115 protein-coding genes, 2 tRNA genes and 1 pseudogene (2 of these 118 only partly in view) are annotated in these 110,890 nt (G+C 65.1%); 63 read left to right on the top strand and 55 right to left on the bottom strand.

Features of this window, described 5'->3' with window-relative positions; all coding sequences use genetic code 11:
• Together AB7008_RS32735 and AB7008_RS32730 are read right to left on the bottom strand one after the other, a co-directional pair.
• Positions 1-179 carry the start of an alpha/beta fold hydrolase gene (locus AB7008_RS32735; protein ID WP_304490469.1) on the bottom strand. It extends 922 nt beyond the left edge of the window, so only the first 179 of its 1,101 coding nucleotides appear in the window; it begins with the start codon at positions 177-179; the stop codon falls past the left edge of the window.
• A 57-nt stretch (positions 180-236) separates the two neighbouring features.
• On the bottom strand, positions 237-596 hold the full coding sequence (locus AB7008_RS32730; RefSeq protein WP_028158429.1) for a DUF427 domain-containing protein: 360 nt from the start codon (positions 594-596) through the stop codon (positions 237-239).
• Positions 597-775: 179 nt separating this feature from the next.
• On the opposite strand from AB7008_RS32730, the gene AB7008_RS32725 reads away from it, so the two are divergent.
• Positions 776-1,012 carry a BolA/IbaG family iron-sulfur metabolism protein gene (locus tag AB7008_RS32725; RefSeq protein ID WP_014494139.1) on the top strand — a complete coding sequence of 79 codons (237 nt, stop codon included), beginning with the start codon at positions 776-778 and terminating at the stop codon, positions 1,010-1,012.
• Between the two features lie 25 nt (positions 1,013-1,037).
• Entirely contained in the window at positions 1,038-2,231 is a 1,194-nt protein-coding gene (locus AB7008_RS32720) for a low temperature requirement protein A (protein ID WP_441260123.1), read from the top strand.
• A 27-nt stretch (positions 2,232-2,258) separates the two neighbouring features.
• On the opposite strand, the gene egtD is transcribed toward AB7008_RS32720, so the two are convergent.
• Complete coding sequence (gene egtD, locus AB7008_RS32715) at positions 2,259-3,230, bottom strand: L-histidine N(alpha)-methyltransferase (protein WP_304490467.1); 972 nt, start codon at positions 3,228-3,230, stop codon at positions 2,259-2,261.
• Positions 3,231-3,281: 51 nt separating this feature from the next.
• On the bottom strand, positions 3,282-4,580 hold the full coding sequence (gene egtB / locus AB7008_RS32710; protein ID WP_304490466.1) for an ergothioneine biosynthesis protein EgtB: 1,299 nt from the start codon (positions 4,578-4,580) through the stop codon (positions 3,282-3,284).
• Positions 4,581-4,819: 239 nt separating this feature from the next.
• On the opposite strand from egtB, the gene grxD reads away from it, so the two are divergent.
• From grxD to AB7008_RS32690, 4 genes are read left to right on the top strand one after another with little or no spacing between them, the layout of a single operon-like run.
• Positions 4,820-5,146, top strand: coding sequence for a Grx4 family monothiol glutaredoxin (gene grxD / locus AB7008_RS32705; protein ID WP_014494143.1), 327 nt, complete (start codon positions 4,820-4,822; stop codon positions 5,144-5,146).
• Positions 5,147-5,150: 4 nt separating this feature from the next.
• Positions 5,151-5,705 carry an O-acetyl-ADP-ribose deacetylase gene (locus tag AB7008_RS32700; RefSeq protein ID WP_304490465.1) on the top strand — a complete coding sequence of 185 codons (555 nt, stop codon included), beginning with the start codon at positions 5,151-5,153 and terminating at the stop codon, positions 5,703-5,705.
• Between the two features lie 43 nt (positions 5,706-5,748).
• On the top strand, positions 5,749-7,035 hold the full coding sequence (locus tag AB7008_RS32695) for a serine hydrolase domain-containing protein (RefSeq protein ID WP_441260122.1): 1,287 nt from the start codon (positions 5,749-5,751) through the stop codon (positions 7,033-7,035).
• Position 7,036: 1 nt separating this feature from the next.
• Complete coding sequence (locus tag AB7008_RS32690) at positions 7,037-8,299, top strand: serine hydrolase domain-containing protein (RefSeq protein ID WP_304490464.1); 1,263 nt, start codon at positions 7,037-7,039, stop codon at positions 8,297-8,299.
• Positions 8,300-8,401: 102 nt separating this feature from the next.
• Here the strand turns inward: AB7008_RS32690 and AB7008_RS32685 are convergent, their stop codons facing one another.
• From AB7008_RS32685 to murI, 6 genes are all read right to left on the bottom strand, one after another.
• Positions 8,402-9,469: a threonine aldolase family protein gene (locus AB7008_RS32685; RefSeq protein ID WP_028158436.1), complete on the bottom strand. Its 1,068-nt coding sequence runs from the start codon at positions 9,467-9,469 to the stop codon at positions 8,402-8,404.
• A gap of 88 nt (positions 9,470-9,557) precedes the next feature.
• A complete protein-coding gene (rpsD, locus tag AB7008_RS32680; protein ID WP_014494148.1) occupies positions 9,558-10,175 on the bottom strand; it encodes a 30S ribosomal protein S4 in 618 nt (205 codons plus the stop codon).
• A 199-nt stretch (positions 10,176-10,374) separates the two neighbouring features.
• Positions 10,375-11,142: an acyltransferase gene (locus AB7008_RS32675; RefSeq protein ID WP_304490463.1), complete on the bottom strand. Its 768-nt coding sequence runs from the start codon at positions 11,140-11,142 to the stop codon at positions 10,375-10,377.
• Positions 11,143-11,248: 106 nt separating this feature from the next.
• On the bottom strand, positions 11,249-11,632 hold the full coding sequence (locus AB7008_RS32670) for a cupin domain-containing protein (RefSeq protein ID WP_028158438.1): 384 nt from the start codon (positions 11,630-11,632) through the stop codon (positions 11,249-11,251).
• Positions 11,633-11,701: 69 nt separating this feature from the next.
• The gene (locus AB7008_RS32665) at positions 11,702-12,475 is read right to left on the bottom strand and encodes an HpcH/HpaI aldolase family protein (RefSeq protein ID WP_304490462.1); all 774 of its coding nucleotides are present in this window, start codon (positions 12,473-12,475) and stop codon (positions 11,702-11,704) included.
• A 61-nt stretch (positions 12,476-12,536) separates the two neighbouring features.
• Positions 12,537-13,334: a glutamate racemase gene (gene murI, locus AB7008_RS32660; protein ID WP_028158440.1), complete on the bottom strand. Its 798-nt coding sequence runs from the start codon at positions 13,332-13,334 to the stop codon at positions 12,537-12,539.
• A 170-nt stretch (positions 13,335-13,504) separates the two neighbouring features.
• On the opposite strand from murI, the gene AB7008_RS32655 reads away from it, so the two are divergent.
• Positions 13,505-14,056 carry a cytochrome b gene (locus tag AB7008_RS32655; protein ID WP_304490461.1) on the top strand — a complete coding sequence of 184 codons (552 nt, stop codon included), beginning with the start codon at positions 13,505-13,507 and terminating at the stop codon, positions 14,054-14,056.
• A gap of 209 nt (positions 14,057-14,265) precedes the next feature.
• On the top strand, positions 14,266-14,907 hold the full coding sequence (locus tag AB7008_RS32650) for a glutathione S-transferase family protein (protein ID WP_304490460.1): 642 nt from the start codon (positions 14,266-14,268) through the stop codon (positions 14,905-14,907).
• Positions 14,908-14,926: 19 nt separating this feature from the next.
• On the opposite strand, the gene AB7008_RS32645 is transcribed toward AB7008_RS32650, so the two are convergent.
• Together AB7008_RS32645 and AB7008_RS32640 are read right to left on the bottom strand one after the other, a co-directional pair.
• Positions 14,927-15,733, bottom strand: a complete 807-nt coding sequence (locus AB7008_RS32645) for a Crp/Fnr family transcriptional regulator (protein ID WP_014494157.1) — start codon at positions 15,731-15,733, stop codon at positions 14,927-14,929.
• Positions 15,734-15,993: 260 nt separating this feature from the next.
• Entirely contained in the window at positions 15,994-17,106 is a 1,113-nt protein-coding gene (locus tag AB7008_RS32640) for a SecDF P1 head subdomain-containing protein (protein ID WP_304490459.1), read from the bottom strand.
• A gap of 247 nt (positions 17,107-17,353) precedes the next feature.
• Between AB7008_RS32640 and AB7008_RS32635 the strand changes: the two genes are divergently transcribed.
• Together AB7008_RS32635 and AB7008_RS32630 are read left to right on the top strand one after the other, a co-directional pair.
• On the top strand, positions 17,354-19,261 hold the full coding sequence (locus AB7008_RS32635; RefSeq protein ID WP_304490458.1) for an acyl-CoA synthetase: 1,908 nt from the start codon (positions 17,354-17,356) through the stop codon (positions 19,259-19,261).
• 71 nt (positions 19,262-19,332) lie between these two features.
• Positions 19,333-20,658 (top strand): LVIVD repeat-containing protein, encoded by a 1,326-nt coding sequence (locus tag AB7008_RS32630; RefSeq protein WP_304490457.1) that lies wholly within the window; start codon positions 19,333-19,335, stop codon positions 20,656-20,658.
• Between the two features lie 69 nt (positions 20,659-20,727).
• Here AB7008_RS32630 and AB7008_RS32625 read toward each other — a convergent pair whose 3' ends face one another.
• On the bottom strand, positions 20,728-22,086 hold the full coding sequence (locus AB7008_RS32625) for an extracellular solute-binding protein (RefSeq protein ID WP_028158446.1): 1,359 nt from the start codon (positions 22,084-22,086) through the stop codon (positions 20,728-20,730).
• Between the two features lie 201 nt (positions 22,087-22,287).
• Here AB7008_RS32625 and AB7008_RS32620 point away from each other — a divergent pair, with 201 nt between their 5' ends.
• Complete coding sequence (locus AB7008_RS32620; RefSeq protein ID WP_369525493.1) at positions 22,288-24,141, top strand: ATP-binding protein; 1,854 nt, start codon at positions 22,288-22,290, stop codon at positions 24,139-24,141.
• A gap of 66 nt (positions 24,142-24,207) precedes the next feature.
• On the opposite strand, the gene AB7008_RS32615 is transcribed toward AB7008_RS32620, so the two are convergent.
• Entirely contained in the window at positions 24,208-25,380 is a 1,173-nt protein-coding gene (locus AB7008_RS32615; RefSeq protein ID WP_041954871.1) for a M20 aminoacylase family protein, read from the bottom strand.
• Between the two features lie 118 nt (positions 25,381-25,498).
• Positions 25,499-26,806: an adenylosuccinate lyase gene (gene purB / locus AB7008_RS32610; protein WP_028158449.1), complete on the bottom strand. Its 1,308-nt coding sequence runs from the start codon at positions 26,804-26,806 to the stop codon at positions 25,499-25,501.
• A gap of 568 nt (positions 26,807-27,374) precedes the next feature.
• Here purB and AB7008_RS32605 point away from each other — a divergent pair.
• Complete coding sequence (locus AB7008_RS32605) at positions 27,375-27,962, top strand: TetR family transcriptional regulator (RefSeq protein ID WP_441260121.1); 588 nt, start codon at positions 27,375-27,377, stop codon at positions 27,960-27,962.
• A 36-nt stretch (positions 27,963-27,998) separates the two neighbouring features.
• Here AB7008_RS32605 and AB7008_RS32600 read toward each other — a convergent pair whose 3' ends face one another.
• The 4 genes from AB7008_RS32600 to AB7008_RS32585 all read right to left on the bottom strand — a co-directional run bounded on the left by AB7008_RS32600 (position 27,999) and on the right by AB7008_RS32585 (position 31,590).
• Complete coding sequence (locus tag AB7008_RS32600) at positions 27,999-28,289, bottom strand: hypothetical protein (protein ID WP_014494166.1); 291 nt, start codon at positions 28,287-28,289, stop codon at positions 27,999-28,001.
• 96 nt (positions 28,290-28,385) lie between these two features.
• Positions 28,386-29,417 carry an MBL fold metallo-hydrolase gene (locus AB7008_RS32595; RefSeq protein WP_304490456.1) on the bottom strand — a complete coding sequence of 344 codons (1,032 nt, stop codon included), beginning with the start codon at positions 29,415-29,417 and terminating at the stop codon, positions 28,386-28,388.
• A gap of 144 nt (positions 29,418-29,561) precedes the next feature.
• Positions 29,562-30,212: a response regulator gene (locus tag AB7008_RS32590; protein ID WP_441260120.1), complete on the bottom strand. Its 651-nt coding sequence runs from the start codon at positions 30,210-30,212 to the stop codon at positions 29,562-29,564.
• A 7-nt stretch (positions 30,213-30,219) separates the two neighbouring features.
• Positions 30,220-31,590 (bottom strand): sensor histidine kinase, encoded by a 1,371-nt coding sequence (locus AB7008_RS32585; RefSeq protein ID WP_304490455.1) that lies wholly within the window; start codon positions 31,588-31,590, stop codon positions 30,220-30,222.
• A gap of 214 nt (positions 31,591-31,804) precedes the next feature.
• On the opposite strand from AB7008_RS32585, the gene AB7008_RS32580 reads away from it, so the two are divergent.
• The 5 genes from AB7008_RS32580 (at position 31,805) to AB7008_RS32560 (ending at position 36,154) form a co-directional block, all read left to right on the top strand.
• Positions 31,805-32,575 (top strand): MotA/TolQ/ExbB proton channel family protein, encoded by a 771-nt coding sequence (locus AB7008_RS32580; protein WP_304490454.1) that lies wholly within the window; start codon positions 31,805-31,807, stop codon positions 32,573-32,575.
• Positions 32,572-33,258: a hypothetical protein gene (locus AB7008_RS32575; protein WP_028147462.1), complete on the top strand. Its 687-nt coding sequence runs from the start codon at positions 32,572-32,574 to the stop codon at positions 33,256-33,258. The genes AB7008_RS32580 and AB7008_RS32575 overlap by 4 nt, the downstream gene beginning before the upstream one ends.
• Positions 33,251-33,856, top strand: coding sequence for a hypothetical protein (locus tag AB7008_RS32570; protein WP_304490453.1), 606 nt, complete (start codon positions 33,251-33,253; stop codon positions 33,854-33,856). Before AB7008_RS32575 ends, AB7008_RS32570 begins: the two co-directional genes overlap by 8 nt.
• Positions 33,857-33,973: 117 nt before the next feature.
• Positions 33,974-34,714 (top strand): metallophosphoesterase family protein, encoded by a 741-nt coding sequence (locus tag AB7008_RS32565; protein ID WP_304490452.1) that lies wholly within the window; start codon positions 33,974-33,976, stop codon positions 34,712-34,714.
• A 6-nt stretch (positions 34,715-34,720) separates the two neighbouring features.
• A complete protein-coding gene (locus AB7008_RS32560) occupies positions 34,721-36,154 on the top strand; it encodes a serine/threonine protein kinase (RefSeq protein WP_304490451.1) in 1,434 nt (477 codons plus the stop codon).
• Between the two features lie 6 nt (positions 36,155-36,160).
• On the opposite strand, the gene AB7008_RS32555 is transcribed toward AB7008_RS32560, so the two are convergent.
• The 4 genes from AB7008_RS32555 to rpe form a co-directional block, all read right to left on the bottom strand.
• Positions 36,161-36,352, bottom strand: a complete 192-nt coding sequence (locus tag AB7008_RS32555) for a hypothetical protein (protein WP_014494175.1) — start codon at positions 36,350-36,352, stop codon at positions 36,161-36,163.
• A gap of 22 nt (positions 36,353-36,374) precedes the next feature.
• On the bottom strand, positions 36,375-36,554 hold the full coding sequence (locus tag AB7008_RS32550) for a hypothetical protein (RefSeq protein WP_028147458.1): 180 nt from the start codon (positions 36,552-36,554) through the stop codon (positions 36,375-36,377).
• 4 nt (positions 36,555-36,558) lie between these two features.
• Positions 36,559-36,699 carry a hypothetical protein gene (locus AB7008_RS32545; RefSeq protein ID WP_167541699.1) on the bottom strand — a complete coding sequence of 47 codons (141 nt, stop codon included), beginning with the start codon at positions 36,697-36,699 and terminating at the stop codon, positions 36,559-36,561.
• Positions 36,700-36,853: 154 nt separating this feature from the next.
• The gene (rpe, locus tag AB7008_RS32540; protein ID WP_028158459.1) at positions 36,854-37,555 is read right to left on the bottom strand and encodes a ribulose-phosphate 3-epimerase; all 702 of its coding nucleotides are present in this window, start codon (positions 37,553-37,555) and stop codon (positions 36,854-36,856) included.
• A 262-nt stretch (positions 37,556-37,817) separates the two neighbouring features.
• Here rpe and AB7008_RS32535 point away from each other — a divergent pair, with 262 nt between their 5' ends.
• Entirely contained in the window at positions 37,818-38,606 is a 789-nt protein-coding gene (locus AB7008_RS32535) for an EF-hand domain-containing protein (protein WP_304490450.1), read from the top strand.
• Between the two features lie 158 nt (positions 38,607-38,764).
• Here AB7008_RS32535 and AB7008_RS32530 read toward each other — a convergent pair whose 3' ends face one another.
• The gene (locus tag AB7008_RS32530) at positions 38,765-39,763 is read right to left on the bottom strand and encodes a P1 family peptidase (protein ID WP_441260119.1); all 999 of its coding nucleotides are present in this window, start codon (positions 39,761-39,763) and stop codon (positions 38,765-38,767) included.
• 54 nt (positions 39,764-39,817) lie between these two features.
• Positions 39,818-42,670 carry a PAS domain S-box protein gene (locus AB7008_RS32525; protein WP_248878609.1) on the bottom strand — a complete coding sequence of 951 codons (2,853 nt, stop codon included), beginning with the start codon at positions 42,668-42,670 and terminating at the stop codon, positions 39,818-39,820.
• A gap of 195 nt (positions 42,671-42,865) precedes the next feature.
• Here AB7008_RS32525 and AB7008_RS32520 point away from each other — a divergent pair, with 195 nt between their 5' ends.
• A complete protein-coding gene (locus AB7008_RS32520) occupies positions 42,866-43,252 on the top strand; it encodes a response regulator (protein WP_028158463.1) in 387 nt (128 codons plus the stop codon).
• A gap of 74 nt (positions 43,253-43,326) precedes the next feature.
• Here the strand turns inward: AB7008_RS32520 and AB7008_RS32515 are convergent, their stop codons facing one another.
• From AB7008_RS32515 to AB7008_RS32495, 5 genes are all read right to left on the bottom strand, one after another.
• A complete protein-coding gene (locus AB7008_RS32515) occupies positions 43,327-44,445 on the bottom strand; it encodes a branched-chain amino acid ABC transporter substrate-binding protein (protein ID WP_028158464.1) in 1,119 nt (372 codons plus the stop codon).
• Positions 44,446-44,606: 161 nt separating this feature from the next.
• Positions 44,607-45,347 carry an ABC transporter ATP-binding protein gene (locus AB7008_RS32510; protein WP_014494184.1) on the bottom strand — a complete coding sequence of 247 codons (741 nt, stop codon included), beginning with the start codon at positions 45,345-45,347 and terminating at the stop codon, positions 44,607-44,609.
• On the bottom strand, positions 45,344-46,177 hold the full coding sequence (locus AB7008_RS32505; RefSeq protein ID WP_028147451.1) for an ABC transporter ATP-binding protein: 834 nt from the start codon (positions 46,175-46,177) through the stop codon (positions 45,344-45,346). Before AB7008_RS32505 ends, AB7008_RS32510 begins: the two co-directional genes overlap by 4 nt.
• Positions 46,174-47,493: a high-affinity branched-chain amino acid ABC transporter permease LivM gene (gene livM / locus AB7008_RS32500; RefSeq protein ID WP_441260118.1), complete on the bottom strand. Its 1,320-nt coding sequence runs from the start codon at positions 47,491-47,493 to the stop codon at positions 46,174-46,176. Before livM ends, AB7008_RS32505 begins: the two co-directional genes overlap by 4 nt.
• A 10-nt stretch (positions 47,494-47,503) precedes the next feature.
• Positions 47,504-48,421, bottom strand: a complete 918-nt coding sequence (locus tag AB7008_RS32495; RefSeq protein WP_014494187.1) for an ABC transporter permease subunit — start codon at positions 48,419-48,421, stop codon at positions 47,504-47,506.
• Positions 48,422-48,714: 293 nt separating this feature from the next.
• Between AB7008_RS32495 and AB7008_RS32490 the strand changes: the two genes are divergently transcribed.
• Together AB7008_RS32490 and AB7008_RS32485 are read left to right on the top strand one after the other, a co-directional pair.
• The gene (locus AB7008_RS32490) at positions 48,715-48,900 is read left to right on the top strand and encodes a hypothetical protein (protein ID WP_014494188.1); all 186 of its coding nucleotides are present in this window, start codon (positions 48,715-48,717) and stop codon (positions 48,898-48,900) included.
• Positions 48,901-49,082: 182 nt separating this feature from the next.
• Positions 49,083-49,619 (top strand): hypothetical protein, encoded by a 537-nt coding sequence (locus AB7008_RS32485; protein WP_441260117.1) that lies wholly within the window; start codon positions 49,083-49,085, stop codon positions 49,617-49,619.
• Here the strand turns inward: AB7008_RS32485 and AB7008_RS32480 are convergent.
• From AB7008_RS32480 to AB7008_RS32470, 3 genes are all read right to left on the bottom strand, one after another.
• Positions 49,581-49,973, bottom strand: coding sequence for a carboxymuconolactone decarboxylase family protein (locus AB7008_RS32480; RefSeq protein WP_014494190.1), 393 nt, complete (start codon positions 49,971-49,973; stop codon positions 49,581-49,583). The two genes, AB7008_RS32485 and AB7008_RS32480, sit on opposite strands and share 39 nt — an antisense overlap.
• 108 nt (positions 49,974-50,081) lie before the next feature.
• Entirely contained in the window at positions 50,082-50,864 is a 783-nt protein-coding gene (pcaD, locus tag AB7008_RS32475) for a 3-oxoadipate enol-lactonase (RefSeq protein WP_441260116.1), read from the bottom strand.
• Positions 50,865-50,939: 75 nt separating this feature from the next.
• Complete coding sequence (locus tag AB7008_RS32470; protein WP_441260115.1) at positions 50,940-52,295, bottom strand: 3-carboxy-cis,cis-muconate cycloisomerase; 1,356 nt, start codon at positions 52,293-52,295, stop codon at positions 50,940-50,942.
• Positions 52,296-52,465: 170 nt separating this feature from the next.
• Here AB7008_RS32470 and AB7008_RS32465 point away from each other — a divergent pair, with 170 nt between their 5' ends.
• The 9 genes from AB7008_RS32465 to AB7008_RS32425 all read left to right on the top strand — a co-directional run bounded on the left by AB7008_RS32465 (position 52,466) and on the right by AB7008_RS32425 (position 60,006).
• Entirely contained in the window at positions 52,466-52,912 is a 447-nt protein-coding gene (locus tag AB7008_RS32465; protein WP_014494193.1) for an SRPBCC family protein, read from the top strand.
• 135 nt (positions 52,913-53,047) lie between these two features.
• On the top strand, positions 53,048-53,533 hold the full coding sequence (locus AB7008_RS32460) for a (2Fe-2S)-binding protein (RefSeq protein WP_014494194.1): 486 nt from the start codon (positions 53,048-53,050) through the stop codon (positions 53,531-53,533).
• A 32-nt stretch (positions 53,534-53,565) separates the two neighbouring features.
• Entirely contained in the window at positions 53,566-54,372 is an 807-nt protein-coding gene (locus AB7008_RS32455) for an FAD binding domain-containing protein (RefSeq protein WP_441260114.1), read from the top strand.
• A 62-nt stretch (positions 54,373-54,434) separates the two neighbouring features.
• The gene (locus AB7008_RS32450) at positions 54,435-55,343 is read left to right on the top strand and encodes an AAA family ATPase (RefSeq protein ID WP_028158471.1); all 909 of its coding nucleotides are present in this window, start codon (positions 54,435-54,437) and stop codon (positions 55,341-55,343) included.
• 230 nt (positions 55,344-55,573) lie between these two features.
• Complete coding sequence (locus AB7008_RS32445) at positions 55,574-56,776, top strand: vWA domain-containing protein (RefSeq protein WP_014494197.1); 1,203 nt, start codon at positions 55,574-55,576, stop codon at positions 56,774-56,776.
• Between the two features lie 11 nt (positions 56,777-56,787).
• Complete coding sequence (locus tag AB7008_RS32440) at positions 56,788-57,111, top strand: XdhC family protein (protein ID WP_007602422.1); 324 nt, start codon at positions 56,788-56,790, stop codon at positions 57,109-57,111.
• A 2-nt stretch (positions 57,112-57,113) separates the two neighbouring features.
• Complete coding sequence (locus tag AB7008_RS32435) at positions 57,114-57,815, top strand: XdhC family protein (RefSeq protein WP_014494198.1); 702 nt, start codon at positions 57,114-57,116, stop codon at positions 57,813-57,815.
• Positions 57,812-59,416, top strand: a complete 1,605-nt coding sequence (locus tag AB7008_RS32430) for an NTP transferase domain-containing protein (protein ID WP_039152030.1) — start codon at positions 57,812-57,814, stop codon at positions 59,414-59,416. The genes AB7008_RS32435 and AB7008_RS32430 overlap by 4 nt, the downstream gene beginning before the upstream one ends.
• Positions 59,417-59,616: 200 nt before the next feature.
• Positions 59,617-60,006, top strand: a complete 390-nt coding sequence (locus tag AB7008_RS32425) for a DUF4189 domain-containing protein (RefSeq protein WP_441260113.1) — start codon at positions 59,617-59,619, stop codon at positions 60,004-60,006.
• Between the two features lie 130 nt (positions 60,007-60,136).
• On the opposite strand, the gene AB7008_RS32420 is transcribed toward AB7008_RS32425, so the two are convergent.
• Genes AB7008_RS32420 through AB7008_RS32410 form a run of 3 tightly spaced genes read right to left on the bottom strand, consistent with a single transcriptional unit; the run spans position 60,137 to position 61,371 of the window.
• Positions 60,137-60,550: a GFA family protein gene (locus tag AB7008_RS32420; protein ID WP_441260112.1), complete on the bottom strand. Its 414-nt coding sequence runs from the start codon at positions 60,548-60,550 to the stop codon at positions 60,137-60,139.
• Positions 60,551-60,565: 15 nt separating this feature from the next.
• Entirely contained in the window at positions 60,566-61,039 is a 474-nt protein-coding gene (locus AB7008_RS32415; protein ID WP_441260111.1) for an SRPBCC family protein, read from the bottom strand.
• Positions 61,036-61,371 carry an ArsR/SmtB family transcription factor gene (locus AB7008_RS32410; RefSeq protein WP_011088398.1) on the bottom strand — a complete coding sequence of 112 codons (336 nt, stop codon included), beginning with the start codon at positions 61,369-61,371 and terminating at the stop codon, positions 61,036-61,038. The genes AB7008_RS32415 and AB7008_RS32410 overlap by 4 nt, the downstream gene beginning before the upstream one ends.
• A 109-nt stretch (positions 61,372-61,480) precedes the next feature.
• Here AB7008_RS32410 and AB7008_RS32405 point away from each other — a divergent pair, with 109 nt between their 5' ends.
• The 10 genes from AB7008_RS32405 to AB7008_RS32360 all read left to right on the top strand — a co-directional run bounded on the left by AB7008_RS32405 (position 61,481) and on the right by AB7008_RS32360 (position 70,795).
• Complete coding sequence (locus AB7008_RS32405; protein ID WP_152620919.1) at positions 61,481-62,170, top strand: TetR/AcrR family transcriptional regulator; 690 nt, start codon at positions 61,481-61,483, stop codon at positions 62,168-62,170.
• On the top strand, positions 62,167-62,955 hold the full coding sequence (locus AB7008_RS32400) for an HlyD family secretion protein (protein ID WP_304490443.1): 789 nt from the start codon (positions 62,167-62,169) through the stop codon (positions 62,953-62,955). The genes AB7008_RS32405 and AB7008_RS32400 overlap by 4 nt, the downstream gene beginning before the upstream one ends.
• Positions 62,952-63,884, top strand: coding sequence for an ABC transporter ATP-binding protein (locus AB7008_RS32395; protein WP_304490442.1), 933 nt, complete (start codon positions 62,952-62,954; stop codon positions 63,882-63,884). The genes AB7008_RS32400 and AB7008_RS32395 overlap by 4 nt, the downstream gene beginning before the upstream one ends.
• Entirely contained in the window at positions 63,881-65,044 is a 1,164-nt protein-coding gene (locus AB7008_RS32390) for an ABC transporter permease (protein ID WP_304490441.1), read from the top strand. Before AB7008_RS32395 ends, AB7008_RS32390 begins: the two co-directional genes overlap by 4 nt.
• A gap of 29 nt (positions 65,045-65,073) precedes the next feature.
• The gene (locus AB7008_RS32385; protein WP_028158479.1) at positions 65,074-66,381 is read left to right on the top strand and encodes an adenylate/guanylate cyclase domain-containing protein; all 1,308 of its coding nucleotides are present in this window, start codon (positions 65,074-65,076) and stop codon (positions 66,379-66,381) included.
• Positions 66,382-66,493: 112 nt separating this feature from the next.
• On the top strand, positions 66,494-66,691 hold the full coding sequence (locus AB7008_RS32380) for a hypothetical protein (protein ID WP_028158480.1): 198 nt from the start codon (positions 66,494-66,496) through the stop codon (positions 66,689-66,691).
• A gap of 119 nt (positions 66,692-66,810) precedes the next feature.
• Positions 66,811-67,542, top strand: coding sequence for a GntR family transcriptional regulator (locus AB7008_RS32375; RefSeq protein ID WP_441260110.1), 732 nt, complete (start codon positions 66,811-66,813; stop codon positions 67,540-67,542).
• Positions 67,543-67,592: 50 nt separating this feature from the next.
• Positions 67,593-68,834 carry an MFS transporter gene (locus AB7008_RS32370; RefSeq protein ID WP_248878596.1) on the top strand — a complete coding sequence of 414 codons (1,242 nt, stop codon included), beginning with the start codon at positions 67,593-67,595 and terminating at the stop codon, positions 68,832-68,834.
• 22 nt (positions 68,835-68,856) lie between these two features.
• Positions 68,857-69,756, top strand: coding sequence for an amidohydrolase family protein (locus AB7008_RS32365; protein ID WP_304490439.1), 900 nt, complete (start codon positions 68,857-68,859; stop codon positions 69,754-69,756).
• A 124-nt stretch (positions 69,757-69,880) separates the two neighbouring features.
• Complete coding sequence (locus AB7008_RS32360; protein ID WP_441260109.1) at positions 69,881-70,795, top strand: PhzF family phenazine biosynthesis protein; 915 nt, start codon at positions 69,881-69,883, stop codon at positions 70,793-70,795.
• A gap of 190 nt (positions 70,796-70,985) precedes the next feature.
• Here the strand turns inward: AB7008_RS32360 and AB7008_RS32355 are convergent, their stop codons facing one another.
• Together AB7008_RS32355 and AB7008_RS32350 are read right to left on the bottom strand one after the other, a co-directional pair.
• Entirely contained in the window at positions 70,986-71,447 is a 462-nt protein-coding gene (locus AB7008_RS32355; protein ID WP_028158485.1) for a DUF488 domain-containing protein, read from the bottom strand.
• Positions 71,448-71,456: 9 nt separating this feature from the next.
• The gene (locus tag AB7008_RS32350) at positions 71,457-72,293 is read right to left on the bottom strand and encodes a DUF72 domain-containing protein (protein WP_014494217.1); all 837 of its coding nucleotides are present in this window, start codon (positions 72,291-72,293) and stop codon (positions 71,457-71,459) included.
• 101 nt (positions 72,294-72,394) lie between these two features.
• Between AB7008_RS32350 and AB7008_RS32345 the strand changes: the two genes are divergently transcribed.
• The 4 genes from AB7008_RS32345 to AB7008_RS32330 all read left to right on the top strand — a co-directional run bounded on the left by AB7008_RS32345 (position 72,395) and on the right by AB7008_RS32330 (position 76,048).
• Positions 72,395-72,778: a hypothetical protein gene (locus AB7008_RS32345; protein ID WP_028158487.1), complete on the top strand. Its 384-nt coding sequence runs from the start codon at positions 72,395-72,397 to the stop codon at positions 72,776-72,778.
• 155 nt (positions 72,779-72,933) lie between these two features.
• On the top strand, positions 72,934-73,134 hold the full coding sequence (locus AB7008_RS32340; RefSeq protein WP_014494219.1) for a hypothetical protein: 201 nt from the start codon (positions 72,934-72,936) through the stop codon (positions 73,132-73,134).
• Positions 73,135-73,405: 271 nt separating this feature from the next.
• Entirely contained in the window at positions 73,406-74,539 is a 1,134-nt protein-coding gene (locus AB7008_RS32335; protein ID WP_014494220.1) for a glycosyltransferase family 2 protein, read from the top strand.
• 6 nt (positions 74,540-74,545) lie between these two features.
• On the top strand, positions 74,546-76,048 hold the full coding sequence (locus tag AB7008_RS32330) for a glycosyltransferase family 39 protein (protein ID WP_441260108.1): 1,503 nt from the start codon (positions 74,546-74,548) through the stop codon (positions 76,046-76,048).
• A 13-nt stretch (positions 76,049-76,061) separates the two neighbouring features.
• Here the strand turns inward: AB7008_RS32330 and AB7008_RS32325 are convergent, their stop codons facing one another.
• Positions 76,062-77,948, bottom strand: a complete 1,887-nt coding sequence (locus tag AB7008_RS32325) for a CHASE2 domain-containing protein (RefSeq protein ID WP_041954917.1) — start codon at positions 77,946-77,948, stop codon at positions 76,062-76,064.
• Positions 77,949-78,009: 61 nt separating this feature from the next.
• Positions 78,010-78,534, bottom strand: coding sequence for a FecR domain-containing protein (locus tag AB7008_RS32320; RefSeq protein WP_304490434.1), 525 nt, complete (start codon positions 78,532-78,534; stop codon positions 78,010-78,012).
• 660 nt (positions 78,535-79,194) lie between these two features.
• Between AB7008_RS32320 and AB7008_RS32315 the strand changes: the two genes are divergently transcribed.
• Positions 79,195-80,277, top strand: a complete 1,083-nt coding sequence (locus AB7008_RS32315) for a DUF2778 domain-containing protein (protein WP_304490433.1) — start codon at positions 79,195-79,197, stop codon at positions 80,275-80,277.
• A 62-nt stretch (positions 80,278-80,339) separates the two neighbouring features.
• Here the strand turns inward: AB7008_RS32315 and AB7008_RS32310 are convergent, their stop codons facing one another.
• Positions 80,340-81,161: an SDR family NAD(P)-dependent oxidoreductase gene (locus tag AB7008_RS32310; RefSeq protein ID WP_441260107.1), complete on the bottom strand. Its 822-nt coding sequence runs from the start codon at positions 81,159-81,161 to the stop codon at positions 80,340-80,342.
• Between the two features lie 21 nt (positions 81,162-81,182).
• Entirely contained in the window at positions 81,183-82,016 is an 834-nt protein-coding gene (locus AB7008_RS32305) for a MurR/RpiR family transcriptional regulator (RefSeq protein ID WP_028147416.1), read from the bottom strand.
• A 136-nt stretch (positions 82,017-82,152) separates the two neighbouring features.
• Here AB7008_RS32305 and AB7008_RS32300 point away from each other — a divergent pair, with 136 nt between their 5' ends.
• The 7 genes from AB7008_RS32300 to AB7008_RS32270 all read left to right on the top strand — a co-directional run bounded on the left by AB7008_RS32300 (position 82,153) and on the right by AB7008_RS32270 (position 89,050).
• Positions 82,153-83,445 carry an ABC transporter substrate-binding protein gene (locus tag AB7008_RS32300; protein ID WP_304490432.1) on the top strand — a complete coding sequence of 431 codons (1,293 nt, stop codon included), beginning with the start codon at positions 82,153-82,155 and terminating at the stop codon, positions 83,443-83,445.
• Positions 83,446-83,547: 102 nt separating this feature from the next.
• Positions 83,548-84,468, top strand: coding sequence for a branched-chain amino acid ABC transporter permease (locus AB7008_RS32295; protein WP_014494228.1), 921 nt, complete (start codon positions 83,548-83,550; stop codon positions 84,466-84,468).
• A gap of 3 nt (positions 84,469-84,471) precedes the next feature.
• A complete protein-coding gene (locus AB7008_RS32290) occupies positions 84,472-85,515 on the top strand; it encodes a branched-chain amino acid ABC transporter permease (protein ID WP_304490431.1) in 1,044 nt (347 codons plus the stop codon).
• Positions 85,512-86,255 carry an ABC transporter ATP-binding protein gene (locus AB7008_RS32285; protein WP_304490430.1) on the top strand — a complete coding sequence of 248 codons (744 nt, stop codon included), beginning with the start codon at positions 85,512-85,514 and terminating at the stop codon, positions 86,253-86,255. The genes AB7008_RS32290 and AB7008_RS32285 overlap by 4 nt, the downstream gene beginning before the upstream one ends.
• Complete coding sequence (locus AB7008_RS32280; RefSeq protein ID WP_304490429.1) at positions 86,252-86,953, top strand: ABC transporter ATP-binding protein; 702 nt, start codon at positions 86,252-86,254, stop codon at positions 86,951-86,953. The genes AB7008_RS32285 and AB7008_RS32280 overlap by 4 nt, the downstream gene beginning before the upstream one ends.
• The gene (locus tag AB7008_RS32275; RefSeq protein ID WP_028147410.1) at positions 86,954-87,601 is read left to right on the top strand and encodes an ATP-binding cassette domain-containing protein; all 648 of its coding nucleotides are present in this window, start codon (positions 86,954-86,956) and stop codon (positions 87,599-87,601) included.
• Between the two features lie 12 nt (positions 87,602-87,613).
• A complete protein-coding gene (locus tag AB7008_RS32270; RefSeq protein WP_441260106.1) occupies positions 87,614-89,050 on the top strand; it encodes an NAD-dependent succinate-semialdehyde dehydrogenase in 1,437 nt (478 codons plus the stop codon).
• A 38-nt stretch (positions 89,051-89,088) separates the two neighbouring features.
• On the opposite strand, the pseudogene AB7008_RS32265 reads toward AB7008_RS32270, so the two are convergent.
• The 3 genes and pseudogenes from AB7008_RS32265 to AB7008_RS32255 form a co-directional block, all read right to left on the bottom strand.
• Positions 89,089-90,465, bottom strand: a pseudogene (locus AB7008_RS32265) (caspase family protein).
• A gap of 110 nt (positions 90,466-90,575) precedes the next feature.
• Entirely contained in the window at positions 90,576-91,214 is a 639-nt protein-coding gene (locus tag AB7008_RS32260) for a glutathione binding-like protein (protein WP_441260105.1), read from the bottom strand.
• A gap of 12 nt (positions 91,215-91,226) precedes the next feature.
• Entirely contained in the window at positions 91,227-91,820 is a 594-nt protein-coding gene (locus AB7008_RS32255) for a cysteine hydrolase family protein (protein ID WP_283016961.1), read from the bottom strand.
• A 127-nt stretch (positions 91,821-91,947) separates the two neighbouring features.
• On the opposite strand from AB7008_RS32255, the gene AB7008_RS32250 reads away from it, so the two are divergent.
• From AB7008_RS32250 to lepB, 5 genes are all read left to right on the top strand, one after another.
• Complete coding sequence (locus tag AB7008_RS32250) at positions 91,948-92,781, top strand: LysR family transcriptional regulator (protein WP_028158501.1); 834 nt, start codon at positions 91,948-91,950, stop codon at positions 92,779-92,781.
• Positions 92,782-92,973: 192 nt separating this feature from the next.
• Positions 92,974-93,043, top strand: a tRNA-Phe gene (locus AB7008_RS32245).
• A 5-nt stretch (positions 93,044-93,048) separates the two neighbouring features.
• A tRNA-Asn gene (locus AB7008_RS32240) sits at positions 93,049-93,116 on the top strand.
• A gap of 366 nt (positions 93,117-93,482) precedes the next feature.
• The gene (locus AB7008_RS32235) at positions 93,483-94,616 is read left to right on the top strand and encodes a slipin family protein (protein WP_347343446.1); all 1,134 of its coding nucleotides are present in this window, start codon (positions 93,483-93,485) and stop codon (positions 94,614-94,616) included.
• Positions 94,617-94,778: 162 nt separating this feature from the next.
• The gene (gene lepB / locus AB7008_RS32230) at positions 94,779-95,525 is read left to right on the top strand and encodes a signal peptidase I (protein ID WP_441260104.1); all 747 of its coding nucleotides are present in this window, start codon (positions 94,779-94,781) and stop codon (positions 95,523-95,525) included.
• 200 nt (positions 95,526-95,725) lie between these two features.
• On the opposite strand, the gene groL is transcribed toward lepB, so the two are convergent.
• Both groL and AB7008_RS32220 read right to left on the bottom strand, forming a co-directional pair.
• Positions 95,726-97,366 (bottom strand): chaperonin GroEL, encoded by a 1,641-nt coding sequence (gene groL, locus AB7008_RS32225; RefSeq protein ID WP_248878578.1) that lies wholly within the window; start codon positions 97,364-97,366, stop codon positions 95,726-95,728.
• A 45-nt stretch (positions 97,367-97,411) separates the two neighbouring features.
• Complete coding sequence (locus AB7008_RS32220; protein WP_014494241.1) at positions 97,412-97,726, bottom strand: co-chaperone GroES; 315 nt, start codon at positions 97,724-97,726, stop codon at positions 97,412-97,414.
• 402 nt (positions 97,727-98,128) lie between these two features.
• Between AB7008_RS32220 and AB7008_RS32215 the strand changes: the two genes are divergently transcribed.
• On the top strand, positions 98,129-98,416 hold the full coding sequence (locus AB7008_RS32215) for an usg protein (protein ID WP_028154686.1): 288 nt from the start codon (positions 98,129-98,131) through the stop codon (positions 98,414-98,416).
• A 162-nt stretch (positions 98,417-98,578) separates the two neighbouring features.
• Positions 98,579-99,118, top strand: coding sequence for a cupin domain-containing protein (locus AB7008_RS32210; protein ID WP_441260103.1), 540 nt, complete (start codon positions 98,579-98,581; stop codon positions 99,116-99,118).
• A 137-nt stretch (positions 99,119-99,255) separates the two neighbouring features.
• Here the strand turns inward: AB7008_RS32210 and AB7008_RS32205 are convergent, their stop codons facing one another.
• The gene (locus tag AB7008_RS32205) at positions 99,256-100,506 is read right to left on the bottom strand and encodes a NupC/NupG family nucleoside CNT transporter (protein ID WP_441260102.1); all 1,251 of its coding nucleotides are present in this window, start codon (positions 100,504-100,506) and stop codon (positions 99,256-99,258) included.
• 159 nt (positions 100,507-100,665) lie between these two features.
• Here AB7008_RS32205 and AB7008_RS32200 point away from each other — a divergent pair, with 159 nt between their 5' ends.
• Positions 100,666-101,904: an MFS transporter gene (locus AB7008_RS32200; protein WP_248878575.1), complete on the top strand. Its 1,239-nt coding sequence runs from the start codon at positions 100,666-100,668 to the stop codon at positions 101,902-101,904.
• A 193-nt stretch (positions 101,905-102,097) separates the two neighbouring features.
• Here AB7008_RS32200 and AB7008_RS32195 read toward each other — a convergent pair whose 3' ends face one another.
• The 7 genes from AB7008_RS32195 to AB7008_RS32165 form a co-directional block, all read right to left on the bottom strand.
• The gene (locus AB7008_RS32195; protein WP_014494246.1) at positions 102,098-102,856 is read right to left on the bottom strand and encodes an SDR family oxidoreductase; all 759 of its coding nucleotides are present in this window, start codon (positions 102,854-102,856) and stop codon (positions 102,098-102,100) included.
• A 26-nt stretch (positions 102,857-102,882) separates the two neighbouring features.
• Positions 102,883-103,641, bottom strand: a complete 759-nt coding sequence (locus tag AB7008_RS32190; protein WP_028154691.1) for a proteasome-type protease — start codon at positions 103,639-103,641, stop codon at positions 102,883-102,885.
• Positions 103,642-103,756: 115 nt separating this feature from the next.
• Positions 103,757-104,164, bottom strand: coding sequence for a carboxymuconolactone decarboxylase family protein (locus tag AB7008_RS32185; protein WP_028154692.1), 408 nt, complete (start codon positions 104,162-104,164; stop codon positions 103,757-103,759).
• Positions 104,165-104,218: 54 nt separating this feature from the next.
• Positions 104,219-105,418: a flavin-dependent monooxygenase gene (locus tag AB7008_RS32180; protein WP_441260101.1), complete on the bottom strand. Its 1,200-nt coding sequence runs from the start codon at positions 105,416-105,418 to the stop codon at positions 104,219-104,221.
• A gap of 149 nt (positions 105,419-105,567) precedes the next feature.
• Positions 105,568-106,416, bottom strand: coding sequence for a transglutaminase family protein (locus AB7008_RS32175; protein ID WP_014494250.1), 849 nt, complete (start codon positions 106,414-106,416; stop codon positions 105,568-105,570).
• A 119-nt stretch (positions 106,417-106,535) separates the two neighbouring features.
• Positions 106,536-107,480, bottom strand: a complete 945-nt coding sequence (locus AB7008_RS32170) for an alpha-E domain-containing protein (RefSeq protein WP_028154695.1) — start codon at positions 107,478-107,480, stop codon at positions 106,536-106,538.
• A gap of 4 nt (positions 107,481-107,484) precedes the next feature.
• Positions 107,485-108,903, bottom strand: coding sequence for a circularly permuted type 2 ATP-grasp protein (locus tag AB7008_RS32165; protein WP_014494252.1), 1,419 nt, complete (start codon positions 108,901-108,903; stop codon positions 107,485-107,487).
• A 222-nt stretch (positions 108,904-109,125) separates the two neighbouring features.
• Here AB7008_RS32165 and AB7008_RS32160 point away from each other — a divergent pair, with 222 nt between their 5' ends.
• From AB7008_RS32160 to AB7008_RS32150, 3 genes are all read left to right on the top strand, one after another.
• Complete coding sequence (locus tag AB7008_RS32160) at positions 109,126-109,863, top strand: competence/damage-inducible protein A (protein ID WP_441260100.1); 738 nt, start codon at positions 109,126-109,128, stop codon at positions 109,861-109,863.
• Between the two features lie 38 nt (positions 109,864-109,901).
• On the top strand, positions 109,902-110,429 hold the full coding sequence (gene gpt / locus AB7008_RS32155) for a xanthine phosphoribosyltransferase (protein WP_028150009.1): 528 nt from the start codon (positions 109,902-109,904) through the stop codon (positions 110,427-110,429).
• A 154-nt stretch (positions 110,430-110,583) separates the two neighbouring features.
• Positions 110,584-110,890, top strand: the 5' portion of a protein-coding gene (locus AB7008_RS32150) for a hypothetical protein (protein WP_441260099.1). Its footprint extends 314 nt past the window's final position; only the first 307 of its 621 coding nucleotides appear in the window; the start codon lies at positions 110,584-110,586; the stop codon falls past the right edge of the window.

Genomic DNA, 110,890 nt, shown 5'->3' with positions numbered 1-110,890 from the left:
ATGCCGCCGATATCGACGAAGCCTCCCTCCTGCACGCCCTTCGGTGAGCGGATCGCGAGGGTTTCGGCAGCAAGATGCTGGCGATAGGCGCGAAAACCCAGTCCGGCGACGGCCACCACAATAAGGATGCCGGCCGCACCCAGCAACGAGACCCCAATCAGTCTTGCTTTGCGCGGCATCTTGGGCCTTGTGTCGACCGGGAGGAAGCGACCTGCGATCGCCCCGGTGCGATGAGCCTACCCCACTTCTTCGATCTTCACCTTGTCCGGATAGAAAGCCAGATGGCCGGAAATCTCCGTCATCGCGGGGAAGGGCGTCTCGTAGGTCCAGATCGCGTTGTCGAGCGTCTTGCCGTCGGCCTTGACGCTGTAGTAGCTCGCGTCCCCTTTGTAGGGGCAATGGGTGGTGCGGTCGGTGCGCTCGAGCAGCGCCATGTTGGCGTCCTCCCGCGGTACATATTGCACCGCCGGATATTTGGCCTCCTTCAGGATCAGTGCCTTGCTGGTCTCGGCGATCACGATGTCGCCGGCCGTGACGCGGACGCGCCGGGGATTTTGGGTGATGGTGATGGGGTGGTCGGGCCCTGGGAGCTTCATGATTTCACGCCTTTTCGATCAATCTGCCGCGCGCGGCACTTTGTCGTGCCTTTATCCGGATGGGATCAGGGATATAGTGCCGGAATGCGTGACGTAGAAGGCCGTTCACGCTAAGTTTGGCCCTGCCGGTCCGGGGACCCCGGCAAGCGATTCGAAGCCGAGACAGGAGCAAGACCCGAATGCCCATGGACGCCCACGATATCGAGGCGATGATCAAGGCAGCGATCCCCGATGCCGAGGTGACGATCCGTGACCTCGCCGGCGATGGCGACCACTATGCCGCGACGGTGATCTCGGAATCCTTCCGCGGCAAGTCCCGCGTCCAGCAGCACCAGATCGTCTATCGGTCTCTGCAAGGCCAGATGGGCGGCGTGCTGCATGCGCTGGCGCTGCAAACCGGGGTACCCGGGGCCTGATCTGATCGCGTGACGGGGGATGACGATGGCTGCGGACAATCCTCGCGGCGCGATGTTTCGCGTCATCGCTCCGAACCAGCACAGCCGCGTCACCAATGCCGAGCTGTTCTTCGACCTCGTCTTCGTCTTCGCCGTCACGCAGGTCTCGCACACGCTGCTGCACCATTTCACCCCGCTTGGTGCGGTGCACGTCACGGTGCTGTTCCTCGCGGTGTGGTGGGTATGGGTCTACACCGCCTGGGTCACCAACTGGCTCAATCCCGAGCTGACCCCGGTCCGCATCCTGCTCTTCCTGATGATGCTGGGCGGCCTCGTGCTGTCGACCACGATCCCGACCGCGTTCGAGGGGCGGGGCCTGTGGTTCGCGATCGCCTACGCGACCATGCAGGTCGGACGCACCGCCTTCTGGCTGTTCGCGACCCCGCGCCATCGAACGGCCGTCCGGCACAACGCGATCCGCATTCTCGTCTGGCTCTGCGGCTCCGCGATCTTCTGGATCCTCGGCGGTCTCGCCCATGACGAGGCGCGGCTGTGGTTCTGGATCGCGGCGCTCGCGATCGAATACGTCTCGCCCGCGGTGCGCTTCTGGGTCCCGAAGCTCGGCTTCTCGTCGGTCGAGGCCTGGGCCGTCGAGGGCGGCCACATGGCCGAGCGCTGCGCCGGCTTCATCATCATCGCGCTCGGTGAAGCCGTCGTCGTCAACGGCGCCACCTTCGCCGAACTGGAGTGGACCGCAGACAACATCCTGGCGTTCGTCTCCGCGCTCACCGGCGCCATCGCGATGTGGTGGATCTATTTCCACAAGGGCGCGGAAGCCGGTTCCGAGCGTATCTCGAAGTCCGCGGAATCCGGCCGGCTGGCGCGGCTCGCCTATACCTATCTGCACACGCCGATCGTCGCCGGCATCATCCTGACCGCGGTGTCGGACGAGCTGGTGCTGAAGCATCCGACCGGCCATTCCGACATCAGGACCATCGTGAGCACGGTCGGTGGTCCCCTGGTGTTCCTGGTCGGCACCATCCTGTTCAAGCACGCGATCCGCGGCTTCCTCCAGCTCTCCCACGGCATCGGCATCATCCTGCTACTGGTGCTGTGGTGGTTCGCCGCCTATCTCTCGCCGCTCTGGCTGTCGGTCGCGTCGACCATGATCATGATCGTGGTCGCGGTCTGGGAGTCGGTGTCGCTGGGATCTTCTCCGGAAGAGGCCGAGGCGCATTGAGCCCCGGCGCCACTGGCGCCGGAGCGTTTACTCCGCCGCCTCCAGCGCGTGCACCGAAAACATCTTCGCCGCGTCCGTCCAGCTCTCGCGCACCTGCCAGCCCGCGCTCTGCGCCAGCGCAGCAAAACGCTCGAGGCTGTACTTGTAGCTGTTCTCGGTGTGGATGCTTTCGCCGGGGCGGAACGAGAAGCTGGTGCCGAGCAGGCGCACGGTCTGGCTCTTCTTGCTGATGAGATGCATCTCGATCCGGTGCCGCTCGCGGTTGTAGATCGCGCGATGGGTGAAGGAGGACAGGTCGAAATTGCCGCCGAGCTCACGGTTGATGCGCACGAGCACATTCAGGTTGAAGCGGGCGGTGACGCCGGCGGCATCGTTGTAGGCGTCGTGGAGGACGCGCTCTTCCTTCTCGAGGTCGGCGCCGATCATCATCTGCGCGCCCTTGCCCAGGATCTTGCGGGCGCTCTTCAGGAAGGCCTGCGCCTCATGCGGCTCGAAATTTCCGATGGTCGAGCCGGGGAAGAAGCCGACCTTGGACATCGATGCGACTGCCTTGGGCAACTCGAACGGCGTGGTGAAGTCGGCCGCCACCGGATAGATGCCGAGCGTCGGGAAGTCCCGCTTCAGGCCGTTGGCCTGCGCCTTCAGGAAGTCGCCGGAGATGTCGACGGGCACATAGGCCGCGAACTTGCAGTGATCGAGCAGCAGGCGGACTTTCGTGGTTGCTCCGGCGCCGAACTCGACCAGCGCCGCATGCTGCGGAATGATCTTCGCGATCTCGCTGCCACGCTCCTTCAGGATCGCAAGCTCGGTGCGGGTCGGATAATATTCCGGCAGGCGCGTGATCGCCTCGAACAGTTCCGATCCGGTCGCATCGTAGAAATATTTCGGCGACAGCTTTTTCGGCTGCTGCGACAGGTCCTCGATGGCCTCGCGGGCGAAGGCGGTGGTCTGCTCGTCGGGGAGATGGGCTTCGGCCAAAGCGCTGGCGTGCACATTCATGATACTCTCCTGAACGCGCTGTCCGGCGCGTGTTTGTCGTCGGATGATTTTTTATTCGTAGTCGGCGAGCCGCAGTCCCGTGAACTGCCAGCGATGGTGCGGATAAAAGAAGTTGCGATAGGTAATACGGCTGTGGCCCTCGGGAGTTGCAAGCGAGGAGCCGCGCAGCACCAGTTGGTTGATCATGAACTTGCCGTTGTACTCCCCGAGCGCGCCTTCGATGGCGCGGTAGCCGGGGTAGGGCGAATATGAAGAACGCGTCCACTGCCAGACGATGCCGAAGGCGTCGTTGAGCTGGCCGGCACGCGCAGCAACCTCCCATTCCATCTCCGTCGGCAGATGCTTTCCGGCCCAGCGCGCAAACGCATCGGCCTCGTAATAGCTGACGTGGCAGACCGGCGCGTCCGGATCGACCGGCTTGAGGCCGGCGAGCGTCATCATCTGCCACTGGCCGTCGATGTCGCGCCAATGGCCGGGGGCGTCCCAGCCTTCGTTGTTGACGGTGGCAAAGCCGTCCATCAGCCACAGCGTTGCGGTCCGGTAGCCACCGTCGCGCATGAAGGCGAGCCACTCGGCATTGGTGACGAGATTGCGTGCGACCCTGACCGGACCGACGAGGGCCCGATGCGCCGGCTTCTCGTTATCGAAATGAAAACTGTCGTCGACATGCCCGACGGTGTGGATACCCTCGTTCAACGTCAGCCAATCCTCCCCCGCGCGTGTCGAAGCCGGGAAGCGCCAGTCCGGATCATAGGCCGGCGGGATCGGATTCTGCGCGAAGGCATGCAGGATGTCGGTGAACATCAATTCCTGATGCTGCTGCTCATGATTGAGCCCGACCTCGACCAGTGGCGCGACCTCGCGAAGCTTGTCCGCGCCGACCTCGCGGAAGAATTTGACGACGGCCGCATCGACATATGCTCGATAGGCGCCGACCTGATCGGCGCTCGGACGGGTGATGTCGCCGCGGTGATTGCGGGAATGACGCGGGCCGGCGCTGACGTAATAGGAATTGAACAGGAAAGCGAAATCAGGGTGGAAGGGCCGGTAGCCGGGACAGTGCTCGCCGAGCAGGAATTGCTCCCAGAACCAGGTGGTATGGGCCCGATGCCATTTCGTGGGGCTCGCATCCGGCATGGATTGAATCTGCTGGTCCTCCGGCGACAGCGGCGCGGCCCGGCGCTCGGTCTCGTTGCGGACGGCAAGAAACGCCTCTTCCAGCCCCTGGGCGAGGCCGCGCGGGTCGGCCGACGGTGACGAAAGCGGCGGGGTGGCCGTAGCGGAGGCTTGTTTCGTCACGTTTTTCTCCAGACAGGACAAGAGAACGTTGTTGGCGTTGCCCGGTTCCAAAACCGAGGTTCGTCCTAGATAAGGGCTCCGTTACGGTATGAAAGTCCTCCCCGGCGATGATATTCGTGGCATCATGCAATGGGCCGGCGTGGCCTGGACCGGCCGCCCAGGGGGTGTTCGCCGCCATTTTACTTTGGATGCACAACGGTTTGGGCTACATATATAGGCAGGTATCGGGTTAAATCGGCTGGGCCGGCCCGAGGGAATCGTTGAGGGCTCCGCCCCGGAAGGACATGGATATGAGCATCGAGGAATTCATCGCCAACGAAGTGAAGTCGAACGACGTGGTTCTGTTCATGAAGGGTACGCCGCAATTTCCGCAGTGCGGTTTCTCCGGCCAGGTCGTCCAGATCCTCGACCACATCGGCGTTGGTTATAAGGGCCTCAACGTCCTCGAATCCGCCGAACTGCGTAACGGCATCAAGGAATACTCGAACTGGCCGACCATTCCGCAGCTCTATGTGAAGGGCGAGTTCGTCGGCGGATGCGACATCGTCCGCGAGATGTTCCAGGCCGGCGAACTGCAGCAGCTCTTCTCCGAGAAGGGCGTCGCCGTCGCGGCTTGATCGGGTGACCCAGCTGACGCGCCGCATCGGCGGCGCCGAGCTTGAGGTTATCGTAGCTGACATCACGACACTCGGCGTTGACGCCATCGTCAACGCCGCAAATTCGTCTCTCCTGGGCGGAGGCGGCGTTGATGGCGCAATCCACGACGCTGCCGGTCCCGAGCTTCTGGCCGAGTGCCGGACGCTCGGGGGATGTCCGACCGGCGATGCCAAGATCACGAAGGGCTACCGTCTGCCAGCGCGACATGTGATCCACGCAGTCGGCCCCGTCTGGCACGGCGGCAGCCGCGGCGAGGCGGATTCGCTGCGCTCCTGTTATCGCCGTGCGCTTGAGCTCTCCCAGGCCAATAGACTGAACTCTCTAGCCTTCTCCGCGATCTCGACCGGGGTATATCGTTTTCCGGCCGATCAGGCCGCGAAGATTGCGGTCCACACGACCATTGAAGCCCTGCCGGCTGCGCCGCTGGTCGCGCACGTCATATTCTGTTGTTTCTCGGAGACAAGCGCCGCGCTCCACACGGACGTTCTGGCGCGGTACGGCAGCCCTTGTGCCCGATGACGCGGTCAGTACACTCCGCTCGGCCACGTTCCGGGGAGGGAATATGAATTCACATTTCGGACTGCGTGCGTTCGTTTGCGGCGCGCTGGTGTCGCTGGGTGCGATGTCGCTCGCGCGCGCCGAGGGCACCTACGAGATCCCGGCCGGCGCGCATTTCAATCAGGAGAAGCTCGCCAAGGTCGGCGAGTTCTTCAGGAACGAGGTCGCGACCGGCAAGATCGCCGGTGCCACCGTGTTGATCAAGCAGCACGGCAAGCCGGTCTACCACGAAGCCTTCGGCGTGCAGGACGTGGTGAGCAAGGCGCCGATCACGGACAAGACCATCTTCCGCCTGTTCTCGATGAGCAAGGCGATCACCTCCGTCGTCGCGGTGCAGTTGATCGAAGACGGCAAGATCAAGCTGGATGATCCCGTCTCGAAATACATTCCGTCCTTCGCCAATGTGAAGGTCGGCGTCGAGAAGAAGGCCGACGACGGCACCAAGTCGCTCGAGCTGGTGCCGCCGAACCGGCCGATGACGGTGCACGATCTGATGACGCACACCTCGGGCGTCACCTATGGCTTCTATGGCGACAGCCCGGTCCGCAAGGCCTATCGCGAGGCCAATATCTATGCCGGCGATTTCGACCTCGCCGAGTTCGCCGAGCGCATCGCAAAACTGCCGCTGCACAACCAGCCGGGCGCGCTGTGGCAATACGGCCATTCCACCGACATTCTGGCGCGAGTCATGGAGGTCGCAACCGGCAAGCCGTTGCTCGAGATCGAGCGGGAGAAGCTGCTCGATCCGCTCGGCATGGTCGACACCGGCTTCTTCGTCACCGCCCCCGAGAAGCAAAAGCTCCTGGCCCAGCCGGTGCCGAATGACGCCGATTTTCGCGTCGGCCGAATCAACGATCCGACGGTTGTCAAAAAAATCCAATTCGCCAGCGGCGGCATGGTGACGACCATGGCGGACTATGAACGCTTCGCGCAGATGCTGCTCAATGGCGGCAGCCTCGACGGCAAGACCATCCTCAAGCCCGAGACATTCAAGCTGATGGTGACCGATCAGATCGGCCCGACCTCGGGGGTCAGTCGCGACTATTTCTATTTCCCCGGCGACGGCTTCGGCTTCGGCCTTGGACTTGCGGTCCGCACCGATCCCGGCAACGCCAAGCCACCGCCGCCCGGCGATCTCGGTGAATTGAAGTGGGACGGCGCCTCCGGTTGCTATTTCGTCATCGACCCCAAGCAGGACATGTTCTTCGTGCTGCTGGAGCAAACCCCGACCGAGCGCCAGCGCGTGCAGCGGACATTGAAGCAGTTGGTCTATGAAGCCATGGAGAAGTGAGATGTTCGGGCGCCGCGCGCTGATTGCGGCGCTCGTTCTTTTGGTCGGTGCAGGTGGTGCGCAAGCGGGCTCCGAGGGGCGCGCCCACACTTTCTCGCCAGAAGGCCTGGCAAAGGTTTCCGACTACATCAGGAGCGAGGTCGCGGCCGGTACCTTTCCGGGCGCGATCCTGCTGCTCCAGCAGCACGGCAAGCCGGTCTATTACGAGAATTTCGGCGTCCGCGATGTCGCCACCGAGATCTCGATGAGCGCGGACACGATCTTCCGGCTCTATTCGATGTCGAAGCCGGTTACGACAGTCATGGCGATGATGCTGGTCGAGGAGGGCAAGCTCTCGCTCGACGATCCCGTCGCAAAGTACATTCCGGCCTTTGGCGAGATGAAGGTCGGTGTCGAGACGAAGGCCGAGGACGGCAAGGTTGCGCTGGTGCTGGAGCCGCTCAGTCGCGCCGTGACGATCAAGGATTTGATGCGCCACACTGCCGGGCTGCCCTACGGTTATTATGGCGGGGGCTTGGTGAACAAGGTCTATGCCGACGCCGGTCTCTTCGACAACAAGGCTTTGACCAACGCCGAACTCGTCGCGAAGATCACCACGCTTCCGCTCGCCGAACAGCCCGGCACGAACTGGGACTATGGCCACTCCACGGACGTGCTCGGCCGCATCGTGGAGGTCATATCGGGGAAATCGCTGTTCGCGTTCGAGAAGGAGCGGCTGCTCGATCCGCTCGGGATGACGGACACCGCATACTATGTCGCCGATCCTGCCAAGTGGCCGCGCATCGCCGAGCCGATGCCGCAGGATCGCGCGATTAGCCCGATGACGCAGGTCCGCGATCCCAGGAAACCGCTGAGGTGGGAGTCGGGCGGCGGCGGCCTTGTCGGTACGGTCGGTGACTACGCGCGCTTCTCGCAGATGCTGCTCAACGGCGGCAGCTATGAAGGCCGGCGCTATCTCAAGCCGGAGACCATCGCGCTGATGGCGTCGGATCATATCGGCCCCGAGACGAAGATCGCGCGCGATCAGAATTACTATCCGGGCGGAAGCTCCGGCTTCGGCCTCGGTTTCGCCGTGCGCACATCGGTGCCATCAGGGACATCGTGGCCGCTTGGCGAATATCGCTGGGACGGCGTCGGCGGCACCTTCTTCTTCATCGATCCCGAAGACGATCTGTTCGGGATCTTCATGGTGCAGACCCCGTCGCAGCGCGGCCGGATTCAGCTCGCGCTGAAGACGCTGATCTATCAGGCGATGGGGCGGTAGCCAGCCGCCTTCGTAGCCCGGATGGAGCGAAGCGCAATCCGGGAAAATCTTTCCGCGAGGCGAGGAGCCCGGATTTCGCTGCGCTCCATCCGGGCTACGGACTTACGCCCCGCGCACGATCTCTCTGACGTACCCGATCGTTTCCTCGACCTGGGCCGCATTGACGTCGAGATGGGTGCAGGCGCGGATGCGGCCGTCCATCATCGCGAGCGTCACGCCGCGCTGGCGAAGTGCGGCGACCATCTTGTCACCGGCAATTCCGGCGCCATCAGGCTTGAAGAACACGAGATTGGTCTCGGGCTCCTGCACCTCGACGCCTGCGATCTGCGACAGCCCGCGGGCGAGCGCGCGCGCATTGGCGTGGTCGTCGGCCAGGCGATCGACGTGATGGTCGAGTGCGTAGATGCAGGCGGCCGCGCAGACGCCGGCCTGCCGCATCGAGCCGCCGAGGCGCTGCTTCCACTGCCACACCGCATCGATGAAGGCGCGGGTGCCCGCGAGCACGCCGCCGATCGGCGCGCCCAGGCCCTTCGAGAAATCGATCCAGGCCGAATCCCACCCCGCGGTCATGTCGCGCGGGGAGATGCCGCTTGCGACCGTGGCGTTGAGCAGGCGCGCACCGTCCATGTGGGTGACGAGGCCGTGCTGCTTGGCGATCGCAACGATCTCGTCGAGCGCTGCCTTTTTCCAGATCGTGCCGCCGCCGATATTGGCGGTCTGCTCGACGCTGACGACGGTCTGCGGCGGCTGGTAGCGCGTGCGCGGATGCAGTGCCTTGCGAAAGGTCTCCGGCGTGAACTGGCCGTCGGGTCCCTTGAGCTGGGTGACCTGGAAGCCGCCGATCGCGGCATGCGCGCCGCCTTCGCGGGCGATGATATGTGCGCTCTCGTGGGCGAGGATCTCGTCGCCAGGACGGCAATGCACCAGCGTCGCGGTGACGTTGCACATCGTGCCTGAGGGCATGTAGACCGCGGCTTCCTTGCCGAGCAGCGCGGCAACGCGCTCGCACAGCGCGTTCACGGTCGGATCGTCGCCGACCTGTTCGTCGCCAACCTCGGCGCGCGCCATCGCCTCGCGCATCGCAGCCGTCGGCTTGGTCTGCGTGTCCGAAAGCAGATTGATGCGCACCGGCGGCGCCTTGGGATCGATCGGGGGAGGGGTGTAGAGCATACGAAGGCTCCTCAAGCAGTGCGGCCACTCAAGTGTGGCTCTTAAGCAAAAAGGCCCCGGCGAACCGGGGCCTTTCGATATTCAGATCTTAGCGCGAATAGAATTCGACGACCAGATGCGGCTCCATCTGCACCGGGAACGGCACGTCCGAGAGGCCGGGGATGCGCACGTACTTGGCGGTCATCTTGCCGTGGTCGACTTCGAGATAATCGGGGGTGTCGCGCTCGGGGAGCTGGCTCGCTTCGAGCACGTGGGCGAGCTGCTTGGAGGCTTCCTTGACCTCGATCACGTCGCCGACCTTGAGCTGGTAGCTCGAGATGTTCACCTTGCGGCCGTTCACCTTGATGTGGCCGTGGTTGATGAACTGGCGCGCGGCGAAGATCGTGGAGACGAACTTGGCGCGGTACACGACCGCGTCGAGACGACGCTCCAGGAGGCCGATCAGGTTCTCGCCGGTGTCACCCTTGAGGCGGCTCGCCTCGACATAGATGCCGTGGAACTGGCGCTCGGAAATGTTGGCGTAGTAGCCCTTCAGCTTCTGCTTGGCGCGCAGCTGCACGCCGAAGTCGGAGAGCTTGCCCTTGCGGCGCTGGCCGTGCTGGCCGGGGCCGTACTCGCGGCGGTTGACGGGGCTCTTCGGGCGGCCCCAGATGTTCTGGCCCATACGGCGATCGATCTTGTACTTCGCCTCACTGCGCTTAGTCATCGCGTCCTCTTCAGGTACATGGTTTGAGGAAACGCGCCCTCCTGTGTGACGGGCTGGGCCCGGCACCGACAGGTCCGATCCCCAAAGCTGAAGGGAGAGGACCACGGGTCGCGAAACGCTTCGCGGGCCGAAATCGGCCCGCGAGCAGGCGGCTTTTAGGTGAGTTTGGGCCGTTCTGTCAATGCGAATAGCCCCGAAATCATGTCCGGACCGCCCGGATCGGCTTGGGCCCGGCCGCGCGCAATTCGGCAGCGATTTCAGTGTTCAGGGCCTGTTCCAGCCGGGTCAGGACCCGGGCAATGGGGGCGGCGTCGGTCACCCGGTGGTCCCAGCGGATCACGACATGGATGGTCTGGTCGGGCTCGACCACCCCATAGCTGACGATGAACGGGCCCGGCGTGATGGGATGGAGCTCGCCACCGCCATAGGCGGCTACCGAGCTCACCGCGAAGCTGCCGAACCAGTTGCCGCGCTGTCGGCCGAAATTCAGCCCGACCGCCCAGCACAGCCGCCGCAGCGGCAGCGGCAGGCGGGTGGCTCGCATGACCTTGCGGAACATGGGAACGTCTTCGACCGGGGCCGTCTTGGCACGCCGGATTTCGGCGTCCACCGCGGCCAGCGCCATGGCTTCGGGAGCCGCGATTCGCTGCGGCATCACGCATTCCTCGCCGTCTTGGACCCGGGCGATCGCCACCGACGCCACGCTATTGGGCAGCTCGTAGAGCGACGGCCAGGGCCATTTGGCGTAGACGGTGCGCAGGACCGGCTCGTCCCTGGCGACCAGGGCAAAGGCCTTGACGAACATCGCGGCCCAGCCGGCGGCCGCCATCGCTCCGGCACGCGCCTCCAGCAGGGGGCGGATATTGAGGGGGCGGGAGAGCGAGACGAACGGCACGTCCATCGACGCCCGCATGAGGTCGCAAATCATGCGGCGCGGCAGCGAAATGGTCTTGGGCGTCCCGCGCATCGGTCTTTCGGTTCCTGCGGATTAAAATATGTGCGGCGAGCAGGTGGCCAGCTCGCCGCGTGCTCTAGCACGAACCAACCCGCCTGGGGCTGGTCGGTTCGCCGCATCAGGGCGCCGGCGAAGCCAGCGGCTTGGTCTTGTCGACGATGTAAACTCCAAGCACTTTCATGGCCTTGTCGCCATGAGCCTTGGCGTCGTGCACGACGCCTGCCGGGATCTGGTAGGAATCCCCGGCTTTCAGGGTTTTCTCCGGCTGGCCGTCGATGAGGAGATTCAGCTCGCCTTCGAGCACGTAGCCGGTTTCGACCCCAGGATGGGTATGGCGTCCGGCCGCGCCTCCCGCCGGGACCTCCGCGATGGCGGTGATGGTGTTGTAACCGTCTGGATATTCGACCTTCTGGAGTGGGGTCCGCTTGATGCCGGTCTGCTGGGCGAAGGCTGCAAGGGCAAGGCTGGTAAAGGCGAGAGCGAGCAAAGTCTTTTTGAGCATGGTTCTTCCTCCCTGGAACCGCCGACCCTAGCAGCGCCGCAGTTCCCGGCAAGGCCGCGATCGGCTCGTTCAGCGCTTGATCCCCTCGAACGCCGCCATGATGCCGCGCTGGAACAGCGACCAGTCGAAGCCCAGCGCGATCGCGCGATAGCCGCGGTCGATGAGCGCGTTGGCCTGGTCTGCGGTGCGGGCCACGCCGCCGATCGGCACGCCGCTTTTGAGGATGCCGGCCTCGGCGCGGGCGACCAGCTCCAGCAATTCCGGATCGTCCATCTGCCCGCGCTTGTTGATGGACGTCGCGAGATCGCCGGGGCCGATCACCGCGACGTCGATGCCCGGCGTCGCCATGATCTCGTCGATGCGATTGACGGCCTCGACATGTTCGATGGTGATCATGCAGATCATCTCGTCGTCGGCGCCGGCCATGTAGTCCGGCATCGACTGGCCCCAGCGGAACGGCGCGTGGAACGGACCCCAGAGACGATCGCCGCGGGGCGGATAGCGCACGCTGCGCACCGCCTTCTCGGCTTCGGCGCGATTGGTGATCATCGGGAAATTGATGCCGAAGGCGCCGATGTCCATCGGCGCTTTCGCAAGCCACGGCTCGTTCGCCGCGATCCGCACCAGGGGCGTGCATGGCGTGCCTGTGGTGGCCGCGATCATCGCATGCGCTTCGGTCAAGCCAATCGGGCCATGCTCGAGATCGACGATGATCCAGTCGAGCGAGCGCGCCATGATCTGCACGGTCTGCACACTCGGGATCGTCGCGATGGCGCCAAAGGCGGCGCGCCCCTCGCTCCACAATTGGCGGAGACGGTTGAGCGGCGTTACGGGGACCGACATGGGGATGAACCTGCGAGGATGGCGACGGCGAAGCCTAGCAGCGCGCCGTCGAGGCGCAAGGTCAGGCCAGTGCGCGGCCGCCGAAGAACGGCGTCAGCGTGGCCGAAAGGCCATGCACGCGGTTCGAGGTGAAGATCATCTCGGCGCCGGACTGCGCGATACCGCCGATTTGCGCGCCGAGCAGGTCGGAGACGCGGCGGGCGATGGCGGGCGCGGGGTCGATCCATTCGACCGGCCAGGGTGCGAGCGTCTTCATCCGGTCGAGCAGCAGCGGATAATGCGTGCAGGCGAGCACCACGGTGTCGGTGCGCGATGTCGCGTCCGCGGGATCACCGACGAAGCAGGGGGTGAGTTCGGCGAGGATGTCGCCGTCGCTGATCGGATGGCCGCTGAGCGCGGCTTCTGCCAGCGAGGCGAGCTCGGGCGAGCCGACCAATGTCACCTCGCAACCTAGCGCGAAATCGCGGATCAGTGCCTTGGTGTATTCGCGCTTCACCGTGCCCTTGGTGCCGAGCACCGAGACGCGGCGGGTCTTCGACTGCGCGCAGGCGGGCTTGATCGCCGGCACGGTGCCGACGAAGGGCAGGGAATAAGCGGCGCGCAAGTGAGATAGGACCAGGGTGGACGCCGTGTTGCAGGCGATGACGACGAGGTCAGGATCGTGCGTGCCAATCAGTTCGCCCATCAGCGGCACGACGCGGGCGATGATCTCGTCCTCGCTGTGGTGGCCATAGGGGAAGAAGGCATCGTCGGCGACATAGACGTAATGCGCGTCCGGGCGCGCGGCAACGACCTCGCGGAGCACCGTGAGCCCGCCAAGGCCGGAATCGAACACCAGGATCGTCGCAGAATAGGTCACGTCGCTACCTTAAGGGCACCATGGTTACCATTCGGTTTTTGGGGCGGTTTTGCGGCGGGGCCCGATTGGTACCAATTTGGAACGATTCAATTTCACGGTTACCGCAAGTTCCCGCTATCAGCAGCTGCGCTGCGGATGGGGACATATCCGCAAACCTCCGGAGAGCCGACATGATCAGAAATACCAGTAACGGCTGGGGCAGCGTTTCCCGGTGGCTGCACTGGATTTTGGCGCTGGCCATCCTCGGCATGATCGGCTTCGGCTGGTGGATGAACCACATCCCGGCGCGTCCCGACCGCTTCTTTTACCGCTCGATCCACGCCGATATCGGCTATGTGATCCTGCTGCTGACCGTGCTGCGCCTGGTCTGGCGCGCCGTCAACCCGACGCCCGCGATGCCGCCTGAAACCTCGCGCTGGCAGAAGATCGCGGCCCATGTCAGCCACGGCGCGCTCTATCTCGTGGTCATCCTGGTCGCGATGCTGGGGTGGGCGCATTCCGGCGCGCGTACGCCTGATTATTCCGACTTCTTCGGCCTGTTTCACGTGCCGCAATTCACCTCTCCCGACCGTGCGGCGGCGGGCGCCTACGAGGACCGCCACATCCTCTTTGCCTATGTGCTGCTCGCGCTGATCGCGATTCACGTGGTCGCTGCCCTCTGGCACCACTTCATCCGCCGCGACCGCGTCGTGGCGCGGATGGTGGCGGACGAGGCGGGGTAGGGCTCGTGTCCCGGACGCGCTGCAGCGTGCAACGCTGCTGCGCCGGGACCCAGGAGGCCACGGTACCGACCGCAACATGGGCCCCGGCTCTGCAGCGCATCACCATAGCGCGTCGAAGACGCGCGTGAACGCGCTTATGGTGCTGCGCTCGCAATGACGGTTAGGATGCGGCGTCACGGCAGGTCCAACTCACGGTCGCAGGAGACGCCATGCTCACCGTCCATCATCTCGGCAAGTCGCAATCCGAGCGCATCGTCTGGCTCTGCGAGGAACTGGGACTTCCCTACGAACTGAAGCGCTACGCGCGCGATTCCGTCACCATGCTGGCGCCGCCGGACTACAAGGCGCTGCATCCGATCGGGAGCGCGCCCGTGATCACCGACGGTGACCTCGTGCTCGCCGAGTCCGGCGCCATCGTCGATTACATCATGGCCAAATACGGCGATGGGCGCCTTGCGCTCCGCCCTGATCATCCTGATTTCGCCCAGTTCCTGTACTGGTTTCACTTCGCCAACGGGACGCTGCAGGCCGGCATGGGCCGGCTGATGATCCTGAACCGGCTCAAGCTCGCCGAGGACAATCCGATGCTGACCGCGAGCAGAGGGCGCACCGACCGCGCCTTCGACCTGGTCGATGCACGTGTTCGCGACGCCGAATATCTGGCGGGCGACACCTTCACCACCGCCGACATCATGATGGGCTTCTCGCTCACCACGATGCGCTATTTCCAGCCCTATGATCTGTCGCGCTGCCCGAATGTGATCAAATATCTCGGCCGCGTCGGTGCCCGCCCGGCCTACCGGCGCGCGATGGAGAAGGGCGATCCGGGAATGGCGCTGCTGCTGAGCTGAGCCGCAGCCGCCCGGTTCTTCACGCGATCCGGTTCGTGGTGGCCGCCCGCTCGCTCGCCAGCTGCTTCTGCAAGCGGTCGATGTTTTGCAGCAGGCGCTGGCTGGTCAGCACGAGGAAGTAATAGCCGAACTGCGGGTCCTGAAAATAGATCTCGAGCAAACGGTCATAGGTGATCGTCAGCACCTGTCCGTCCTCGATGCATTCGATCGTTCCGGTGCGCCGGTTGTCCGGCGTGAGGAAGCCGAGCTCTCCCATGAGAGCTCCGGGCCCGATCTCGACATTGATCTCCTTGACCAGGAACTTGCCGGTGACCGTGAGGAGCATCTCCTTGGCGGGATCGCCCAGTTTGAAGAGCGTATCGCCACTGCGATATTTGCGCTCGGTCATGAACGGCTTGAGCCACTCGATCGACATGTCGCCTTCGGCCGCATGGCGCGCCTTCTTGACCAGCTTGAGCATCTGCCGCAGGCGCAGGGCGTTGATCGGAAGCAGCAGCAGATAGAGGAGGAAGGTCGAGACGTTGGCCGAGAGCGCGCCGAAAACGGCGAAGAACGCACAGCCGACCATGTTGGCGACGCGCAGCGGCACCATCGTCCGCATCAGGAGGGTGGCGACGAAGAAGCCGGCGCCGACCGCGGCGAACAGATTGGCCAGCGTGATGTTTTGGACAAAGATCTCCAGCAGGCGGTTGAAGATCGCGTCGTAGGTGACGTTGTTGGGATCGAGGCCCATCTGGACCAGGATCTTTGCGATCCTGAGGTTGTCCGTCGCCGCATCCAGAATGCGGTCGAGGATCGAGGAAATGTCTGCGCTGCCGGACGGCATGTACTAACCCCGCGTAAGGCCTTCAGTCCTGGTCGGTATGCTCGACACGTATAGCCGAAATCGAATGACGACCGCTTGAAATGAAGCCTTCGGCCGCCATGCCGCAAGAGGCAAATTTTAGCCCGATCGGGCGTTTCGGCAATTGCCCGTTGGTTGTGCGCATGGCCGTCGCGCGCCCGTGATTCGGGGACCCCGGGGCGCGGGCTTCGGCGTCGTGGACCGTGACGCCCCGACGGGGTGGGGGCGGAGCGCGACCAGCCTTACGGCTTGGCGGCGGGCTGCACGACCTGCTGCTCGACGAGGTCGAGGTGCCCCGGCAGCGAGCCGGCGCGCAGCAGCATTGCGACGCTATTGGCTTCCTCCAGGGTGAAATTGCCGGAGATCTGGCCCGAGCCGCCGGTGATGGGCTCGCGGATCACGGGCGCGGAGATTACCTTGCCGTCGAGCACGATGGCGAAGGGCCTTCCGATGTTCTCCTCGGTGACGTGGGCAAAGCGCCGCGTCCCGCGGCCGTTGAAGCGGAACGAGGCGATCGGGTCTTTCGTGCCGCTGGCAAATCCCGGGCCGGCATAGCTGATGTCGTCGCCGTCGAGCGCGCTGTCCTTGGCGACGAGGTAATGGCGCTCGTCCTTGAAGCCGGGCAGGACTTCGGTGCCCGTGGGCGGCGTGCCGGATTGCGCCTGCTCCGCCGGCATCGAGAGGTCGATCAGGCGGAAGCTGACCTTGACCTTCCTGGCGAAGACCGCGGTTACGCGGGCGGGCTCCATCATTCCCGGGATGAAAATGCGGATGCGATCGGTGCCATCCGGCAGGACGCCGGCGAGGTTGATGCCGGCATCCTTGAGGCGCTGCTCGATCATGGCGATGGAATCTTCGACGAGATCGCGCAGCCGGGCCGCGGATGCGGCACCGGTCGGCGCGAGCCTGACCAGTCCGTCGCCGCCATCGGTCACCGTGAGCGCATGCGATGGCAATCCCTCCGCGGCCGACGCGAGCTTGCGTGTGAGCTGGTCGCGGCCCCTGGCATCCGCGATCTTTACCTCGACGCCGGCGTTGCGGATCGCAAGACCGGAGAAGGCGATCTTGCCCTCGCGCAGGGTCTTGTAGACATCGTCGCGCAAATCCGTGACGACGCTCTCGCGCAAGCCGTCGGTATCGACCTTGTAGACAATGCGCGAGCCGCCCAGCTTCTCCATCTTGTCGGCGACGAAGGCAGCGATCCTGGCACGCATCTTGTCGAATTGGCTGTCCTCGGCGCGCGCCGCGCGGGGCAGGACGATCGCCGAAGTCATGATCGCTGAAGTCATGATCGCCGAGGTGATGGCGAGCGCGACAATCAGCCGTGTGACGCGGTCCCGCGGGGGCGTGGTCATGATTTCCTCGAGTCTTGCGGCAGGACGCTGGCAGGCGAGTCCGATGCATGTTCTTGGTCCCCGGATCGGGCGGGGAGGTTCAATGGCCACGAAGACGAGTGCTACGACCGTAGCCGTTCGGCCATGGACGAACGCTCAATCATCCATCATTCTGTCGGCGCTCGACCGGCCATCGGCCGAGGCCTCGCCGACCAAAATGTCAAAAGACAGGAGGCGGGGAAATGCATCTGAGGGAGGACGGAATTCCATGGCGGGCATCCACGCGCTCGATCGGTTCATCGGCGACGACTATCCGGACTTCGCGACGGACGCAGAGGTCCGGGCCTTCGAGCAGGTCCCTTACGCCGATCGCGTTGCGGCCGAGAGCACCTATGACGCCATCAGGCTCGGTGCGGCGCGTAATCCCGACGGCGCAGCGATCCAGTTCCTGCAAAATGCCGATCCGGCCGATACGCCTGTGATGGTCACCTATCGCGATTTCGTCGCGCGCGTCACGCAGGCCGCCAACATGTTTCACGCGCTCGGCGTCGAGGAGGGCGACGTCGTCAGCTTCATGCTGCCGCTGGTGCCCGATGCCTTCGTGACGCTGTTCGGCGCCGAGGCCGCGGGCATCGCCAATCCCGTCAATCCGCTGCTCGAGCCGCACCAGATCGCGGAGATCCTAGAGGCCGCGAACACCAAGGTTCTGGTTGCGCTCGGGCCGATGCCGGGCACCGACATCTGGCAGAAGGTCGAGCAGATCCGCCCGCAGCTGAAACACCTCAAGGCGGTCGTGCAGGTGTTCGGCGGAGGCGATCCGGACAAGGGCATCTTCGCCTTCAACGACTTGATCAAGCAGCAGCCGTCCGACCGGCTTATCAGCGGGCGCAAGATCCTGGGGAGCGACATCGCTGCCTATTTCCACACCGGCGGCACCACCGGCACGCCGAAGCTTGTTCGGCACACCCACGCCAATCAGGTCTATCAGGCCTGGGCGCTCAATCTGCTGCTGAAGTCGAAGCCCGGCGCCAACATGCTGTTCGGCATGCCGCTATTCCATGTCGGGGGATCGCTGACGCAGGTGCTGCTGACGCTGTCCGCCGGCGGCTCATTGGTCGTGCTGTCGCCGAGCGGCTGGCGCAACCCGAATTCGGTGAAGAACATCTGGGGGCTGGTGGAGCGCTTCAAGCCCGAGGCGCTGTCGAGCGTGCCGACGGTGCTGGCGGCCACGCTTGCGGTGCCGCCAGGCAATGCGGACATCTCCTGCCTGAAATATGCCGCCGGCGGCGGCTCGGCGATTCCCGTCGCCGTGGGCTCGGCGATCCAGGAGAAGCTGAAGCTGCCGGTGGTCGAGGTCTACGGCATGACCGAGACCTCGAGCGTGCATACGCTAGCCTATCCGTCGCGACCGATCCGGCTCGGCTCGGTCGGCCTTCCCATGCCTTACGCGCGCGTGCGCATCGTGCAGCTCGATGCCGACGGCCGGCTGATCCGCGACTGCGCAGCCGATGAGATCGGCGTCGTCGTTATGGCCGGGCCCGGCGTGTTCGGCGGCTATCTCAACGACGAGCACAACAAGGGCGCGTTCGTCGACGAGGTCTGGGTCAACTCCGGCGACCTCGGCCGTCTCGATGCCGACGGCTACCTCTGGATCACCGGCCGCGCCAAGGATCTCGTGATTCGCGGCGGGCACAATATCGATCCGGCGCCGATCGAAGAGATCATGTTTCGCCATCCCGCCGTCGGCTTCGCCGCCGTGGTTGGCCAGCCCGACGCCTATGCCGGTGAATTGCCGGTCGGTTATGTGCAGCTGAAGCCGGGCGCCAAGGTCGAGCCGGGCGAGCTGGAAGCCTGGGTGCGCGAGCGCACGCCGGAGCGCGCGGCCGTTCCGGTGCAGGTCATTCCGATCGATCCGATGCCGGTGACCGGCGTCGGCAAGGTGTTCAAGCCACAGTTGCGCTGGGATGCCGCGCAGCGCGTGTTCGCCAAGGTGCTGTCGCCGCTCACTGGGCGCGGCATCGACTGCAAGGTGAAGGTCGGCGCGCATGGCAGCCACGGCTCGATTGCCACTGTGACGCTCGCGGGCCTGCCGGCAGACCAGCGCGAACTCGTCGCTGGCGAGGTGCACACGCTGCTCGATCCATTCGTGATGCGGCACGAGGTGGTGCAGGCGTAGGCAAGGGCACGCGAGGCTTGCGCGCCTCGCCGCGAGCGCGCATCATCCTCTCAAAAAATTGGGGGAAATCGATGCCTCACGTCTCGCGCCGCCGTCACCTTCAGCAATTGTCGGGTGTGCTCGGAGCCGCCGCGCTATCGGGATGGTCGAGGTCCGCGTCAGCTTCAGAGCCGGACATTCCGCCGGAGGGCATCGGCAAGGGCATCAAGCATATCTCGTACAGCGATGTCGGCGGCCGGCCCGACACCGTGCAGGTGATGTTCAACCGGCAGCACGTCTATGTCGGGCACATGTTCAGCGACGGCGTGACGATCCTAGACGCGTCCGATCCGCGCGCACTGAAACCGGTCAATTTCTTCACTGCCGGGCAATACACCCGCACCCACCATCTGCAGGTGGCGGAAGACCTGCTGCTGCTTGCGAACGGCGCCAACATCGTCGCGATGCAGTCCTACGACAGCATGCGCGGCTATTTCGAGAATTCGCTCGCCGACAGCATCACCAAGGCCAAGAAATTCCGCTCCGGCCTGTCGATCCACGACATCTCGAAGCCGGGCGAGATGCGCGAGGTCGCGTTCCTCGAAATGCCGGGCTTCGGCATCAACCGGCTGTGGTGGCCCGGCGGCCGCTATGCCTATGTGTCGGCGCATTTCGACGGCTTCACCGACCACATCCTTTGCGTGGTCGATCTCAAGACCATCACCAAGCCGGAGATCGTTGCGAAATGGTGGCTGCCGGGCATGAACCGCGCGGCCGGCGAGCCGGCGACGCCCAAGGGCAAGCGATTTGCACTGCATCACATGATCACGGCGGGCGATCGCGGCTATGCCGCCTGGCGCGACGGCGGCTTCACCATCCACGACATCGGCGATCCCGCCAATCCGAAGCTGCTCTCGCACATCAACTGGTCGCCGCCGTTCGCCGGCGGCACGCATACGCCGCTGCCGCTGCCGAAGCGTCAGCTCGCCATCGTCGCGGATGAAGCCAATGCGGATCAATGCGCCAAGGGCCTGTTTCACACATTCGTGCTCGACGTGCGCGCGCCGCAAAATCCGGTGCCGATCGCGACGCTGCCGACGCCACGCGATCGCGACTTCTGTGCGAAGGGCACCTTCGGTCCGCATAATCTGCATGAGAACCGCCCCGACTCCTTCCAGAGCGAGGAGACGATTTTCGCGACCTACAACAATGCCGGCGTCAGGGTGTTTGACGTCAGGGATCAGTTTGCGCCGAAGGAGATCGCGTATTGGGTGCCGCCGGTACCGAAGAAGCTGATCGATCCCCGGCCGAACGTCGCGCTCGCGGCCAAGACCTGCGACGCCTATGTCCGGCCCGACGGGCTGATGTTCGTGTCGGACTGGAATGCCGGGATGCACGTGCTGCAGTATGAGGGGTAATCGCCGCGCAACGGCAGTCGGCGACTTGTCCGCCGTGGCCACCTCTTCCGATCGGGCGACGCCTCGCCGCTACCCGCGGATCGCCGCATTGGCCCTTTCGGCCGCGCCCGTCATCGCATCCTTCGCCGATTTCGCCCCGTTGACCACTTCATTCACGCCGATCATGAAGGCGTCCAGGATCGGTCTCGATTGCGGATGGAAAAGAATCGCCTTGGCGCGGTCGACGTCGGCATTCTGCAAATTGATCAGCGCCGCCTCGGCGGCCTGCGGACCGAACGCCTTCCTGAAGCCCTCGCTTGACCAGGCCGACACGCGTGTCGTCGCCAGCCCCGCTGCAGCCGTCTGCAGCGAGGTCGCCTTGCTCGTCGCCCAGAGCAGGAACAGGAAAGCCGCCCGCTTGTTTCGCGATTTGGAATTGATGCACGCTTGCCAGTGCGACATGAAGGGGACGGGTCCGCGACCGGCGAGATGCGGAAAGGTTGCAAACCCGGCCTGCTTGGCGACACGGCTTTTCGCCGGATTGGAGATGTCGGTCGCGAAGTTGCTGCTGTCGATCGCCATGGCCGTCCGCCCCTGCAGGAAGTCGTCCAGGACGTGGTACCATTCATAGCTGCCGACGCCGGCAGGCCCGGCCTGACTGAGCAGCTGTCCGTACATCTCGACGGCCGCGATTGCCTCCGGGCTCGCGAACGCGACCCTGTTGTGCTCGACCATTGCTCCTCCGTAGGAGAACACGAAGCCCATGGCCGGTGGAGAGGAATTGCCGCCGGCCTGGGCCCGCATCGCGATCCCCGACATCGCGTTGGTCTTGACCGCCTTGGCGGTGACGAGCAGCTCGTCGAAGGTCTGGGGGACCGGCTGGTCCCTGGCTGCCAGCGCATCCCTGTTGATGAACAGGGTCATCGCCTCTGAGGTAATCGGGACGGCGTACCGTTCGCCGTCCGACCACAGCGGGAAGGCTCGGGCCGTCTTGAGCAGGTCGCTCTCGTCATACCAGGCGAGGTCGGTCAGCGACTTCATGGAATAATAGCCGTTCAGTGGCTCCAGCCATCCGTTCGAGATGCCCTGGCCATAGGTCGTGAACATGAAGACGTCGGGCGTGCTACTGCCGCGAGCGAGCCTGATCGGCAGCGCGCCGAGGTAGGTGGTTTCCAGCTGGAAATCGACGGTGACGTTGATGCCGGTGAGGATGGTGAACTCCGGCAACAGCGGCGCGATCGCATTCGACCACGGATGGATCGCGCCCGAAAGCGCGATCGTCTGTCCTGCAAATTGCTTCCAGTCGATCGCGGCGTTGGCGTTAGTCGCAGCGGAATCCTCGGCAAAGCTCCAGCGCGGCAGCGCGGTCAGCCCGGCACCAGCCCCCAGTCCCTTGATGAAACTGCGGCGGCTCGCCGGATGGCTCAATGAGTTTTCACCCTGTGCCATGATGATGCTCCTTGAATCAACCAAGGGCATTCATTCATAGCACACGCACGGAGCCGCAGCCCTGCGACATCACGGCCCGACCTCCGGCGTATCCGATGAATGTCGGGTTTCCGCCCTCCTTATCCGTGCTATTGTCCCATCATGCTCTGGCGTCGGCACCAGAACACGCGCGGTCACACGAGCATCGAAGACCCACGGTCAATGTCCGTTCCTGTTCGGGCCCTGCCTCTGCGATGGTTTGCTCGTCCGCTGATCCTTGCGGTCGCAGTGCTTGTGGCCCTGTTTGCCGCGACCAGCTTCCTCGGCCTGCAATATTGGCAGGAGCGGCAGGCAGCTCATCACTTCATCGAGCATAGCCGCCAGGTCCTCGAAACGCTCGATCGGCTGCGGGCGATCGTCGCGGAACTGGAGACTGAAAGGCGCGGGTATCTCATGACCCTCGACCCCGCCTATCTCAAGGCCTACGGCGTCTCTGACGAAAGTGTACGGCGGGAGGCTCAGGCGCTGCAGATGTTGGTGGCGGACGATCCGTTGCAGGGCCTTCGGGCCGGACATCTGGCGCTGACCGTTACAGCCACGCTGCGCGAGATCGACCAGCTGCTGAAGACGGCCGGCACGTCCGGGCTGGCCGCGCTGGCAATGATCCGCAGCATGGACGAGGTCCGCTCGCAGATCGACCAGATGGTGGATCACGAGCGCTTTCGGCTCGCCGACCGGGAGGCGCGCGCCGAAGCATTCGAGCAACGCTGGACCTGGCTGATCGCCGGCGCCGTTGTACTCGTCGTCGCGCTGGCCGCAGCGGCGCTGGCGCTCGCGCGGCTCGAAGCGAAACGGCGGAGAGAGGCGACCGAGGAGAACATCCAGCTCCAGAGTGATGTTGCGGCACGGGATATCAAGATCAGGCGCCTGTTCGATGCCAACATCATCGGCATCATCATATGGGAGGTCGAGGGGCGCATTCTCGAGGCCAACGATGCCTTCCTGCGCATCGTGGGGTACGACCGGGAAGATCTCGCCGCGGGGCGCCTGCATCGGACCGACCTCACGCCGCCGGAATGGCGCGACCGCGACGTGCAGACCGTGACGGAACTGAAGCGGGTCGGGACGGCCCAGCCATTCGAGAAGGAGTATGTGCGAAAGGACGGAAGCCGTGTGCCGGTGCTGATCGGCGGGACCATGTTCGGAGAAGGTACGGATCATGGCGTCGGCTTTGTCCTTGATCTGACGGCTCTCAAGCGGGCGGAAGCCGAAGGCCGCGAACACGAGCGGCGCTACCGTGAAGCGCTGATGGAGCTCGCGCACGCCAATCGCGTCACCACGATGGGGCAGCTGACCGCTTCGATCGCCCATGAAGTCAACCAGCCGATCGCCGCGATCGTGGCGAACGCCGAGGCCGGGCTGAATTGGCTGGCAGCGCAACCGCCGGATCTGGAGCGGGTTCGACAGACCTTCGACTGGATCACCGGTGACGGCATGCGAGCCGGCGACATCATCGGCCGGATCCGGGCGCTGATCAGGAACGCGCCACCGCAAAAGGAGACTCTGGAGATCAACCCGGCGGTGCTCGAGGTCATCGCGCTGACGCGCAGCGAAGCGTTCAAGAACGGCGTCTCGGTGCGAACGCAATTTGTCGAGGGCTTGCCGCCGATTCAGGCCGACCGGGTTCAGCTTCAGCAAGTGGTGCTGAACCTGATCGTCAACGCGATCGAGGCGATGGCCGCGGTCGGTGAGGGAGGACGGGAGTTGCTGATCAGCACCGGTCGGGATGCATCCGACGGCGTCCACGTCACTTTGCGGGATTCCGGTCCGGGGCTGGATCCGAAGAACGTGGAGCGGCTGTTCGAAGCCTTCTACACTACCAAGCCCACCGGCATGGGGATGGGGCTCGCCATCTGCCGCTCGATCATCGAGGCACATGGCGGGCGGATGTGGGCCGGCGCAAACGAGCCGCGGGGCGCCTTCTTCCAGTTCACCCTGCCTCTCGCCTCAGACGAGACCGCATCTCGTCCGCTGGAGGCGGATGAGCCAACGGGTCAACGCTCTGCGGCGCGATGACGGGCTCCGCGTGGCGTGGCCCTTTGGCGCGAATGTCGCCGGGGCCACGGCTTCCGCGAAGCGGCGCTAGCCCGCCGGCATCCGCGTCTCCACCAGGCGCGCCCAGTAGGAGGCGCCGTGGCCGAGGATGTTGTCGTTGAAGACATAGGCCGGGTGGTGGCACTCGTTGCCGTCGCCCATGCCGACCAGGATCATCGCGCCGGGACGAGCTTCCAGCATGAACGAGAAGTCCTCGGCGCCCATCATCGGGATGAACTTGTCGTTGACGCGCTCGGCACCGACGATGTCGCGGGCGACGTCGGCGGCAAGGCCGGCCTCGCGCGCATGGTTCATCGTCACCGGATACATCCGCGTGTACTTGGTCTCGGCCGAGCCGCCATAGGCGCGGGCGACGCTCTCGGCGACCTCGCCGATGCGGCGCTCGACGAGATCGCGCACTTCAGGATCGAGCGTGCGGACGGTGCCGCTGAGCTCGGCGACTTCAGGGATGATGTTGAAGGCCGTGCCGGAGTGGAATTGCGTGATCGAGATGACGGCGGACTTCAGCGGATCGACGTTGCGCGCGACGATCGACTGCAGCGCGTTGACGATCTGCGAGCCGATCAGCACGCTGTCGACGGATTTGTGCGGACCGGCGCCGGCGTGGCCGCCCTTGCCGTGGACGATGATCTGGATGTTGTCGGAGGAGGCCAGCATCGCGCCGGGCGTGGTCGCGAAATGGCCCTCGGGCAGGCCCGGCATGTTGTGCATGCCGTAGACCTCCTGGATGTTCCAGCGCGTCATCAAGCCGTCCTCGACCATCGCCTTGCCGCCGCCGCCGCCTTCTTCCGCAGGCTGGAAGATCATGATGGCGGTGCCGTCGAAATTGCGCGTCTCGGCGAGATATTTGGCGGCGCCGAGCAGCATGGCGGTGTGGCCGTCATGGCCGCAGGCGTGCATCTTGCCGGGAACCTTGGAGGCGTAGGCGACGCCCGACGTCTCCATGATCGGCAGCGCGTCCATGTCGGCGCGGAGGCCAATGGTCTTGCCGGAGGCCGACTTGCGGCCGCGGATCACGCCGACGACACCGGTCCGGCCGATACCCGTCACCACCTCGTCGCAGCCGAATTCGCGCAAGCGATCGGCGACGATGCCGGCGGTGCGATGAACCTCGTAGAGCAGCTCCGGGTTCTCATGGAAGTCATGGCGCCAGGCGGCCATTTCGTCGGAGAGGGCGGCAACGCGGTTGACGATGGGCATGAGGAGATCCGTTTCTTGTTCGTGGGGTGGGTCAGCGTAGCGTAACCCACCGCCGTGTCACGAGGAATGGTGGGTTATGCCTTCGGCTAACCACCTTACAGTTTCTGCGGACGCGCGCTCAGCTCTCGCCGAACACGCGCTTGAAGATCGTGTCGACATGCTTGAGGTGATAGCCAAGGTCGAACTGCTCCTCGATCTCGGCGTCGGTGAGATATTTCTTCACTTCAGTGTCCTTCTTCAGGAGCTGGAGGAAGTCGCCTTCGCCGCGCCAGACCGGCATCGCGTTGCGCTGCACCAGCTTGTAGGCGTCCTCGCGGCTTGCACCCTTCTGGGTCAGCGCCAGCAGCACGCGCTGCGAATGCACGAGGCCGCCGAGGCGGTCGAGGTTCTTCTGCATGTTGGCGGGGTACACCAGCAGCTTGTCGATCAGGCCGGCGAGGCGCACCAGCGCGAAGTCCAACGTCACGGTCGCATCCGGGCCCATCATGCGCTCCGCGGAGGAGTGCGAGATGTCGCGCTCGTGCCAGAGCACGACGTTTTCCAGCGCCGGCGTCACGTAGGCGCGGACCATGCGGGAAAGGCCGGTGAGGTTTTCCGACAGCACCGGGTTGCGCTTGTGCGGCATCGCCGACGAGCCCTTCTGGCCTTCCGAGAAGAACTCCTCGGCCTCAAGCACCTCGGTGCGCTGCATGTGGCGGATCTCCACGGCAATGCGCTCGACTGAGGAGGCGATCACGCCAAGCGTCGAGAAATACATCGCGTGGCGGTCGCGCGGGATGACCTGGGTGGAGATCGGCTCGGGGACGAGGCCCATCGCCTTGGCGACGTGCTCTTCGACGCGCGGGTCGATCTGGGCGAAGGTGCCGACGGCGCCGGAGATGGCGCAGGTCGCGACTTCCTTGCGTGCCGCGATCAGGCGCTCCTTGGCGCGGGTGAATTCGGCATAGGCATAAGCGAGCTTGAGGCCGAAGGTCACAGGCTCGGCGTGGATGCCGTGGCTGCGGCCGATGGTCGGCGTCATCTTGTGCTCGAAGGCGCGCTTCTTGAGCGCCGCCAGCACCTTGTCGAGATCGGCGAGCAGGAGGTCGGCGGCGCGGGTGAGCTGGACGTTGAGGCAGGTGTCGAGCACGTCGGACGAGGTCATGCCCTGGTGCACGAAGCGCGCCTCGGGGCCGACGATTTCGGCAAGGTGGGTCAGGAAGGCGATGACGTCGTGCTTGGTCTCGCGCTCGATCTCATCGATGCGGGCGACGTCGAAAGTGGCGTCCTTGGCCTTGGCCCAGACCGTCTTGGCGGCCTCCTTGGGGATAGTCCCGAGCTCGGCGAGGGCGTCCGCCGCGTGCGCCTCGATCTCGAACCAGATCTTGAACCGGGTCTGCGGCTCCCAGATCGAGGCCATTTCCGGGCGGGTATAGCGGGGGATCATCAGACTGCTCCAGGAAGGTGGGCGGGCGGCCCAGGGGGGGCGGCGACCGGCCAAAATGCTTTTTACGCCGTGATCTAGCAGAGCGGGCAGGGCGAAACAAACGATCTGGACCCCGGGCGAGGGGGATCGGCGAGCTATCCACCGCCCCCGACCGGCCCAAGCGGAGGAGACGCCGCCCACAAAAATTAAGTGTCAATCACGGATCATTGACTGACAGATATTGAAATCTGTCAGCGAGACGTGTATATCCCTTCTCGGAAGTTCCAATTGGGCGTCCCGTGGTGACCCGCCCGGGGAGCCCGAGGTCCGAAACACTTGCGGATCGCGGGACGTAATTCAGCGGTGGGGACCGTGGACGAATGGAGACTTAAGAAAATGACGACCGAAATCATCAACTTCACCGGGACGATTGGGCATTGGCTCAATTTACTGGTCGCGCGCCAGATCGCGGCGCAGGCTGCAAAACTGCCTCATTAAGGCGAGAGCTTTCCGAAACGACCGGCACGGGCGCTTCGGAAGCAGCTCCATCGCCGGGTAACTGAGCCCTCAACGGGAACATGGTGCTGGCATGAATGAAGTCGTGATCTTGACGCCGGAGCGGATCCTCGAAGTCACCGAGGACGTTCTGCGGCGCTACGGACTCGCCAAGGCCACCGTGGTTGACGTTGCTCGTGCGCTCGATGTGAGCCACGGCAGCGTCTATCGCCATTTCCCGAGCAAGGCCTCGCTGCGCGAGGCCGTCGCCAAGCGTTGGCTGGATCGCATCGACGCGCCGTTGCTGGCGATCGCAGAGGAGCAGGGGCCGGCGCCGGCGCGCCTCGACCGCTGGCTGCGCACGCTGTTCGCCGCCAAGCGTTCGCGCGTGCTCGACGATCCCGAGATGTTCGACACCTATCTGACACTGGCGCGCGAGGCTTGCGCCGCCGTCAAGTGCCACAAGGACACCATGATCGATCAGATCGCGTCGATCCTGACCGACGGCGTGAAGCAGGGCGTGTTCGAGGTGGGCGACGTCAAGGTCACCGCCCGCGCTATCTTCGATGCCACCGTCCGCTTTCACCATCCAGCCCATGCCGACGAGTGGAAGGACGCCGATCTGCCCGCCCGTGTCGATGCGACCCTGGCGCTGGTGCTGCGCGGGTTGAAGGCGGCCTAGGCCGACACGCTCCAGCCAAAGCGTCTAACCACTGATTCAGCCTTTCGCCTTGTGCAGCAGGGCTTCCTCGCGAAGGGGAGGCGAGCGGGTCGATTGCCTTCCGTTGGAGGATGGGACTACCGGCGGGCTCTCCGGATATGTGTTCACCGCGATTTCGACAGCGTCCTTTGACCGCTTCCGAATGCGATAGAATGTAAGCTCCTGATCGAGTGCGGGGCAGCGGAAGTGGACGACTGCCGTATCCGGCAAGCGGCAGAGTTCGTCGATGAGCTCGCCCACGGTGAGTAGCGGAGGATCGACGACCGTTCGGTGCGTGGCCTTACTCATGGCGCAACTCCTTCACTCTGCTGCTAACCAAAGCGCGACGGTGTCGGTTCCATTCCGCTCGCCTCAAGCGCTGGATAAAGGCGCGAACTGCGCGCGCTAGAGCGCGGATCCCGACCGCTGGCTGCGCGACCGCAAGATGCCGAACGGGTCTTCGCGCCCGGCCAGTTTCCGATATGTCTTGAGGTCGTCCAGCGTCGGACCTTCCCCGCGTCTGGCATTCCCATTCGTTCCAACCGGAATCGACGTGCCGAGGCCGGCATAGAGATAGCTGTCGCCGAACGCCTTCTTGAGCGCGGCAAAAGTCGGCTCACCGGTGCAATGTCCCGGTGCTACGGCGTCGACCTTGAACCTGTCCTTCAGAGCGGTAACGACTTTCGCGATCGCATCGTCAGGCGCCACGACCAGATGAAATCCGCCCGCGATGAGATGAATCCTGGGATTGATACCGGTCGCCGCTTCGACAATGCGCTCGATCCCGGGGTGCGAACAACCGACCAGAAGGACTACGCCTTCTGCGGTGTTGACGGCCAAAGACAGCTCCTTGAGCTCTCTTGTCCCGGGCGCGTCGGAGATCAGCGAAATCAGCGTGATGCCTGGAGCAATCTCTGTCGTTTGATCAATCAGTTCGAAGTTTGCGTTGGCCCATGCCGAGCCGAACTTGATCATCGCTGGGGGCTTACCTCCGTAGTACCGCATCTCCGGCGGCAGGGCCTCGTCTTTCCGGTAGAATCCGGAAGGCAGCGAAGAGCCGTAGATGCCAAATCCTTCCCTGGGCGCGTAGATCTTGACGGTCGGATTGACGCTCAGGACGTAGGACAGACCCGCCATATGATCGGAGTGGCGGTGCGAAAGAACGACAAAGTCGAGGTCCGAGAGGTTGACACCCCTGGCCTTCACGTTTGCCGCGAAGATTTCGGGGTCGTTACCCGTGTCGAACAGGATGCGTTTTCCCGCGACTTCGACAAGGGCGGAAAAACCCCAGTCCTTTGTCATCGCGTCATTTGTGCCGAAGGCGTCGTAAAGAATGGTGATCTGGTCTTTCGCCTCGGCTGCTGCGCTTTCGGTGGTTCCGCTCGCGACAACGTTGAAGGCGATCAATGCGGCAAGAAGACTGTCCCTGATGTTCATGGAAGCGTCTCCTGTTGTTGTGCGAAACATACAACGGGAACGAGGGCGGCTTCGAAGACGATCGAGCCTAGCACAATCTGAGAGCGACTGGAGACCTTCGTTGGGGCGGCCGGCCGGAACCAGATGGCGTCCAGCCACCAAGCTCTAGATCCGAGTCAGCCCGCAGCTCGCGGCCAGCCGCACGAGCTGCGCGTCGGTGCGCGCGCCGGTCTTGGTCTTGATCAGATAGTGATAGTTCTGCACCGTCTTGACGCTGAGATTGAGATGCGCGGCAATCTGCTCGGTCGTCGCGCCGCCGGCGAATTGGTGCAGGATCTCGATTTCGCGCTCACCCAGTTGGTCCAGCGCCGAGCCGGCCGACAGGCTGTCCTCGGCCAGGATATGCGCGATGTCGTCGCTCATGGCACGCTCGCCGCGCGCAACGCTGCGGATCGCGGTGACGACCGCGGAGGGTTCGCTGCTCTTGGTGACGAAGCCGCTCGCGCCGGCACTGAAGGCGGCTTTCACCAGCACGGCTTCGTTGTGCATGGTGAAGACGAGGATGCGCGCCCGCGGGCTGCGCGCGCGGATGTTGCGGATCGCCTCCAGCCCGCTCGCGCCGGGCATCGAGATGTCCAGCAAGACGACATCAGGGTCGTGCGCCTTGAAGGCGCCGTAGGCGTCGGCCGCGTTGTCGGCCTCCGCCACGACATGGAGATCGCCCTGACTCTCCAGCACGCGGCGGTAGCCTTGCCGCACGATCGGATGATCGTCGACCAGCAGCACGGAGATGCCTGTTGCCGCGACCTCGCTCATGTCGGCCTCACGCGGCGAGCGGGATGGTGGCGGCGACGCTGAGGCCTCCTCGCGCAGGCAGGATCGAGAGCGATCCGCCGGCCGCCGCGACCCGCTCGCGGATGCCGGTGAGGCCGAAGCCGGCCGACTGCGCCACGCGTGTCGCGTCGCCGCCTCCGTCGTCCTCGACACGGATCAGCAACGCGTCGTCGTCACCGGCGCGCCGCTCGATGCGCAGGGAGATTTCGCGCGCCGAGCTGTGGCGCAGTGCGTTGGTCAGGCATTCCTGCGCCACGCGATAGGCGGTGGTGGCGGCCGGGCCGCTGATGTCGGTGAGGTCGCCCTTGAGATCGAGCCGGATGGTCGGCCGCGCTGCGCTTTGCGAGCGCCAGCTGTCCACCAAATTGACCAGGCTGGCCTCGAGCCCAAGCTCCTCGGGCAGGGGATTGCGCAGGCGTTTGAGCGCATCGCGCAGCGAGGCCATCAGATGATGGGTGGCCTGCGAGATCATGCGCGCGTCCTGCGCGATTCCGCTATCCTTGCTCTGCTTCGCGCTTGCCGTCTCGATCGTGTTGGCAAAGGCGAGGATGGCGGAGAGATTTTGGCCGAACTCGTCGTGCAGCTCGCGGGCGAGCGCGCGGCGTTCGTCGTCACGGATCTCGATCAGGCGCCTTGTCAGCGCCGCGCGCTGTTCGGTGGCTTCCTCCAGCCGGCCGCCGAGCTCGCCGACGGCGCTGCCGATCATCGCCAGCTCCATGGAGCGGAAGCGCGGCAGTTTCGTGCGATACTGGCCCCGCGCCATGCGCTGGAGCGCGGTGACGATGGTGCGCGCCGGCGCCAGCGCGTGCGCGATGGCGAGCGACGCCAGCAGCGCGATCGCCGCCGCCATCAGAAGCGCGACATCGACCACGTTGAGGAGATACTCCCAGGCAAGCGAGATGGCCGCCGCGGCATCCGGCGTCGCGACGACCGTTCCGGCGGCTGCTGCGCGGGGACTGACGGGCCTTATCACTTCGGCGTGGCTGCCGAGGAAGATCGGTACGATCGCGATGAACCAGTCCGGCGGCGTCTTGCCTAGCCCCACGCTCTGGCCGCAGAGCGGCCTTTCGAATGCGATCGCCGGCTGGAACTCGACGCAGACACCGGGCGAGATCAGCTTCATAGTCTCCAGGGTGCGCCACTCCGGAACCGGCAAGAGCTGCTCGCGCGTTCTGCTGCTGCGCAACAAGAACTCGTGCCAGTACAGCGCCTGAAGCGCCTGCGCGACCCGCTGCGCCGAGGCCGCGGTCGCCCGGTCGACGCTGCGATAGGCGTCGAACGTGGCCCAGACGGTCGCAGCGCCAAGGCAGAGCGCGACGATGAGAAGCAGACGGGCGACAAGCTGAAGCACGAGGCGCATGCGATCACCCTCAACGTTTGGTAAGGTCAGCCTAACAACGCCGCCGCGCCTTGCCAATTGCAGGGTTTGGGCCGGATTGCAGCTCGGGCAAATTTCCCAAGCCGGATTGGGCATGGCTCTTTGGACCGCGCGCGGCGGCTTTGATCTAATCGGGGTGGAATCGTTGCAGGCCAATCCCTGCAAGCCAATCCCTGCAAGCCAGGAGCGGTGCAGCATGAGTTCGATGACGATTGGACCGATCTCGGGGTCTGCTGCCGACCCATCCGAGCGCAGCGCGCTGCTGTTCTGGATGATCTTCACCGGGCTGTCGATCTTCGCCGTCGTGCTGCTGTGGCGCTTCGGCCTGATCCGTCTGATGCTGACCTCGGACCGCACCTACATTTCCAGCGTGATCGCGCTGCTCTATGTCGTCACCTGCGGCCACTGCTTCCTGCGGACACGGGCGATCGCCCGTGAAGGCGCGGCAGCACGGCGGTGCCGGGCGGTGCTCGCGGCGCCCGGGGGCAGCAAGGCGCTCGACGGCAGCGCGGCCGCGCTGCCACGCGGGCTGGTGCGGGACCACATCGAGAGCCTCGTGGCGAAAGCGTCTGCGCAGGACTACCGGGCGGTCGACCAGACGCTGCTGCTGCGAACGCTGGCCGACCGGCTGCGCGGCTCCAACGGGTTCGGTGCCTTCGTCTCGGACACGCTGATGAAGCTCGGCCTGCTCGGAACCATCATCGGCTTCATCATCATGCTGGCGCCGATCGCGGGGCTGGATGCCGCCGACAAGGTCGCGATGCGCTCCTCGATGGGGCTGATGAGCGATGGCATGGCAGTCGCGATGTACACGACGCTGGCGGGCCTCGTCGGCTCGATCCTGGTCCGCATCCAGTATTACATGCTGGATGCCGCGACCCAGCGGGTGTTCTCGGATGCGGTGGTGCTGACCGAGACCTATGTGACGCCGGTGCTGGAACGCAAAGGCGCTGGAACCGCGTCATGATGGATGACTTTGGTCTCTATCCGCGCGAGGAGCCGTTCGATCCGCTGGGCGTGATGCTGTTCAAGGCGCTCCAGGTGATCGCCTTCCTGTTCTTCCTCGCACTCCTCGCGGTGTCGCCCGATGCCAAGGACGGCAAGATCGACTCCAAGGCCGAGTTCATGATCACGCTGGACTGGCCGGACAGCCATCCAGACGATCTCGACCTGTTCGTGCAGGATCCCGCAGGCAACATCGCCTGGTATCGCCACCGCGAAGCCGGCTTCCTCACGCTCGATCGCGACGACCGGGGCGGAGCCAACGACTTCATCATGGTCAACGGCAAGAAGATCGCCTCGCCGATCCGCGAGGAGATCGTCACGGTGCGCGGCATCCTCGCCGGCGAATACACTGTCAACGTTTCACATTTCGTGGCGACGACCGGCGAACCGGTCCAGGCCAATGTGAAGGTGCAGAAGCTCAATCCGACCGCGCAGGTGGTCTTCGACAACAAGTTCACGCTCGATCACACCGGCGACGAGAAGACCGCGGTGCGGTTCCGGCTCGACGCGGAGGGAAAGGTCGTCAATGTGGACCAGCGGCCGAAATCGCTGCTGGAGACGTTCCGCAGCAGTTGGCGCAACGGCGCCGATCTCGACCCGCGGACGGGGGTGAGCAAGAACGCTGTGAGGGTGCGCCGTGACTAGCCCGCAGACGGTCATCCTCACGCTATCGGTCGCCTACGCCGTTATCGGCGCGCTGCTGCTGGTCGTGCTGGTCTATGCGCGGCTGCACTGGTCGTTGAAGGCCGTCGCGGTGGTCGTGACCAGCGCCTTCTATGTCGTCAGCTTTACCGAGATGCGCGGGCTGCTGGGCTGGGCCAGTTCCGACCGGCTGCCGGCGACCTTCAAGCTGCTGAAGGCCCGCATCGTCGAGCCGCATTCGCTGGAAGGCGATCCCGGCTCGATCTATCTCTGGGTCGAGCAGCTCGATGAGGACAATCGGCCGAGCGGCATCCCGCGCGCCTTTCGTGTGCCCTACAATGACAGGCTCGCCGACAAGACCCATGCGGCGGAGAACGAGATCGCGCTGGGACATCCGCAAGGCGGCCGCGCCGCCGATTTCGGCGGCGGCGATGGCAGTCTGATCGACATGGTCCGGGAATATGTGACGCCCAGGACCATTCTGGAGACTAGTGGCGGCGATTCCTCGACCGGCGAATTCCTGGCACCACCCGCCGGCGCGCAAGGCGCGGTGTTCACCCCGATTCCGCCGCCCCGGATGCCGCCGAAGGACGAGCAATAGGCTCTTCACCATCGCGACAGGGGCCCGCTGGAAAACGCACCCGCACTGGCGCATCTTCTTGACGTCCCTCAATTTGGCCTTATCGGCTTCCGATAAGGCCTTTGGGGTGGAGGGTGCGTGCTTCTCGCTGTCTTCTCGGATATCCACGGCAACCGGCAGGCGTTCGAGGCCTGCCTGAAGGTTGCCCGCGCGAAGGGCGCGGAGCGGTTCGTCCTGCTCGGCGATTTCGTCGGCTATGGCGCCGATCCGGAGTGGGTCGTGGATACCGTGATGGGTCTGGTCCGGGACGGCGCCATCGCCGTCCGCGGCAATCATGACGAGGCGGTCAACACCACGACCGAAACCATGAATGCGGAGGCGCAGATCGCGATCGAATGGACGCGCGGGCGGCTCGACGTCGCGCAGCGGCGGTTCCTCGCCGAACTGCCGATGCTGGTGGATGAGAAGGAGCGCCTTTACGTCCACTCGGAGGCCTCGAGCCCGCAGCGCTGGCACTATGTCCGTTCGACGGCGGATGCCGCCAAGAGCCTGATATCGACGCCCGCCCATGTCACCTTCTGCGGCCACATCCATCGCCCGGCGCTCTATTCGATGTCGGTGACGGCGAAGATGACGAGCCTCGTGCCCAAGACCGACGTTTCCGTGCCGCTGCTGCGCGGGCGGCAATGGCTGGCCGTGCTGGGCTCGGTGGGCCAGCCTCGCGACGGCGATCCATCCGCAGCCTTCGTGCTGTTCGACACCGTGTCGTGCCAGATCACCTATTGCCGCGCGCCCTATGACATCGCGAGCGCGGCGAACAAGATTCGCGAGAACGGCCTGCCGCCCTGGCTCGCCGACCGGCTGTCGCAGGGACGCTAGAGGCCGATGCGGCAACCCCTGGTCAAATCAGGCGCCGAGATCGACGGCTACACCATCGGCGACTGCGTCCATGCCGGCGGCATGGCGACGCTGTGGACCGTCACCCATCCCGGCATCGACGTGCCGCTGCTGATGAAGATTCCGCGGGTGTCGGAGGGCGAGGACCCCGCCGCGATCGTCTCGTTCGAGATGGAGATGATGATACTGCCGCGGCTCGCCGGGCCGCACGTGCCCTCGTGTTTCGGCACAGGCGACTTCGCGCACCAGGCCTACGCCGTGATCGAACGCATTCCCGGGACCACGCTCTACAAGCGGCTGCCCGACCTGCCGCTCCCATATGAGGAGGCGCGGCAGCTCGTCGCGAAGATCGCCGCCGCGCTGGCCGATCTGCACCGGCAGAACGTGATCCATCACGACATCAAGCCGAGCAGCATCATGTTCCGCGATAGCGGCGAGGCGGTCCTGATCGACTACGGCCTGTCGCACCACAACCATCTGCCGGACCTGTTGCAGGAAGAATTCCGCCTGCCTTACGGCACCGCGCCCTACATGGCACCCGAGCGGTTGCTGGGTGTGCGCGACGATCCGCGCAGCGATCTGTTTTCGCTGGGCGTGCTGCTCTATTTCTTCACCACCGGCGAGCGTCCCTTCGGCGAGGGCGAGACGTTGCGCGCGATGCGCCGCCGGCTGTGGCGCGATCCGCACCCGCCGCGCGAATTGCGCGCGGACTATCCGCCCTGGCTCCAGGAGGTGGTGCTGCGCTGTCTCGAGATCGAGCCGGTGTGGCGCTATCCGACCGCGTCCCAGCTCGCCTTCGATCTCGCTCATCCGGAGCAGGTCAAGCTCACCGCGCGTTCGGAACGGCTGAAGCGCGACCCGTTAAGCGTGGCCTTGCGGCGGCGCTTCAACCTGGGCGTCATGGCGCCGCGCGCGAAATCGGACGTCGCCGCGCAAATCGCCTCCAGCCCGATCCTCGCGGTCGCGCTCGACACGGTGGAAGGCGCGGGCGAGCTGAACGAGGCACTGCGCGTGACGACCGAGCGCATTCTCGCGACGCTGCCGTCGGCGCGGCTTGCCTGCGTCAACGTGCTCAAGCTCAACCGCATCGCGATCGACCGGACGCTCGACGAGCAGGGCTCCAACAAGCATATCGACCGCCTGGTCGCGCTCCGGCATTGGGCGACGCCGCTCAAGCTGGATGAGAGCCGGCTGTCGGTTCACGTGCTGGAGGCCGTTGACCCTGCCGCGGCGCTGCTGGAATTCGCCGAGGTCAATCAGGTCGACCACGTCATCATCGGCGCGCGGCAGAGCTCGTTCCGCCGCACGCTGCTCGGCAGCGTCTCGGCCAAGGTGGCCTCGGAGGCGGCCTGCACCGTCACTGTGGTGCGGCCGCCGCGGATGGCTACGGCGAAACCAGACGCCGGCGTCGTGTGGGGCTAGGAAAGATCACGCCGCGTGGGCGGCGTGGACGGAGCGCTTGCGGCGGATCGGCCAGCAGAATTGCGGGCCGGGCTCGCCGTGATCCGCGCCGCCGCCGAAATACTGGATGATCTCGCGGCAGGGCTCGCAATTGAAGAGGTTACGCGACGCGGATGCCTTGGTCATTTCCTTCAGGCAGTTCGGGCAGTGCGGTTTCATCGGGCGTGGTCCAGAAAAGAATTCAATGCCGGCGCGGTGACCGGAGCGGGTGATCCGGGTCCGCCATCTCGGGCCCGGTGTCGTCGCGCCTCTCGCCTTCGGTGCGTTCGAGCCGACCGAAGAAATAGTCGAGGTCAGGATGCGGGCGCCGCGGGATGCGGCACCTGCGCTTCGCTTGACGCTTCACGAGCGCGATCTGCATGGGCTCAGGCCCGGTACCAGTCGCGACGGACGATGCGGGCCGAACGTGCCGGGACCTTCACCGGTCCGGCCGATGGGCCGAACACAACAAACGCACTGAAACCAAGCCACAACGCCACGCCAGTCCAAACCAGGGTCGTCGTCATGATGTGCTCCCGCGAAAACAGGCAAGAATCACTAGCGGTGATTTGCACGAATCAGGGAAGTCCGGAGGAGTACGGATCAAGATTGCAATTTTAGGCATTGCGCGTCGCAACACCCGCAAGAGCCGCAGCTTTTCAGCGAATGCTTGCTTGCGCCTCAGATCGCTTCGCCGCGTGCGCCTGCGGCGGCGTTGCGGATCGCGGCGATGTTGGTCTTGTACGCTTCCTGCGTGCCGCCCTTGAACACGGAGGTGCCGGCGACGAAGGCGTTGGCGCCCGCCGCGGCCAGGGGACCCGCGACATCGGGACCGACGCCGCCATCGACCTCGATGTCGATCGGACGTCCCGCCGTCATCGCGCGGATGTCGCGGATCTTGCCGATCGCGGAGGGGATGAAGGCCTGGCCGCCGAAGCCCGGATTGACCGACATCACCAGCACGAGGTCGACGAGGTCGATGACGTATTCGAGCACGCTGATCGGCGTGCCCGGGTTGAGCGAGACGCCGGCTTTCTTGCCGAGCGCGCGGATCGCCTGGAGCGAGCGGTGCAGATGGGGACCGGCTTCCGCATGCACGGTGATGTGGTCACAGCCGGCTTTGGCGAAGGCCTCGAGATAGGGGTCGCAGGGCGAGATCATCAGATGCGCGTCGAAGATCTTCTTGGTGTGTGGGCGCATCGCCTTGATGACGTCGGGGCCGTAGGAGATGTTGGGAACGAAATGACCGTCCATCACGTCGAGATGGATCCAGTCGGCGCCGGCCGCATCCACCGCGCGCACCTCTTCGCCGAGCCTGGAGAAGTCCGAGGCCAGGATCGAGGGCGCGATGGCCAGGGGGCGGGGAGTGAAGGCTTGGGTCATGGCGCGGTGTCCCGTAGCGGCCGTGAAAGATGATGCTCGCCTAACATGGGCCTCTCAGCCGGGCAATGCAGGGGTGACGTGCTTCCTGTGGGCGGAAATTTCTGCCGCGATCGGCATGAATTGCCGGTGTTCCCGAGCCGCGCCAGGCGTCGCGAAGGCGGATTTCATTGAGCTTTTTGGAGCTTTTTGCACTGGCACGACGCTTGCTGACATCACCGGCAGAACATTGGCTGCGGCGCGCCGCATCGGTTGGAGTTGTGCAATGTTGTTTGCCCTTGGTGCCGTATCGAGCGCGCTCGACGCGATCCAGTCGCTGACGAACTCGAAATCGTCCTCGTCGACCCAGAAGACGGGGTCTTCGCAGAACGCGCCGATCAATCCGTTCGCAATCGATAGCGGCAGCAGCACGACCAGCGGCGCGACCTCGTCGGTCAATGCGGGCAAAACTCCGCAGATCTCGCCGGAGACGATGAATGCGCTGTTCGCCGCGCAGAGCCAGTCGTCCAGCAGCACCGGCAGCACGGCCAGCTCGACCTCGTCGAGCTCGGCGTCTTCAACCCCGACGAGCCGCGACGCCGCGCTGAAGGACCTGTTCTCGCAGATCGATGGGGACGGCGACGGCAAGATCACCAAGTCCGAATTCGAGAACGCGCTGGGGGCCGGCGGGACCAACCTCGCGCAGGCCGACGACGTGTTCTCGAAGATGGATACGAATTCCGACGGCAGCGTCAGCCTGGATGAGATGTCGAAGGCGCTGAAGAGCGGCCATCACGGCCATGCCCACGGTGCCGGCGGCTCCGGCGACGGTTCGGATTCCTCCGCGAAGCCGAGCGGCGGATCGACCTCGACCACGACGACCGCCGCCGATGGCTCGACCACCACCACCGTCACCTATGCCGACGGCTTCAAGATGTCGACGACGGTCCCGGGCGCCTCCAGCTCCTCTCGCAATTCGGCCTACGATCTGTTCGCGCAGTTGATGCAGCGGCAAGGCGGGCAGGGGCAGGGTGCCTCAGCGACCGCCGGCTCGTCGATGTCGATGAGCGTCTGAGCTAAGAGCGATCTCTCGGCAAATGACGCTGTTCATGCCCCGCGAAAGCGGGGCGTCCAGTACGCCGCGGCCTTCCGATCCAATCACGACCGTCTCTGGAATACTGGATCGCCCGGTCTTCGCCGGGCGATGACACCTAATGTGTGACGGGCGTTTAACTACCCGCCGAACCGATCCTTCCACGCCGGCTGCGCGCCGGGGAACGGCAGCGCCGTGGCGCTGTACACGCCGCGCGCGATCGCGCGCGCGACCACGTTGGCGGCGACCGTGCCAAGCTCGGTGAGGCCGACCAGCGGCTCGATCGGCTTCTCACAGGTCGCAGCCGCAAACAGCACGTCGCCGTCGGTCGGTGCATGGACCGGATAGATGGCGCGGGCAAATCCGGTGTGCGCGATCATCGCAAGCCGCTTGGCCTGGGCCTTGGTCAGCGTGGCGTCGGTGACGACGAGGCCGATCGTGGTGTTCTCACGCGCGCTCGCGGCGGGGCCGCCCTTGATGCGCATCGCCAGCATGTCCGGCGTGAATTTGGGCGGCAGGCCGCGCCCGCCGAACTCGCCATTCTCCTCGAACGGCGCCGCCCAGAACCACGGTCCGTCGCCGACGGTTGCGCTGCCGACTGCGTTGACGACCATGATGGCGGCGACCTTGATGCCGTTGGCGAGGACCGCCGAGGCCGAGCCGAGCCCGCCCTTGAAGGTCGCGGTGGTGGCGCCGAGGCCAGCGCCGACGCTGCCCAGCGCGAAGTCGTGGCCTGCGGCCACGGCTGCGGCGTAACCGAGATCGCGATAGGGTGCGAAGCGCCCCCAAGCCTTGTCGCCGCCGTTGAGCAGGTCGAACATGATCGCACCCGGCACCAGCGGGATCACCGCGCCGCGGATATTGAGACCGCGGCCGTGTTCCGCGAGCCAGGCTTGCACGCCGCCGCCGGCCTCGATCCCGAAGGCGGAGCCGCCGGACAGCGCGATCGCATCGACCCGTTCTTGTGTGCTGGCAAGATCGAGCAACGCATCCTCGCGCGTGCCGGGGCCGCCGCCGCGGACGTCGATCGCTGCGACCGCCGGGGCATCGAAGATGATCGCTGTCGTGCCCGAGGCGACTTTCGGATCCTCGGCGTGGCCGACGCGGACGCCGGCGATATCGGTAAGCAGATTTTTCAAGGCCGGCACTCCATGCGCTTCGGGCATCAGCGATAGCGCACCGATGTGGCGCGCTCAACTCGCCAGCGCGGTCCTGAGCATCTTGGCGAGCTCGGATTTGCGGTAGGGCTTGGCCAGCAGCAGCACGCCGGAATCGAGCCGGCCGTGATGGACGATGGCGTTCTCGGTGTAGCCCGAGGTGAACAGCGTCTTCAGGTCGGGACGCCGCCGCGCCGCCTCGTCCGCGAGCTGGCGGCCGTTCATGTGGCCGGGCATGATGATGTCGGTGAAGAGCAGGTCGATGCCCTTGTCGGCATCGATGATGGTGAGGGCTTCGGCCGCGTTGGCGGCTTCGAGCGCGGCATAGCCGAGGCTCTTGATCTGGGTCACGACATATTGGCGCACCAGCGCGTCGTCCTCGACGATCAGGATCTTCTCGTCGCCGCCGGCGATGGGCACGTTCTGGAGCGACTCGTACTCGGTCTCCTGCACGCCGCTCGAGCGCGGCAGGTAGATCTTCACGCTCGTGCCGTGGCCTTCCTCGCTGTAGATCTTGATGTGGCCGCCGGACTGCTTGACGAAGCCGAACACCATGCTGAGCCCGAGCCCGGTTCCCTTGCCGACCTCTTTGGTGGTGAAGAACGGGTCGAATACCCGCTCCACCAGGTCCGGTGGAATGCCGGTGCCGGTGTCGCTGACCGCGATCATTACATAGCTGCCGGCGACGACGTCGGGATTCATGCTGGCATAGCCGTCGTCGAGGAAGATATTGCGGGTCTCCAGCACCAGCGTGCCGCCGTCCGGCATGGCGTCGCGCGCGTTCAGCGCGAGATTGAGGATCGCGGTGGAAAGCTGGCCCGGGTCGACCAGCGTCGGCCAGGCATCCTCGGTGAGCTGCGGCATGATGGTGATCTGCTCGCCGAGGGTCGGGTGCAGTAGCTTGGCGGCCTCGAGCGCGAGCGCATTGACGTCGATCTCGCGCGGCTGGAGCGGCTGCTTGCGGGCAAAGGCGAGCAGGTGCTTGGTCAGTTGCGCGCCACGCTCGGCGGCGTCGTCGATCAGCTTGGTGATGGCGGCGAGCTCGGGACGGTCGGCCACCGCGTCCGCGAGGATGCCGATCGTGCCGGTGATGACGGTCAGCACGTTGTTGAAATCGTGGGCGACGCCGCCGGTCAGCTGGCCGATGGAGTCCATTTTCTGGACCTGCCTGAGCTGGGCCTCCGCGGCCTGCTTCTCGGTGAGGTCGCGGCCGATGAAGAAATGGCGCTTCACCGGTTCCGACCAGGTGCCCATCCAGTTCAGCGTCACCTCGTGACCGTCGTAGTGATAGTAGCGCGCCTCGAAGCTGCGCTTGACCGCGCCACGCCGCGCCGCGCGCATCTCGTTGCGGGTGTTGTCGAGGTCATCGGGGTGAATGAACTCGATGGCGCTGTGCCCGATCATGTCCTCCGGCTTGTACCCGAGGATGTCCTTCACGCTCGGGCTGATCTGGATGAAGTTGCCGTAACCATCGGTCACGAGGATCAGGTCCTGCGAGGTCTCGAAGATGCGCTGGCGCTCCTCGATCTCGCGGTTGAGGGCGGATTCCGCCCGCTTCCGCTCGGTGATGTCGCGGGCGACCTTGGAGGCGCCGATGATCTTGCCGTCGGTCGATCGCAGCGGGACCTGGCTCAGCAGGACGTCGATCGGCTGGCCGCTCTTGTGCAGCCGCACGGTCTCGTGCTGGTCGATGACCTCGCCGTTGCGGGTGCGGGCCAGCATTTCGGCGACTTCCTCGCGCTGCCCCTCGGGCATGATGATATCGACCTGGCGGCCGATCGCTTCGCTCGCGGAGTAGCCGAAGACGCGCTCGGCCGCCTTGTTCCAGGACGTGATGATGCCGTCGAGCGACTTCGTGATGATGGCGTCGTTGGAGGACTCGACGACGGCGCTGAACAGCCGCTCGCGCTCGGCATAATAGTTCCGCTCCGAGCTCGACTGCCGCTGCAGCGCGCCGACCATGCCGGCCGTGTTCGCCTGGAGACGGACGTTCTCGATGAGCAGCACCGCGAGCACGAAACTCGACGCACCGAGGCCGTAGAGCCGGCCGGCATAGAAGCCGAGGTCGAAACGCGCGACGTTGACGATCGCCGACAGCGCGATGTCGAACAGCCACGCGCACATCGTGACCATGAGCCAGATGTCGATCACCGTGTGCGGTTTGCGAAACCACAGCGTGACCAGCGCTGCGAAGCTGAGGGACCACACGAACGACACCACGCCGATCATGGTGGGGGTGTAGTGGCCGTCCTTGAGCAGGACCGGCAGCAGGCCGTGCTGCGCAGTCACCAGCCAGGCGAAGACGGTCAACGCGACGAACACGCCGGCGACGGAGAGTGCGATCGCGGGAGCCGTCGCGCCCGCAATCCTGTTGCCGCCGTTGCCGTCCTTGAGCCAGGCGTAGGCCAGTACGAACAGCGGGAAACCGGCGTGCCAGATCATGTAGAGCCAGACGGTGGTCTGCGAGCCTGCACCGAACAATCCGGCCGGGGCGAACAGCCCGGGGAAGGTGAGGGCGTGGGTCATCGCGGCGCCCGCCGTGAACAGATAGCCGGTCGACAGCAGCAGCAGCGCGCGGCTGCGCAGGACGGCGAACTGCGACAGCAGCAAAACGGCGGTGATGATGTCGCTGACCGCGAGCGCGGACTGGTAGCTCGCCACGAAGGCCGGCACCTGTACGAGCGGCAAGCCCGCAAACGGAACCGCCAGCGCGAACAGGATCGCGGAGATACCGACGATCGCCAACGCAGCCCTGCGATCGCTTCGCGTAGCCGGCAAGGTCGACAGGAATGTGCTTCGGTCGTTCGGCGCTAGCACGTCGATCTCTCGTAAGCCGGCATGATGACCTCCTACGTCAATCTCTTCCGGCCGGGAAGCCGCTACCCGCATGGTAGCCCGCTCCGGGCGCGCATCCTGACAGAAAGCGCATGCGACTCAACCGAAGGTTACAGCTTAATTAACCTGGAGTGGGACTTGGAATGGGTAACTGGTAAGAGGTGATTTACCGGGACAGACCCATACTGCCTTGCCGGGCACTTGCGGTGAATTGAACCAAATAATGATACGTATCCGGGAGTTGTTCCCATGCGCCGTGTCCTCGTTGTCGACGACCAGAAGGAGGTCCGCGCCATGGTCGCGATCGTTCTTCGGGTCAACCGTTTCGACGTCGTCGAGGCCGAGAGCGGCGCAGCGGGCCTGAAAGCCTTCAGCGAGGGCGCTTTCGATGCCGCGATCGTCGATATTTTCCTGGCCGACACCAGCGGCGTCGACGTCATGGTGGCCATTCGCGAGCGAGTTCCCGGGTTTCCGATCGTCGCGGTCTCCGGCATGACCGCACTGGACTTCATGGGCGAGGCGCCTGGTCTGGCCGACGTGATATGCCTGCAAAAGCCATTTCGGCCGAACGATCTCCTGCAAGCGCTGCACAAGGCCCAGGCTGCGGCGGGCGGCGAGCTCTCCGCAGCCGTGTGACCGCACGGCGAAAGAAAACGCCCCGGCGAACCGGGGCGTTGGATTGATCTGATTAAAAGGTCAGGTATCCTGTCTTAGGTGCCGCTGCCCTTGATCTCGGCGTAGCCGCCCTTGGCATCCCATTTGTAGACGACGTAGTCGAGCTGCTTGATGTCGCCCTTGGCGTCATACTCGATCGGCCCGATCACGGTGTCCCACTTGCCGGCCTTCATCGCCTCCATGACCTTCTTGGCGTCGGTGGTGCCGGCCTTCTTGGCCGCCTGCGACCAGACCTGCATCGCCGCGTAGGTGTAGAGCGTATAGCCTTCGGGGTCGATGTTCTTGGCCTTGAAGGCGTCGACGATCTTCTTGGCGGTCGGCTTGTTGCGCGGATCGGGGCCGAAGGTGAACAGGGTGCCTTCGCCGGCGGGGCCGGTGATGGAGGCGTACTCCTTGTCGGCGAGAGCGTCGCCGGCCATCAGGATCGTCTTGAGGCCCTGGTCGCGCATCTGGCGCAGGATGAGGCCGCTCTCCTGGTGATAGCCGCCGACATAGACGAGGTCGATGTTGTCGCGCTTCAGGCGCGAGACGATCGCGTTGAAGTCCTTGTCGCCCTTGTTATAGGACTCGTACATCTTCTCGGTGACGCCGGCTTTGTTGAGCGCCTTCTTGGTCTCGTCGGCAAGACCCTTGCCGTAGGTGGTCTTGTCGTTGAGGATCGCGATGTTCTTGCCCTTGAAGTTCTTGGCGATGTACTGCGCCGCGATCAGGCCCTGCTGATCATCACGGCCGCAGACACGCGCCACGTTCCAGAGCTTGCGCTCGGTGAAGAGCGGGTTGGTCGAGGCCGGGGTGATCTGAAGGACGTTGCCGTCCGCATAGGCCTCGGAGGCGGGGATCGACGACGACGAGCAATAGTGCCCGGCCACGAACGGGATTTTCGAGCCGGCGATCTTCTCGGCGATCGAGCGCGCCTGCTTCGGGTCGCAAGCGTCGTCCTCGACGGATAGCGCGAGCTTCTTGCCGTTGACGCCGCCGGCGGCGTTGATGTCAGCCACGGCCATTTCGGCGCCGTTCTTCATCTGGCGGCCGAAGGCGGACTCTCCGCCAGTCATCGGGCCTGCGACTGCGACGGTGACATCCTGCGCGAACGCCGCGCTCGATAGCGCGATCGACGCGCCGAATGCCAGACCGATGAGCTTCAGTGATTTCATGAGATACCTCGCGGGTGGTCGCCTGTGGAAGTTGCCGGGTACGCCCGGTCCAAACCGGCGCCATTCTTGAATGAATCTCGGGAGAAGTCACCGGCAAAATACGGGCATTGGCGTAGATATCTCGCCACATTCGGCCGCACGGGCTCCGCCGTCGGGCAGCCTCAGCCGTGCCGGCCGCCTTCCAGGTAGGCGGCGCGAATCTCGGGGCGCTGCAACAACTCGGCGCCAGTGCCGGCCAGCGTGATCAGGCCGTTGACCATGACGTAACCGCGATGGGCGAGCTTCAGCGCATGGTTGGCGTTCTGCTCGACGATCAGGACCGTCAGGCCGTCCTGGCGGTTCAGGGTGCGGATCGCATCGAAAATCTGGCGCGCGATCAGCGGCGCCAGCCCGAGCGAGGGCTCGTCGAGCAGAAGCAGGCGCGGGCGGCTCATCAGGGCGCGGCCGATTGCCAGCATCTGCTGCTCGCCGCCGGACAGCGTTCCGCCGCGCTGGGCGTAGCGCTCCTTCAGCCGCGGGAACAGCGTGAACACGCGTTGCAGCGTGGCCTCGCGTTCGGCGTCGGTGCATCCGGTGGCATCCGCCCCCATCTGGAGGTTTTCCGCCACGCTCATCCGCGGGAAGATGCGGCGGCCTTCCGGCGATTGCGCGATGCGCAAATGGGCGATCTCATGGGTGGGAACGTCGGTGATGTCGCGGCCTTCGTACAGGATCTGGCCGGCGCGGGCGCGCGGCTTGCCGAAGATCGTCATCATCAGCGTCGACTTGCCGGCGCCGTTGGCGCCGATCAGCGCGACGATCTCGCCGGCGCTGATCTCGACATCGACGCCCTTCAGCGCCTCGATCTTGCCGTAGGCGGCGCGCAGGCCCCGGATCGACAGCAGGGGAGCGGACGACGTCACGACCCGCTCTCCATCACCGCCACGGCCTCTTCCTCGTCGGTGCCGAGATAGGCGGCGATCACCTTGGGATCGTCGCGGATCTCGCGCGGCGAGCCTTCCGCGATCTTGACGCCATGGTCCATCACCACGATGTGGTCGGAGATCTCCATCACCACCGACATGTCGTGCTCGATCAGCAGGATCGAGGTGCCGAGCTCGTCGCGGATCGAGAGCAGGAGCTCGCTCAAGGCCGCGCTCTCGCGCGCGTTGAGACCCGCGGCGGGCTCGTCCAGGCACAAAAGCGCGGGCTCGGTGCACATCGCGCGCGCAATCTCGAGCCGGCGCTGGTCGCCATAGGCGAAATTGCCGGCGGCATCGTCGGCGCGGTCGAGCAGATTGACCCGCTTCAGCCAGTCGGTGGCGAGGTCGATCGCGCGCTTTTCGGCGTCGCGGTAGCCGGGCGCGCCGATGAGGCCGAGCAAAGTGAAGCCGGAGGCGCGCATCAACGCGTTGTGCTGCGCCACCATCAGGTTTTCCAGCGCGGTCATGCCTGGAAACAGGCGGATGTTCTGGAAGGTGCGCGCCACCTTGGCCTGCTTGGCGATGCGAAAATCGTTCAGCCGCTCCAGCGCAATCACCTTGCCGTCGTCATGGGTGAGGCGAATGGCGCCGCCGCTCGGCTTGTAGAAGCCGGTGATGCAGTTGAACACGGTGGTCTTGCCGGCGCCGTTCGGTCCGATCAGCGCGGTGATCTTCTTCCGTTCGGCCGCAAACGACAGGTCCTGCACGGCGACGATGCCACCGAAGCGCATGGTCAGCCGGTCCACACCGAGAATCTTGTCGCCGCTCATCCGTGCCCTTCCTTGACGAGGTCGGAGGAGATCGCCTGCGCCTTGGTCAGATACACGGTCGGCGCGCGATGGCCGATCAGGCCGCGCGGCCGCCAGATCATGATCAGCACCATGGCCATGCCGAACACCAGCATGCGGTAGGTCTCGAGGCCGCGGAACAGCTCGAAGCCGCCGATCATGGCGAGCGCGGCGAGCGCGACGCCGAGCTGCGAGCCCATGCCGCCGAGCACGACGATGGCGAGCACCAGCGCCGATTCCTGGAAGGTGAAGGATTCCGGACTGATGAAGCCCTGGCGCGTCGCGAAGAACGCACCGGCAAAGCCGCCGAACATGGCGCCGGTTGCGAACGCTGTGAGCTTGGTGGTCGTGGTGTTGATGCCGAGCGCGCGGCAGGCGACCTCGTCCTCGCGCAAGGCCTCCCAGGCGCGGCCGATGGGCAGGCGGCGCAGCCGGATCGTCACCCAGTTGGTGAGCAGCGCAAGCGCCAGGATCAGATAGAACAGGAAGACGATGCGGTGGGTCGGCGAATATTCGATGCCGAGCCTTGCGGCGAGCCCGTTGTCACTGTTGTCCAGCGGGATGCCGAAGAAGGAGGGGCGGGGAATGCTGGAGACGCCGTTGGGGCCGCCGGTGAGGCTCTGCCAGTTGATGATGACGAGGCGGATGATTTCGCCGAAGGCGAGCGTCACGATGGCGAGATAGTCGCCGCGCAGGCGTAGCACGGGGAAGCCGAGCAGCACGCCCCAGAACGCGGCGAGGATGCCGGCGAGCGGCAGGCAGACCCAGAACGACCAGCCGAAATTGGTGGCAAGCAGCGCGTAGGAATAGGCGCCCACTGCGTAGAAGGCGACGTAGCCGAGATCGAGCAGGCCGGCGAGCCCGACCACGACGTTCAGCCCCCAGCCCAGCATCACATAGGTGAGCACGAGGATCGCGAGATCGAGGATATAGCGCTGGTCGTAGAAGATCACCGGCACAAGCACCGTGAAGATCAGAAGAACGGGCGCCAGGTAGCGGCCCAGAAACGACATGCCGCTGCGTACAGCCGGTGGCACCAGCTTGTCGGTGCCGCTGGGACCGATCCACTGTCGCAAAAGCCCGAGCACGATCGAGCCGCCGAACACGGCGGCAACGAGGGAGGCGAGCTCGCCGAAGCGGGTCCAATAGGTGAGCTGGCCGTCGGAACCCGCTTCGGTGCGGACGCCAACCATCAGCGAGAACAGCACCAGCGCGATCAGGGCGTTGACGAAGGCCGTCTTCAGCAGAGCGGGGATGTCCGTTGCAGGCTTGGGCGTATTGCTCGAGAGAACTGTCACGCGGCGACCGTTAGACTTTTTCGACTTCGGGACGGCCGAGCAGGCCGGTCGGCATGAAGATCAGCACGACGATCAGGATCGAGAACGCCGCGACGTCCTTGTACTCGACCGAGAAATAGGCCGACCAGAACGTCTCGATCAGGCCGATCGCGAGACCGCCCAGCATGGCGCCAGGCAGCGAGCCGATGCCGCCGAGCACGGCTGCGGTGAACGCCTTGATGCCGGCGACGAAGCCCATGAAGAAATCCACCAGGCCGTAATAGAGCAGGTACATCAGGCCCGCGACCGCGGCGAGTGCCGCGCCGATCACGAAGGTCATGGAGATGGTGCGGTCGACGTTGACGCCGAGCAGCGCCGCCATGGTCTGGTCCTGCTCGCAGGCGCGCATGTCGCGGCCCAGCCGGGTGCGCGACACCAGCCAGGTGAAGATCCCAAGCAGCACGATGGTGGTGAGAACCACCATGATCTGGATGTTGGAGAGCTGGATCACAAAACCGTCCGCGCTTTCGTGCAGCGTATAGCCGCCGGTGATGAAGGGCGGGATCGGCTTGACGCGGGCGCCCTGCGCCACCTGCGAATAATTGGTCAGCACGAAGGACATACCGATCGCCGACAGCATCGGGGCGAGGCGGAAGGAGTGACGCAGGGGCCGGTAGGCGATGCGCTCGATGGTCCAGCCGTAGAGCGCGGTGATCGCCATCGACACCAGCAGCACCACCAGCAGGATCACCGGGATCGCGGTCAGGCCGAGCGAGACCAGGATCAGGAAGGTGATCAGGGCGATGAAGCCGCCGATCATGAAGACATCGCCATGGGCGAAATTGATCATGCCGACGATGCCGTAGACCATCGTATAGCCGATGGCGATCAGGCCGTAGATCGAGCCCAGAACGAGACCGTTGATGAGCTGCTGGGCGAAATAATCCATGGGCTGCCGTTACCAAACCTGACGCGGCTCGAAGGGAGCTCTTTGAGAGAGTGTGTGATTGAGTTTCTTCTCGGGCCCCGGCAGCCCCTAAGCATTCTTCTCGTTTTGTAACAGGAGGGAACTGGCGGCTGCAACTGGCCATGCCTCGACACAAAGGCTTGTACAGAGGTCATTTCGCTACGGATGTCATCTTCTTCGGTTCCGCAGGTGCGAGGAACCGGGTTCCGCAGAGCAACCAAATCGGACGCCGGCCGTTGCCTCCGTTCTGACGTCCAACAAGGGAGTTTTCCCCAATGACGAAGCAGCAGAACCAGAATCCGGGCCAGCAGACTCAGAACCCCGGCCAGCAGCGCCCAGGTCAACAGCCAGGTCAGCAGCAGGGCGGCGGCCAGAAACCCGGACAGCAGCAGCAGGATCCGCAGCGCCAGGGCGAGAAGCCCGGCCAGCAACAGGGCGGCCAGCACGGTCAGGACAAGTAGTTTCGGAGCCTAGACGTGAAGAGGGCCCCGCCGGGAGGCGGGGCCTTTTTCCTTGGGCGCGCCGCCCGGCGGGCCAGTTAAGGTAAACAAAGGGTTTAAATTGCCGCCATGGTCTGATGCGAGTTAGCTCCCCGGCAAAGCCTTCCCATGGAAGGCGCGCGGCGAGCGAAGCGGGAAGCGGCATGTTCAGGAATTGGCGGATCGGTTCGGTCAACGGCGCCCTGCTGGCGGCCTATTTCATCCCGGCCTGGGCGCTGGTGGCCTTCAACATCATGGTGGCACCGGTGCACGGCCTCTACGAGCGGCCGAGTGTCGCGGTGGCGCTGTTCCTCAGCGACCATCTTCAGATGGCGGGGATGAGCACGGTGCGTGCCGCCTGGCTGCTGGCGCTGGGCCGGCTGACGGTGGTGGCGTTCTTTGCCATCTATCTTGCGCTTCTTTGCATTCCCCGCGTCCGCAAGAACGGCGGCAGCGACGAGGCGCTCGGCATTGCGCTTGCGATCGGCAGCCTCATCTCGTTTACGAGCATGTTGATGGCCTCGAAGGTCGGCGAGCTGGCCGCGCTCCGGCTGCATGCCACCGAGCTCCTGCTGCTGCTCGGCGCTGCCATCGTGGTGGTGATCGAACGGCCCGCGCCGGCGCCCAAGATCGTTCAGAAAACCGTCGAGACCGCCGCGCCGCTAGCTCTTGAGCAGGCCGAGCTCCTGCACAATCGCTGAGGCTTCCTTGACGGCGTGGTTCGCCGCCGGCACGCCGCAATAGATTGCCTGCTGAAGCAGGATTTCCTTGATGTCGTCGGGGGTGAAGCCGCCCTCGGCGAGCGCCGCGCGCACATGCAGGCGGAATTCGTCCCATTGCCCCAGCGCGACCATGGTGCCGATCACGAGCACGCGCCGCGTGCGCTCGTCGAAATGCGGTCGCGTCCAGATCTCGCCCCAGGCATAGCGCGTGATCATGTCCTGGAAGTCGGTGTTGAAGGCATTGCGGTTCGCGATCGACTTGTCGACCCAGGCATTGCCCAAAACCTTCCGGCGCACATTCATGCCGGCATCGCGGCGCTTCTGGTCGTCCATTTGTATTTCCTCCTTCGTCATTGCGAGCGCACCGAAGCAATCCAGAATCTTTCAGCGGAGGCAGTCTGGATCGCTTCGTCGCTACGCTCCTCGCAATGACGGCCGTGGTTAGCGCTGGGTCAAGAAGCCGACCACAGCGTCGGTGAACGCGTGCGGCTGCTCGACATTGGAAATGTGGGCGGCGTCGATGATGGTCATGCTGGCGCCGGGAATGTTGGAGCGGATCAATTCGCCCGCCGAGATCGGCGTCGCCATGTCGTGGCGGCCGGCGATCACCAGCGTCGGGCTCTTGATCTTGGCGAGCAGCTCGCGCTGATCGAGCGTCGACAGCGCCTCGCAGCAGGCGAGATAGCCCTCGACGGGGGAGGCGAGCAGCATCGACCTCATCTTCGCCGTGATCTGCGGCTCGCGCTCGCGGAAATCCTGGGTCAGCCAGCCCGCGATCACGGCATCGGCGACCGCGGCGATGCCGCCCTTCTTCACCGCGTCGATGCGCTCCAGCCATTTGGTCGGCTCGGCGTAGTAGCAGGAGGTGTTGGCGAGGATGAGCTTGCCGAAGCGCTCCGGCGCATTGGCACCCAGCCACTGCCCGACCATGCCGCCCATCGACAGCCCGCACCAATGCACCTTCTCGATGTTGAGGTCGTCGAGGATCGCCAGCACGTCGCGGCCGAAGCGCTCCATCGTATAGGGGCCGGGCGGAACGTTCGACTTGCCGTGGCCGCGGCGGTCGTAGCGGATGACGCGGAACACCTGCGTCAACGCCTTCATCTGCGGCTCCCACATCTGAAGCGTGCAGCCGAGCGAGTTGGACAGCATCAGGGTCGGCCCGCCGTCGCGGCCCTCGACGGAGACGTTGATCAGGCAACCGTCGGCATCGATCATGGGCATGCTGGGCGTCTCCGTTCTGGAGCATGATCCGGAAAAGTGTGGAGCGGTTTTCCGAAAAAGATCATGCTCAAACAATCAATCCCGCTCGAGGCTGTCGAGCAGCCGGTCGATCAGGGCTTGGGAAGCCCCTTGATAGGCCATCGGCTCGAACAATGCCGCAATTTTTTCCGGCGAAAGATGCGCCGTGACCTGCGAATCGGCCGACAGCACGTCGCGCAGGTGCTTCTTCTCGGCGACCGCGCGCTTGCTCGCGGCCTCGATCAGATGATGCGCATCGCTCTTGCCGATCTTGTCGGCCAGCGCAAACGTGACGGCTTCCGCCATGATGAGCCCATGCGTCGTATCGAGATTGCTGCGCATGCGCGCGGCATCGACGTCGAGGCCCTCCGCGATGTCGACGATGGCGGCGAGCGCGCCCGAGGCGACCAGCATCAATTGCGGCAGCGTCGGCCATTCCGCGTGCCAGGGGCCGGCGCTGCGCTCATGGTCCTGCACCTGGGCTGCAAAAATCGTGGCGGCGAGCTGCGGCGCCATGGTCGCGCATCCCAGCGCGCTCGCGGCCGCGACCGGGTTGCGCTTGTGCGGCATGGTCGAGGAGCCGCCGCGGCCTTCGCCGGCGGGCTCGAACGCTTCGCCAACATCGGTCTGCATCATCAGCGAGACGTCGCGCGCGATCTTGCCGCAGCTTCCGGCGAGAATCGCAAGGCAGGATGCGGCTTCGGCGATCCGGTCGCGATGGGTGTGCCAGGGCGCTTCCGGCAGCGGCAGGTTGAGCTCCTGCGCCAATCGCTCTGCAACGACGAGCCCCTTGTCGCCGAGAGCCGCGAGCGTGCCGGCCGCGCCGCCGAATTGCAGCGCAAGGCCCTCGCGGGAGAGCCGCCGCAGGCGGCAGCGGGCGCGGGCAAGGCTCGATGCGTATTCCGCAGCCTTCAGGCCGAACGGCATCGGCAGCGCGTGCTGGAGCCAGGTCCGTGCCACCATCGCGGTGTTGCGATGGCTCCGCGCCAGCGCGGCAAAGCCCTTGATGGCGCGGCTGAGGTCGGCGTCCAGCGCATCGATGCCGGCGCGAAGCGTGAGCATGGTCGCGGTGTCGATGACATCCTGGCTCGTTGCGCCCCAATGGACGTAGCGCGCGGCCTCCGCATCGGCCTTGCCGACGTTGGCCGTGAGCGCCTTGACCAGGGGAATCGCGAGATTGCCGGATCGCGTCGCGGCCTCGCCGAGAGCGGCCATGTCAAAGTTATCAGCCTTGCACGCGGCTTCGATCGGGCCCACCGCGGATGCGGGAATCACATCCGTGGCGGCCTCGGCGCGCGCCAGGGCTGCCTCAAAATCGAGCATGTTCTGGAGGGTCGACCGGTCGTCGCAGACCACGCGCATGGATGGGCTCGACAGCATCGGCGCGAGCAGGGGGGAGAGGGCTGTGCTCATGTTGCGCGGGACCTAATCACCATGCCCCGGCTCTGCCAATCCCAAACCATCGGCGCAAAGCTTTTTGCAGTTGCGAATATGCATTGCACGTGGCCGGGGGCTGCCCTTTCCTTTGCGGCCTCCGTGCGTTACTTGAGCAGCATTATAGCGAAGCAACCGGGAGGTACCCCATGGCCATGACGATGAACGGCGAAGTCCAGCTTGCGGCGCCGCGCGAGGCCGTGTGGGAGAAGCTCAACAATCCCGAGGTGCTGAAGGCCTGCATCCCCGGCTGCGAGGAGCTGGAGAAGACCGACGACGGCGGCTTTCGCGCGACGGCGAAAATGAAGGTCGGGCCGGTGTCGGCGCGCTTCAAGGGCAAGGTCACACTCTCCGATCTCGACCCGCCGAACGGCTACAAGATCTCCGGCGAAGGCGAGGGCGGGGTGGCCGGCTTCGCCAAGGGCGGCGCCGCGGTCAAGCTCGCGGAGAAGGACGGCGGTACGCTGCTCTCCTATGAGGTCGAGGCGCAGATCGGCGGCAAGTTGGCGCAGCTGGGCCAGCGCCTCATCAACGGCACCGCCAAGAAACTGGCCGACGAATTTTTCGCGAACTTCGCCAAGGCGGTACAGGGCTGAAGGCTATCGCCTTTCGGCATGGCGCCTTGCGTCCGGGGCGATGTTGCCCCCGGGCATAATGGCCCATATGATGGGTTGGAATAATTATAAGAACCGCTTCGACGGGACCCGTCGGGGCGCTGATAGAGAGTGCTTATGGCAAAAATCTCCCTCATCGTGAACGGCAATCCTGTCACGGCCAACGTTGATCCCCGCACCCTTCTGGTGCAGTTCCTGCGCGAGAATCTGCGCCTCACCGGCACCCATGTCGGCTGCGACACCTCGCAGTGCGGCGCCTGTGTCGTGCATCTCGACGGCAAGGCCGTTAAGTCCTGCACCACGCTGGCGGTGATGGCCGACGGTCACGAGGTCAAGACGATCGAGGGATTGGCCGCCGACGGCGCTCCGCTGCATCCGATGCAGGAGGCCTTCCGCGAGCACCATGGCCTGCAGTGCGGCTTCTGCACGCCGGGCATGATCATGACGGCGATCGACATCGTCCATCGCAAGGGCCACGAGCTCGACGACCATACGATCCGGGAAGAACTTGAAGGCAATCTCTGCCGTTGCACCGGCTACCAGAACATCGTCGCTTCGATCTCCGCCGGCGCCAAGGCGATGGCGAAATCCGATCTCGCCTAACCGCGCGCGCATTCTGCGATCAGGACATTCAGATGTACGAATTCAAATACCATCGCCCTGGGACCGTTCGCCAGGCGGCCAACCTCCTGGTGAAGAACGAAGACGCCAAGGTGATCGCCGGCGGCCACACGCTGATTCCCGTCATGAAGCAGCGTCTCGCGAGCCCGCCGCATCTGGTCGACCTCTCCCATATCGAGGGGCTCAACACGATCGAGATGAAGGGCCGCGCGCTCGTGATCGGCGCCACCGCCAGGCATGCCGAGGTCGCAAGCTCTGCGATCGTCGGTGAGGCGATCCCGGCGCTGGCCAATCTTGCCAGCCAGATCGGCGATCCCGCCGTGCGCCACAAGGGCACGATCGGCGGCTCGCTCGCCAACAACGATCCGACTGCGGACTATCCGGCCGCGGTGCTCGCGCTCGGCGCCACCATCGTCACCAACAAGCGCCGCCTCAAGGCGGAAGAGTATTTCCAGGGCCTGTTCACGACGGCGCTCGAAGCCGATGAGATCATCACCAAGGTGATGTTCCCGCTGCCGAAGAAGGCGGCCTACATCAAGTTCCGCAACCAGGCCTCGCGCTATGCGCTGGTCGGCGTGTTCGTGGCGCGGCGTCCTTCGGACGTGCGCGTCGCCGTCACCGGCGCCGGCTCCGAAGGCGTGTTCCGCGTCACCGGGTTCGAGGAAGCCCTGAAGAAGCGCTTCGCCGCGAAAGCGCTTGACGGCATCGAGGTGCCGGCGGAAGGCCTCAACAGCGACATCCACGGCAGCGCCGAATACCGTGCGCATCTCATCGGGGTGCTGACGCGGCGCGCCCTCGACGCCGCCAACGCCAAGGAGTGAGTGAACCTCACGCCTCGGCCCAAACTTGTCCCCGGTGAGGGCGTAGCGAGACTGGCTTTTTCATGACTCTCACGGCCATGCCGGCATCGGTCGATGCGATGCTCGAACTTTTGACTTCGCGCGGTTATCTCGCGGAGCGATCGCTGGCGACGGTGACCTATCTGTCGCTGCGCATGGGCCGGCCGCTGTTCCTGGAGGGCGAGGCCGGCGTCGGCAAGACCGAGATCGCCAAGGTGCTGTCGGCGGCGCTGGGGCGGAAGCTGATCCGCCTGCAGTGCTACGAGGGCCTCGACGTCTCCTCCGCCGTCTACGAGTGGAACAGCGCCGCGCAGATGATCGCGATCCGGATGGCGGAAGCCGCCGGCGACACCGACCGCGATCAGCTCTCGTCCGATATCTTCGCGGACCGCTACATGATCAAGCGGCCGCTGCTACAGGCGCTGGAGCCCGACGTCGCCGGGCCGCCGGTGCTGCTGATCGACGAGCTCGACCGCGCCGACGAGGCGTTCGAGGCATATCTGCTCGAAATCCTCAGCGACTTCCAGGTGACCATTCCCGAATTCGGCACCGTGAAGGCGCCGCATCCGCCGATCGTCATCATCACCTCCAACCGTACCCGCGAGATCCATGACGCGCTGAAGCGGCGCTGTCTCTATCACTGGGTCGACTATCCCGAAGCCGAGCGCGAGCTCGCGATCGTCAAGACGCGCGTGCCCGGCATCTCGGCCAAGCTGTCGCAGCAGGTCGTGCGTTTCGTCCAGGCGTTGCGCAACCAGGATTTCTACAAGTCGCCGGGGGTCGCCGAGACCATCGATTGGGCCACAGCGCTGTCGGAGCTCGATGCCCGCTCGCTGACCCCGCAAGTGGTCGGCGACACGCTGGGGGCGCTGCTCAAGTATCAGGACGACATCACCCGGATGCAGGGCGATACCTTGCAGAAGGTGTTGAAGGAAGCGACGAGCGAGAATTGATCTCGCGTCATTAGTGCTCCCGTCATTCCGGGGCGACGCGCAGCGTCGAGCCCGGAATTCATAACCACGCCCGCGCTTGCGGCTTGCCGCATTCGCGGAAAACCAAAGGCGGCGCGCTTGGTTGTTGTCTTTTGCGCGAATGGCCCAAGGGCCAAGCGCGCCGTGAGTATGGATTCCGGGCTCGCGCCAAGTGGCGCGCCCCGGAATGACGAGGGGATGGATACGAGACCATGGCCATCAACCACCTGGCGCCCGAGCAAACCGAGCAGTTCGCCGACAACATCGTCGGTTTCGCCCGCGCGTTGCGTGCAGCCAGCATGCCGGTCGGGCCGGGTGCCGTCATCGATGCCATGAGCGCGCTCCAGGTGATCGACATCGGCAACCGCGCCGACGTCTTCACCACGCTGGAGGCGATCTTCGTCAAGCGCCACGAGCATGCGCTGATCTTCAGGCAGGCCTTCAACCTGTTCTTCCGCGCCTCGGAAGAGTGGAAGCACATGCTGGATTCGGTGCCGTTGCCGGAGCAGGCCAAGAAGAAGCCGCAGGCCGGCTCCCGCCGCGTGCAGGAGGCGATGTCGCAGCCGCGGATGACGGAGACGCCGCAGCACCAGGAGCAGGATTTGCGCCTGTCGGTCTCCGACAAGGAGATCCTTCAGAAGAAGGATTTCGCGCAGATGAGCGCGGCTGAGATCACCGAAGCGCTCCACGCCGTCGAGCGGATGCGGCTGCCGCAGGCCGAGCTTCTCACGCGCCGGCAGCGGCCCGATCCCCGCGGGCTTCGTCTCGATTTGCGCCGCACGCTGCGCGCGTCCTTGCGCACCGGCGGTGACATCATCGACATCCATCGCCTCGGGCGCATCGAGAAGCCGGCGCCGATCGTCGCGCTGCTCGATATCTCGGGCTCGATGAGCGAGTACACCCGATTGTTCCTGCATTTCCTGCACGCCATCGGGGATGCGCGAAAGCGCGTCTCGGTGTTCCTGTTCGGCACCCGGCTGACCAACGTCACCCGGGCGCTGCGCCAGCGCGACCCCGATGAGGCGCTGGCGAACTGCTCGGCCTCGGTCGAGGACTGGGCCGGCGGCACCCGGATTTCGGCCTCGCTGCACAACTTCAACAAATTGTGGGCGCGGCGCGTGCTGAGCCAGGGCGCCATCGTGCTGCTGATCTCCGACGGGCTGGAGCGGGAGGCCGATTCCAGGCTCGCCTTCGAGATGGACCGGCTGCACCGGTCCTGCCGGCGACTGATCTGGCTCAACCCGCTGCTGCGGTTCGGCGGCTTCGAGGCCAAGGCCCAGGGCATCAAAATGATGCTTCCGCACGTTGACGAATTCCGCCCGGTACATAATTTGAGTTCGATCCAGGAGCTGATCACCACGCTCTCCCGGCCGCTGCCGCCGCACCACCGCAGCCTGATCCGTTCCGCAGCTTGAGAGGTTAAGCCATGCTCGATCGCGACGAGGATATTCTGAAGGCGGCGGAGGATTGGCAGAAGGCCGGCCGGGGCGTCGCGCTGGCCACCGTTGTCGAGACCTGGGGCTCGGCACCGCGCCCGGCGGGCTCGAGCCTCGTCATCAACGATGAGGGCACGTTCCTGGGGTCGGTCTCCGGCGGCTGCGTCGAGGGCGCCGTGGTCACCGAGGCCATGGACGTGATCCAGAGCGGCAAGCCCAGGATGCTGGAGTTTGGCGTTGCCGATGAGACGGCCTGGAATGTCGGGCTGTCCTGCGGCGGCACCATCCGCGTCTTCGTCGAGAAGGTCGGCTAGCCGTGAAGCTCGCAACCCTGCACGAACTCAATGCCGAGCGCGCCGCGCGCCGGCCGGCGATTTTGGTGACCGACACCGAGACCGGCGAGCAGCGTCTGGTGAAGGCTGCGGATTTTGCAAAAGACCCGCTGCGGGCCGAACTGGACAAGCAGCTTCGCATGGGCAAGAGCGCCAGTGTCGAAGCCGGCGGCAAAAAGCTGTTCCTCAACGTCTACGCGCCGACCGCAAAGCTCGTCATCGTCGGCGCGGTCCATATCAGCCAGGCCTTGGCGCCGCTGGCGCGCTCGCTCGGTTACGACGTCACGGTGGTCGATCCCCGCACGGCATTTGCGAGCGCGGAGCGCTTTCCTGACATTCCCCTGGTCGCCGAATGGCCCGACACGGCGCTGCCGCCGCTGGATGTCGATGCCTACACGGCTTTCGTCGCGGTGACGCACGATCCGAAGATCGACGATCCCGCGCTGCTGCACGCCTTCGAGCGCAACTGCTTCTATATCGGCGCGCTCGGCTCGCGAAAGACGCATGCCAAGCGCGGCGACCGGCTGCGCGCGCAGGGCGCCAAGGACAGCGATATCGCGCGCATCCACGCGCCCATTGGGCTGGCGATCGGCGCGGTCTCGCCGTCCGAGATCGCGGTGTCGATCATGGCCGAGATCACGGCGGTGCTGCGCCTGCCTCCCAAAGAAAAAGAAGAAGCGGCATGAAATTCGGACCGGCGAGCCCCAAGGATGCGATCGGCGGGGTGACCGTCCACACCCTCCGCCAGGGTCCGCTGGTGCTGAAGAAAGGCACGACGATCGGCCCGGCCGAGGTCGAGGCGTTGACGCGCGCCGGCATCAAGGACGTGGTGGTGGTGCGCATGGAGGAGGGCGACGTCTCCGAGGATGTCGCCGCCGCCAGCATCGCGCTGGCCGTCGGCGGCGAGGGCATTCATGTCGAGCGCGCCTTCACCGGCCGCGCCAATCTGTTCGCCGCACGCCCGGGCGTGCTGGTGATCGACCGCGCCGCGGTTGACCGCATCAACAACATCGACGAGGCCATCACCTTTGCGACGCTCTCCGCCTACAAGCCGGTGGTCGAGGGTGAGATGGTCGGCACCGTCAAGATCATCCCGTTCGGCGTCGAAGGCAATTTGCGCGATGCCGCGGTGAAGGCGGCGGGCAGGGACGTGCTGAAGATCGCGCCCTACGTCATCAAGCGCGTCGGCGTGGTCTCGACGCTGCTGCCGGGCCTCTCGTCGAAGGTGATCGACAAGACGCTGCGCGTTACCGCCGAGCGACTCGCGCCGGCCGGCGCCAGCATCATTGCCGAGCGGCGGGTCCAGCACGAGGAGCGGGCGCTGTCGGCCGCGATCAAGGAATTGCTCGGGCTTGGTGCGGAACTCGTCATCGTGTTCGGGGCATCCGCGATCGCCGACCGCCGCGACGTCATTCCCGCGGCCGTCACCGGGATCGGCGGCGAGATCGAGCATTTCGGCATGCCGGTCGATCCCGGCAATTTGCTGCTGATCGCGCGGGCCGGCGGGGTGCCGGTGCTTGGCGCCCCGGGCTGCGCACGCTCGCCGGTCGAGAACGGATTTGACTGGGTGCTGATGCGGCTGCTCGCCGGCATCAAGGTGACGCGTTCCGAGTTGATGGGCATGGGCGTCGGCGGCCTCCTGATGGAGATCGTCACGCGGCCGCAGCCGCGCGCAGAACCCGCGATCGAGGGCAACAGCCAGGTCGCGGCCATCGTGCTCGCGGCGGGCCGCTCGACCCGGATGGGCGGACCGAACAAGCTGCTCGCCGAGCTCGACGGCAAGAAGCTGGTGCGGATCGCGACCGAGCAGGCGCTGGCCTCCAAGGCCTCCGAGGTGATCGTCGTCACCGGCCACCAGACCGAGCTGGTCGAGCAGGCGCTGCAAGGCTTGAAGGTGAAATTCGTCCGCAACCCGGATTTCGCCGGCGGCATCGCGAGCTCGGTCAAGGCCGGCATTGCGGCCGTGCCTGAGGCTTGCGACGGCGCCGTGGTCTGTTTGGGCGACATGCCGCTGATCGATGCCGGCCTGATCGACCGTCTCATCGACGGCTTTGCGCCGGACCGCGGCAACCTCATCGTCGTGCCCGTCAGCGACGGGCGCCGCGGCAATCCCGTGCTGTGGTCGCGCCGCTTCTTCAAGGAATTGATGACGCTCGACGGCGACGTCGGCGCGCGCCATCTGATCGCCAAGCACACTGAAGCCGTGGCCGAAGTCCCCGTGGATGGCGAGAGCGCCTTCCTCGACATCGACACGCCGCAGGCGCTGGAAGCGGCGCGCCGCGGATGAAGGTGCCGTAGCTGCGTAGGGTGGATTCGCCGAAGGCGTAATCCACCACTGTGTCTGTACGGAAACAAAAGAGGTGGATTGCGTTTCGCTAATCCACCCTACGGCACCTCCCAAGGCGCCGATTTCACCCCTCGTTCACCGTATGGAAACGACCACCGCTTAGAGTCTCTTCCACCTGCCTTGGGGGGAGGGGTTTTTCCATGGCTTCGAATGTCGTCGCGCGCCGTTGCGCGATGTTTTTCTTTGCACTGTCGGTTTGTGTCGCCGGCGCTCGCTACATCACGGATGCGCATGCTGCCGGTGCGTTCGCGGTCGGCAAGTGCGGGGCCTATGGTCAGGCTTTTGATTACGGCGCCGAGCGCGAGGCCCGTGCCGCGGCGCAGAAGCAGTGCAAGGGCGACTGCACGACCGTGACCATGAAGCGCGCTTGCGCCGCGATGTCGGTCGATATGGCCAACCCGTGCGGCGCCTATGGCTATGCCGTGAAGCCGAAGATCTCGGACTCGCTCAACGCCGCCACGCGCGAGTGCTACAAATACGGTGGCAAGGAATGCGTGATCCGCGCCTGGGCCTGCGACGCCAAGGGATAATCCGCCTACTGTCATTGACGATGCGCCGGGTACCGCGCGATGCGCGGACCGGAGCATGGCGTCAGGAATGACATTCGGGACAGTCCGGCCGTGACGATGCCGAGACTTCGACACTCCAAATACAGCCGCCTCACCCCGGCGGCATCCCCGCAAACTTCGGCAGGTCTGGATCGAGACGATCCCAATCATGCCCGCGCGCTGTGTAAGTGACCACCTGCGGCTTGTAGCGGGCGGGATCGTCGAGGCTCGCGGCGCGGATGGTGAAGATGTCGGGCATCGCCGCAAAGGTCATGTAGACTGGCAAGCCGCACTGCGCGCAGAAACTGCGCGTCTTCACGTTGCCGCTGTCGCCGACCATGTCCCAGTGCTTCGCCTCGCCCGTCACCGTGACGCCGGCGCGTGCGAAGGTCATGTACGAGCCGTGGCCGCTACCGCTTTCGCGCTGGCAATCCCGGCACTGGCAGTGATTGCTGAACAGCGGCTCACCGAGAATCGAATAGCGGATCGCGCCGCAGGCGCAGCCGCCGGTAAATGGCCTGGTCATCGAGATATCTCCCACTCACTTCTCGCCGCTGATCTCGTCGAGCTGGCGGACAACCTTCTTCCAGCCGCCGGTCATGACCGTGTAGGCCGACTCATTCCTGGGCATGACGAAGCCCGCATGCACCAAGCGGATCCGCGTGCCGGCTTCGACCGGGGTGAGGGACCACGTCACGACGGTGTCGAGCGGCGCGCCGTAGCCGGTGTTGCGTTCGTCGCCGCCCTTCCAGGCATAGACGAGGCGCCGGTTCGGTACGACTTCCAGAACCCGGCAATGGATCACGCCGTCCCAGTTGCCGCCCGGCGTGGTCTGGAAGGTGAAGGCCTTGCCTTCGACGGCTTCGAAGCCGGTCGGCTGCATCAGCCAGCGCGCGATCAACTGGGCGCTAGTCAGCGTCTTCCAGATCGTCTCGGGCGCGTGAGGGAAGACCTCCTCCAAAACAATGTCTTGGACGACTTCTTTTGTCTCGGCTTTGAACTCGGCTGCACTCACGGATCGATCTCCTTCAAGAGGTCACGCAGATTCTGGAAGCGCTCGCGCCAGAACACGCCGTAATGGTCCATCCAGGTGACCAGCGGCTCGAGCCCTTGCGGCGCGGCGCGGTAATAGACGTTGCGGCCCTCGGCGCGCTCGGCGACGAGGCCGGCCTGCTTCAGCGACTTCAGGTGCTGCGAGATCGCGCCCTGCGTCACGCCGCTGCCGCGGGTGAGCTCGGCGACGCTGATCTCCTTGCTCTCGAATACGCGCTCGAACACGGCGCGGCGGGTCGGATCGGCGAGGGCACGCATCACGGTGGTGACGGGATTTGGGGCGGCTTCGATCATGAGCATTCGATTAGCAGTCGCTAATGCATTAGTCAATGCTAATTTGTTGGCTTGTGTAGGGATGGATCATTGCCTTGACTATGACTGACCAGTCAGTCATAAATAGAGAATGACAAAGAAGCCAACCAAAGCAGCCACGCCAACCGCAGCTCGCGCCGATGCGAAGGGGCGTGCGCCCGCCGACGCTGCGCCCGCTTCGAACCGCGCCACGCGTGCGGCCGAGCGTCGGTCGGCCATCGTGGAAGCGGCGATGGAGGAGTTCATCGCGCGCGGCTTTGCCGCGACGCGGCTCGACGACATCGCCAAGCGGGCGGGCGTGGCCAAGGGCACGATCTACCTGCACTTCAAGGACAAGGAATCGATGTTCGAGGAGCTGGTGCGCACGGTGATCGTGCCGGTCGTGGCCAAGCTGAATGCGCTGCCGCCGCCGACGGGCTCGGTACGCGATCTCATCGAGGCCTTTGCCGGCAACTTCCTCAAGGAGGTGATCGGCACGCCGCGCGGCGATCTCGTGCGATTGATCGTGGCGGAAGGGCCGCGCTTTCCGTCCGTCGCCGATTTCTACTATCGCGAGGTCGTCTCGCGCGGGATCGCCGGCATGCGCGCGCTGATCGAGCTCGGCATTGCCCGCGGCGAGATCCGCGAGAAGAACCTCGCGCGCTATCCGCAGATCCTGGTCGCACCCGCGATGATCGCGGTGATCTGGCAGAGCCTGTTTGCGCGGCACGCGCCACTCGACGCCCAGGACATGCTGCGCGTCCATCTCGATTTGATTTTTGGCGAACGGAGGACGACATGAGGTCGTCACGAACATTTTTTGCACTTGCATTGGCCGCCGTGCTGGTAGCCGGCCTTGCCGGTTGCAAGGACAAGCGCGATCCCGGATTTCAGGGTTGGGTCGAGGCCGACATGATCTTCGTCAGCCCGGACGAAGCGGGCCGGGTGACGAAGCTCAATGTCCGCGAGGGCGACGAGGTGAAGGTCGGCGATGCCCTCTATTCCGTCGACGACGATCTCCAGCTTGCCGACCTCAACCAGAACAAGGCGACACTGGCCAACGCGCAGCAGACCTATGATCGCGCGGCCTCGCTGAACAAGACCGGGTCCGGCACGCAGGCCAATCTCGATTCCGCGGTGTCGTCCTTGCGTGTCGCCGAAGCGCGGGTCGCGACGTCGGAGACGCGAATGGCGCGGCGCAGGGGCTTTGCGCCCGTTGCCGGCACCATCCAGCAGATCTATTTCCGCGAGGGCGAGATGGTGGCGGCGCAGCGGCCGGTGCTCTCGATCATGCCGCCCGGCAACATGAAGCTGCGCTTCTTCGTGCCCGAGACCGAGTTGCCGAAACTTACGATCGGCGACGCGGTGCGCATCTCTTGCGACAATTGCGCGGCGGATCTCACCGCAAAGATCTATTTCATCGCGACCTCGGCCGAATACACTCCGCCTGTCATCTACAGCCTCGATGAGCGCAACAAGCTGGTCTATTTGATCCAGGCGCGGCCCTCGCGGCCCGATGCCCTGCGGGTCGGACAGCCGATCGACGTCTATCTCAATCCAAAAACGCCGGTGGCGGACAAGCGATGAGCGGCGGCAACGGCATCGCAATCGACGTCAAGGGTCTGACCAAGTCGTTTGGCGGCCGCGAGGTCGTGCACGATCTGTCGATGCAGGTGAAGCGCGGTTCGATCTACGGCTTCCTCGGGCCGAACGGCTCGGGCAAGACCACCACCATCCGCATCCTCTGCGGCCTGCTCACGCCCGACAGCGGCGAGGGTACCTGCCTCGGCTACGACATCCGGCGCGATGCCGAAAAGATCAAGCGCCAGGTCGGCTACATGACCCAGCGCTTCAGCCTGTACCAGGACCTCTCGGTGCGCGAGAACCTCGAATTCGTCGCGCGGCTCTATGGCCTCACTGACGCACGCGGCGCTGCGCGCGACATGATCAAGCGGCTCGGGCTGTCGGGGCGTGAGGAGCAGCTCGCGGGCGAGCTCTCCGGCGGCTGGAAGCAGCGGCTCGCGCTCGGGGCCTGCACGCTGCCCAGTCCGAAACTGCTGCTGCTGGACGAGCCGACCGCCGGCGTCGATCCCAAGGCGCGGCGCGATTTCTGGAACGAGATCCATGCGCTCGCGGCCGACGGCCTCACCGTCCTGGTCTCGACCCACTACATGGACGAGGCCGAGCGCTGCCACGAGATCGCCTACATCGCCTACGGCCATCTCCTGGCGCACGGCACGGTCGAGGAGGTGATCGCGAATTCCGCCCTGACGACCTACACCGTGACGGGCGAGGAGCTCAACGGGCTCACGGCCGCGCTCACCGGCAAGCCCGGTGTGGACATGGTGGCACCGTTCGGCACTTCGCTGCACGTTTCCGGGCGCGACGTCGCCGCGCTCGAGGCCAGCATCGCGCCGTGGCGCGAGAAGGGCGGCCTGCACTGGCACAAATCATCGCCCTCGCTCGAAGACGTGTTCATCGAATTGATGAGCCGTTCCAAGGACAATTTCCAATGAGCGCCGCCGATCATCCCGCACCCGCGCACGAGATCCGCGAGCGCTTCGGCTTCTGGAAGCGCTCCTACGCGATGCTGGTCAAGGAGTTCATCCAGCTCAAGCGCGACCGCGTCTCGTTCGCGATGATCGTGATGCTGCCGGTGATGCAGCTACTGCTGTTCGGCTATGCCATCAACACCACGCCGCACAATCTGCCGAGCGCGGTGCTGCTCCAGGAGGACTCGGATCTTGCCCGCTCGGTGTTGAAGGCGCTGGAGAACACCGCCTATTTCCGCTTCATCTACGAGGTGCACGACGTCGACGATTTCGACAACCTGCTGAAATCGGGCAAGGTGCTGTTCGGCGTCGAGATTCCGCGCGGCTTCGAGCGGGCGGTGCGGCGCGGCGACCGGCCGGCGCTGCTGGTTGCGGCCGACGCCACCGATCCCGTTGCGGCCAGCGCTGCGCTCGGCTCGCTCGGCATGGTCGTGCAGACCGCGCTTGCGCACGATCTCTATATCGGCAATCCGCCCGAGATGCCGTTCGAGATCCGCGCGCATGCGCGCTACAATCCGGCCGCGTCGTCCAGCCTCAATATCGTGCCGGGCCTCGTTGGCACCATCCTCACCATGACCATGCTGATCTTCACCGCGCTCTCGGTCACCCGCGAGGTCGAGCGCGGCACCATGGAGAGCCTGCTGTCGATGCCGATCAAGCCGGTCGAGGTGATGTTCGGCAAGATCGTGCCTTATGTACTGGTCGGCTTCCTTCAGGCCTTCCTCATCATCGGCATCGGCGTCGGCGTGTTCGGCGTGCCCTTGCTCGGCAATCTGTTCCTGCTCGCGCTGCTGTCGACCTTGTTCATCGCTACAAATCTATCAATTGGCTACACCATCTCGACGGTGGTGCAGAACCAGCTCCAGGCCATGCAGATGGCCATGATGTTCTTCCTGCCGAGCATTCTGCTCTCCGGATTCATGTTCCCGTTCGCCGGCATGCCGGTCTGGGCGCAATATCTCGGTGAATGCCTGCCGCTGACCCACTACTTGCGGATCGTCCGCGCCATCATGCTGAAGGGCGCGACCATGCAGAATTTGCGCTTCGACGCGCTGGCGCTGGCGATCCTGATGCTGGTCGCCATGACCATCGCGGTGACGCGCTTCCGCCGCACGCTGGATTGAGGCAGAATGCCCCGGAATCGAGGGGTGGAATGGTCAGGTTTGCCAGCAGGAAGACCCGGCAACACGCCGTGCTATCGGAGGATTTCGAGCGCGAGCTGACGCGGGAGGTGCTGCGCACCGAGCTGTTGCGCGTGCGGACACTGATCATCACCGGCTGCGTCATCATCTTGTTCCTCACCGCAACCTACCTGATCGACCCTGCTGTCGTGAATCGGGTCTGGCGCGGGACGGAGGGCCTCGTCCACGAATACATCCTCTTGACGGGCTTCATCCTCTTCGAGGTTTGGGTCTACAGGCAGATCAGGCGAAACCTCAAGCTCGATCGCGACCTGCCGGTGATCAGGCGCTATATCGGCGCTCTCATCGAAACGTCGCTGCCGACGATCATTCTGATCCTGCAGATTCGCAGCATGGGCGCGAGCCAGGCGCTCGGTTTCGTGCTGCCACTGGTCTATTTCATTTTCGTCATTCTTTCGACGCTGCGGCTCGATTTCTGGCTGTCCACCTTCACTGGATTTGTGGCCGCAGCCGAACTCTTGGCCGTCGCGCTGTATTACAATTCGGCCAACGACGCCGGCGAGCCCCTGATCTACTTTCACGTGGTGCGCAGCACCATCATCCTGATTTGCGGCGTGCTCGCGGGCGCCGTCGGCGCGCGGTTGCGGCGGCAATTTGCCGCGAGCATTGTGGCGGCCACCGCGCGCGACCGGGTGACGAACCTGTTCGGCCAGCATGTCTCGCCGCAGGTGGTGGAGCGGCTGATGGCGGCGGGACCCAGCGCGGGCGGCGACCTTCGCCGCGTCGCGGTGATGTTCGTCGATTTCCGCGGCTTCACCGCCGGCGCGCGGTTGCGCACCCCGCAGGAGGTGGTTGACCGGCTCGACGGCGCGTTCGCCGTGCTGGTCGACATCCTCGATCGTCAGGGCGGCATCGTGAACAAGTTTTTGGGCGATGGCTTCCTCGCCCTGTTCGGCGCGCCGCTGGAGGCCTCCGACGCCGCGCACCGCGCGGTTGCCGCAGGCCGCGAGATGCTGGCCGCGATGGACCGTATCAACGCGCAAACGAGCTGGCAGCTGCAGATCGGCATCGGCATCCATTTCGGCGAGGTCGTTGCCGGCAATATCGGCTCGCCCCGGCGCAAGGAGTACACGGTGATCGGCGACACCGTGAACTTCGCCTCGCGGCTGGAGGCACTCAATAAGGAGTTTGGCTCGCAGCTCCTGATCTCCGAGTCCGTCCGCGAAGCGCTCGGCGACGACGGTGAGGACGCCGTCGCGCTCGGCGAGGTCGCGGTTCGCGGCTACGAGCACAAGGTGGCGGTGTTTCAACTGGGGTGAGGTTGCTCGCGTTTCGTTGAAGGCGCGTGATGCAATATCTCGCGGCGATTTCCGCTCATGTTGTCAGGACGCCGAAACCTCTCGGCTTCCGTTTGCCACGCGGAGAGAACCCATGACCCGATTGACCCTTGTCTCGGCCGCCCTGATCGCCGCCGCCGTCTATCAAACCCAGGCCGCAGCCGCTCGCGACGTCGCCCCGCGGCGCGCCCCGGCTCAGGCGGCTGCGGATTGCGTGAGGGCCCCGGCACAGGGCGCGTTTGCCTCTGCGCCCTACAAGCAACCGCCCTGCACGCCGAAGGCAGCGAATTAACACGCAAGGCGAGGTCGGGTTGGCAACGTCCGCCGGCCCGACCTCGCGTCGCCGGTCTCGCAATTACGGTACCCTGGTAGTTCTTGACTCCTATCTCATCTAGTCATCTATATGACTATATGAATGCAGCTCCGCACGACGACCGCCTGCCACGCTACCAGCGCCTGCGCGACGACCTCGCCGCGCGGATCAACCGCAATGAATGGCGGCCGGGCGAGCCGATCCCGTCGGAGGCCGAGCTTGCGACGCATTACGGCGTTGCGATCGGCACCGTGCGCAAAGCGATCGATCAGCTCGTTGCGGATGCCGTGCTGGAGCGCCAGCAGGGCCGCGGCACCTTCGTGCGCCGGGCGCGCTTCAACTCCTCGCTATTCCGCTTCTTCCGCTTCCAGTCCGAGAGCGGCGAGCGGCGCGTGCCGAAGAGCCGCATCATCCGGCGCAAGAGCGTTGCGGCGAATTCGGCCGTTGCATCGGCGCTGCGCATCCCTGTCGGGGAGCCCGTGATCAGCCTGTCGCGTCTGCGCCTGATCGACTATGTGCCGCTGCTCGCCGAAGAAATCTGGCTCCAGCAATCGCGCTTCGCGCCGATCCTGGAGATCGACACCGCCGAATTCGGCGACCTGCTTTATCCGCTCTACGAGGAGCGCTGCGGGGAGGTGGTGGTGTCGGCCGAGGAAATCCTGACGGTCGAAACCGCCAACGAGATGCAGGCGCGCCTGCTGCGCCTCGAAGCGCACGCGCCATTGATCGTGATCGAGCGCCTTGCGCTCGATCTGGAACGGCGGCCGATCGAATGGCGCAGGTCGCGCGGGCCGGCTGACCGGTTCCGCTACCACGCCGAGATCAGGTGAGAGCGGCTTTTCAACGACATCAAGCAATAACGAGTACAAGGGTAGGAATAATGTCAAACTGGTACAGCGAAAGCTCTCCGCTGGAGCGGCGCACGTTCTGGGCAAGCTTTGGCGGCTGGGCGCTTGATGCGCTCGACGTCCAGATGTTCGGCCTTGCCATCCCCGCGCTGATCGCCGCCTTCGGCATCAGCAAGGCCGATGCGGGTCTGCTCGGCTCGATCACGCTGTTCTTCGGCGCGTTCGGCGGCTGGATCGGCGGCGCGCTCGGTGACCGTTTCGGTCGCGTCAAGGCGCTTCAGATTACTGTTGCGACCTTTGCGCTCGCCACTTTCGCCAGCGCGTTCGCGATGACCTACACCCAGCTCCTGATCCTGAAGGCGATCCAGGGCCTCGGTTTCGGCGCCGAATGGGCCTGCGGCGCGGTGCTGATGGCCGAGATCATCCGCCCCGAGCATCGCGGCAAGGCGCTGGGCTCGGTGCAGAGCGCCTGGGCCGTGGGGTGGGGCGCAGCGGTGCTGCTCTCGGCCCTCGTGTTCACGTACGCACCCGCCGACATCGCCTGGCGGCTGCTGTTTGCGCTGGGGCTGTTGCCCGCGCTCCTCATCATCTTCATCCGCCGCGGCTTGAAGGAGCCGCCGCGCGCGGTCGCAGCCGACAAGACGCCGTTCTTCGCCACGCTCTCGGGCATCTTCCATCGCGACGTGCTGCGCTCGACGCTGATCGGAGGCCTGTTCGGCATCGGCGCCCACGGCGGCTACGCGGCCCTGACCACGTTCCTGCCGACATTCCTGCGCGAAGTGCGGCAGTTGTCGGTGCTGGGCTCCAGCGGTTACCTCGCCGTGATCATCGTCGCCTTCTTCTGCGGCTGCGTCGCCAGCGGCATCATCAGCGACCGTATCGGCCGCAGGGCCAACGTCGCCTTCTTCGCCAGCGCCTGCATCGTCACCGTGCTGATCTACATCTTTGCGCCGCTGACCAATGGCGAGATGCTGGTGCTCGGCTTTCCGCTCGGCTTCTTCTCCGCCGGCATTCCCGCCAGCATGGCGGCGCTGTTCAGCGAACTCTATCCGGCCGGCGTGCGCGGCACCGGTGTCGGCTTCTGCTACAATTTCGGCCGCATCGTCTCCGCCGCGTTCCCCTTCCTCGTGGGCTATCTCAGCGACCATATCGGGCTCGGACCGGCGATCGGCATCGATGCGGCCTTTGCCTATTCGCTGGTGCTGATCGCGGTGGTGCTGCTGCCCGAGACCCGCGGCAAGGTTTTTGAACAAGCCGCCGCGACGCGCGCCTGACGCCGGATGGGGAGCAGTCACCATGATGTCCCGCGAGCGCGGCCTGACGCGCCGCCAATTCGGCGCAGGCCTTGTATCTCTCGTGTCGGCCGCGGCCGCCGCGAGCCGAGCGAAGAGTGAGACCAGCTTGCCGACGATCGATACCCATGCCCATGTCTTCCACCGCGGCCTCAGGCTCGCGCCCGGCCGGCGCTATGCCCCCGATTACGATGCGCCGCTGGCGCTGTATCTGGAGCAGCTCGACCGCAATGGCATGAGCAATGGCGTGTTGGTGCAGCCGAGCTTTCTCGGCACCGACAATTCCTATCTGGTCGAGAGCCTGAAGACGGCCGGCGGACGCCTGCGTGGCATCGCGGTGGTCGATCCTTCCGTGACCGCGGACGAACTTCGCGCGCTCGATCGCGCCGGCGTCGTCGGCATTCGTCTCAATCTCGTCGGCCAGCCCTTGCCTGATCTCTCGGCCAGCGAATGGAAAGCGCTGCTGGCGGATCTAAAGGCCCTCGGCTGGCAGGTTGAGATCCAGCGCAACGCGGCCGATCTCGCTGTGCTCGCGCCGCAGCTGCTCGATCACGGCGTCACTGTCGTGCTCGATCACTACGCGCTGCCGGATCCAAAGCTCGGCGTCGCCGATCCCGGCTTTCAGTCGGTACTGAAGTTAGGGGCGACGAAGAACGTCTGGGTGAAGATCTCGGCGCCGTATCGCAACGGCGCGGCTGGCGAGAGCTTTGCGAAGGAAACCTATCCGCTGCTGCGTAGTGCTTACGGTCTTGATCGTCTGCTGTGGGGTAGCGACTGGCCGCACACGCAGTTCGAGGTGTCGCAGAGCTACGAGTGGAACCGCCGGTTTCTCGACACGCTGATCACCGATCCAGCCGAGCGTGCGCAAGTGCTCGCATCGCCACGTTCACTCTTCCGCTTCTGAATCGTCTTCCGCGATTGCTCCGATTGCACTCAATTTTGGGGCATGACGAGCGATGTCGCCGGCTTGTAGAGTGCCGGCGAGGCAGCCGAGCGCGGCTGCGATTTGCGTGAAAAGGAAATGAGCGATGCAGCGCCGCTACATCACCGTCGACGTGTTCACCGACCGCGCCTTCGGCGGCAACCAGCTCGCCGTGGTGCTCGACGCCGACGGGCTCACGACGCAGCAGATGCAGGCGATCGCGACCGAGTTCAACTATTCCGAGACGACCTTCGTGCTGCCGCCGCGCAACCCCGGCCACGACGCGGAGGTCCGCATCTTCACGCCGGTGAGGGAGCTTCCCTTCGCGGGTCATCCCAATGTCGGCACCGCTTTCGTGCTGGCCCGGCGCAGCAATGAGCCCTGGCCGCGATTGTTGTTCGAAGAGAAAGCCGGAATCGTGCCGGTCGAGATCTGGCGGGAGCAGGGCAAGGTCGTCGGTGCCGAACTGACTGCGCCGCAGCCGCTGGCGCGTCTTGCAAAGCTGTCCGCCGCCGAGATCGCCGCGTGCCTGTCATTGAGCGCGGATGACGTCAGGACCGATCGCCATGTGCCGGAAGTCGTCGGCGTCGGCACGCCGTTCGTGGTCGCGGAATTGCATTCGCGCGACGCGCTTCGGCGGGCAACGCCCGACGCTGCGGCGTTCGGCCGGACACTGCCGCGCGATGGCGCGTTCTCGATCTATTTCTACACGCGCGATATCCCGGCGGCGCAGGCGCCTTGCGACCTCCAGGCGCGGATGTTCATGCGCGGTACCAGCGGTTTCGCCGAGGATCCCGCCACCGGCAGCGCAACGGTCGCCGCGGCCGCGCTGCTCGCCACGCTCGATCCGCTTCGCGACGGCGAGCTGAAGCTCACCATCGGCCAGGGTTTTGACATGGGCCGGCCGAGCATCCTGCGGACGACAGTGGAAAAGGAGGGCGGGGCCCTTCTCGATGCCTATGTCGGCGGCCATTGCGTGCAGATGATGGAGGGGACGTTCGAGCTGGCGGGTGAGGGGTGAACTCTCTCCACATGCCCAGACGAGCTCACGCCAGATCCGTCATCCTGAGGTGCGAGCCCTTGCCAGCCTCGAAGGATGCACGGCCGAGATGCTGCATCGGGGCGCGCCGTCGTCCTTCGAGGGCCGCTGAAGAAGCGGCCACCTCAGGATGACGGCTACGGTTAAAGTCGTGCTCCCCGCCCGAAGGCCGCTACACCTGCCGCCCCGCCAAATTCCTCACCGCCACGCCATCGCGCTCCTCGATGATCTCCGCGATCATCTGGCGGTGGCAATGGGTGTGATCTCGCTCGTAGCAGAGCAGGCAGACCGGGCCGGCCTTCATCACCAGTGCCGAGAGCTCGTCCATCTCTTCCCTGGCCTGCGGCGTCTTCAGGTGCTTTGAATAGATCTTCTCCAGCACATCGTATTGGCCGCTGCGCGCAGCGAGCCGGCCCTCCTTCGGCGTGCCGAGCGCGGCGAGATGGACATAGGCGATGCCGCGCTCATCGAGTCCCGCGGACAACTGCTTCTTCGAAAAGCCGGGCCGGCGCGATGACGTCACAGCGCGCACGTCGACCACGAGCTTGACGCCGGCCTTTTCCAACTCGTCGAGCACCGCCTTGGGCGGCGTCTGTTCATAACCGATGGTGAAGAGCTTTTTCGCCTTTGCCATGAACCATCCTCAGCTCACCCGCGCGATCAGTTCCATGGCGCCGGCCGGTGCGCGCACCTTGCCCTCGTGGATGACATAGGCGAACACGTCGCGCGGCTCCTTCTTCGGCTTGGCTTTGTCGACCTTCGGCAGATCGTCGGGTTCACTCCCCTCGGCCCAGTCCTGAAAGCGCTTGGCCCAGGCATCGAGCTGCTTCGGCGGATAGCAGGTCTTGATCTCGTCATTGCCCTTCTGGAGCCGTGCATAGACGAAATCGCCGGCGACGTCGGCGATCGCCGGATATTTGCCGTGCTCTGCGAACACGACAGGCGTCTCGAACTCGCGGATCAGCGCGACGAAGTCCGGCGCGCAAAAGCTGTCGTGGCGGACCTCGACGACATGGCGCAGCGCGCGCCCCTCGAGCTTGCGCGGCAGCAGCTCCAGGAACTTGCCGAAATCGGCGCCGTCGAACTTTTTCGTCGGCGCGAACTGCCACAGCACCGGTCCGAGATGGTCGCCGAGTTCCAGCACGCCGGAATCATAGAACCGCTTGATGGAATCGCCGGCCTCGGCGAGTACGCGGCGGTTGGTGGCGAAGCGCGGTCCCTTCACCGAGAACACGAAACCATCGGGCACTTCGCTGGCCCATTTGCGAAAGCTCTCCGGCTTCTGTGAGCCGTAATAGGTGCCGTTGATCTCGATCGAGGTCAGCTTCGAGGCAGCATAGGACAACTCCTTGGCCTGCGTGAGCTTCTCCGGGTAGAACACGCCGCGCCAGGGCTCGAAGGTCCAGCCGCCGACGCCGATGAAGATGTTGCCGGATTTTTTGGACGCGGTTTTTGCTTTGGCCACGGGAGGGTCTCGCATCGACGGGGAGGGACCTCATCCTAATCAAACCAGATGTGATTGGCCAGTTGCGCTGTCCCGTCTAAGCTCGCAGCTGGACCCGCGCAAAAAGGAGAACAAGAATGCGGATGCTGATGGTGGGGGCGGCGCTCGTCATGATGACATCTGCTGCCATGACTTGTTCTGCCATGGCCGACGATGACGACGACGCCAAGGGCGCCCAGAAGCTCGCCATGCAGGGCCGCGACGATTACTGGCATTGCCTGGCGCGGGAATACTCGCGCGACTCCAATCAGGGAATGTCGGAACAGGATTTCGGCCGCTCGGTCGCGGGCGCCTGTCCGTCGGAGCGGCAATATTACCGGGTGGCGTTGCTCGACTATCTCACCACGCAATATCCGAACATCGATGCCGGCGCCCATCTCGCCACCGCGAACAGGGCGGTCGAGTCGGCGCAGAAGGACATCGTGACGGCGTTCGTCAAGCACAGGCCGCCCGCAAAGTAGGGCCGTGGCGAATGGCCCATCGCGAATAGGGCACGTAAGCCGGCGCTCCTCGTTCGCGATGAGCCATTCGCTATTCGTCCCTCCGCGGGGGGCTCTTCCAGCTCCGCGCGCATCCATGGTATCACTGGAGGCATCTGGAACAGGGATGGGCTTCCATGTCGTCTGAGTCGCTGGGTGGCATTCTGGGCGCGATCGTCGCGGCGGTCGTGCTTGCGGTCGCCGTCGTATTGGGGCCGATCGGCCAGTACGGCAAGCCGCCCAGGCCGGCAAAGGCCGAGCCGGCTCCGGCGGCAGCGCCCGCTGTCCCGGCCGCCCCCGCGCCGCGTGGGCCGGTGATCAAGGAAGTCCCGAACTAGCAAGGATCTGAAAAAGGGCCGCTACGCCCCCTTGCGAAGCGGTTTTACCGTTCCTATTTAGTTTATAACGGCGACGTTGAGCGAAACCTCCGGCGCTGGAACGACCTTGGAATAGCTTGGGCTTGCGCCGGATGTACGCGCAGTCCGCCGTTCCGGGGTCGTTGGCATTTTTGGGCCCTTTTTGGGCCTTTCCCCACAGACCCCCGGCTCGGTAGATCTTGGCAGCGCAACGTCTTGGCAGCGCGGGACGCGGCGGATATACGCTGCCGTCATGAATGAAGCGATCAGACCGGGCTCCGGCACTCCCCCGCAGGCTCAAGAGGCGCCGGAACTGTCGGTCATCGTCCCGACGTTCAACGAGCGCGACAACGTCACGGTGCTGTACCGGCGGCTGGAGGCGACGCTCGCCAACGTCGCCTGGGAAGTCGTGTTCGTCGACGACAATTCGCCCGACGGCACCTGGGATGTCGTGCGCGCGCTGGCGCAGCGCGACAACCGCGTGCGCTGTGTCCGCCGCATCGGCCGCCGCGGCCTGTCGGGCGCCTGCATCGAGGGCATCCTGGCCTCCAGCGCGCCCTATGTGGCCGTGATCGATGCCGACCTCCAGCACGACGAGACGCAACTGCCGAAGATGCTGCTGCTGCTCGCAAGCGACCAGGCCGACCTCGTCGTCGGCAGCCGCTACATCGAGGGCTACAAGAGCGAAGGCTTCAACAAGCAGCGCGCCGGAGCTAGCGCGCTGGCGACCGAGGTCGCAAAGAAGGTGCTGCGGGTCGAGATCGCCGATCCCATGAGCGGCTTTTTCATGGTTCGCCGCGACCGTTTCGAGGAGCTCGCGCCGAAGCTCTCGGTGCACGGCTTCAAGATCCTGCTCGACCTCGTCGCGAGCGCGAACGGTGGCTTGCGAGCCGTCGAAATTCCCTACACGTTCGGTCAGCGCCAGCACGGCGAGAGCAAGCTCGATTCCATGGTCGCGCTGGATTTTCTCGGCCTGGTGCTGGCCAAGTTCACCAACGATGCGGTCTCGCTTCGCTTCATCCTGTTCGCGATGGTCGGCGGCATCGGCCTCGTGGTGCATCTGACGACGCTGTTCATCGCCCTTCAGCTGTTCAAGGCGCCGTTCGCGGAGGCGCAGGCCGCAGGTGCCGTCGTCGCCATGACCAGCAACTTCGTCCTCAACAACTTCCTCACCTATCGCGACCAGCGACTGAAGGGCTTTGCGCTGCTGCGCGGCCTGATCGCCTTCTACATCGTGTGCAGCGTCGGCCTGCTCGCCAATGTCGGCGTCGCCTTCTCGGTCTACGACCAGGAGCCGATCTGGTGGCTGGCCGGCATGGCCGGCGCGCTGATGGGCGTGGTGTGGAACTACGCGATGTCCGGACTGTTCGTCTGGCGCAAGAAATAGCTCGACATGGGCGGGGCTGACGCGCGGATTGTCCGCAATACCGCGCTGGTGATCGTCGCGCTGGTCGGCTTGCGGCTGGTCGCAGCCGCGTTCACGCCGATCACCTTCGACGAGGCCTATTACTGGATGTGGTCGAAGAACCTCGCCGGGGGGTATTACGACCACCCGCCGATGGTCGCCTATGTGATCCGCGCCGGCACCATGATCGCCGGCGACACCGAGTTCGGCGTCCGCGTGTTCTCGATCCTGCTCGCGCTGCCGATGAGCTACGCGATCTATCGCTCCGCCGCCATCCTGTTCGGCGGTGTGCGCGTCGCTGCGACCAGTGCCATCCTGCTCAACGTGACCATGATGGCCTCGATCGGCACGCTGATCGTCACGCCCGATGCGCCGCTGCTGGTTGCCTCCAGCTTCGTGCTGTTCTTCCTCGCCAAGGTGTTGGAGACCGGCCGCGGCGCTTGGTGGCTCGCGGTCGGCGCGGCGGTCGGCGCGGCGCTGCTGTCGAAATACACCGCGATGTTCTTTGGCGCCGCGATCCTGATCTGGCTCGCTTCCGTGCCGAAACTGCGGCACTGGTTCCTCTCGCCCTGGCCCTATCTCGGCGGCCTCGTTGCGTTCGCGCTGTTCTCGCCGGTGATCCTGTGGAATGCGGATCATCAATGGGTCTCGTTCGTGAAGCAGCTTGGGCGGGCGAAGATCGAGGACTTCCGTCCGGTCTTCATCGCCGAGTTGATCCCGACCCAGATCGCCTTCGCAACGCCGCTCGTCTTTATCCTCGGCGCGATGGGCCTGCACGCGCTGACCTGGCGCCGGGCCGGCGCACTGGCCTCGCGTGTGCTGATCGAGACGCTGTTCTGGACCATCGTCGTCTATTTCGTCTGGCATTCGCTGCATGCTCGCGTCGAGGCCAACTGGTTCGCGCCGGTCTATCCGCCCTTCATCGTTGCCGCGGCTGCCGCCGCCAATTTCGTGCAGTGGCAACCACGCGCGCGGCGTCTCGCGGATTTCTGCCTGCGCTGGGCCGCGCCCGTGGGCATCGTGATGTTTGCGGCGCTGATCGTGCAGGCCAACACCGGCTGGCTGTCGGGCTATCGCCGCGACGCGACGGTGCGCAGCGTCGGCGTCGGCTGGCGCGAGCTCGCCGCCGAGATCGAAGCGGTGCGCGCGCGCAGTGGCGCGACCTGCGTGCTGGCGCAGGACTACGGCACCACGGGCTGGCTCGCCTTCTATCTGCCGCGCGGCACCTGCGTGCTGCAGCAGAACCAGCGCATCCGCTGGGTCAACATGCCCGAGCCCGATCCAATGCTGCTTGCCGGCAAGTTGATCTCTGTCGACGAGCTGCGCCCGGACGGCCATCCCGCCCTCGACGAGCTCTTCGCGAAGGTGACGCAAATTGCCCAATTGCAGCGCAAGCGCGGGCCGCTCGTGGTCGAGACCTACGGCATTGATCTGCTCGAAGGCGCCAAGGGCGACGTGCTCGACCGCTCGCCGCCGCCGGAAGTGCGATAGGCGGCCCCAAAAATCAGTCGATCATCTCGGCCTTCGTCGCGGGCTGACCCGGCCCGTTCTGGTCGCGCCAGAACCAGACGGTCACGACGCCGGAGCGGCCGCGGACCTGGGTGAGCAGGGGACCTGACAGAATGCCGTCGGGAGCGCCGTGGAAGTCGGCCGCATCCAGCAGCGTATCGCTGAGCGCGAGCCGCGCACAGTTCTGGGCGGCAACCTCCATCAAGCGGTTGGCGACGTTGACCGTGTCGCCCGTCGCCGTGATGTGCTGGTGGCTTTCGCCGAGGCGGGAGGCGACGATCGGGCCGAAATGCGCACCGATCTTGAAACCGAGCTGGCCGCGGAGGGCGGGCGGCAGCGAAGCGATCCAGCGATCGACGCTGCGATACAGGTCGATCGAGCATTGCAGCGCGCGCGCGCCGTCGTCGGGCATTGCACCCGGCAGGCCGAACAGGATCATGGCGCCGTCGCCGAGGAAGCCGGTGATCATGCCGCCGCTGTCGACCGCGGCCTTGTCGATCAGCGCGTGAAATGCCCTCAGCAGATGCTGCAGCTCATCCGGATCGATCCGTTCGCTGAGCGTCGTGAAACCGGAGAGATCGATGAAGACGACTGCTGCGTCCTGCCGGACCGGCTTGGACAGGAAATTGGGATCGCGCGCCAGCCATTCCTGCACCGCCGGTGCCTGGAATTGCGCGAGCGATCGGCTCTTGGCGGCGAGATATTGCGTGCGGCGGCCTCCCGCCCACAATTGCACGCCGGCAAAGACCATCACCGGCGGCACCGCCGCGGCGAGCGTGGTCGCAGCGTTGAGCCAGACGCCGTGCGTGAAGGCGAACAGGTTGAGACCGGCCCAGGCGATCATCACCGCGGCAGCCGCGATGATGCCAGGCGCGCTGCGCCGCCAGGCGAGCAGGCCCACCAGCAGCATCGGCAGCAGGATCGCGGTGAGCGCGTCGGCGATGTGGACCTTGCGGTCGCGCACGATGCCGTCGCCGGCGACGAGATGGGTGATCGCGGTCGAGACCACCTCGACGCCGGGCATCAGGGAATCGAACGGCGTCGGATAGAAGTCGCCGCCGCCGGAGACCGAAGCGCCGATCACGACGATGCGGTTCTCGATCGCCGCGCGATTGAGCGTGCCGTCGAAAATGCTCTGAGCGCTGACGGTGCGGATGGTCCGGCGCGGGCCGTAATAGGTGATCGGCAGCGCGAAGTCGGAGTCGGTCGGCACCGCGCGGTCGCCGAGCATGAGATGATCGGGCGCGATCGTCAGCGGCTTGTCGAGCGCGCGCGTCGCGACGCGCAAGGGAAACGACAGCTCGACCTTGTCGCTGGTCCGGAACAGCATCGGCACCGAAAGCGGCGAGCCCGACTGCCCCGTCGCGACGTTGACGACTCCGACCTCGGCGTGATCGGCGAAGGCGGGCAGAGGCAGCAGGAAGCGCTCGGCCTGTGGCAGCGCGGCGAGGGGACCTTGGGCGCCCGGCTCCACGGTCTCGCTGGCGGCGGGGAAGATCGCCGCGGCGGCGAGCACCATGGGACCGGTTGCGAGCGTGTTGGCCAGCGTCGCATCGCCGATCGCCGCGCTGCGGTCGACCAGCAGCAGGTCGATCCCGACGACCTTCGGTTTGAACTGCACGATGGTGTCGACGACGCGCGCTAGATCGGCGCGCGGCAGCGGATAGCTGCCGCCGCGCTTCACGACGGTGTCGTCGATCGCGACGATGGTGACGAGATCGGGCGGAACCTGCACGCCGCGGACCTGCGTCCGCCAATCCGTCAGCGTCGCCTCGAGCCGATCGAGAAAGCGCAGATGACCGTTGGCGTGGCCGGCATAGATGCCGGCACCCCACAGCGCGGTGAGGACGAGTGCCACCAGGATCTGAACGCGTCTAGTCATTACGTACTGCAATCTTCTTTGTCGCCCGGGCGTTGCTGCGCGGGCCTTAATTGTCCAGGCCTTATTGACCCAGTCTTGCCATCAGCGCGTCGACGCGCGGCTGGCCCCAGGTCTTGACGGTCAACGGGCCGGTTGCCTCGACATCGACGCCTTGGCCCGGTCCGAGCACGACGCCGCGTCCACGAGCCCTGCGGCTCACACCGACACGGCCGTCCGCAACGAAGACCGCGGTCTTGGCCTCAGCGACATCGACGGCCCATTTGGTCCCGCGCACTGCGGCGATCGCCTGCGGCGTCAGCACCTTGAAGGGATTGCCGCCGGGCTTCTTGGGCACCTCGATCAGCAGCGCCTTGCTGCTCAACTCCACGGAGTCAATATGTCCGTCGCGGTTGGCGTCCTTAAGTTCAAATCTGGCGCCGTTTTCCGCGACGATGGTGATGCCGTTGTCGCAACGCCAGACTTGCGTGCCCGCGGCCGATGCCGATGCCCTGCAGCCGACATTGGCAACCGGCTGTGCATTCGCAGGCCCGATCAGCTGAAACAACCACGCCAGAGCGAAAATACCGGCGCCCGCGATCCCTCTCATGCCAGCCTCCGTTTGCGTGCTTGGCACAGTTCAAAGCGATGTTGATACGGTACCGTATCACACGCAGAGGCTGCTGAAAAGTGCCACTCTGGGAGCTATTTCCTCGGTGTGGTCTTTTCCAGTCCGACGCGATCAACTTTCGGTCAGGGCGCCGTGCCGCGTGAGCGCTCTGTGCGCGATGTGTGATGTGGGACGGGCTGTGCCGCCACCCTGCTGACACCCGCTGGAGAAGGGCGCTGTGCGCACCAGCCTCGCGCAACGCTTCCCCGCTATTGTCCGGGTATTGAAGACCACGAAAACGACTTGGTTGGATGGCCTTAGAGAGGCGGCCTGTGACGTCCGTCGAACGCGCCGAACCGGCCGAGAATTATGGTTAACAGACGCTCCTAAGTCAGTAGTTCTGCGGGCTTTTTTCTCGAAATGGGACAGCGCTAACGCGGTGCCTCACATCTGCCCGAACTTAATCTGCATTTAACTAAAAGTCGCCTTAATGACGCTCCGACCTCCTGCGAGATGCTGTTCCCGGATCGTGACCAGCGGCACTTCGAAGGGGGACTGAGTGACACCGTCCTGGACGCAAGGCGAATGAGTACGAGTATCGCTGCGCAGAGTAACGCGGCACGGAAGTCCAAGAATTCACTTCGGAAGCCTTCCCGGAAAATGACCACCACCAACTGGCTGGGCGCCGCGGCGATCGGCTGCGTCGTGATGGGCGCCGGCTGGACCATCTACAGCAACGTTTTCGGCGCCAGCGTCTATCCGACCGTCGGCAGCATTGGTTACGACGAGCCCGTGATCAAGCGCGCGCCCAGGGTGGCGCTGCGTGAGGCCGACGAGGCCATCAGGGACACCTTTGCGCTGCTGCCCGACCGGCTCCAGGTCGCAGCCCCGATCTCGCGCGAGATGTTCAACGAGCGCTTTGCCGCGGCCGCGACCCAGGGCGTTGCCTCGAATGCGGCGAGCGCCGCGCCCGCAACCCAGGTCGCCGTCGCCAAGGACGCCCCCAAGCAGAGCGTGATCGCGAAGGTCGCGGAAGCGCTGAAGCCGGCGGCGCCGGCCAAGATTGCCGACAAGACTGCGGACAAGGCCAAGCGCGCGCCGGATGCGCAGATGCAGCTGGCTTCGGCCGATCCGGCCGAGATCGTGCCGGCGCCCGAGGCGAAGCCGAAATCGTTTGCCGATCGCGCCAAGGCCGCGGTGATGTCGATCACCGGTCCGCGCCAGTCGATGGTCGAGAAGCTCTGGGGCAAGCGCGAGCCGTCCGGCGGGCTGCTGGCCTATGCCTCGGCTGATGCCAGCGTGACCGCGTCCATCGCGCCGCGGGAGCAGAACCCCATGCTCGGCGGTTCGGCGCCCTATGAGCGCGACACCGCGGTCTACGACATCACCGCCAAGACGGTTTACCTGCCCGACGGCACCAAGCTCGAGGCGCATTCCGGCCTCGGCTCCAATCTCGACGATCCGCGCTCCTCGCGGGTCCGCATGCGCGGCGTGACTCCGCCGCACATCTACACGCTGAAGCCGCGCGAAGCGCTGTTCCATGGCGTGCCGGCGCTGCGCCTGACGCCGATCGGCGGCGAGAGCGCGATCTACGGCCGCGACGGCCTGCTCGCCCACACCTTCATGCTCGGGCCGAACGGCGATTCCAACGGCTGCGTGTCGTTCAAGGATTATTACGCATTCCTCGACGCCTACCGCAACAAGGGCATCCGCAAGCTCGCGGTGCTGGCGCGGGTCGAGTGATCTCGGTCAATTCGCGATGATCTCAAAGGGCCGCTCTTGCAGCGGCCCTTTTCTTTTCTGCTTCAGCCCGGCCAGCATTGTCCGCCGCCGTCGATCCTGAGCACCTGGCCCGAGTCGAAGGCGCCCATGGGACCGGCAAAGAACTCGACGACGCGCGCGACCTCATCGACGGTCGCGATGCGGTCGAGCGTGCCGGTCTCGACCATCCGGTCGGGGTCCACCGCGCGCGTGCCGAGGAAACGGCCGGTGCGGGTATCGCCGGGTGCGATGCAGTTGACGGCGATGTCGTAAGCGCGGAGCTGGTCGGCCAGGCATCGTGTGTAGTGAGTCACGCCGGCTTTCGACACCGCATAGATCGAGCCCTGCGTGCGGCCCTTGAACGCGGCGACCGAACCGAGCGTGACGATGCGGCCGCGCCGCCGCTCCATCATTCCCTTCGCGACCGCCTGGCAGGTCAGGATGGTCGAGAGCAGATTGCGCTCCAGCACCGCGCGCACGTCGGCCTCCTTGATGTTCACCGCGTCGTTCGGGTCGGGCTTGCCGCCGGCGGCTGCGATATCGCCGCCGGCATTGTGCACGAGGATGTCGATCGGGCCGAGGGCGGCTTCCGTCTCGGTGATCACGCGCGCGATGTCATCGCCCCTGGTGAGATCGCCGAGCACGCGCTGGCTGCGGACGCCGAATTGTTGGCCGATCTCTGCCGCCACCGCGGTGAGGGTGGTGCCCTCGCCATATTCCGCCGGCCCGTTCTCGCGCATGCCATGGATGGCGACATCGGCACCGAGCGCGGCGAGCTTCTCCGCAAAGGCGCGTCCGAGCCCGCGTCCCGCGCCGGTCACCAGCGCCACCTGTCCCGACAATATTTTCCCGTCATGTGCCGCCATGATCTTCTCCTGTTGTGAATGTCAGTCTGCCGCGAGATCGAGCCCGATCGCCATCGCCTGCACGAGGCACATCGGCGCGACCAGCGTGCGCAGCGCCGGCTCGGGCATGTCCTGGATCTCGAACACGACGCTCGCGCCTTCGACGATCGGGCTCAAGAGACTGTCGGTGATGGAGATCGTGGGCACGCCGCGCGCAACGAGTTCGGGAAACAGCCGCGCCGTATCCGGATAGTAGTTCCGGAAGCTGATCGCGACCAGCGCGTCCTCCGTGGTCGCGGCATGCGACTGCTCGTGGATGCTGCCGCCCGTGCCATCGAGCAGGACGACGCGACGTCCGAGCTTGCGCAGCACGTAGGCGAGGTGGGTCGCAACCGGAAACGAGCCGCCGAGGCCGAGCAGATAGATGTCGCGCGCCTTGGCGAGGATCGCGGTCGCGGCGTCGAGCTCGCGCGCATGCACGGACTGGCTCAGCGTCACCAGTGCCGATTGCGCTTCCGAGACGAAGCGCGACAGCACCGCGGCCGGCTGGCGGCCGAGCACCGATTTCTCCTCGCTCTTCATGCGGGCGAGCCGCGCCTTGTAGCTTGGCGCGACGCCGGCGACGAGGCGGGAGCGGAACACCTGCTGCATCTCGGTGAAGCCGCCGAAGCCGAGCGCATGGGCGAAGCGAACGATCGCTGACGGCGGCACGCCCGAGCGCTGCGCCACCTCCGCCACGGTGCCGAGCGCGACATCGGTCGGGTGATCGAGCACGAACTCCGCGATCTGCTGCAGCCGGCCGGACAGCGCCCGGTGCCGCTGCGCAATGGCGCCGCGCAGTTCGTCGTAGCTCATCGCGCCTTGTGCCTTGTTCATCGTCTCGGGTCTCCGGATCGGTCGCCTGTTTAACGGCATTTCACCGTTTGGATCAAATATTCTACTTTACATAACAAATGGAATGAATATTCTAATCGCAGAAAAAAGCAAAAGACTTCGAAAACGGGAGGAAACGATGAGAGGGCGTCAGATCTCACGGCGAAGCGTTCTGAAGGGCAGCTTGATGGCGAGCGTCATCGGCGGCACCGGCAGCTTCTTCGGGCCGTGGAAAGAGAATCACGCGTGGGCGCAGGGCGCCAAGCCGATCAAGCTCGGCCTGACCTGCGATGCCAGCGGCCAATACGGCAACAGCGGCCAGGATGATTTCCGCGGCATCAAGATGGCGATCGACGAGTTCAACGTCAAAGGCGGCGTGCTCGGGCGCCAGATCTCGTTCATCACGGCGGATACCGAAACGACGCCGGCCACCGGCAGCCGCGTGGCCGAACGTTTCATCACCCGCGAGGACTGCACCATCCTGATCGGCGCGCTGCATTCCGGCGTCGCCAACGCGATCACCCAGGTCGCCAGCAAATACGGCGTGATCTACATGAACACCAATTCCTCCGCGCCGAGCGAGGCCGGGGAGAATTGCTCGCGCGTGAAGTTCGTCTGGGACGGCAACGGCACCAATTTCTCGAAGGCATCGGTCAAGAACGCCGTCGATTCCATCGGCAAGAACTGGATGCTGCTGACCAACGATTACGTCTGGGGGCACACCACGTCTGCTGCGACCAAGGCGCAGGTCGAGGCGGCCGGCGGCAAGATCATCGACAATCTCCTGGTGCCGCAGAACACCCGCGACTTCACCGCCTACCTCCTGAAGATCCAGCAGGCGAAACCCGACGTGGTGGCGACTGCGATCGGCGGTGACGACATCAAGGCGCTGCGCGAGCAGGTGGCGCAGCTCAAGCTCGACGGCAAGCCCGCCTGGATCAACAACCAGCAGGACTGGCCCGATGTCTGGGGCGCGCCCGACAGCCTGTTCGGCGTGTTCGGCACGACCTGGTATCACAAGCTGCAACTGCCCGGCGTCGCCGAGTTCGTCAGGAAATGGCAGGCCGCCAACAAGGACGGTCCGATCCCGGTGCCGGGCAACGTGTCCTACAACGGTTATATGAGCACGCGCGAATTGCTGCGTGCGATCGAGCGGGCAGGGTCGACCAACAACGTCAAGATCATCAAGGAACTCGAGAACCTCAAGGTCTCGGCGACCGACCGCATGCAGCATTTCGACGCCTACATGGATCCCATGACGCATCAGATGCAGCAGACGATCTATCTGGCGCGGCGCAACGCCAAGCCGGCTGACAGCACCGATCTGTTCGAGATCATCAGCTGGACGGAGCCGAAATCGGCCGCCGATGACGCCGCGCCGGCTAAGTGCAAGCTCACGCCCTATGAGCAGGTGCCGACCGTCGACTCCTAGACGGTTCGTCAGATCGCAGAACGGCGGCGCGCATGTCGCGCGCCGCGCGCCCGGACCATCCGCGTCCCCGGGTGAAGCATGCCAGTTGCGAGAGCCAAAACCTTGTTCGACCTTCTTCCGCATCTCCTGAACGGCCTGACGCTCGGCCTGCTGTTCGCGCTGATCGCACTCGGCTTCATGCTCATTGTCGGGCTGATGGAGCAGATCAACCTCGCGCACGGCTCCCTGTTCGCGCTCGGCGCCTATGTCGCCATGCAACTGACAGGACCGCGCCCGCCATTGCCGGCCGATCTCGCGAAAGCGTGGCTCGCGCTCCCGCTGGGCTGGCGCTATGCCGCGACGCTCGTGATCGCGCCGGTGATCGTCAGTCTCGTCGGCATGCTGATCGAGCTCTGCATGCGGCGGACCTACGGCAAGGATCCGCTGTACGGACTGCTCCTGACCTTTGGCGCGGCGATGGTGATCGAGGAGTTGATCCGCCTGGTCTGGGGCACGCGCGACTATGTGCTGCAGGTGCCGTCCGCCATCAACGGCGGCTTCCTGTTCGGCGATCTGATCTGGTCGACCTATCGTTTCTACGCGGCGGGCATCGCGGCCGGGATCATCGGCCTGGTCTGGCTGTTGATCGAGAAGACTTCGTTCGGCGCAACGGTCAAGGCCGGGGCCCATGACAGCGAGATCGTCCGCGCGCTCGGCATCAACCTCTCGCGCTTGCGGCTGCTGGTGTTCGTGTTCGGCACGATGCTGGCCGCGATCGCGGGCATCATCGTCGCGCCGATCTGGGGCATTCGTCCGCATATGGGCGTCGATGCCGTCATCCCCGCGTTCCTGGTGATCGTGCTCGGCGGCGTCGGCAGCTTTTGGGGCGCCGTCGTGGCGGGGCTGCTGGTTGGATTATGTGTCGGTCTTGCCGGCGCTTACGCGTCCGAATGGTCGCTGTTGTCGATGTACATCCTGCTCGTCGCCGTCGTGACGTTCCGCGCACGCGGCCTGTGGGGCAAGAAGAGCGTGCTCGAGGCCTAGGGAATGATTGTGGGATCAAATTCTTCATCCGACGCCGCGCGCCTCGTCACGCCGACGATGCTGGTGCTCTGGCTCGTGCTTGCAACGGTGCCGCTCTGGATCACGCGGATCGGGCTCTATCCCTATCTCGGGATCGAGATCCTGATCTGGTCGCTCTACGCGCTCGCTTTCAATCTGGTGCTGGGCACGGCCGGACTTCCTTCGTTCGGACATGGTGCCTATTTCGGCATCGGCGCCTATGCGTTCGGGCTCTGCCAGTTCGACATTGTCGCCAATCTCTGGATCTGTCTCGCTGCCGCGGCCGTGGTCGCGGGGCTTGCCGGCGTGCTGGTGGCGCTGTTCATCTCGCACCGGCGCGGCATCTATTATGCCTTCATGACCATCGCGTTCGGCCAGATCTTCTGGACGCTGGCGATCAAGTCGCACCGGATCACCGGCGGTGAGGACGGGCTGCTCAAGATCAAGCGGCTACCGGCCGATTTCGGACTGGTGTCGTTCGATCTCACCGACAATGTCGCGTTATACTATTTCGTGCTCGCGGTCTTCGCGGTCGGTACCGCCGTCTTGTGGCGGCTGGTGCATTCGCCCTACGGCCGCGTGGTCGCTGCGATCAGGCAGAGCGAGGTTCGCGCCGCCCATCTCGGCTATAACGTGTGGCTCTACAAGGCATCGGTATTCGCGCTGTCGGCGGCCGTGTCCGGCTTTGCCGGCGGACTGTTCGCGATGGCGCAGCTCGCCGCATTCCCTGACGTCATGAGCCTGCATCAATCCGGCTACGTCGTGATGATGACGCTGGTCGGTGGCGGGCTGGTCAGCTTCTGGGGGCCGGTGATCGGCGTGTTTCTCTTCCTCACCGCGCGCGATGTGATCGGGGCACTGACCAATGCCTGGATGCTCTATTTCGGTCTGCTGTTCATTGCGATCGTGCTGTTCCGCCCCGAGGGCATTGCGGGCGCGCTCTCGGCCGCCGTGCAGCAACATTCACTCAACGCGCTGCGGCGACGCGGTACGTCCGCGATGCGTCTACTGGTCGGGGGCGGGCGATGAGCATGATCGAGGCCGCAGGTGTGCACGTCCGCTTCGGCGATCGCGTCGTGCTGGAGAGCGTCGATCTCGCGGTTGCCGAGGGCGAGTTTCACGGCGTGATGGGTCCCAACGGCGCGGGCAAGACCACCTTCTTCAACGTCCTCACCGGCAGGGTGAAACCGAGCCGCGGCCGAGTCCTGCTCGGCGGCGAGGACGTCACGGGATTGAGCCCGCACCGCATCGCCGCCAAGGGCATCGCCCGCTCGTTCCAGATCATGACCCTGTTCGACGAATTCTCCGCCCGCGACAACGTCATGATGGGCTTGCCCGCGTTTCGCGCCCGAGGCCTCGATATCGCCCGTGCCGCAGCCGGTGACCGCAGGTTTGCCGAGCAGGCATCCGAAGCGCTCGCCGCGGTCGGGCTTACCGACAAGGGTGATGTCCGCGCCAAGGACCTGTCCTATGGCGACCGCCGCGCACTGGAGATCGCGGTCGCGCTGGCGCAGGCCCCGCGCGTGCTGTGCCTGGACGAGCCGACCTCCGGCCTCGGTTCCGACGGCGTGCAGCGGCTGGCAGCTCTGGTGGCGCGCCTGAAGGGCCGGCTGACCATCGTCGCCATCGAGCACGACATGGAATTTCTGTTCTCGCTCGCCGATCGCATCTCGGTCATCCATTGGGGCCAGGTGGTGGCGCGCGGCACGCCGCACGAGCTACAGCAGAACGAATGGGTGCGTCGTTCCAATCTCGGGAAGTTCGCATGATCCTCGAAGTGGACGGGGTCGATACCTTCTACGGCGAGACCCAGGCGCTGTTCGGCGCCTCGCTCGCCATCGAGCACGCCAAGGTCTTCGCGCTGCTCGGTCCCAATGGCGCCGGCAAGACCACCATGCTCCGTTCGATTCTCGGGCTGACGCGGCCGCGCCGCGGCGCGGTTCGTTTCGACGGGCATGACGTGACGCGCGATGCGACCCACGAGATCGCGCGCGCCGGCATCGGCTGGGTGCCCGACGACCGGCGGCTGTGCCCGACCTTGTCGGTGGCGCGCAACCTCACGATCGCGCAGAAGCGCACGCGCTTTCGCAATTGGAGCGTCAAGGAGGCCGCCGCGATCTTCTCGCCGCTCGAATATCTCATGGAGCGCGACTGCGAGAACCTGTCGGGCGGCGAGATGCAGATGGTCGCGATTGCGCGCGCGCTGGTCGGCTCGCCGGGACTGGTCCTGTTCGACGAGCCGAGCCAGGGTCTTGCGCCAAAGATCGTCGGCGATGTGCTCGCGACCATATTGCGCATGAAAGAGGAGGGGATCGCCTCGCTGGTCGTGGAACAGAATGCGCAGATCGCGCTCTCGGTCGCAGACCACGCCGCGGTGATCGATCGCGGCCGGATCGTCTGGACCGGCCCGGCCGCGACCTTGCGCGATGATCGCGCCCTTCGGCAGCGCTTGCTGGGAGTACAATAAGTGGCCGCACCGCTGCTCGTTCTCGATGACGTCCGCAAGGTCTACACCAGGGGCCGCGTCATCCGCCGTCCGACGTTCACGCTTCAGGCAAACCTGTCGCTGGAGGAGCCGGGCATCGTCGGCGTGGTCGGGCCGAACGGCGCCGGCAAGACGACGCTGTTCGAGATGATGACCGGTTCCAACGCGCCGACTTCGGGGCGCGTGCTGGTCGCGGGCACCGATATCCATGGCGTCAAATACCGCGAGCGCGACCGGCTCGCGATCCACTATCACCAGTCCTATCAGGTCCGGCGTTTCCGCAAGCGCATTCCGTCCGCCCTGCTGGCGCCGTCGCCGACAAGAACGCCGCTGGTTCATCTCTTCGACGAGCCGCAGTTCAACCTGCAGGACGGCTATATCGGCTTCATGCTCGATTTCTTCCGCAAGCTGCGCGACGAGGGCAGGCTGGTTATCCTCTGCATGCATCCGACAGCCAGCTGGCACCTCGACATCCTCGCCGAGATCGCCGGGCAATTCCTGTTCGTCGCCGGCGGCGGGGTGACGCGGATGGCGGACTTCCGCACGCTCGCCGCCGAGCCGCGCTTCCGTCTCTATCTCGGACCGGAGATGACGCGCGCCGCCGACGCCATTTGTCACAGCTCGACGTAAAAGGAGACTCCGTTGGCCTATTCGAACACGCAGCTTTTCATTGGCGGCAAATGGCGCCCGGCCCATTCGGGCAAAGTCATCGAGGTGCGCAATCCCGCGACCGAGGAGGTGATCGGCACCGTCGCGCATGCCGGCCAGCCCGATCTCGACGAGGCGCTCGCCGCCGCTTCCGCGGGCTTCAAGGTCTGGCGTAACGTTGCCCCCTTCGAGCGCTGCCGGATCATGCGCAAGGCCGCCGCGATCATGCGCGAGCGCAATGACGAGATCGCGCCGCTGCTGACGATGGAGCAGGGCAAGACGCTGGGCGAGGCCAAAATGGAGGCGATGGCGGCCGCTGACGTGATCGAGTGGTTCGCGGAGGAGGCCAAGCGCGCCTATGGCCGGTTGATCCCCGCGCGCGGCCCCGGCATCTATCAGATCGCGATGAAGGAGCCGGTCGGCCCGGTCGCCGCGTTCACGCCCTGGAATTTCCCGATCAACCAGGTCGTGCGCAAGCTTTCCGCAGCGCTCGCCGCCGGCTGCTCGATCATCGTCAAGGCGCCGGAGGAGACACCGGCTTCGCCCGCGCGGCTCATCCGGGCGTTTGCGGACGCGGGCGTGCCAGATGGCGTCATCAACCTCGTCTACGGCGTGCCGTCGGCGATCTCCGAATATCTGATCCCGCATCCGGTGATCCGAAAAATCTCCTTCACCGGTTCGACCCATATCGGCAAGCAGCTCAATGCGCTCGCCGGCCTGCACATGAAGCGCGCCACCATGGAGCTCGGCGGCCATGCGCCGGCGATCGTCTTTGGGGATGCCGACGTCGCGTCGGCCGCGAAGATCCTGGCGGCGGCGAAATATCGCAACGCCGGTCAGGTCTGCATCTCGCCGACGCGGATGCTGGTGCAGGACGATGTGTTCCGCGAATTCGTCGACAAATTCGTCGACAGCGCCAAGACGTTCAAGGTCGGCAACGGCCTCGATCCCGAGTCCAGGATGGGCTCGCTCGCCAATCCGCGCCGCGTCACCGCGATCGAAGGTATGGTGCAGGATGCCGTCGGCAAGGGCGCCAGGCTCGAGACCGGCGGCAAGCGCGTCGGCAACAAGGGCCATTTCTTCGAGCCGACCGTGGTGAGCGATGTGCCGAAGGATGCGCGCGCGATGAACGAGGAGCCGTTCGGCCCGCTCGCGCTCATCTCCCGCTTCTCGTCATTCGACGACGTGGTCGAGGAGGCCAACCGGCTGCCCATTGGCCTTGCCTCCTACGCCTTCACCAGCTCGGCCAAGACGGCGGCCGCAATCGGCTCGGCAGTCGAGGCCGGCATGATGTCGATCAACAGCTTTGGTTTGGCGCTGCCCGAAGTGCCGTTCGGCGGGATCAAGGATTCCGGCTATGGCTCGGAAGGCGGCACCGAGGCGATGGAAGGTTACTTCAACACCAAGTTCATCAGCCAGACGGGCGTGTGAGAGGGCGTGCACGCTAGGCCGCGCGATCGTCGCGCGGCCTAGCGCTTGACGAAAACCAGGTTGCAGGCCCGCGCCTCGTTGCGCTTGCCGCTGCCGCGGGTGCGATCGAACTGCGCGTCGACCGTGAAGGCGTAAGGGGAGCCGGGTGCGAGGTTGTTGAGTGTGTAGGTGCTCGCCCCCGTCGTGCCACGTGCGCTCAAGGTCGTCTTGCCGTCCGCGGGGATCTGGCCGTCGATCTCCAGCCGATTGACACCGCCGGGACCCTGCACCTCGGCGTGAAACACGCCATTGGTCACGGTGGCGACCAGGGGCCTGGTGAAGCCCTGCGCCTTGCCGGAAGCCGGGCAGTTCAACGTCACGTCCCAGCTGCCGTCGAAATCCTTGCTGCCGGTGGTTCTGGCGTTACCGCTCGGCGCGACCGCCACTTTCTGCTTCAGGCCTTCAATGCGTGCCTTGGCGAGGGTGGCGAAGATGCAGTTCGGGAATCTCGCGAGATGATCCTCAAAGGCACCCAGCGTGCCGATGCCCTCGGCAGCCTTCCAGTGCGCCTCGGCGGCCGCGCAGGGATCGGCCTTCGGCGCGGCTTAGGGGGTCGCCGGCGCGACCGTGACCGTTGCAGGTCCGTTCAGGTAGAACTTGCCGATGATCGACAGCGAGAGCTCCGGCAGCTGGGTCTTGCCGCTGGAGTCATAGACGTCGCTGCTGATGTCGCGAAAGACGTCGCCGATCTCCTGCGGCTCCTCGATGTGCTTCAGGAACGCGGCCGTGTAGGGGCTGTTGCGGCCGGTGCCATCGGCGGCGACCTGCCCGGATTGCGTCGAGAACGACACGATCGTGCCGCGCGGCGCCTCGACTTTCGACAGGCCACGTCCGATCGAGGCCGCGCGGGTCGAGCCGGCAGAGCGCTTCAAGGTTTCGGCCAGCGGATTGTCGCGGCAGGAATCGAGCACGAGGATGCGGAGGTTCTTGGCCTGCTGCAGATCGTTCACGATGTCGTCGACCCGCACGAAGCGCTTGAGGTCTGCTTCATCCGTCAGCACGGCGTCGACAGGCATTAGATAGTTCACGCCGTTGTACTGCATCGCATGGCCGCTGTAGTAGAACATCGCGACGTCGGCGCGGCTGGCGGCGCGCGCGAAGCGGATGGTCAGGTCCTGCATGTCGGCCTGGCGCAGGTCGATACCCTGGAACACCTCGAAACCGCTGCGCTTCAGCGAGGCTGCGACGTCTTCGGCATCGTGCGACGGGTTGGGAAGCTGCGCCGTAGAGACATAAGCGCCGTTGCCGATCACCAGCGCAACCCGCGTGTCGGCCGATGCGGGGGCAAGGCTCAGCCCAAGGCTCAGTCCAAGGCTCAGCCAGAGGGCGAGGAGGGTCCGGAAAAAATGACGCAAACTTCCAGAAGGAGCACGCATGAATGCCTTCCAGGGAAATATCGAAAAATATTTCCCCAGATTAGCGCATGCCGCGTCGGTATCAATGCCCTCGCTGTGGGCCCGTCAGATTTGGCGGCCGTGACATCCTGTCACGCCGGGTTTGCCGGCACCGTCTTGCGCAGCTCCATCTCGGTCGCAATCGCATCCTGCACGCTGGGCCGCGCCTGCATGCGCGCGAGATAGGCCGACAGGCTTGGCCATTGCGCGATGTCGACGCCCGCGGGACGGAGCAGCAGCAAGGCCCAGGTGAGGTGGGCATCCGCGACGGTGAAACGGTCGCCGACGAGGAATTCGCGGTCCGCGAGATGTGCTGATGGCACCGCCAATGTCTGCGTGATCCTTGCGCGCGGCTTGGCGAGCGAGCCGTCGTCCTTGTACCAGAAGGTCGGAAACAAGAATGCCTTGTGGATCTCGGCGCCGATGAAGCTCAGCCATTCCTGCAGGCGGTAGCGGTCGGGATCGCCGAACCGGGGTGCGAGACCCGCCTCCGGCTTCGCATCGGCGATGTATTGCAGCACCGCCGCGCTTTCGGTCAGCTGGTCGCCGTTCTCCAGCACCAGGACCGGCACGGCGCCCTTCGGCGACACGCCGCGGAAATCGCTGTCGTCTTCCGCGACCGTCTTGGTCCGGAGGTGCACCAGATGATAGCGCGCATCGAGGCCGGCTTCGATCAGCGCGATGCGGCTCGCGAGCGAGCAGGCCATCGGCGAGAAATAGAGCTGCAGCATCGCGTTGCTCCGTTATTTCAGCGCATCGCCGCGCGCGATGATCGCGAAGCGGTCGGACAGCTCGGCGAGCGCAACCTCGTGGATGGTCCGCGCGTCCAGCGTGCCGCCGCGGCCGTCGGGCAGGTCGCGCGTGGCGCAGGCATCGGCGTCGACAGTCGTGCGAAAGCCGAGGTCGAGCGCGGCGCGCGCCGTGGAGCTGACGCACATATGCGTCATGAAGCCGGCCAGCACGATGTTCTTCCTGTCGGTTGCGGCAAGGCGCGCCTGCAGATCAGTGCCGGCAAATGCATTCGGCAACTCCTTCTCGATCACCAGCTCGCCGGCACGGGGGCTCAGCTCGGCGACGATGGCGCCGCGGTCGGCGCCGCGATCGAACAGGCTGCCGGCCTTGCCGCGATGGGCGATATGGATGATCGCGGCTCCGCTCTCGCGTGCCCGTGCCAGGAGCGCGGCCGCCCGCGCGATCGCAGGTCCCGCGTCGGGCAAGGCGAGGGGACCTGCGAGGTATTCGTTCTGGATATCGATCAGCACCAGCGCGGCGTCGCCAAGACGCGGCGGGTTGAGATCGGCACCGGCGAGCTGCAGCAGGGTCTTTGCGGTCGTCATGGTCTGGAAATCTCCGGGGCAAAAGGCTGCACAAACATAGCTCCGGGAATGCCTGCCGATATGCAGGGATATTGCAGCGGGTGGCTGCAATATTGCAGGCTTCTCTCGGCCGGTATAACCTGACCCAATGAATTGGGACGATCTGCGCATCATCGCCGCCGTCAGGGACGAGGGCACCTATGCGGGCGCCAGCGCGCGGCTGCGCATCGACGAGACGACGGTCGGGCGCAGGCTCTCGCGCATCGAGCGTGCGCTCGGTTTGCGTCTGTTCGAGGCCGCCGACGGCGTCCGCAGGCCGACGCGGAGTTGCGAGGCGGTGCTGGCGCATGTCGAGGCGATGGCCGCACATGCCGCCGAGATCGGTCGCGTCGGCGCGAGCCTGGCAGGTCCGGTGGGCCGCCTGCGCATCGCCTCCACCAACACGTTCGCCGAGGAGGTGCTGTCGCCGCGCGCGAGCGACTTCCTGGGCGCCAATCCCGGCCTGACGCTGCAATTCCTCACCTCGAGCGAGAACGTCAAGTTCTCGCGCTGGGAGGCCGATCTCGCCATCCGGCTGCGCAAACCCGACAAGGGTGACTTCGCGATCTCCAGGCTCGGCGAGATCCGTATTTATTATTTCGAGCCTGTTGCGACCGAGGGCGAGCCGGTGCTGTGCGCCTATCCGGACGAACTCGGTGCCATTCCCGAGATGCAATTCCTGCGCATGAAGCAAGCCCGCGCGCGCTGCGTCACCGACAACGTTCGCGTCATCCGTAACCTGATCCGCGCGCATCGGGCCGCCGGCGTGTTGCCGGAGTATGTTTGCGCGGACTTGCTCGGCGATCGCCGCCTGCGCGCCACGCTGCTGCCGAAGCGGCGCGACGCCTGGCTGCTTGTGCAGAACCATCTCAAGCGCGATCCCGCGACGCGTGTCACGATCGACTGGGTGAGGGCGTGTTTTCAGGAAACGTCGCGCAGCTGACGTCACGTCGCATTGTGATCGTCGCGTCACAGTGCGGAATGCGTGACGAAAAATCTTGGCTTTCCCCCTTGCAGCCCGAACGTGCTTCGTCTATTAGCGCCCTCCTTCGCTAGGCCATGGGTTCGGGCTCTCTGAGATCCCGACTGGCGCGGGCCGGTCTCCGGTTTCGTGTTCCGCCGAATGAAGGAAAACGCAGGACGTAGCTCATGGAGAGCGTCGGGCTGAAAACCCGAAGGTATCGGTTCGATTCCGGTCTCTTGCACAAAGGATAGCTCAGTTTGGTAGAGCAGATGACTGTTAATCATCGTGACGCGGGTTCGAATCCCGCTCCAGCGCTACGGGTCAGCCTGAAAAACTGACACCTCTGAAGAGGACCGGACGCGCGCTTCAGTTGCCGTCCGGCCGCATTGCCCAAAAGGCTTTCGTCCGAACAACAACACTGTGAGACCGGCTTTGCGCCGCGGGTCGATACCGCTTGCGCTGATGCCGGGTGGCTCCGCATGACCGCTCGACACGCGTCGAGCGATCGCGCGCGTGCGCCCGTCGTCATGCAAGCTCAAGCCCCGGTCCGCCGATTTCCCGGGAAGCGTCGTCCGCGTCCTCACGTCCTTTGCGAACGAAACCCGCTATCCGGCTGCGTTCGGCCGGATGCAACATGATGGAGGCGTGCCGTGACTTCTGAAAAGACCTGGCATTTGCTGATGCTGAACGTGACGGTGAAGGATGGCGAGCGTGCGTTGCTCACGCGCAACGGACAGCTCGTGCGCGTGCTCGCGCCCGGCAAGCATCGCCTGTTCGATCCCTTGCACGAGCTGAAGGCCGAGGTGCTCGACGTGGTCCGCAGCGAATTCTCTGCGGATCGCTACGCGGTGCTGAAGGCCGCGCGGCCTGATCTCGCCGCCGAGCTGTTCGAGGCGATCGAGACCAAGGCGGACGAGATCGCCATCGTCAGCCTCGACGGCCGGCCCGTGCATCTGATGACGCCCTGGCAGGTGCGCGTCTACTGGAAGGTCGCGACCCGCATCGATGTCGAGCGCATCGATGTGTCCGCCGATCCCCGGGTTGGCGCGCGGCACCTGACCATGATCGAGCGCAACCGCTCGACCGTCGTGATGGAAGCGGTGGTCGAGAGCCACGAGGCGGGCCTGCTCTATGTCGAGGGCCGGCTCGTGGAGCGGCTTGCGCCTGGCCGGCACGCCTTCTGGACCGTCGGCCGCAAGATCGAGGTGAAGCGCCTCGACCTGCGGCCCCAGGCGGTCGAGATCACCGCGCAGGAGATGCTGACCAAGGATCGCATCGCGCTGCGGGTGACGCTGACGGCGTTCCGCAAGGTGGTCGATCCCGAGCGCACGGTTGCGACCGTGCCCGACGTGGATGCGTGGCTGTACCGCCTGGTGCAGTTCGCGATCCGCGAGGCCGTGGCGGGCCGGACGCTGGACGAGGTGCTGTCTGCGAAGGCGGCGCTGGATGCGGAGCTGCGCGACTATGTGCGTGCACGCGTCGCAGAGTCCGGTGTCGAGGTGACCGAGCTCGGCGTCAAGGACGTGATCCTGCCCGGCGAGATCCGGGAGCTGGTGAACAAGGTGGTGGAGGCGGAGCGGGTCGCGAAGGCGAACCTGATCCGCCGGCAGGAGGAGACCGCGGCGACGCGTTCGCTCCTGAACACCGCCCGCCTGATGGAGGAGAACCCCCTGCTGCTGCGGCTCAAGGAGCTGGAGTCGCTGGAGCGGCTGGTCGAGAAGGTCGGCCGCATCGACCTCCATGCCGGCAACGGCGAGGGCCTCGATGCCCTCCTGACCCGGCTCGTGCGCCTGAAGGCGCCCGAGAGCGCATGAAGCAGAAGGGCCGCCCACGGGCGGCCCTTCACATCTCCATTGTCGACGCTTGCGATGAACGCGTGAGCGCGCCCGTGCGACCAAACCATGAGTGGGTATTGCACGCGCGCGAAGGTTGCGTAATCTCACGGTGACGATCACAATATCGATCATGGCAAGCGAATGACCACTCTTCAGCAAACGATCCGCCCTGCGGCCCGGCCGCGGGAATGGAAAGCGATCGTCGTCTTGATCCTGTTGATCCCGGTGCTGTGGTCGCCGCCGTTCCTGTTTCGCTTCTTCCTGTATCAGCCGTTCAACATCCCGTCGGGTTCGATGGCACCGACGCTGATGGTCGGCGACTACGTCTTTGCCGCCAAATACGCCTATGGCTACGGCCGTTATTCCTTCCCTTTCGCGCCGTCGTTGATCTCGGGCCGTGTCCTTGCCGCCGAGCCCGAGCACGGCGACGTCGTCGTATTTCGCACGCCAAAGGACACTTCGGTCGACTACGTCAAGCGCGTGGTCGGGCTGCCCGGCGACCGCATCCAGATGCGGCAGGGACAGCTTTTCCTCAATGACAGACCGGTGACGCGCGTCGCGCTCGCAAACGGGCTCGCCGGCCCCGCCTGCGGTCTGGATGGCAGCGTCAAGGTCAAGCGCTGGCGCGAGACGCTGCCCAATGGCAATTCCTACATCACCTACGACTGCGTCGAGAACGGCTACTACGACAACACCAATGTCTACACCGTGCCGCCCGGCCATTTCTTCGTGCTGGGCGACAACCGCGACAACTCGAGCGACAGCCGCGTGATGGCAACGATTGGTTTCATCCCGATGGACAACCTCGTCGGGCGGGTCACCCGGATCTTCTGGTCGCTCGATGAAGACGGCGAGCCGCACATGGAGCGGCTGGGGAAGGTCTGGTGAGGCCTCCGCTCTCGCGGCTGTCATTCCGGGGCGCGCCCTTTTGGGCGCGAGCTTTGGTGCGCAATTGCGCACCTGAGAATCCATAACCCCAGGCGGATGTAATGGCCGGCAATGTCGCCTTCGCCCGCCCGGAATGACGTGTCCAAAACAAAAACCCCGGCATCGCTGCCGGGGTTTCGTAGTTATCGAGGTGGTTGGACTTAGAAGTCCATGCCGCCCATGCCGCCGCCCGGGGGCATCGCCGGACCGGCGCCGCCCTTCTTGGGCAGCTCGGCGACCATGGCTTCCGTGGTGATCAGCAAGGCCGCAACCGAAGCTGCGTTCTGGATCGCGGTACGGACCACCTTGGTCGGGTCGATGATGCCCTTCTTGACGAGGTCGGCATAGTCGCCGGTCTGGGAGTCGAAGCCGTAGGCGTACGTCTTGTTCTCCAGGATCTTGCCGACGATCACCGAACCGTCTTCACCGGCGTTGATCGCGATCTGGCGAGCGGGAGCCGACAGCGCCTTGCGCACGATCTCGACGCCGGTCTTCTGGTCGTCGTTCTTGGTGCGCAGGCCCTTGAGCTGCTCGGAGGCGCGGAGCAGGGCGACGCCGCCGCCCGGGACGATACCTTCTTCGACCGCCGCGCGGGTCGCATGCATCGCGTCATCAACGCGATCCTTGCGCTCCTTCACCTCGACCTCGGTCGCGCCGCCGACGCGGATCACCGCGACGCCGCCTGCGAGCTTGGCGAGACGCTCCTGGAGCTTCTCACGGTCGTAGTCCGAGGTGGTCTCCTCGATCTGCGCCTTGATCTGGGCCACGCGCGCCTCGATGTCGGCCTTCTTGCCGGCGCCGTTGACGATCGTGGTGTTCTCCTTGTCGATCATCACCTTCTTGGCGCGACCGAGCATGTTGAGCGTGACGTTCTCGAGCTTGATGCCGAGATCTTCCGAGATCGCCTGGCCGCCGGTCAGGATCGCGATGTCCTGCAGCATGGCCTTGCGGCGATCGCCGAAGCCCGGAGCCTTGACGGCCGCGACCTTCAGGCCGCCACGGAGGCGGTTCACGACCAGGGTCGCGAGCGCTTCGCCTTCGACGTCCTCGGCGACGATGACCAGCGGCTTGCCGGTCTGCACCACGGCCTCGAGCAGCGGCAGCAGCTCGTTCAGCGAGGAGAGCTTCTTCTCGTTGATGAGGATGTAGGCGTCGTCCATTTCAACGCGCATCTTGTCGGCGTTGGTGACGAAGTAGGGCGAGATGTAGCCGCGGTCGAACTGCATGCCCTCGACGACGTCGAGCTCGGTCTCAAGCGACTTGGCTTCCTCGACGGTGATGACACCCTCGTTGCCGACCTTCTTCATGGCGTCGGCGAGGAACTTGCCGATCTCCGCGTCGCCGTTGGCCGAGATGGTGCCGACCTGGGCGATCTCGTCGTTCGAGGTGACCTTCTTGGAGTTCTTGACGAGGTCCGCAACGACGGCTTCGACCGCGAGGTCGATACCGCGCTTGAGGTCCATCGGGTTCATGCCGGCGGCAACCGACTTGGCGCCTTCGCGCACGATCGCCTGGGCGAGCACGGTGGCGGTGGTGGTGCCGTCGCCGGCCGCGTCAGCGGACTTCGAAGCGACTTCGCGCACCATCTGCGCGCCCATGTTCTCGAACTTGTCCTCGAGCTCGATCTCCTTGGCGACGGTGACGCCGTCCTTGGTGATGCGGGGAGCGCCGAACGACTTGTCGAGCACGACGTTGCGGCCCTTCGGACCGAGCGTGACCTTCACCGCGTTGGCGAGGATGTCGACGCCGCGAAGCATCTTGTCGCGCGCATCGACGGAGAATTTGACTTCTTTAGCTGCCATCTGGATTTTTCCTTGAGGGGTGTGGCTGGGTGAGAGAGGGGGCTCTTAGGCCGCCTTCTTCTTGGAAGCGGGGACGTCGAGGACGCCCATGATGTCGCTTTCCTTCATGATCAGCAGATCGACGCCGTCGATCTTGACTTCAGTGCCGGACCACTTGCCGAACAGCACGCGGTCGCCGACCTTCAGGTCGATCGGGATCAGCTTGCCGGCTTCGTCGCGGCCACCGGGACCAACGGCGACGACTTCGCCCTGGGAGGGCTTTTCCTTGGCAGTGTCGGGAATGATGATGCCGCCAGCGGTCTTCTCTTCTGCGTCGATGCGCTTGACCACGACGCGGTCGTGAAGCGGACGGAATTTCATGCAGTCCTCCTAAGTATTTGCACGAGTTGGGAATTTTTGGTCGTTAGCAGTCTGTGCCCGCGAGTGCTAGCACAGGCGAGGCTGAAATAGGACAGGAATTTTGCGGGGGCAAGGGCTTCTAGCAGAAAAATCGGCACTCTGAAGGCCCGGGTGCCAGAATCTCTTTACCATCGTTAACCGGCCTTGGAGGCCCCTTCGAGGCCCCTTGGATGACCGTATTAGCACGGAGCCGCCTCTGCTGCTAAAGCATTGAATTTCAACAACTTGTTAAACTTTTAGGCTTGAGATGAATTGTCAGTTTGCGTCACATTTCTCTCATGTGAGCGCATCAGTTCCGGGTGGCTCGTAAGGCGCACACCGACCAAGCCGCCCCTTGAATGCGCTCCTGCAAAGGAGGTTGGCATGGGCTTGCGGAGTGGGGGCGTTTCCGAGGATTTCCGGAAACAGCTTTTGGGTTACGGGCTGACGACGGCGCAAATTCTCTATCGGATGCCCGATCATCCCTCGCTTCTCCAGACCTACGTCTGGCAGAACTACGACATGTTTCCGAAATTTCCGGCGCTGAAGGATTTCCTGGCGTTCTGGCAGGAGAAGCTCGACGGTCCGCTTTATTCGGTCACCGTCGCGCATTCCAAGCTGATCAAGCCGGCCGAGCTGCGCGCCGTGGATGGCGTGTTCCGGCTGCATTGAGGCGAGCACCGGACTCGTAGGGTGGGCAAAGGCGCGCCCGCGCGCCGTGCCCACCGTCTCTCCGCGATTGCGTCTGGCAATGGTGGGCACGCTTTCGCTTTGCCCACCCTACGGTATCTCGTTCTGTGCTAGCCTCCGCCCATAACAACAGGGAGGCGGCCCATGGCCAAGAAAACAAAATCGCGCAGCGCGGCCCAGGCCGCGGTGAAGAAGCGGAGCGGAGCCAAGGCCGCGGCACGATCCTCGGCGCGCAAGGCGGTGAAGGCGAAGGCGCGCACGACACCGGCAAAGGCCGCTCCGAAACAACCCGCGCGTCCCAAGCAGCGCATCGCCATCAGCCATCACCGCGAGGAAGACTTCAAGGCCGACGGCCTGCGCGCCTACGCCAAGTATCGCGATCTCGGCATCGCCGAAGCAAGCCACGGCCTCGCGCAAGCCCACGTGATCCGCCTGCAAGGCCCCTGCGATCCGAACGAGGTGTCGAAGCTGCACTTCCACGACGTCGAATTCCAGATGGTCTACGTGCTCAAGGGCTGGGTGAAGACCTACATGGACGGGCAGGGCGAGACCTTGATGAAGGAAGGCAGCGCCTGGACCCAGCCGCCGAAGATCAAGCACATGATCCTGGACTATTCGGATGACGTGGAGCTGCTGGAGGTGATCCTGCCGGCGGAGTTCAAGACGGTGGAGTTGAAGGCCTGATGTCATTCCGGGGCGCGCGCAGCGCGAGCCCGGAATCCATTTCTCCGCATGTGCTGACGCCCGATGGATTCTCAGGTGCGCAATTGCGCACCGTAGCTCGCCGCTTCGCTTCGCTCGCAATGACGATAGGAGAGAGCCTAACTCAACACCCCCACCACCGCGCCCATCAAACACGTCGTCAGCGTCCCCGACACGATCGACTTCAACCCCAGCGCGTTGATCTCCTCGCGCCGCTCCGGCGCCATCACCCCTAAGCCGCCGATCATGATGCCGAGGCTGGCGAAATTGGCGAAGCCGCACATTGCGTAGAGCATGATCAGGCGCGAGCGCGGATCGAGCGTATCGGGCGGCAGTTTTGAGAAGTCGACATAGGCGATCAACTCGTTGAGCACGGTCTTGGTGCCCATCAGGCTGCCGGCGGTCACGGCCTGATCCCAGGGCAATCCCATCAGCCAGCACACCGGCGCCATCACGAGGCCGAGCAGCCGTTGCAGCGAGATCGCCGCGCCACCGATATTCGGTAATAGGCCGAGCATCGCGTTGACGAGATAGACCAGCGCGACCAGCACCAGCAGCATGGCGACGATGTTGATCAAGAGCTCGATCCCCGCGCTCGTGCCTTTCACGATCGCATCCATGGTGCCGGAGACATCCATCTCAGGATCCTCCAGCGTGCCGCCGGTGCGCTTGTCTGACGTCTCCGGCACCATGATCAGGCTGACGAGGATCGCGGCCGGCGCACCCAGTACGGAGGCGATGACGAAATGGGCGGCGGCATCGGGAATGAGCGGCGCCAGCAGCGTCGCGTAGAGCACCAGCACCGTGCCGGCGATACCGGCCATGCCGCCGGTCATCACCAGGAACAATTCGCTGCGCGTCATCTGCACCAGATACGGCCGCACGAACAGCGGCGCCTCGACCATGCCGAGGAAGATGTTGGCCGCGGTCGAGAGCCCGACCGCGCCGCCGACGCCCAGCGTCCGCTCCAGCAGCCAGGCCATGCCGCGCACGACCGGCGGCAGCACGCGCCAATAGAACAAGAGCGTCGTCAGCACGCTCATGACCAGCACGATCGGCAGCGCCTGGAACGCCAGGATGAAATCGGCGCCCGGCACCTTCAGATCGAAGGGCAGGGGACCGCCCCCGACATAGCCGAACACGAAGGAGGAGCCGGCGCGCGAGGCCGCGGAGATCGCGCCGACCGCGTCGTTGATGGCGCCGAAGGCGCGCGCGACGACGGGCACCTTTAGGAGCACGACCGCGGTGACGAAGGTTGCGACAAGCCCGATCGCTGCTTGGCGAGCCGAGGCCGCGCGGCGATTCTCGCTCAGCACCCAGGCGATCAATAGCAATGCGAAAACGCCGAGTGCCGATTGCAGCCGAAGCATGATGTCCCCAAACCTTCAATGATTATGGCCGCGCGTGCGTTGCAAACGCAATGCCGGAAGGCCGCTGGAGCCGCCCGCTGTTGACAAGCAGGCCTGCGTCAGCCACGCGGGGCAGGTCGAAATCAGGGGGCGGACGGTCCAAGCGTGACCCAAGAGGCGATGACAGAGCAGCCGATATCCTCGAATCCGCCGGTCACCGCCCGCGCACTTCTCTCCCACCGCGCCTTCCTGTTCTTCCTGCTCTCGCGCAGCCTGTCGCGCTTCTCCAGCCAGATCGCGGCGGTCGCGATCGGCTGGCAGATCTACGATATCACCGGCTCGGCCTTTGATCTCGGCATGGTCGGCCTCGTACAATTCCTCCCCACCGCGCTCCTGGTGTTCGTCGCCGGCCACGCCGCCGACCGTTTCGAGCGCAAGCGCGTGGTCCAGCTCTGCCAGCTCGTGGAAGCCGCGACCGCGCTCTATCTCGCGATCATCACCTATCTCGGCCTGGTCAGCGAGGTGCAGATCTTCATCGCGACCTTCGTGCTCGGCATTGCCGGCGCCTTCGAGAGCCCGACCACCGCGGCTCTCTTGCCGCTGATCGCGCCGCAGGGATCGCTCCAGCGCGCAACCGCAGTCGCGAGCGGCGCGGGGCAGGTCGCGACCATCACGGGTCCGGCGCTCGGCGGCTTTGCCTACGCGGTCGCGCCGCACCTCGCCTATGCCGTGATGCTGCTGTTCTGGATTCTCGGGATGATTTTGACCGGCTTCATCCGGCCGCGCCCGCAGGCGGTCTCCAAGGAGGGGACGGACGCCGACAACATCTTCGCCGGCGTTCGCTTCATTCGCAGCAATCCGGCGATCCTCGGCACCATCTCGCTCGATCTGTTCGCGGTGCTGTTCGGCGGCGTCACCGCGCTGTTGCCGATCTATGCCCGCGACATCCTCCAGACCGGCCCGATGGGGCTCGGGATCTTGCGCGCCGCGCCCGCGGTCGGCGCGCTGCTGATGACCATGGTGCTGGCGCGTCACGCCATCTCGCGGCATGTCGGTCTGCGCATGTTCCAGGCCGTGATCGTGTTCGGCGTCGCCACGGTCGTGTTCGCGCTGTCGTCCTGGATGTGGCTGTCGGTGTTGTCGCTCGCCATTCTCGGCGCGGCAGACACGATCAGCGTCGTGATCCGCTTCTCGCTGGTGCAGCTCTCAACCCCCGACGAGATGCGCGGCCGCGTCGGCGCGGTGAACTTCCTGTTCATCAACGCCTCCAACCAGCTCGGCCAGTTCGAAAGCGGGGTGGCAGCCGCGCTGCTCGGCGCGATGCCCGCGGCCGTGCTCGGCGGCGTCTGCACCGTCGGGGTGGCACTGCTGTGGATGAAGCTGTTTCCGGCGCTGCGGCAGGTGGAGAGTTTGGAGTAGGGCTCCGCTCTCTCATTCGTCATTGCGAGCGCAGCGAAGCAATCCAGAGTCTTGCCGCATTGACAGTCTGGATTGCTTCGCTGCGCTCGCAATGACGATTGTGGAAGCAGCACAGGGATTTAGCCGGCCTCACCCCGTTGGCAGGGCGAGACCGGAGTCTACTGTGCATGGGGTTGTTTTCGCGTTTTTTAGTTCAGCCCCGTCCGACGAACGGCATCTTGGTCGCCATCACCGTCATGGTCAGCACGTTGGCATCGAGCGGCAGGCCGGCCATGTAGGCGACGGCATCGCCGACCGCCTTGGCGTCCATGCGCGGCTCATGCTTGGTGGTGCCGTCCGGCTGCAGCACGCCGGGGCCGTTGACCATGCGGTCGGTCATGGGCGTCGCGGCATTGCCGATGTCGACCTGGCCGACCGCGATGTCGTACATGCGGCCGTCGAGGTTGGAGGCCTTGGTGAGGCCCGTGATGGCGTGCTTGGTCGAGGTGTAGGCCGCCGAGAACGGCCGCGGCGCGTGCGCCGAGATCGAGCCGTTGTTGATGATGCGGCCGCCGCGCGGGTTCTGGTCCTTCATGATGCGGAAGGCGTGCTGGGTGCACAGGAACGGGCCGGTGAGGTTGGTGTTCACCACCGCCTGCCACTGCTCGAGGCTGAGATCCTCGAAGTTCACCGCCGGCGCGCCCATGCCGGCATTGTTGAACAGCACGTCGAGCCGGCCGTAGGTCGCCTTCACCTTGTCGAACAGCGCGGCAATGGAGTCCGGCTTGGTCATGTCGGCGGTGACGCACAGGCTCTTGCCTGCGGGGCCGAGCTTCGCGGTCTCCTCGAGCATGTCGAGCCGGCGGCCGACCAGCACCACGGTGAAGCCGATGTTCATCAGCGCCAGCGACGCCGCGCGTCCGACACCGGTGCCGGCGCCCGTCACCACTGCGATCTTGTTTGCTTCACTCATCGTTTCCTGCCTTCTCTCTTAAGCTGTCAGGTTTTGGGTTCTTTTTCGTTCTTGTAGGGCGGCCGCGGAATGTTCTGATGCGCCGCGCGCAAGGCCGCCGACCAGCGCGAGCGCAGGTCGTGGAAATAGGGCTCGCCCGCCTCGATGCGGTGGTTGAGATCGGCATCGCAGGCGTCGCTGCGCACCACCAGCACGTCGATTGGCAGACCGACGCCGAGATTGGAGCGCATGGTCGAGTCCATCGAGATCAGGCCGGTCTTCAGCGCCTCGTAGAGCTCGACGTCGTAATGCATGGCGCGGTCGAGCACCGGCTTGCCGTATTTGTGCTCGCCGATCTGCAGGTAGGGCGTGTCCGTGGTGCACTCGATGAAATTGCCGGCGGTGTAGACCATGAACAGGCGCATGCGCGCGCCCTTGATCTGGCCGCCGAACAGGAAGGAGACGTCGAAGGAGACGTCTTCGGATCTCAGCGCCGGTCCTTCGGTCGCGTGCACCGCCCGGATCGCCCGGCCGATGCGCTGGGCGGCCTGGAACATGGTCGGCGCGTTCATCAGCGTCTCGACCTCGCCCGTGGTGGGGTCCTCCAGGCCTTCGGTCAGCGTCGACAGCACCGACTGGCTGATGGCGAGGTTGCCGGCGCTGGCGATCGCCATGATGCGGTCGCCGGGTTTCGAGAAGATGTGGAGCTTGCGGAAAGTCGAGACATTGTCGAGCCCGGCATTGGTGCGGGTGTCGGCGATCATCACCAGACCGTCCCGAACCAGGATTCCGCAACAATAGGTCATTTCCAGTCCCCGAACGCGTTTGCGCGGAATTACTAGCGAATTTCGGGGAGGCATGAAACCCCCGATTCCCCGGGGGGAGGTCGTCATTCGCCGGCGAAACGGCTATCCCTGCGGCTCAGTCAGCGGCATCGACGAGAAACGCCTCGTCGACGGGGACGCCGAGCGCCGTGACCAGCCGGTTGGTCTCCGCGGCCATGCCGACGATGGCGAGCATCTCGCCATATTCGGCCTCGGTCATGCCCTTGGCCCGTGCGCCCGCGGTGTGCGAATGGATGCAGTAGCTGCAACCGTGCGCGATCGAAACAGCGACATAGAGCATTTCCTTGATCTTGGGATCGAGCGCGCCGGGTGCCATCACCTCCTTGATGCTCTCCCAGGTCCGCCGCAGCGTCTTCGGATCATGCGCCAGCGCGCGCCAGAAATTGTTGACGAAGTCCGACTTCCGCACCTTGCGGATATCGTCGAAGACGGCGCGCGCCTCGGCGGAGAGCTCATCGTCCGAAAGCAGCTTTACGGTCGCCATGGGGTACCTCGCGGGGTCAGGTCTGATCCCGCGAGTGTAGCACGGCTCGAGCGCTCAGCCGGCATGTCCGGCCGAACGACGCAACGCCAGCTTGCCGACGTCGACATATTGCCGCTGCTGCGCGTGAGCGTGCTGTGCTGCGACGTGAAGGTCGCGCAGGCGCCGCTGCAGCGGCGAGCTGTCGTAGACCGCGCTGGCGCCGGCCAGCGCAAAGCAGGCATCCGCGATGCCGACGCAGGTCGTGGCGAGCCAGGTCGCGGAGCGGGCCCCCTCGATCACGAGGTCTTCGTCGTTCAGCGTTCCCGCCAGCGCGTGACGCCAGTGCCTGGCGGCCTGGACCTCGTGAAACGCTTGCGCGGCTCCGAGGTCGGCGGAAATCCGGCCGAGATCATACTGGAAGATCTCGGACTCCCGCATCGGCACGGCCGCGTACAATTGCTGCCTTCCGGTAGCGGCCAGCGCGAGCAGGTCGTCGACGGTGCCTTCGGCCATCCCCACCGAGAATGCGCCGTGCACCAATGGCAGCCATTGCCGCAACGCCTGATAGAGCGGCCCCGACTGGCGCGGGGCGGCATCGAGATCGAAGAAATCGGCTTCGGAAACCAGCGTCTCCCGCAGCGTGACGTGATGGCTGCCGGTGCCCTTGAGCCCCGCCGCGTGCCAGGTGTCCTCGATCTCCCAGCTGCGCGCCGGCAGCGCAACGACGCGAAGCAGCGGCTTGCCCTGCGGGCCGGGGACCGGCTTGCCGTTCTCGGTGACAATGCAGAACCCGCCGATCCAGTCGGCATGCGTGCAACCGCTGGCGAATGGCCAGCGGCCCCTGACGCGATAGCCGTCGGCCACGCGCTCTGCTGTTCCACCCGGCTGGGACGAGCCGCAGATCGCTGTATCAGGTCCGTCGTGATAGATGCGCTGGTACAATTCCGGGGGTGACGCGGCGACGAAGAGGCTGCTCGCTCCGGCGACAACCGCGATCCAGCCGACCGAACCGTCGAGACGGGCTAGCGCCTTGATGACCTCCAGTCCGGCCGGAAAATCCAGCTCCAGCCCGCCTTGGCTGCGCGGAACGAACATCCGAAAGAGCCCGATCGACCGCAGCCGTTCCACGAGGTCGGGCGGGACGCGGCGTGTGGCTTCGATCTCGGCCGCGCGCGCCTTGATCTCGGGAGCCAACTCCCGGATCCCCGCAAGCATGTCCTGGTGGGGATCGCGCAGGGGCACGGAATGCTTCTTGTTCTTTTCGTGAAGCCGCATCTGTCTCAACCTCTGTTGCGGAAACGGATCACAACGGAGGTTGAAGAGATGGCGCTACGGGACGGTTTCAGCGCGGCGGTCGTCGATTACAGCTGTAACGCTGCGACGTGATTGCGCCGCGGATGTCTCGTGACGAGATACCGCCGCGGCTAGCTCTGCCGCTGTGACTGCGACTGCGATTGCCCGCCGCGGCCGGCCTGCTCGACCTTCACGGCCACCGTCAGCGTCTCCGCACCGCCGCCATAGCGGGTGCCGCGCACGGGGGCCGCGCCGAGATAGTCGAGCCCGATCGCAACGCGGACATGAGCGTCGGTGGTGCAGATGCAATTGGCAGGATCGAAGCCGACCCAGCCGAGACCGTCGACGTAAGCTTCCGCCCAGGCATGTCCGGCATCCTGGTGCACCGTGCCGTCCGAGCGCAGGAAATGGCCGGAGACGAAGCGCGCCGGCACGCCGCCGCTGCGGGCGCAGGCGATGAAGATGTGCGCGTAGTCCTGGCAGACGCCGCGCTTGAGCGTGAACGCTTCGGCCGCCGAAGTGCCGCTGTTGGTCGGATCCTCATCGAAGGTCATGTGATCGCTGATTTGCGTCATCAGCGTGTGCAGGAAGCCGAGCGTGTCGCTCTCGGCCTCGCTGCGCAACTGCCGCGCGACCGCCGTCATCGCCGGATTGACGGTGGTGAGGTCGGTGGCGCGCAGGAACATGCCGGCCGGAAAACGCTCGTCGGCGCCGCGCAGCACGCCGCCGGTGTCGTGGGTCTCGATCAGGCCCTCGGCGGTGATCTTGATGTCGCCGACGGGTCCGCAGGACAGCACATGGGTGACGTTGCCGAAGGCGTCCTCATGGGTGTCGAGCTTGGTGTCGGTCGAGACGTCGATCTGCCACTCCGCCACATATTGCCCGTCATGGCTGCCGGGCGTCATGCGCAGGATCTGGATCACGCTGGTGGCCGGCGGCTCATAGCGATAGGTCGTGGTGTGCTGGATTCGCAGGCGCATGGTGTTTCTAGATCGGTCATTCCGGGATGGTCCGAAGGACCAGACCCGGAATCTCGAGATTCCGGGTTCGATGCTTTGCATCGCCCCGGAATGACGAAGGGTGAAGGTTTCAGTCTCGACTAGATCAAATACTGCTTCGTGATGATTTCGCCCAGCCTGGAATTGTCCGCGATAAATTCCTGAATGAATTCATGCACGCCATGCTGGAAAATGTCGTTCATATTGCTGTGTTCCAGCCGGTTGCGGATGCCGCGGGCATGGCGCTGGGCGGGGCCCTGGCGGCCATAGGCGACGCCGATCTGGTCGAGGTTGCGCACGAGATTGCCGTAGCAGCTTGCCAGCGAGCGCGGCAGCGTGTCGTTGAGGATGAGCAGGTCCGCAATCAACCACGGCTTCAGCGTCTCGCGATAGACCCAGTGATAGGCCGTCAGCGCCGAGACCGAGCGCAGGATCGAGCTCCACTGATAGAAGTCGAGCGGGCCGCCGACATGCTCCTCCTCGGGCAGCAGCACATGGTACTTCACATCGAGGATACGCGCCGTGTTGTCGGCGCGCTCCAGATGCACGCCCATGCGCGAGAACCAGTAGGCGTCGTTGCGCAGCATGGTCCGGTAGGCCGAGCCGTCGAAACGCAGCGAAGTCTCCTGCACGAAGCGCAGGAATTTTGCGAGATCCTCGCGTGTGGAGGTGCCCTTGCTCCAGACCTCCTGGAGTTCGATCCAGGCCGAGTTGATGGTGTCCCACATCTCGCTGGTGAGCGCGGTGCGCACCGAGCGCGAGTTCAGCCGCGCCGCCTCGATGCAGTTCCTGATTGATGATGGATTGCTTGCCGAGAACGAGAGGTAGTCGACGACGTTGTGCTCGTTGGCGACTTCGTATTGCTGATAGAAGCTCGCGGCGACGCCGGCGGTGAGAAGCGCCGAGTCCCATTCATTGGTCTTGCCGATATAGGCGGCGGGAAGCGCGGTGACGCGCAGCGTCGCATCGATGGTGCGCGCGAGATACTCGGCCCGTTCGACATAGCGGGCGAGCCAGTAGAGGTTTTCGGCGGTACGCGACAGCATCTGACTACTCGTCCAGGATCCAGGTGTCTTTGGTGCCGCCGCCCTGGCTCGAATTCACCACCAGGGAGCCTTCCTTGAGCGCGACCCGTGTCAGCCCGCCGGGCACGATCGTGGTGCTCTTGCTGCCGGTGAGCACGAAAGGCCGCAGGTCGACGTGGCGTGGCGCGAGGCCGCTTGCCGTACAGGTCGGGCAGGTCGAGAGCGCCAGCGTCGGCTGCGCGATAAAACCTTCCGGCTCGCGCTTGAGCTTTTCGCGGAAGGCCTCGATCGTCGCTTTCGTCGCGGCGGGGCCGATCAGCATGCCGTAGCCGCCGGAGCCGTGCACCTCCTTCACGACGAGCTCGCCGAGATTGTCGAGCACGTAAGCAAGGTCCTTCGGCTCGCGGCAGCGCCAGGTCGGCACGTTCTTCAGGATCGGCTCCTCGCCGAGATAGAATTTCACGATGTCCGGCATGTAGGAGTAGATCGCCTTGTCGTCGGCGATGCCGGTGCCGACCGCGTTGGCGAGCGTGATGTTGCCGGCCGCATAGGCCGACATCAGCCCGGGCACGCCGAGCACGGAGTCGGGGCGGAAGGTGAGGGGGTCGATGAAATCGTCGTCGACGCGGCGATAGATCACGTCGATCCGCTTCACTCCCTCGGTCGTCCGCATGAACACTTCGTTGTTCTTGACGATGAGGTCGCGGCCTTCGACCAGTTCGATGCCGAGCTTGTCGGCGAGGAAGGAGTGCTCGTAGTAGGCCGAGTTGTAGACGCCGGGCGTGAGCAGGGCGACCGTCGGCTCGCCGGAGGCGCCTTGCGGCGCCACCGAGCGCAGGGCGGAGAGCAGCTCGTCCGGATAGCGTTCGACCGGCGCCACCCTGTGGCGGGCGAACAGGTCCGGAAACAACCGCATCATGATCTCGCGGTTTTCCAGCATGTAGGACACACCCGACGGGGTGCGGGCATTGTCCTCCAGCACGATGAAGTCCTCGGCATCGACCCGGACGATGTCGATGCCGGCAATGTGCACGTAGACGTCGTGCGGAACCTGCTGGCCGTTCATCTCGGGGCGGAACACCGGGTTCTGGAAGATCAGGTCGTCGGGCACGACCTCGGCGCGCAGGATGTCGCGGCCATGATAGATGTCGCGCAGGAACATGTTGAGCGCGCGCACGCGCTGCTTCAGGCCCTTCTCCAGCAGCGCCCATTCCTTGCCGGACATGATTCGCGGGATCACGTCGAAGGGGATCAGGCGCTCGGTGGATTCGGAGTCGCCATAGACGGCAAAGGTGATGCCGATGCGGCGGAACAGGAGCTCGGCCTCCTGGCGGCGATATTCGAGCGCCTCGGGAGGCGTCTCCTTGAGCCAGCGTGCCAGCTCCTGATAGGCGGGGCGAAGGTCCCCACCGGGAATGTTCATTTCATCAAACGCGACTGCCATAGATCCCGACTTGTCTCCGTGGCCATGCGGCAAGAGTGCATGACTCTGAGGAGGTAGCAAGGGCTGGGCCAGCGCGATAAGCATGGAGTTGTGGCATTTGCCGGGGACAGCCGGGAGGGTGCCTCAAAAAATGGCTGAGGACTGCTTATTTCGGCAGCAAAACCGCGTGACTTCAACGCGTTACCTCGGCAAAGTCGGGCCGACAGGTGAGGGACTTAAGGTATGAGCGACATCGTCACGGCGGGCATTCTGGTCATCGGGGATGAAATCCTGTCCGGCCGCACCAAGGACAAGAATATCGGCTTCATCGCCGAATACCTGACAAATATCGGCATCGACCTGAAGGAAGTCCGGGTCGTCTCCGACGACGAGGACGACATCATCGCCGCCCTGAATGCACTGCGGCAACGCTACACCTATGTCTTCACCACCGGCGGCATCGGGCCGACCCATGACGACATCACCGCCGACAGCGTCGCCAAGGCGTTCGGCGTCGGCATCGACCATCATCCGGAGGTCGTCGCCCGCTTCCGCGAGCGCTGGAGCGAGCAGGACCTCAACGAGGCCCGCCTGCGTATGGCCCGCATCCCCGACGGCGCCGAGCTGATCCAGAGCGCGACCATCCTCGCCCCCGGCTTCAAGATCGGCAATGTCATCGTGATGGCCGGCGTACCCTCGATCATGCAGGCGATGATGGACATCGTCTCGCCCAAGCTGAAATCGGGCGTGCGCATGCTGTCCGAATCGGTTCGCGCCAATGCGCGGGAGGGTGACATCGGCAGCCCGCTGCGCGCGATCGCCAACGCCCATCCCGACACCATCATCGGCAGCTATCCGTTCATGGACGAAGATCAGAAGCCGAACACCAATCTGGTGGTGCGCTCGCGCGACGCGGACAAGCTGGCAGCGGCGATGGCGGCGGTGAAGGAAATGCTGGCGGGATTGAACATCACCCGGTAGCAGAATGGCTGCCGGATGAAGATTGGCAGGAGACAACAATGGCTGGTGAAGCACCGGAGCTGAGCGCGCAGGAGCGGGCCGGCAAGGCCTTTCCCGTGTCGTGGGACCAGTTCCACCGCGACTGCCGGGCGCTGACCTGGCGGCTCAACGAGGTCGGCCCGTTCCACGCCGTCATCGCGATCACCCGCGGCGGGCTGGTGCCGGCCGCGATCGTGGCGCGCGAGCTCGGCGTCCGCATCATTGATACGGTCTGCATCGCCAGCTACGATCACGACAAGCAGGGCGAGCTCCAGGTTCTGAAGGGCATGTCCGAGGCGGCGATGAAGCTCGGCGGCGGCACCGGCAAGGGACTTCTGATCGTCGACGACCTCGTCGACACTGGCAAGACCGGCAGGCTGGTGCGCGACATGCTGCCCGATGCGCATTTCGCGACCGTCTACGCCAAGCCGAAGGGACGCCCGCTGGTCGACACCTTCATCACGGAAGTCTCGCAGGACACCTGGATCTTCTTCCCCTGGGACACCGCGCTGTCCTACCACCCGCCGCTGCGCGACGGCGCGGCGTGATCTTTCTTTACCTCGCCCCGCTTGAGGGGAGAGGTCGCGCCGAGGGCGCGGGTGAGGGGGACTCTCCGCGAGTCTAATTCTCACCGACCTTGCGGAGGCTCCCCCTCATCCCGACCTTCTCCCCGCAAGCGGGGAGAAGGAGAAGAGAGCAGCCATGCCCCTGCAAAACCGTGTCACGCCGACCGGCGACATCATCGCCACGCCGCACCGCGGCCTGTTCACCGGCAATCGCGGCATCATCCACGATCCCGCGACCAGGATGCTGTTCAAGAAGCGGTGGTCGTCGCCGGCCTGGCTCACCTGTGTTTGCGAATTCCGCGGCCGCCGCCGCGAGGTGATGGCGACGCATAGCTGGACCGAGCTGTTCTTCCTCGACGAGGCCACCGCGCTCGCCGCCGGCCATCGCCCCTGCTTCTACTGCCGCCGTGACGATGCCAATCGCTTCCGGGCCGCGTGGGAGA

The organism is Bradyrhizobium sp. 521_C7_N1_3 (genome assembly GCF_052075975.1).
GTDB lineage: Bacteria > Pseudomonadota > Alphaproteobacteria > Rhizobiales > Xanthobacteraceae > Bradyrhizobium > Bradyrhizobium japonicum.
The sequence above is the reverse complement of the archived record's forward strand: the minus strand, read 5'-3'. Positions and strand labels throughout refer to the sequence as shown.

Bases quoted from the DNA above. Each gene is read 5' to 3' on its own strand.
- AB7008_RS32470 (WP_441260115.1), bottom strand. From the start codon at position 52,295: ATGAGCACAGCCCTCTCCCCCCTGCTCGCGCCGATGCTGTCGAGCCCA.
- AB7008_RS32590 (WP_441260120.1), bottom strand. From the start codon at position 30,212: ATGAGCGAGGTCGCGGCAACAGGCATCTCCGTGCTGCTGGTCGACGAT.
- AB7008_RS32695 (WP_441260122.1), top strand. From the start codon at position 5,749: ATGAATTCACATTTCGGACTGCGTGCGTTCGTTTGCGGCGCGCTGGTG.
- AB7008_RS32340 (WP_014494219.1), top strand. From the start codon at position 72,934: ATGTCGTCTGAGTCGCTGGGTGGCATTCTGGGCGCGATCGTCGCGGCG.
- AB7008_RS32445 (WP_014494197.1), top strand. From the start codon at position 55,574: ATGGCCATCAACCACCTGGCGCCCGAGCAAACCGAGCAGTTCGCCGAC.
- AB7008_RS32185 (WP_028154692.1), bottom strand. From the start codon at position 104,164: ATGGCGACCGTAAAGCTGCTTTCGGACGATGAGCTCTCCGCCGAGGCG.
- gpt (WP_028150009.1), top strand. From the start codon at position 109,902: ATGGCTGGTGAAGCACCGGAGCTGAGCGCGCAGGAGCGGGCCGGCAAG.
- AB7008_RS32180 (WP_441260101.1), bottom strand. From the start codon at position 105,418: ATGCGGCTTCACGAAAAGAACAAGAAGCATTCCGTGCCCCTGCGCGAT.
- AB7008_RS32605 (WP_441260121.1), top strand. From the start codon at position 27,375: ATGAATGAAGTCGTGATCTTGACGCCGGAGCGGATCCTCGAAGTCACC.
- AB7008_RS32560 (WP_304490451.1), top strand. From the start codon at position 34,721: ATGCGGCAACCCCTGGTCAAATCAGGCGCCGAGATCGACGGCTACACC.
- AB7008_RS32575 (WP_028147462.1), top strand. From the start codon at position 32,572: ATGATGGATGACTTTGGTCTCTATCCGCGCGAGGAGCCGTTCGATCCG.
- AB7008_RS32465 (WP_014494193.1), top strand. From the start codon at position 52,466: ATGGCCATGACGATGAACGGCGAAGTCCAGCTTGCGGCGCCGCGCGAG.
- AB7008_RS32580 (WP_304490454.1), top strand. From the start codon at position 31,805: ATGAGTTCGATGACGATTGGACCGATCTCGGGGTCTGCTGCCGACCCA.
- AB7008_RS32430 (WP_039152030.1), top strand. From the start codon at position 57,812: ATGAAATTCGGACCGGCGAGCCCCAAGGATGCGATCGGCGGGGTGACC.
- AB7008_RS32455 (WP_441260114.1), top strand. From the start codon at position 53,566: ATGTACGAATTCAAATACCATCGCCCTGGGACCGTTCGCCAGGCGGCC.
- AB7008_RS32260 (WP_441260105.1), bottom strand. From the start codon at position 91,214: ATGCTGCAGCTCTATTTCTCGCCGATGGCCTGCTCGCTCGCGAGCCGC.
- AB7008_RS32305 (WP_028147416.1), bottom strand. From the start codon at position 82,016: ATGAACAAGGCACAAGGCGCGATGAGCTACGACGAACTGCGCGGCGCC.
- AB7008_RS32725 (WP_014494139.1), top strand. From the start codon at position 776: ATGCCCATGGACGCCCACGATATCGAGGCGATGATCAAGGCAGCGATC.
- AB7008_RS32215 (WP_028154686.1), top strand. From the start codon at position 98,129: ATGGGCTTGCGGAGTGGGGGCGTTTCCGAGGATTTCCGGAAACAGCTT.
- AB7008_RS32335 (WP_014494220.1), top strand. From the start codon at position 73,406: ATGAATGAAGCGATCAGACCGGGCTCCGGCACTCCCCCGCAGGCTCAA.
- AB7008_RS32195 (WP_014494246.1), bottom strand. From the start codon at position 102,856: ATGAGTGAAGCAAACAAGATCGCAGTGGTGACGGGCGCCGGCACCGGT.
- AB7008_RS32160 (WP_441260100.1), top strand. From the start codon at position 109,126: ATGAGCGACATCGTCACGGCGGGCATTCTGGTCATCGGGGATGAAATC.
- AB7008_RS32330 (WP_441260108.1), top strand. From the start codon at position 74,546: ATGGGCGGGGCTGACGCGCGGATTGTCCGCAATACCGCGCTGGTGATC.
- AB7008_RS32515 (WP_028158464.1), bottom strand. From the start codon at position 44,445: ATGAAATCACTGAAGCTCATCGGTCTGGCATTCGGCGCGTCGATCGCG.
- AB7008_RS32190 (WP_028154691.1), bottom strand. From the start codon at position 103,641: ATGACCTATTGTTGCGGAATCCTGGTTCGGGACGGTCTGGTGATGATC.
- AB7008_RS32375 (WP_441260110.1), top strand. From the start codon at position 66,811: ATGAATGCAGCTCCGCACGACGACCGCCTGCCACGCTACCAGCGCCTG.
- groL (WP_248878578.1), bottom strand. From the start codon at position 97,366: ATGGCAGCTAAAGAAGTCAAATTCTCCGTCGATGCGCGCGACAAGATG.
- AB7008_RS32485 (WP_441260117.1), top strand. From the start codon at position 49,083: ATGTTCAGGAATTGGCGGATCGGTTCGGTCAACGGCGCCCTGCTGGCG.
- AB7008_RS32525 (WP_248878609.1), bottom strand. From the start codon at position 42,670: ATGCGGGTAGCGGCTTCCCGGCCGGAAGAGATTGACGTAGGAGGTCAT.
- AB7008_RS32300 (WP_304490432.1), top strand. From the start codon at position 82,153: ATGAGAGGGCGTCAGATCTCACGGCGAAGCGTTCTGAAGGGCAGCTTG.
- AB7008_RS32355 (WP_028158485.1), bottom strand. From the start codon at position 71,447: ATGGCAAAGGCGAAAAAGCTCTTCACCATCGGTTATGAACAGACGCCG.
- AB7008_RS32595 (WP_304490456.1), bottom strand. From the start codon at position 29,417: ATGAACATCAGGGACAGTCTTCTTGCCGCATTGATCGCCTTCAACGTT.
- AB7008_RS32385 (WP_028158479.1), top strand. From the start codon at position 65,074: ATGGTCAGGTTTGCCAGCAGGAAGACCCGGCAACACGCCGTGCTATCG.
- AB7008_RS32600 (WP_014494166.1), bottom strand. From the start codon at position 28,289: ATGAGTAAGGCCACGCACCGAACGGTCGTCGATCCTCCGCTACTCACC.
- AB7008_RS32665 (WP_304490462.1), bottom strand. From the start codon at position 12,475: ATGTCGGTCCCCGTAACGCCGCTCAACCGTCTCCGCCAATTGTGGAGC.
- AB7008_RS32650 (WP_304490460.1), top strand. From the start codon at position 14,266: ATGCTCACCGTCCATCATCTCGGCAAGTCGCAATCCGAGCGCATCGTC.
- AB7008_RS32380 (WP_028158480.1), top strand. From the start codon at position 66,494: ATGACCCGATTGACCCTTGTCTCGGCCGCCCTGATCGCCGCCGCCGTC.
- AB7008_RS32390 (WP_304490441.1), top strand. From the start codon at position 63,881: ATGAGCGCCGCCGATCATCCCGCACCCGCGCACGAGATCCGCGAGCGC.
- AB7008_RS32460 (WP_014494194.1), top strand. From the start codon at position 53,048: ATGGCAAAAATCTCCCTCATCGTGAACGGCAATCCTGTCACGGCCAAC.
- AB7008_RS32360 (WP_441260109.1), top strand. From the start codon at position 69,881: ATGCAGCGCCGCTACATCACCGTCGACGTGTTCACCGACCGCGCCTTC.
- AB7008_RS32655 (WP_304490461.1), top strand. From the start codon at position 13,505: ATGATCAGAAATACCAGTAACGGCTGGGGCAGCGTTTCCCGGTGGCTG.
- pcaD (WP_441260116.1), bottom strand. From the start codon at position 50,864: ATGCCCATGATCGATGCCGACGGTTGCCTGATCAACGTCTCCGTCGAG.
- AB7008_RS32675 (WP_304490463.1), bottom strand. From the start codon at position 11,142: ATGCGCGGGACGCCCAAGACCATTTCGCTGCCGCGCCGCATGATTTGC.
- AB7008_RS32690 (WP_304490464.1), top strand. From the start codon at position 7,037: ATGTTCGGGCGCCGCGCGCTGATTGCGGCGCTCGTTCTTTTGGTCGGT.
- AB7008_RS32520 (WP_028158463.1), top strand. From the start codon at position 42,866: ATGCGCCGTGTCCTCGTTGTCGACGACCAGAAGGAGGTCCGCGCCATG.
- AB7008_RS32450 (WP_028158471.1), top strand. From the start codon at position 54,435: ATGACTCTCACGGCCATGCCGGCATCGGTCGATGCGATGCTCGAACTT.
- AB7008_RS32170 (WP_028154695.1), bottom strand. From the start codon at position 107,480: ATGCTGTCGCGTACCGCCGAAAACCTCTACTGGCTCGCCCGCTATGTC.
- AB7008_RS32490 (WP_014494188.1), top strand. From the start codon at position 48,715: ATGACGAAGCAGCAGAACCAGAATCCGGGCCAGCAGACTCAGAACCCC.
- purB (WP_028158449.1), bottom strand. From the start codon at position 26,806: ATGATCCCCCGCTATACCCGCCCGGAAATGGCCTCGATCTGGGAGCCG.
- AB7008_RS32635 (WP_304490458.1), top strand. From the start codon at position 17,354: ATGGCGGGCATCCACGCGCTCGATCGGTTCATCGGCGACGACTATCCG.
- AB7008_RS32280 (WP_304490429.1), top strand. From the start codon at position 86,252: ATGATCCTCGAAGTGGACGGGGTCGATACCTTCTACGGCGAGACCCAG.
- AB7008_RS32495 (WP_014494187.1), bottom strand. From the start codon at position 48,421: ATGGATTATTTCGCCCAGCAGCTCATCAACGGTCTCGTTCTGGGCTCG.
- AB7008_RS32620 (WP_369525493.1), top strand. From the start codon at position 22,288: ATGTCCGTTCCTGTTCGGGCCCTGCCTCTGCGATGGTTTGCTCGTCCG.
- AB7008_RS32585 (WP_304490455.1), bottom strand. From the start codon at position 31,590: ATGCGCCTCGTGCTTCAGCTTGTCGCCCGTCTGCTTCTCATCGTCGCG.
- grxD (WP_014494143.1), top strand. From the start codon at position 4,820: ATGAGCATCGAGGAATTCATCGCCAACGAAGTGAAGTCGAACGACGTG.
- AB7008_RS32410 (WP_011088398.1), bottom strand. From the start codon at position 61,371: ATGATCGAAGCCGCCCCAAATCCCGTCACCACCGTGATGCGTGCCCTC.
- AB7008_RS32255 (WP_283016961.1), bottom strand. From the start codon at position 91,820: ATGACGACCGCAAAGACCCTGCTGCAGCTCGCCGGTGCCGATCTCAAC.
- AB7008_RS32480 (WP_014494190.1), bottom strand. From the start codon at position 49,973: ATGGACGACCAGAAGCGCCGCGATGCCGGCATGAATGTGCGCCGGAAG.
- rpe (WP_028158459.1), bottom strand. From the start codon at position 37,555: ATGACCCAAGCCTTCACTCCCCGCCCCCTGGCCATCGCGCCCTCGATC.
- AB7008_RS32175 (WP_014494250.1), bottom strand. From the start codon at position 106,416: ATGCGCCTGCGAATCCAGCACACCACGACCTATCGCTATGAGCCGCCG.
- AB7008_RS32720 (WP_441260123.1), top strand. From the start codon at position 1,038: ATGGCTGCGGACAATCCTCGCGGCGCGATGTTTCGCGTCATCGCTCCG.
- AB7008_RS32345 (WP_028158487.1), top strand. From the start codon at position 72,395: ATGCGGATGCTGATGGTGGGGGCGGCGCTCGTCATGATGACATCTGCT.
- AB7008_RS32545 (WP_167541699.1), bottom strand. From the start codon at position 36,699: ATGACGACGACCCTGGTTTGGACTGGCGTGGCGTTGTGGCTTGGTTTC.
- AB7008_RS32420 (WP_441260112.1), bottom strand. From the start codon at position 60,550: ATGACCAGGCCATTTACCGGCGGCTGCGCCTGCGGCGCGATCCGCTAT.
- rpsD (WP_014494148.1), bottom strand. From the start codon at position 10,175: ATGACTAAGCGCAGTGAGGCGAAGTACAAGATCGATCGCCGTATGGGC.
- AB7008_RS32505 (WP_028147451.1), bottom strand. From the start codon at position 46,177: ATGAGCGGCGACAAGATTCTCGGTGTGGACCGGCTGACCATGCGCTTC.
- AB7008_RS32630 (WP_304490457.1), top strand. From the start codon at position 19,333: ATGCCTCACGTCTCGCGCCGCCGTCACCTTCAGCAATTGTCGGGTGTG.
- AB7008_RS32640 (WP_304490459.1), bottom strand. From the start codon at position 17,106: ATGACCACGCCCCCGCGGGACCGCGTCACACGGCTGATTGTCGCGCTC.
- AB7008_RS32400 (WP_304490443.1), top strand. From the start codon at position 62,167: ATGAGGTCGTCACGAACATTTTTTGCACTTGCATTGGCCGCCGTGCTG.
- AB7008_RS32645 (WP_014494157.1), bottom strand. From the start codon at position 15,733: ATGCCGTCCGGCAGCGCAGACATTTCCTCGATCCTCGACCGCATTCTG.
- AB7008_RS32555 (WP_014494175.1), bottom strand. From the start codon at position 36,352: ATGAAACCGCACTGCCCGAACTGCCTGAAGGAAATGACCAAGGCATCC.
- AB7008_RS32165 (WP_014494252.1), bottom strand. From the start codon at position 108,903: ATGGCAGTCGCGTTTGATGAAATGAACATTCCCGGTGGGGACCTTCGC.
- AB7008_RS32440 (WP_007602422.1), top strand. From the start codon at position 56,788: ATGCTCGATCGCGACGAGGATATTCTGAAGGCGGCGGAGGATTGGCAG.
- AB7008_RS32210 (WP_441260103.1), top strand. From the start codon at position 98,579: ATGGCCAAGAAAACAAAATCGCGCAGCGCGGCCCAGGCCGCGGTGAAG.
- AB7008_RS32425 (WP_441260113.1), top strand. From the start codon at position 59,617: ATGGCTTCGAATGTCGTCGCGCGCCGTTGCGCGATGTTTTTCTTTGCA.
- AB7008_RS32250 (WP_028158501.1), top strand. From the start codon at position 91,948: ATGAATTGGGACGATCTGCGCATCATCGCCGCCGTCAGGGACGAGGGC.
- egtD (WP_304490467.1), bottom strand. From the start codon at position 3,230: ATGAATGTGCACGCCAGCGCTTTGGCCGAAGCCCATCTCCCCGACGAG.
- AB7008_RS32550 (WP_028147458.1), bottom strand. From the start codon at position 36,554: ATGCAGATCGCGCTCGTGAAGCGTCAAGCGAAGCGCAGGTGCCGCATC.
- AB7008_RS32220 (WP_014494241.1), bottom strand. From the start codon at position 97,726: ATGAAATTCCGTCCGCTTCACGACCGCGTCGTGGTCAAGCGCATCGAC.
- AB7008_RS32730 (WP_028158429.1), bottom strand. From the start codon at position 596: ATGAAGCTCCCAGGGCCCGACCACCCCATCACCATCACCCAAAATCCC.
- AB7008_RS32325 (WP_041954917.1), bottom strand. From the start codon at position 77,948: ATGACTAGACGCGTTCAGATCCTGGTGGCACTCGTCCTCACCGCGCTG.
- AB7008_RS32235 (WP_347343446.1), top strand. From the start codon at position 93,483: ATGCTGAACGTGACGGTGAAGGATGGCGAGCGTGCGTTGCTCACGCGC.
- AB7008_RS32685 (WP_028158436.1), bottom strand. From the start codon at position 9,469: ATGCTCTACACCCCTCCCCCGATCGATCCCAAGGCGCCGCCGGTGCGC.
- AB7008_RS32285 (WP_304490430.1), top strand. From the start codon at position 85,512: ATGAGCATGATCGAGGCCGCAGGTGTGCACGTCCGCTTCGGCGATCGC.
- lepB (WP_441260104.1), top strand. From the start codon at position 94,779: ATGACCACTCTTCAGCAAACGATCCGCCCTGCGGCCCGGCCGCGGGAA.
- AB7008_RS32395 (WP_304490442.1), top strand. From the start codon at position 62,952: ATGAGCGGCGGCAACGGCATCGCAATCGACGTCAAGGGTCTGACCAAG.
- AB7008_RS32200 (WP_248878575.1), top strand. From the start codon at position 100,666: ATGACAGAGCAGCCGATATCCTCGAATCCGCCGGTCACCGCCCGCGCA.
- AB7008_RS32405 (WP_152620919.1), top strand. From the start codon at position 61,481: ATGACAAAGAAGCCAACCAAAGCAGCCACGCCAACCGCAGCTCGCGCC.
- AB7008_RS32625 (WP_028158446.1), bottom strand. From the start codon at position 22,086: ATGGCACAGGGTGAAAACTCATTGAGCCATCCGGCGAGCCGCCGCAGT.
- AB7008_RS32670 (WP_028158438.1), bottom strand. From the start codon at position 11,632: ATGCTCAAAAAGACTTTGCTCGCTCTCGCCTTTACCAGCCTTGCCCTT.
- AB7008_RS32320 (WP_304490434.1), bottom strand. From the start codon at position 78,534: ATGAGAGGGATCGCGGGCGCCGGTATTTTCGCTCTGGCGTGGTTGTTT.
- AB7008_RS32290 (WP_304490431.1), top strand. From the start codon at position 84,472: ATGATTGTGGGATCAAATTCTTCATCCGACGCCGCGCGCCTCGTCACG.
- AB7008_RS32365 (WP_304490439.1), top strand. From the start codon at position 68,857: ATGATGTCCCGCGAGCGCGGCCTGACGCGCCGCCAATTCGGCGCAGGC.
- AB7008_RS32315 (WP_304490433.1), top strand. From the start codon at position 79,195: ATGACCACCACCAACTGGCTGGGCGCCGCGGCGATCGGCTGCGTCGTG.
- AB7008_RS32535 (WP_304490450.1), top strand. From the start codon at position 37,818: ATGTTGTTTGCCCTTGGTGCCGTATCGAGCGCGCTCGACGCGATCCAG.
- AB7008_RS32205 (WP_441260102.1), bottom strand. From the start codon at position 100,506: ATGCTTCGGCTGCAATCGGCACTCGGCGTTTTCGCATTGCTATTGATC.
- AB7008_RS32615 (WP_041954871.1), bottom strand. From the start codon at position 25,380: ATGCCCATCGTCAACCGCGTTGCCGCCCTCTCCGACGAAATGGCCGCC.
- AB7008_RS32310 (WP_441260107.1), bottom strand. From the start codon at position 81,161: ATGGCGGCACATGACGGGAAAATATTGTCGGGACAGGTGGCGCTGGTG.
- AB7008_RS32350 (WP_014494217.1), bottom strand. From the start codon at position 72,293: ATGCGAGACCCTCCCGTGGCCAAAGCAAAAACCGCGTCCAAAAAATCC.
- AB7008_RS32370 (WP_248878596.1), top strand. From the start codon at position 67,593: ATGTCAAACTGGTACAGCGAAAGCTCTCCGCTGGAGCGGCGCACGTTC.